Source organism: Actinomadura luteofluorescens (assembly GCF_013409365.1).
Lineage (GTDB): Bacteria > Actinomycetota > Actinomycetes > Streptosporangiales > Streptosporangiaceae > Spirillospora > Spirillospora luteofluorescens.
In genome coordinates, this window is record NZ_JACCBA010000001.1 from 8,900,824 (window position 1) to 9,016,166 (window position 115,343).

The 115,343-nt window shown below is 72.9% G+C and carries 87 protein-coding genes, 3 rRNA genes and 1 pseudogene (2 of these 91 only partly in view); 53 read left to right on the plus strand and 38 right to left on the minus strand.

Annotated elements, in window-relative coordinates:
• The 6 genes from argH to rrf all read left to right on the plus strand — a co-directional run.
• Window positions 1-1,106, plus strand: the 3' portion of a protein-coding gene (gene argH, locus BJY14_RS41050) for an argininosuccinate lyase (RefSeq protein WP_179848517.1). 313 nt of this gene lie to the left of the window's left edge; 1,106 of the gene's 1,419 nt are visible here — the last part of the coding sequence; its start codon lies beyond the left edge, outside the window; the stop codon is at window positions 1,104-1,106.
• 87 nt (window positions 1,107-1,193) lie between these two features.
• Window positions 1,194-1,829 carry a DNA-3-methyladenine glycosylase gene (locus BJY14_RS41055; RefSeq protein ID WP_179848518.1) on the plus strand — a complete coding sequence of 212 codons (636 nt, stop codon included), beginning with the start codon at window positions 1,194-1,196 and terminating at the stop codon, window positions 1,827-1,829.
• A 130-nt stretch (window positions 1,830-1,959) separates the two neighbouring features.
• Window positions 1,960-3,237: a tyrosine--tRNA ligase gene (gene tyrS / locus BJY14_RS41060; RefSeq protein WP_179848519.1), complete on the plus strand. Its 1,278-nt coding sequence runs from the start codon at window positions 1,960-1,962 to the stop codon at window positions 3,235-3,237.
• A gap of 619 nt (window positions 3,238-3,856) precedes the next feature.
• Window positions 3,857-5,376, plus strand: a 16S ribosomal RNA gene (locus BJY14_RS41065).
• A 444-nt stretch (window positions 5,377-5,820) separates the two neighbouring features.
• Window positions 5,821-8,935, plus strand: a 23S ribosomal RNA gene (locus BJY14_RS41070).
• 157 nt (window positions 8,936-9,092) lie between these two features.
• Window positions 9,093-9,209, plus strand: a 5S ribosomal RNA gene (rrf, locus tag BJY14_RS41075).
• The 16S, 23S and 5S rRNA genes sit together here, the layout of an rRNA operon.
• A gap of 171 nt (window positions 9,210-9,380) precedes the next feature.
• Here rrf and BJY14_RS41080 read toward each other — a convergent pair.
• Window positions 9,381-9,989, minus strand: coding sequence for a TetR/AcrR family transcriptional regulator (locus BJY14_RS41080; protein ID WP_179848520.1), 609 nt, complete (start codon window positions 9,987-9,989; stop codon window positions 9,381-9,383).
• A gap of 100 nt (window positions 9,990-10,089) precedes the next feature.
• Between BJY14_RS41080 and BJY14_RS41085 the strand changes: the two genes are divergently transcribed.
• The 6 genes and pseudogenes from BJY14_RS41085 (at window position 10,090) to BJY14_RS41110 (ending at window position 18,072) form a co-directional block, all read left to right on the plus strand.
• Window positions 10,090-11,802 carry an acyclic terpene utilization AtuA family protein gene (locus tag BJY14_RS41085; protein ID WP_179848521.1) on the plus strand — a complete coding sequence of 571 codons (1,713 nt, stop codon included), beginning with the start codon at window positions 10,090-10,092 and terminating at the stop codon, window positions 11,800-11,802.
• Window positions 11,803-11,858: 56 nt separating this feature from the next.
• Window positions 11,859-13,392: pseudogene (locus BJY14_RS41090) on the plus strand (acyl-CoA carboxylase subunit beta).
• 8 nt (window positions 13,393-13,400) lie between these two features.
• Complete coding sequence (locus BJY14_RS41095) at window positions 13,401-15,362, plus strand: acetyl/propionyl/methylcrotonyl-CoA carboxylase subunit alpha (RefSeq protein ID WP_179848522.1); 1,962 nt, start codon at window positions 13,401-13,403, stop codon at window positions 15,360-15,362.
• The gene (locus BJY14_RS41100) at window positions 15,359-16,513 is read left to right on the plus strand and encodes an acyl-CoA dehydrogenase family protein (RefSeq protein ID WP_179848523.1); all 1,155 of its coding nucleotides are present in this window, start codon (window positions 15,359-15,361) and stop codon (window positions 16,511-16,513) included. The genes BJY14_RS41095 and BJY14_RS41100 overlap by 4 nt, the downstream gene beginning before the upstream one ends.
• 93 nt (window positions 16,514-16,606) lie before the next feature.
• Complete coding sequence (locus tag BJY14_RS41105; RefSeq protein ID WP_179848524.1) at window positions 16,607-17,743, plus strand: RDD family protein; 1,137 nt, start codon at window positions 16,607-16,609, stop codon at window positions 17,741-17,743.
• Between the two features lie 149 nt (window positions 17,744-17,892).
• On the plus strand, window positions 17,893-18,072 hold the full coding sequence (locus BJY14_RS41110) for a hypothetical protein (protein WP_179848525.1): 180 nt from the start codon (window positions 17,893-17,895) through the stop codon (window positions 18,070-18,072).
• Window positions 18,073-18,149: 77 nt separating this feature from the next.
• Here the strand turns inward: BJY14_RS41110 and BJY14_RS41115 are convergent, their stop codons facing one another.
• From BJY14_RS41115 to BJY14_RS41135, 5 genes are all read right to left on the minus strand, one after another.
• Window positions 18,150-18,716 (minus strand): P-loop nucleotide/nucleoside kinase family protein, encoded by a 567-nt coding sequence (locus BJY14_RS41115; RefSeq protein WP_179848526.1) that lies wholly within the window; start codon window positions 18,714-18,716, stop codon window positions 18,150-18,152.
• Window positions 18,713-19,771 carry an enolase C-terminal domain-like protein gene (locus tag BJY14_RS41120; protein ID WP_179848527.1) on the minus strand — a complete coding sequence of 353 codons (1,059 nt, stop codon included), beginning with the start codon at window positions 19,769-19,771 and terminating at the stop codon, window positions 18,713-18,715. Before BJY14_RS41120 ends, BJY14_RS41115 begins: the two co-directional genes overlap by 4 nt.
• Window positions 19,772-19,897: 126 nt before the next feature.
• On the minus strand, window positions 19,898-21,289 hold the full coding sequence (locus BJY14_RS41125; RefSeq protein WP_246396301.1) for an LCP family glycopolymer transferase: 1,392 nt from the start codon (window positions 21,287-21,289) through the stop codon (window positions 19,898-19,900).
• A 127-nt stretch (window positions 21,290-21,416) separates the two neighbouring features.
• On the minus strand, window positions 21,417-22,049 hold the full coding sequence (locus BJY14_RS41130; protein ID WP_179848529.1) for a hypothetical protein: 633 nt from the start codon (window positions 22,047-22,049) through the stop codon (window positions 21,417-21,419).
• A 137-nt stretch (window positions 22,050-22,186) separates the two neighbouring features.
• The gene (locus BJY14_RS41135; protein WP_179848530.1) at window positions 22,187-23,623 is read right to left on the minus strand and encodes a GuaB1 family IMP dehydrogenase-related protein; all 1,437 of its coding nucleotides are present in this window, start codon (window positions 23,621-23,623) and stop codon (window positions 22,187-22,189) included.
• A gap of 716 nt (window positions 23,624-24,339) precedes the next feature.
• On the opposite strand from BJY14_RS41135, the gene BJY14_RS41140 reads away from it, so the two are divergent.
• A complete protein-coding gene (locus BJY14_RS41140; RefSeq protein ID WP_179848531.1) occupies window positions 24,340-25,254 on the plus strand; it encodes an Lrp/AsnC family transcriptional regulator in 915 nt (304 codons plus the stop codon).
• A gap of 55 nt (window positions 25,255-25,309) precedes the next feature.
• Here the strand turns inward: BJY14_RS41140 and BJY14_RS41145 are convergent, their stop codons facing one another.
• From BJY14_RS41145 to BJY14_RS41170, 6 genes are all read right to left on the minus strand, one after another.
• Window positions 25,310-26,905 (minus strand): Na+/H+ antiporter, encoded by a 1,596-nt coding sequence (locus BJY14_RS41145; protein ID WP_179848532.1) that lies wholly within the window; start codon window positions 26,903-26,905, stop codon window positions 25,310-25,312.
• 87 nt (window positions 26,906-26,992) lie between these two features.
• Window positions 26,993-27,871, minus strand: coding sequence for a LysR family transcriptional regulator (locus BJY14_RS41150; protein WP_179848533.1), 879 nt, complete (start codon window positions 27,869-27,871; stop codon window positions 26,993-26,995).
• Between the two features lie 81 nt (window positions 27,872-27,952).
• A complete protein-coding gene (locus BJY14_RS41155) occupies window positions 27,953-29,506 on the minus strand; it encodes an MFS transporter (protein WP_179848534.1) in 1,554 nt (517 codons plus the stop codon).
• On the minus strand, window positions 29,506-29,769 hold the full coding sequence (locus tag BJY14_RS41160; RefSeq protein ID WP_179848535.1) for a ubiquitin carboxyl-terminal hydrolase 14: 264 nt from the start codon (window positions 29,767-29,769) through the stop codon (window positions 29,506-29,508). Before BJY14_RS41160 ends, BJY14_RS41155 begins: the two co-directional genes overlap by 1 nt.
• 32 nt (window positions 29,770-29,801) lie before the next feature.
• Window positions 29,802-30,836, minus strand: a complete 1,035-nt coding sequence (locus tag BJY14_RS41165) for a GDP-mannose 4,6-dehydratase (RefSeq protein ID WP_179849955.1) — start codon at window positions 30,834-30,836, stop codon at window positions 29,802-29,804.
• Window positions 30,837-31,372: 536 nt separating this feature from the next.
• Window positions 31,373-31,924 carry a CGNR zinc finger domain-containing protein gene (locus BJY14_RS41170; RefSeq protein ID WP_179848536.1) on the minus strand — a complete coding sequence of 184 codons (552 nt, stop codon included), beginning with the start codon at window positions 31,922-31,924 and terminating at the stop codon, window positions 31,373-31,375.
• 221 nt (window positions 31,925-32,145) lie between these two features.
• On the opposite strand from BJY14_RS41170, the gene BJY14_RS41175 reads away from it, so the two are divergent.
• Window positions 32,146-33,720, plus strand: a complete 1,575-nt coding sequence (locus tag BJY14_RS41175) for a Na+/H+ antiporter (RefSeq protein WP_179848537.1) — start codon at window positions 32,146-32,148, stop codon at window positions 33,718-33,720.
• Between the two features lie 27 nt (window positions 33,721-33,747).
• Here the strand turns inward: BJY14_RS41175 and BJY14_RS41180 are convergent, their stop codons facing one another.
• Both BJY14_RS41180 and BJY14_RS41185 read right to left on the minus strand, forming a co-directional pair.
• Window positions 33,748-34,320 (minus strand): hypothetical protein, encoded by a 573-nt coding sequence (locus BJY14_RS41180; RefSeq protein ID WP_179848538.1) that lies wholly within the window; start codon window positions 34,318-34,320, stop codon window positions 33,748-33,750.
• Window positions 34,321-34,602: 282 nt separating this feature from the next.
• On the minus strand, window positions 34,603-35,937 hold the full coding sequence (locus BJY14_RS41185; protein WP_179848539.1) for a pyridoxal phosphate-dependent aminotransferase: 1,335 nt from the start codon (window positions 35,935-35,937) through the stop codon (window positions 34,603-34,605).
• Window positions 35,938-36,082: 145 nt separating this feature from the next.
• Between BJY14_RS41185 and BJY14_RS41190 the strand changes: the two genes are divergently transcribed.
• The 5 genes from BJY14_RS41190 (at window position 36,083) to BJY14_RS41210 (ending at window position 42,151) form a co-directional block, all read left to right on the plus strand.
• Entirely contained in the window at window positions 36,083-37,009 is a 927-nt protein-coding gene (locus BJY14_RS41190) for a LysR family transcriptional regulator (protein ID WP_179848540.1), read from the plus strand.
• A gap of 213 nt (window positions 37,010-37,222) precedes the next feature.
• On the plus strand, window positions 37,223-38,029 hold the full coding sequence (locus BJY14_RS41195; RefSeq protein WP_312879714.1) for a VC0807 family protein: 807 nt from the start codon (window positions 37,223-37,225) through the stop codon (window positions 38,027-38,029).
• Window positions 38,030-38,227: 198 nt separating this feature from the next.
• Complete coding sequence (locus BJY14_RS41200; RefSeq protein ID WP_312879818.1) at window positions 38,228-39,370, plus strand: L,D-transpeptidase; 1,143 nt, start codon at window positions 38,228-38,230, stop codon at window positions 39,368-39,370.
• Between the two features lie 192 nt (window positions 39,371-39,562).
• The gene (locus BJY14_RS41205) at window positions 39,563-40,756 is read left to right on the plus strand and encodes a L,D-transpeptidase (RefSeq protein ID WP_179848542.1); all 1,194 of its coding nucleotides are present in this window, start codon (window positions 39,563-39,565) and stop codon (window positions 40,754-40,756) included.
• A 60-nt stretch (window positions 40,757-40,816) separates the two neighbouring features.
• A complete protein-coding gene (locus tag BJY14_RS41210) occupies window positions 40,817-42,151 on the plus strand; it encodes a glycosyltransferase family 4 protein (RefSeq protein WP_312879716.1) in 1,335 nt (444 codons plus the stop codon).
• Here the strand turns inward: BJY14_RS41210 and BJY14_RS41215 are convergent.
• Window positions 42,124-42,630 carry a mycothiol transferase gene (locus BJY14_RS41215; protein ID WP_179848543.1) on the minus strand — a complete coding sequence of 169 codons (507 nt, stop codon included), beginning with the start codon at window positions 42,628-42,630 and terminating at the stop codon, window positions 42,124-42,126. The two genes, BJY14_RS41210 and BJY14_RS41215, sit on opposite strands and share 28 nt — an antisense overlap.
• Before the next feature lie 233 nt (window positions 42,631-42,863).
• On the opposite strand from BJY14_RS41215, the gene BJY14_RS41220 reads away from it, so the two are divergent.
• Window positions 42,864-43,817, plus strand: coding sequence for an anti-sigma factor RsbA family regulatory protein (locus BJY14_RS41220; RefSeq protein WP_179848544.1), 954 nt, complete (start codon window positions 42,864-42,866; stop codon window positions 43,815-43,817).
• A gap of 48 nt (window positions 43,818-43,865) precedes the next feature.
• A complete protein-coding gene (locus BJY14_RS41225) occupies window positions 43,866-44,936 on the plus strand; it encodes an ABC-2 transporter permease (protein WP_179848545.1) in 1,071 nt (356 codons plus the stop codon).
• Here BJY14_RS41225 and BJY14_RS41230 read toward each other — a convergent pair.
• Window positions 44,919-46,184, minus strand: coding sequence for a sensor histidine kinase (locus BJY14_RS41230; protein ID WP_179848546.1), 1,266 nt, complete (start codon window positions 46,182-46,184; stop codon window positions 44,919-44,921). The genes BJY14_RS41225 and BJY14_RS41230 overlap by 18 nt on opposite strands.
• Entirely contained in the window at window positions 46,181-46,837 is a 657-nt protein-coding gene (locus BJY14_RS41235; RefSeq protein ID WP_179849958.1) for a response regulator transcription factor, read from the minus strand. Before BJY14_RS41235 ends, BJY14_RS41230 begins: the two co-directional genes overlap by 4 nt.
• Window positions 46,838-47,017: 180 nt before the next feature.
• Between BJY14_RS41235 and BJY14_RS41240 the strand changes: the two genes are divergently transcribed.
• The 4 genes from BJY14_RS41240 to BJY14_RS41255 are packed head-to-tail and all read left to right on the plus strand — an operon-like array spanning window position 47,018 to window position 50,479.
• A complete protein-coding gene (locus BJY14_RS41240; protein ID WP_179848547.1) occupies window positions 47,018-47,548 on the plus strand; it encodes a hypothetical protein in 531 nt (176 codons plus the stop codon).
• Window positions 47,548-48,591, plus strand: coding sequence for a peptidoglycan-binding protein (locus BJY14_RS47560; protein ID WP_179848548.1), 1,044 nt, complete (start codon window positions 47,548-47,550; stop codon window positions 48,589-48,591). The genes BJY14_RS41240 and BJY14_RS47560 overlap by 1 nt, the downstream gene beginning before the upstream one ends.
• Entirely contained in the window at window positions 48,588-49,274 is a 687-nt protein-coding gene (locus tag BJY14_RS41250; RefSeq protein WP_179848549.1) for an ABC transporter ATP-binding protein, read from the plus strand. Before BJY14_RS47560 ends, BJY14_RS41250 begins: the two co-directional genes overlap by 4 nt.
• Window positions 49,271-50,479 carry an ABC transporter permease gene (locus tag BJY14_RS41255; RefSeq protein ID WP_312879718.1) on the plus strand — a complete coding sequence of 403 codons (1,209 nt, stop codon included), beginning with the start codon at window positions 49,271-49,273 and terminating at the stop codon, window positions 50,477-50,479. Before BJY14_RS41250 ends, BJY14_RS41255 begins: the two co-directional genes overlap by 4 nt.
• Before the next feature lie 248 nt (window positions 50,480-50,727).
• On the opposite strand, the gene xylA is transcribed toward BJY14_RS41255, so the two are convergent.
• Together xylA and xylB are read right to left on the minus strand one after the other, a co-directional pair.
• Window positions 50,728-51,885, minus strand: a complete 1,158-nt coding sequence (gene xylA / locus BJY14_RS41260; protein WP_179848550.1) for a xylose isomerase — start codon at window positions 51,883-51,885, stop codon at window positions 50,728-50,730.
• A 9-nt stretch (window positions 51,886-51,894) separates the two neighbouring features.
• Window positions 51,895-53,277: a xylulokinase gene (xylB, locus tag BJY14_RS41265; protein ID WP_179848551.1), complete on the minus strand. Its 1,383-nt coding sequence runs from the start codon at window positions 53,275-53,277 to the stop codon at window positions 51,895-51,897.
• A gap of 92 nt (window positions 53,278-53,369) precedes the next feature.
• Between xylB and BJY14_RS41270 the strand changes: the two genes are divergently transcribed.
• Window positions 53,370-54,575 carry an ROK family transcriptional regulator gene (locus BJY14_RS41270; protein WP_179848552.1) on the plus strand — a complete coding sequence of 402 codons (1,206 nt, stop codon included), beginning with the start codon at window positions 53,370-53,372 and terminating at the stop codon, window positions 54,573-54,575.
• Here the strand turns inward: BJY14_RS41270 and BJY14_RS47565 are convergent.
• The 3 genes from BJY14_RS47565 to BJY14_RS41285 are packed head-to-tail and all read right to left on the minus strand — an operon-like array spanning window position 54,572 to window position 59,471.
• Window positions 54,572-56,095 (minus strand): glycoside hydrolase family 43 protein, encoded by a 1,524-nt coding sequence (locus BJY14_RS47565; RefSeq protein ID WP_179848553.1) that lies wholly within the window; start codon window positions 56,093-56,095, stop codon window positions 54,572-54,574. The genes BJY14_RS41270 and BJY14_RS47565 overlap by 4 nt on opposite strands.
• Window positions 56,092-58,413: a beta-xylosidase/alpha-l-arabinosidase gene (locus BJY14_RS41280; protein ID WP_179848554.1), complete on the minus strand. Its 2,322-nt coding sequence runs from the start codon at window positions 58,411-58,413 to the stop codon at window positions 56,092-56,094. Before BJY14_RS41280 ends, BJY14_RS47565 begins: the two co-directional genes overlap by 4 nt.
• The gene (locus tag BJY14_RS41285) at window positions 58,410-59,471 is read right to left on the minus strand and encodes a LacI family DNA-binding transcriptional regulator (RefSeq protein WP_179849960.1); all 1,062 of its coding nucleotides are present in this window, start codon (window positions 59,469-59,471) and stop codon (window positions 58,410-58,412) included. The genes BJY14_RS41280 and BJY14_RS41285 overlap by 4 nt, the downstream gene beginning before the upstream one ends.
• Before the next feature lie 268 nt (window positions 59,472-59,739).
• Between BJY14_RS41285 and BJY14_RS41290 the strand changes: the two genes are divergently transcribed.
• The 4 genes from BJY14_RS41290 (at window position 59,740) to BJY14_RS41305 (ending at window position 64,046) form a co-directional block, all read left to right on the plus strand.
• Complete coding sequence (locus BJY14_RS41290; RefSeq protein ID WP_179848555.1) at window positions 59,740-61,038, plus strand: extracellular solute-binding protein; 1,299 nt, start codon at window positions 59,740-59,742, stop codon at window positions 61,036-61,038.
• On the plus strand, window positions 61,035-62,039 hold the full coding sequence (locus BJY14_RS41295) for a carbohydrate ABC transporter permease (RefSeq protein ID WP_179848556.1): 1,005 nt from the start codon (window positions 61,035-61,037) through the stop codon (window positions 62,037-62,039). The genes BJY14_RS41290 and BJY14_RS41295 overlap by 4 nt, the downstream gene beginning before the upstream one ends.
• The gene (locus tag BJY14_RS41300; protein ID WP_179848557.1) at window positions 62,036-62,863 is read left to right on the plus strand and encodes a carbohydrate ABC transporter permease; all 828 of its coding nucleotides are present in this window, start codon (window positions 62,036-62,038) and stop codon (window positions 62,861-62,863) included. Before BJY14_RS41295 ends, BJY14_RS41300 begins: the two co-directional genes overlap by 4 nt.
• Window positions 62,864-62,966: 103 nt before the next feature.
• Window positions 62,967-64,046, plus strand: coding sequence for a lytic polysaccharide monooxygenase (locus BJY14_RS41305; RefSeq protein WP_179848558.1), 1,080 nt, complete (start codon window positions 62,967-62,969; stop codon window positions 64,044-64,046).
• A gap of 152 nt (window positions 64,047-64,198) precedes the next feature.
• On the opposite strand, the gene BJY14_RS41310 is transcribed toward BJY14_RS41305, so the two are convergent.
• Together BJY14_RS41310 and BJY14_RS41315 are read right to left on the minus strand one after the other, a co-directional pair.
• Entirely contained in the window at window positions 64,199-65,929 is a 1,731-nt protein-coding gene (locus tag BJY14_RS41310) for a glycoside hydrolase family 6 protein (RefSeq protein WP_179848559.1), read from the minus strand.
• 43 nt (window positions 65,930-65,972) lie between these two features.
• Window positions 65,973-67,463, minus strand: a complete 1,491-nt coding sequence (locus BJY14_RS41315) for a cellulase family glycosylhydrolase (RefSeq protein ID WP_179848560.1) — start codon at window positions 67,461-67,463, stop codon at window positions 65,973-65,975.
• Between the two features lie 294 nt (window positions 67,464-67,757).
• Between BJY14_RS41315 and BJY14_RS41320 the strand changes: the two genes are divergently transcribed.
• From BJY14_RS41320 to dinB, 3 genes are all read left to right on the plus strand, one after another.
• On the plus strand, window positions 67,758-68,795 hold the full coding sequence (locus tag BJY14_RS41320) for a LacI family DNA-binding transcriptional regulator (protein WP_179848561.1): 1,038 nt from the start codon (window positions 67,758-67,760) through the stop codon (window positions 68,793-68,795).
• 110 nt (window positions 68,796-68,905) lie between these two features.
• Window positions 68,906-71,830, plus strand: coding sequence for a glycoside hydrolase family 48 protein (locus BJY14_RS41325; RefSeq protein ID WP_312879720.1), 2,925 nt, complete (start codon window positions 68,906-68,908; stop codon window positions 71,828-71,830).
• A 123-nt stretch (window positions 71,831-71,953) separates the two neighbouring features.
• Complete coding sequence (gene dinB, locus BJY14_RS41330) at window positions 71,954-73,129, plus strand: DNA polymerase IV (RefSeq protein WP_218905827.1); 1,176 nt, start codon at window positions 71,954-71,956, stop codon at window positions 73,127-73,129.
• A gap of 32 nt (window positions 73,130-73,161) precedes the next feature.
• Here dinB and hpaD read toward each other — a convergent pair whose 3' ends face one another.
• Genes hpaD through BJY14_RS41350 form a run of 4 tightly spaced genes read right to left on the minus strand, consistent with a single transcriptional unit; the run spans window position 73,162 to window position 78,093 of the window.
• Complete coding sequence (gene hpaD, locus BJY14_RS41335) at window positions 73,162-74,175, minus strand: 3,4-dihydroxyphenylacetate 2,3-dioxygenase (protein WP_179848564.1); 1,014 nt, start codon at window positions 74,173-74,175, stop codon at window positions 73,162-73,164.
• A gap of 8 nt (window positions 74,176-74,183) precedes the next feature.
• Window positions 74,184-75,680 carry a 5-carboxymethyl-2-hydroxymuconate semialdehyde dehydrogenase gene (gene hpaE, locus BJY14_RS41340; protein ID WP_179848565.1) on the minus strand — a complete coding sequence of 499 codons (1,497 nt, stop codon included), beginning with the start codon at window positions 75,678-75,680 and terminating at the stop codon, window positions 74,184-74,186.
• A gap of 42 nt (window positions 75,681-75,722) precedes the next feature.
• The gene (gene dapA, locus BJY14_RS41345) at window positions 75,723-76,643 is read right to left on the minus strand and encodes a 4-hydroxy-tetrahydrodipicolinate synthase (RefSeq protein ID WP_179848566.1); all 921 of its coding nucleotides are present in this window, start codon (window positions 76,641-76,643) and stop codon (window positions 75,723-75,725) included.
• Between the two features lies 1 nt (window position 76,644).
• Window positions 76,645-78,093, minus strand: coding sequence for a fumarylacetoacetate hydrolase family protein (locus BJY14_RS41350; protein ID WP_179848567.1), 1,449 nt, complete (start codon window positions 78,091-78,093; stop codon window positions 76,645-76,647).
• 204 nt (window positions 78,094-78,297) lie between these two features.
• Here BJY14_RS41350 and BJY14_RS41355 point away from each other — a divergent pair, with 204 nt between their 5' ends.
• Window positions 78,298-79,029: an alpha/beta fold hydrolase gene (locus BJY14_RS41355; RefSeq protein WP_179848568.1), complete on the plus strand. Its 732-nt coding sequence runs from the start codon at window positions 78,298-78,300 to the stop codon at window positions 79,027-79,029.
• Window positions 79,030-79,079: 50 nt separating this feature from the next.
• Complete coding sequence (locus tag BJY14_RS41360; RefSeq protein WP_179848569.1) at window positions 79,080-79,760, plus strand: GntR family transcriptional regulator; 681 nt, start codon at window positions 79,080-79,082, stop codon at window positions 79,758-79,760.
• A gap of 71 nt (window positions 79,761-79,831) precedes the next feature.
• Here the strand turns inward: BJY14_RS41360 and BJY14_RS41365 are convergent, their stop codons facing one another.
• Both BJY14_RS41365 and BJY14_RS41370 read right to left on the minus strand, forming a co-directional pair.
• A complete protein-coding gene (locus tag BJY14_RS41365; RefSeq protein WP_179848570.1) occupies window positions 79,832-80,569 on the minus strand; it encodes an SDR family NAD(P)-dependent oxidoreductase in 738 nt (245 codons plus the stop codon).
• Window positions 80,566-81,552 (minus strand): methyltransferase, encoded by a 987-nt coding sequence (locus tag BJY14_RS41370; protein WP_179848571.1) that lies wholly within the window; start codon window positions 81,550-81,552, stop codon window positions 80,566-80,568. The genes BJY14_RS41365 and BJY14_RS41370 overlap by 4 nt, the downstream gene beginning before the upstream one ends.
• Before the next feature lie 101 nt (window positions 81,553-81,653).
• Between BJY14_RS41370 and BJY14_RS41375 the strand changes: the two genes are divergently transcribed.
• Entirely contained in the window at window positions 81,654-82,649 is a 996-nt protein-coding gene (locus tag BJY14_RS41375) for an aldo/keto reductase (protein ID WP_246396305.1), read from the plus strand.
• 11 nt (window positions 82,650-82,660) lie between these two features.
• Here the strand turns inward: BJY14_RS41375 and BJY14_RS41380 are convergent, their stop codons facing one another.
• Window positions 82,661-84,034, minus strand: coding sequence for an amidohydrolase (locus BJY14_RS41380; RefSeq protein ID WP_179848572.1), 1,374 nt, complete (start codon window positions 84,032-84,034; stop codon window positions 82,661-82,663).
• A 117-nt stretch (window positions 84,035-84,151) separates the two neighbouring features.
• Between BJY14_RS41380 and lipP1 the strand changes: the two genes are divergently transcribed.
• From lipP1 to BJY14_RS41430, 10 genes are all read left to right on the plus strand, one after another.
• A complete protein-coding gene (gene lipP1, locus BJY14_RS41385) occupies window positions 84,152-85,099 on the plus strand; it encodes a LipP1 family hormone-sensitive lipase (protein ID WP_179848573.1) in 948 nt (315 codons plus the stop codon).
• A complete protein-coding gene (locus BJY14_RS41390; protein ID WP_179848574.1) occupies window positions 85,099-85,854 on the plus strand; it encodes an ABC transporter ATP-binding protein in 756 nt (251 codons plus the stop codon). The genes lipP1 and BJY14_RS41390 overlap by 1 nt, the downstream gene beginning before the upstream one ends.
• Complete coding sequence (locus BJY14_RS41395; protein ID WP_179848575.1) at window positions 85,851-87,593, plus strand: branched-chain amino acid ABC transporter ATP-binding protein/permease; 1,743 nt, start codon at window positions 85,851-85,853, stop codon at window positions 87,591-87,593. Before BJY14_RS41390 ends, BJY14_RS41395 begins: the two co-directional genes overlap by 4 nt.
• A gap of 49 nt (window positions 87,594-87,642) precedes the next feature.
• Window positions 87,643-88,797: an ABC transporter substrate-binding protein gene (locus BJY14_RS41400; protein ID WP_179848576.1), complete on the plus strand. Its 1,155-nt coding sequence runs from the start codon at window positions 87,643-87,645 to the stop codon at window positions 88,795-88,797.
• Window positions 88,798-88,861: 64 nt separating this feature from the next.
• Window positions 88,862-89,734: a branched-chain amino acid ABC transporter permease gene (locus BJY14_RS41405; protein ID WP_179848577.1), complete on the plus strand. Its 873-nt coding sequence runs from the start codon at window positions 88,862-88,864 to the stop codon at window positions 89,732-89,734.
• Window positions 89,735-89,748: 14 nt separating this feature from the next.
• Window positions 89,749-90,855 (plus strand): zinc-binding dehydrogenase, encoded by a 1,107-nt coding sequence (locus BJY14_RS41410; RefSeq protein ID WP_179848578.1) that lies wholly within the window; start codon window positions 89,749-89,751, stop codon window positions 90,853-90,855.
• Window positions 90,856-90,862: 7 nt separating this feature from the next.
• Complete coding sequence (locus BJY14_RS41415) at window positions 90,863-91,822, plus strand: aldo/keto reductase (protein ID WP_179848579.1); 960 nt, start codon at window positions 90,863-90,865, stop codon at window positions 91,820-91,822.
• Between the two features lie 296 nt (window positions 91,823-92,118).
• Entirely contained in the window at window positions 92,119-93,939 is a 1,821-nt protein-coding gene (locus tag BJY14_RS47570) for a histidine kinase (protein ID WP_179848580.1), read from the plus strand.
• Window positions 93,930-94,604, plus strand: a complete 675-nt coding sequence (locus BJY14_RS41425; RefSeq protein WP_179848581.1) for a response regulator transcription factor — start codon at window positions 93,930-93,932, stop codon at window positions 94,602-94,604. The genes BJY14_RS47570 and BJY14_RS41425 overlap by 10 nt, the downstream gene beginning before the upstream one ends.
• A gap of 302 nt (window positions 94,605-94,906) precedes the next feature.
• Window positions 94,907-96,676, plus strand: coding sequence for an ATP-binding protein (locus BJY14_RS41430; protein WP_179848582.1), 1,770 nt, complete (start codon window positions 94,907-94,909; stop codon window positions 96,674-96,676).
• A gap of 21 nt (window positions 96,677-96,697) precedes the next feature.
• On the opposite strand, the gene BJY14_RS41435 is transcribed toward BJY14_RS41430, so the two are convergent.
• The 5 genes from BJY14_RS41435 to BJY14_RS41455 form a co-directional block, all read right to left on the minus strand.
• On the minus strand, window positions 96,698-97,327 hold the full coding sequence (locus tag BJY14_RS41435; RefSeq protein ID WP_179848583.1) for a TetR/AcrR family transcriptional regulator: 630 nt from the start codon (window positions 97,325-97,327) through the stop codon (window positions 96,698-96,700).
• Between the two features lie 135 nt (window positions 97,328-97,462).
• Window positions 97,463-97,858 (minus strand): STAS domain-containing protein, encoded by a 396-nt coding sequence (locus BJY14_RS41440; protein ID WP_179848584.1) that lies wholly within the window; start codon window positions 97,856-97,858, stop codon window positions 97,463-97,465.
• Window positions 97,859-97,979: 121 nt separating this feature from the next.
• Window positions 97,980-99,617 (minus strand): ABC transporter permease, encoded by a 1,638-nt coding sequence (locus BJY14_RS41445; RefSeq protein WP_179848585.1) that lies wholly within the window; start codon window positions 99,615-99,617, stop codon window positions 97,980-97,982.
• The gene (locus BJY14_RS41450) at window positions 99,614-100,516 is read right to left on the minus strand and encodes an ABC transporter ATP-binding protein (protein ID WP_179848586.1); all 903 of its coding nucleotides are present in this window, start codon (window positions 100,514-100,516) and stop codon (window positions 99,614-99,616) included. The genes BJY14_RS41445 and BJY14_RS41450 overlap by 4 nt, the downstream gene beginning before the upstream one ends.
• On the minus strand, window positions 100,509-101,177 hold the full coding sequence (locus BJY14_RS41455; protein WP_179848587.1) for a TetR/AcrR family transcriptional regulator: 669 nt from the start codon (window positions 101,175-101,177) through the stop codon (window positions 100,509-100,511). The genes BJY14_RS41450 and BJY14_RS41455 overlap by 8 nt, the downstream gene beginning before the upstream one ends.
• Before the next feature lie 125 nt (window positions 101,178-101,302).
• On the opposite strand from BJY14_RS41455, the gene BJY14_RS41460 reads away from it, so the two are divergent.
• From BJY14_RS41460 to BJY14_RS41470, 3 genes are read left to right on the plus strand one after another with little or no spacing between them, the layout of a single operon-like run.
• Window positions 101,303-102,352 carry a FecCD family ABC transporter permease gene (locus BJY14_RS41460; RefSeq protein ID WP_179848588.1) on the plus strand — a complete coding sequence of 350 codons (1,050 nt, stop codon included), beginning with the start codon at window positions 101,303-101,305 and terminating at the stop codon, window positions 102,350-102,352.
• A complete protein-coding gene (locus tag BJY14_RS41465) occupies window positions 102,349-103,365 on the plus strand; it encodes a FecCD family ABC transporter permease (RefSeq protein ID WP_179848589.1) in 1,017 nt (338 codons plus the stop codon). The genes BJY14_RS41460 and BJY14_RS41465 overlap by 4 nt, the downstream gene beginning before the upstream one ends.
• 52 nt (window positions 103,366-103,417) lie before the next feature.
• Complete coding sequence (locus tag BJY14_RS41470) at window positions 103,418-106,780, plus strand: non-ribosomal peptide synthetase (RefSeq protein ID WP_179848590.1); 3,363 nt, start codon at window positions 103,418-103,420, stop codon at window positions 106,778-106,780.
• Window positions 106,781-106,787: 7 nt separating this feature from the next.
• On the opposite strand, the gene entS is transcribed toward BJY14_RS41470, so the two are convergent.
• Window positions 106,788-108,035: an enterobactin transporter EntS gene (gene entS, locus BJY14_RS41475; RefSeq protein ID WP_179848591.1), complete on the minus strand. Its 1,248-nt coding sequence runs from the start codon at window positions 108,033-108,035 to the stop codon at window positions 106,788-106,790.
• 73 nt (window positions 108,036-108,108) lie between these two features.
• Here entS and panD point away from each other — a divergent pair, with 73 nt between their 5' ends.
• The 4 genes from panD (at window position 108,109) to BJY14_RS41495 (ending at window position 114,663) form a co-directional block, all read left to right on the plus strand.
• Window positions 108,109-108,510 carry an aspartate 1-decarboxylase gene (gene panD, locus BJY14_RS41480; RefSeq protein WP_179848592.1) on the plus strand — a complete coding sequence of 134 codons (402 nt, stop codon included), beginning with the start codon at window positions 108,109-108,111 and terminating at the stop codon, window positions 108,508-108,510.
• A 2-nt stretch (window positions 108,511-108,512) separates the two neighbouring features.
• Window positions 108,513-110,081, plus strand: coding sequence for a (2,3-dihydroxybenzoyl)adenylate synthase (locus BJY14_RS41485; protein WP_179848593.1), 1,569 nt, complete (start codon window positions 108,513-108,515; stop codon window positions 110,079-110,081).
• Between the two features lie 103 nt (window positions 110,082-110,184).
• Window positions 110,185-113,736, plus strand: a complete 3,552-nt coding sequence (locus BJY14_RS41490; protein WP_179848594.1) for a WD40 repeat domain-containing serine/threonine protein kinase — start codon at window positions 110,185-110,187, stop codon at window positions 113,734-113,736.
• 282 nt (window positions 113,737-114,018) lie between these two features.
• Window positions 114,019-114,663: a dihydrofolate reductase family protein gene (locus BJY14_RS41495; RefSeq protein ID WP_179848595.1), complete on the plus strand. Its 645-nt coding sequence runs from the start codon at window positions 114,019-114,021 to the stop codon at window positions 114,661-114,663.
• Window positions 114,664-114,896: 233 nt separating this feature from the next.
• Here BJY14_RS41495 and BJY14_RS41500 read toward each other — a convergent pair whose 3' ends face one another.
• Window positions 114,897-115,343: the 3' portion of a TROVE domain-containing protein gene (locus BJY14_RS41500; RefSeq protein ID WP_179848596.1), read on the minus strand. 1,197 nt of this gene lie beyond the right edge of the window; 447 of the gene's 1,644 nt are visible here — the last part of the coding sequence; its start codon lies beyond the right edge, outside the window; its stop codon occupies window positions 114,897-114,899.

Sequence of the window (115,343 nt, forward strand, 5' to 3'; positions counted from 1 at the left end):
GCAAGCTGCGCGCCGGCCGCAGCCGCAACGACCAGGTCGCCACCGACCTGCGCCTGTACCTGCGCGACCACGTCCGCCAGATCGTGTCGCGGCTGGTCGAGCTGGAGACCGCGCTGATCGCGCAGGCCGAGCACAACCTCGGCGTCGCCGCGCCCGGCATGACCCACCTGCAGCACGCCCAGCCCGTGCTGTTCTCGCACCAGCTCCTCGCGCACGTCCAGCCGCTCACCCGCGACATCGACCGGCTGCGCGACTGGGACCGGCGCGCCGCCGTCTCCCCGCTCGGCTCCGGCGCCCTCGCCGGCTCGTCCCTGCCGCTGGACCCGCAGGCCACGGCCGCCGAGCTCGGCTTCGACGCCGCCGCGCCCAACTCCATGGACGCCGTCGCCGACCGCGACTTCGTCGCCGAGTTCCTCTTCGCCGCCGCGCTGATCGGCGTGCACCTGTCGCGCCTCGGCGAGGAGGTCTGCCTCTGGGCCTCGCAGGAGTTCCGCTGGATCGAGATGGACGACACCTACGCCACCGGGTCGTCGATCATGCCGCAGAAGAAGAACCCCGACGTCGCCGAGCTGGCGCGCGGCAAGGCCGGCCGCCTCATCGGGCACCTCGTCGGCCTGCTCACCACCCTCAAGGGCCTCCCGCTCACCTACAACCGCGACCTCCAGGAGGACAAGGAGGGCGCGTTCGACGCCGTCGAGACGCTGCTGCTCGTGCTGCCCGCCATGTCCGGGCTCATCGCGACCATGCGGGTCAACACCGAGCGGCTGGAGGCCCTCGCCCCGGACGGCTTCGCGCTCGCCACCGACCTCGCCGAACTGCTCGTCCGCCGCGGCGTGGCGTTCCGCGACGCCCACGAGGTCGTCGGGCACCTCGTCGTCTGGTGCCAGGTCAACGACAAGGACTTCGACGACCTCACCGACGAGGAGCTCGGCAAGGTGTCGCCGCACCTGACGCCCGACGTCCGCGAGGTGCTGAACGTGCAGGGCGCCCTCGCATCCCGCAAGGCCTACGGGGGGACGGCTCCCGACCGCGTCCGCGAGCAGATCGGCGCGCTGCGCGCCCTGGTCAACGGCCACGCCGCCTGGGCCGCCGGCTCGGACGCCTGACCGGCGCGACGGGGGCGGCCGCCGCGGTGCGGACCGCCCCCTAGGCTGGTCGACCGGCGAAGCTGTCCCCTAGACCACGGTGAGGCGATGGACGGAGCGTTGCTGCCCCGCGATTTCTTCGACGGCCCGGTGGAGGAGGTCGCGCCCGCGCTGCTCGGGCACGTGATCAGCCACCGCACCCCGGAGGGGGAGGTCGCGGCCCGGCTCACCGAGGTGGAGGCCTACGCGGGTCCCCTGGACCCGGCCTCGCACGCCTACCGGGGCCGGACCCCGCGCAACGAGGTCATGTTCGGGCCGCCCGGGCACGTCTACGTCTACTTCACCTACGGCATGCACTTCTGCATGAATCTCGTGTGCGGGCCGGACGGGACGTCCATGGCGGTGCTGCTCCGCGCCGGCGAGATCATCGAGGGGGAGGACGTCGCCAGGGCGCGCCGCCCCCGCTCGACCGTCCGCGACCTGGCCCGCGGCCCGGCCCGGCTCTGCCAGGCACTCGGCGTCGCACGCGAGCAGAACGGCCTGGACGTGTGCGTGCCGGGCGGGCCGATGACGGTCCGCAGGGGCGAGCCCGCCGACCCCGCGCTGATCCGCAACGGCCCCCGGACCGGCGTCAACGGCGCGAAGGAGGTCCCGTGGCGGTTCTGGATCGAGGGCGACCGCACCGTCTCGCCCTACCGCCCGCACGTCCCGCGGCAGCGCAAGAAGATCACCGCCGAGGGCTGATCCGACGCGACCGCGAGGTCGGCCGGCGGCCGCCCCGCCGCGGCGGGCGTTGAATATCGTTGGCGTGACACCCGCCCACCGGTGCAGCCTGGTGGGTACACGGAAAAGCAAGCCGGAGACGAGGGAGACCGTGACCGACATCCTGGACGATCTCGCGTGGCGCGGCCTGATCGCGCAGTCCACCGACCTGGACGAACTGCGGGCCCTGCTCGCCGCGGGACCGGTCACCCTCTATTGCGGATTCGACCCGACGGCGCCCTCGCTGCACCTCGGCAACCTCATCCAGATCCTCACCCTGCGCCGCTTCCAGAAGGCCGGGCACCGGCCGATCGGCCTGGTCGGCGGCGCCACGGGGCTGATCGGCGACCCGAGCGGCAAGAGCGCCGAACGCGTGCTGAACTCCGAGGAGACCGTCGCCGGATGGGTCGAGCGGGTCCGCGGCCAGGTGTCGGCGTTCCTCGACTTCGACGAGGGCCCGACCGCCGCGACGATGGTCAGCAACCTCGACTGGACCGGCCCCATGTCGGCCATCGAGTTCCTGCGAGACATCGGCAAGCACTTCCCGGTCAACCGGATGCTCGCCCGCGAGACGGTCAAGGCCCGGCTCGACTCCACCGGGATGAGCTACACCGAGTTCAGCTACGTCCTGCTCCAGTCCATGGACTTCCTCGAGCTGTACCGGCGCCACGGGTGCCTTCTGCAGACCGGCGGAAGCGACCAGTGGGGCAACCTCACCGCGGGCGTCGACCTGATCCGCCGGGTGGAGGGGGGAAGCGCGCACGCGCTGACCACGCCGCTGCTGACCAAGGCGGACGGGTCCAAGTTCGGCAAGACCGCGGGCGGCGAGACCTACTGGCTCGACCCCGAGCTGACCTCGCCGTACGCCTTCTACCAGTTCTGGATCAACGCCGACGACCGGGACGTGGAGAAGTTCCTGAAGTTCTTCAGCTTCCGACCTCGTGAGGAGATCGAGGACCTGGCCAAGCAGGGCGCGGACCGTCCGGCCGCGCGGGCCCCGCAGCGGGCGCTCGCCGAGGAGATGACCACGCTCGTGCACGGCGCCGACGAGACCGCCCGGGTCATCGCGGCGTCCCGCGCCCTGTTCGGGCAGGGGTCACTGGAGGAGCTGGACGAGCGGACGCTGCACGCCGCCCTCTCCGAGGTGCCCCGCACGGAGGTGCCCGCGGGAGAGCTGCCGTCGGTGGTGGACCTTCTGACGGCGTCCGGCCTGTGCAAGAGCAAGTCGGAGGCTCGCCGTGCCATCGCCCAGGGCGGCGCCTACCTCAACAACGCCAAGGTCGAGTCGGAGGATGCGGTGCCGGCCGCGGCCGACCTGCTCCAGGGGCGCTTCCTCGTCCTGCGGCGCGGCAAGCGCAACGTGGGCGGCGTCGAGGTGACCGCCTCCTGAAAGGCCTTCCGACAGCCCGCCCGGACCCTCTCCGGGCGGGCTGTCGTCATGAGGAGGGCAAACTTCGGTAGATACACGTCACAGTGCGGTTACGACGGCCCGCGACGGGGCATGGTTCGAAGACTGAAAACAGTAGATGACCTGCGGATTCAAGCTCCTCCAGGGCTGATTTGACGGTCCTGGCGGCGGGACCTAATGTTCTACACGCCCCACGGGGGAGCGGGACGCCGACAGGCGGCCGGCCCCGAGGGGAAACCTCAACAGACCCGGACGGGTGCGCTACGCTGCGCCCAAAAGGGACTAACGAGGCCGAGCCGCCCGAAGTTGGTTAAACCAGGACGGATCGGGTACGATTGAAGGGTTGCCCCGGAGCCGGGGGCCGCGAGAGCGGGGTCCGGCGCGGTGGGTGTCCGTTTCTTGAGAACTCAACAGCGTGTTAAAAGCCAGTGCCTTTATCGGCTCGGTCATTGATTGGCCGGGTCGCCCCGTGCCGCCCTGCTTTGTGGGGTGGTGGGGATTTCTTTGAGGCAATGCCGTCCCCTTTGTGGGGATGGTGATGCTGGGATTGTTTCCTGAGGTTTGGCTGGTCGGGGTTCGCCCCCTGGCTGGTCGTTGGACCTTGATGGAGAGTTTGATCCTGGCTCAGGACGAACGCTGGCGGCGTGCTTAACACATGCAAGTCGAGCGGAAAGGCCCCTTCGGGGGTACTCGAGCGGCGAACGGGTGAGTAACACGTGAGCAACCTGCCCCTGACTCTGGGATAAGCCCGGGAAACTGGGTCTAATACCGGATATAACCACTGGTCTCATGATCGGGTGGTGGAAAGTTTTTCGGTTGGGGATGGGCTCGCGGCCTATCAGCTTGTTGGTGGGGTGATGGCCTACCAAGGCGACGACGGGTAACCGGCCTGAGAGGGCGACCGGTCACACTGGGACTGAGACACGGCCCAGACTCCTACGGGAGGCAGCAGTGGGGAATATTGCGCAATGGGCGGAAGCCTGACGCAGCGACGCCGCGTGAGGGATGACGGCCTTCGGGTTGTAAACCTCTTTCAGCAGGGACGAAGCTAACGTGACGGTACCTGCAGAAGAAGCGCCGGCTAACTACGTGCCAGCAGCCGCGGTAATACGTAGGGCGCAAGCGTTGTCCGGAATTATTGGGCGTAAAGAGCTCGTAGGCGGTTTGTCGCGTCTGTCGTGAAAGCCCACGGCTTAACCGTGGGTCTGCGGTGGATACGGGCAGACTAGAGGCAGGTAGGGGAGAATGGAATTCCCGGTGTAGCGGTGAAATGCGCAGATATCGGGAGGAACACCGGTGGCGAAGGCGGTTCTCTGGGCCTGTACTGACGCTGAGGAGCGAAAGCGTGGGGAGCGAACAGGATTAGATACCCTGGTAGTCCACGCCGTAAACGTTGGGCGCTAGGTGTGGGGTCCTTCCACGGATTCCGCGCCGCAGCTAACGCATTAAGCGCCCCGCCTGGGGAGTACGGCCGCAAGGCTAAAACTCAAAGGAATTGACGGGGGCCCGCACAAGCGGCGGAGCATGTTGCTTAATTCGACGCAACGCGAAGAACCTTACCAAGGCTTGACATCGCCGGAAAACCATCAGAGATGGTGGGTCCTTTTGGGCCGGTGACAGGTGGTGCATGGCTGTCGTCAGCTCGTGTCGTGAGATGTTGGGTTAAGTCCCGCAACGAGCGCAACCCTCGTTCCATGTTGCCAGCACTTCGGGTGGGGACTCATGGGAGACCGCCGGGGTCAACTCGGAGGAAGGTGGGGATGACGTCAAGTCATCATGCCCCTTATGTCTTGGGCTGCAAACATGCTACAATGGCCGGTACAGAGGGCTGCGATACCGTGAGGTGGAGCGAATCCCTTAAAGCCGGTCTCAGTTCGGATCGAAGTCTGCAACTCGACTTCGTGAAGTCGGAGTCGCTAGTAATCGCAGATCAGCAACGCTGCGGTGAATACGTTCCCGGGCCTTGTACACACCGCCCGTCACGTCACGAAAGTCGGCAACACCCGAAGCCCGTGGCCCAACCACCTTGTGTGGGGGGAGCGGTCGAAGGTGGGGCCGGCGATTGGGACGAAGTCGTAACAAGGTAGCCGTACCGGAAGGTGCGGCTGGATCACCTCCTTTCTAAGGAGCACCAACTGGCCAGGTCGCCTCGTCAGAGGGATCTTGGTCGGTGGCCGCCGTTGACAGCGAGTGTCTGTCAGGTGGCTGCTCATAGATGTGGAGCACTGGCTACTCAGCTCACCGCGTGTGTGAGCCGGCAAGTACCGTCCTTCGGTTTCGGCTGGGGGAAGGGGAACGGCGGTTTCAGGCGGGTGGTGGGTTGGACACGCTGTTGGGTCCTGAGGGAACGGGCGCGAGCTCGACCTCGGACTACGGGACCAGGACCACATTCCTTGATTGGGGTGTGGTTTTGGTGGGCCCGGTTGTTTTTTGAGAACTGCACAGTGGACGCGAGCATCTCTGGTAGATGATGAGAGCACGTTCGAAGAGATTCCTCCTTTTGGGGAGGGTGTTTTCGGGTTTGTTTTTGTTGTTTATCTGCGATTTGTTCTGATCGTTTTGTGTGTTCAAGTTTTTAAGGGCATACGGTGGATGCCTTGGCATCAGGAGCCGATGAAGGACGTGGGAGCCTGCGATATGCCTCGGGGAGTCGGCAACCAGACTTTGATCCGGGGATTTCCGAATGGGGAAACCTGGCACCCGTCATGGGGTGTCGCCGCCTGCTGAATGTATAGGCAGGTTGGTGGGAACGCGGGGAAGTGAAACATCTCAGTACCCGCAGGAAGAGAAAACAATAGTGATTCCGTGAGTAGTGGTGAGCGAAAGCGGAGGAGCCTAAACCGTGCGCGTGTGATAGCCGGCAGGCGTTGCGTGTGCGGGGTTGTGGGACCACCCTGGTTCAGCTGCCGCTGAATCGAGGAGTTATAAACCGCTGGGATAGTCGAATGGCTTGGGATGGCCGACCGTAGACGGTGAGAGTCCGGTAGACGAAATTCGAGTGGCTTCTGGGTGTGTTCCCGAGTAGCACGGGGCCCGTGAAATCCCGTGTGAATCTGCCACGACCACGTGGTAAGGCTGAATACTTCCTGATGACCGATAGCGGACCAGTACCGTGAGGGAAAGGTGAAAAGTGCCCCGGTGAGGGGTCGTGAAATAGTACCTGAAACCGTGTGCCTACAAGCCGTCAGAGCCTCCTCAGTTACCTTTCGGGGTTTCTGTTGGTGATGGCGTGCCTTTTGAAGAATGAGCCTGCGAGTTATGGTGTGTGGCGAGGTTAACCGGTGGCGGGTAGCCGTAGCGAAAGCGAGTCTGAATAGGGCGTTTTTAGTCGCATGCTGTAGACCCGAAGCGGAGTGATCTAGCCATGGGCAGGGTGAAGCGCCGGTAAGACGGTGTGGAGGCCCGAACCCACCAGGGTTGAAAACCTGGGGGATGACCTGTGGTTAGGGGTGAAAGGCCAATCAAACTCCGTGATAGCTGGTTCTCCCCGAAATGCATTTAGGTGCAGCGTCGCGTGTTTCTTGCCGGAGGTAGAGCTACTGGATGGCTGATGGGCCCTACCAGGTTACTGACGTCAGCCAAACTCCGAATGCCGGTAAGTGAGAGCGCGGCAGTGAGACTGCGGGGGATAAGCTTCGTAGTCGAGAGGGAAACAGCCCAGATCATCGGCTAAGGCCCCTAAGCGTGTGCTAAGTGGGAAAGGATGTGGAGTTGCTGTGACAACCAGGAGGTTGGCTTAGAAGCAGCCACCCTTGAAAGAGTGCGTAATAGCTCACTGGTCAAGTGATTCCGCGCCGACAATGTAGCGGGGCTCAAGCACACCGCCGAAGCCGTGGCATTGACACCATGTGGTGTTGATGGGTAGGGGAGCGTCCTGTATCCGGTGAAGCCTCGGGGTGACCCAGGGGTGGAGGGTGCGGGAGTGAGAATGCAGGCATGAGTAGCGAATCACACGTGAGAAACGTGTGCGCCGGATGACCAAGGGTTCCTGGGGCAGGCTAATCCGCCCAGGGTAAGTCGGGACCTAAGGCGAGGCCGACAGGCGTAGTCGATGGACAACGGGTTGATATTCCCGTACCCGCTGGTATGCGCCAACGCTGAATCCTCTGATGCTAACCACCCGAACCATGCTTCGGGCCTTCGGGCTTGTTGTGTGGGGAGCGTGGGGCCCGAGGGGGTAGTAGGTGAGTGATGGGGTGACGCAGGAGGGTAGCTCAGCCCGGGCGATGGTTGTCCCGGGGTAAGGCTGTAGGGAGAGAGATAGGTAAATCCGTCTCTCATATAATCCTGAGAGCTGATGCCGAGCCGTTTTAGGTGAAGTGAGTGATCCCATGCTGCCGAGAAAAGCCTCTAGCGAGTGTACCGGCGGCCCGTACCCCAAACCGACTCAGGTGGTCAGGTAGAGAATACCAAGGCGATCGGGTGAACTGTGGTTAAGGAACTCGGCAAATTGCCCCCGTAACTTTGGGAGAAGGGGGACCTCGCCCGGTGATGGCATTTGCTGTCTGAGCTGGGTGGGGTCGCAGAGGCCAGGGGGAAGCGACTGTTTACTAAAAACACAGGTCCGTGCGAAGTCGTAAGACGCTGTATACGGACTGACGCCTGCCCGGTGCCGGAACGTTAAGAGGACCGGTTAGGGGGACTTGTTCCTTCGAAGCTGAGAATCTAAGCGCCGGTAAACGGCGGTGGTAACTATAACCATCCTAAGGTAGCGAAATTCCTTGTCGGGTAAGTTCCGACCTGCACGAATGGCGTAACGACTTCCCCGCTGTCTCAACCACAGGCCCGGCGAAATTGCAGTACGAGTAAAGATGCTCGTTTCGCGCAGCAGGACGGAAAGACCCCGGGACCTTCACTATAGCTTGGCATTGGCGCTTGGAGCGTCTTGTGTAGGATAGGTGGGAGACTGTGAAGCCCAGACGCCAGTTTGGGTGGAGTCATTGGTGAAATACCACTCTGGTCGTTTTGAGCGTCTAACCCGCACCCGTGTATCCGGGTGGGGGACAGTGCCTGGTGGGTAGTTTAACTGGGGCGGTTGCCTCCCAAAATGTAACGGAGGCGCCCAAAGGTTCCCTCAGCCTGGTTGGCAATCAGGTGGCGAGTGCAAGGGCACAAGGGAGCTTGACTGTGAGACGGACGTGTCGAGCAGGTGCGAAAGCAGGGCCTAGTGATCCGGCACCTACGTGTGGAAGTGGTGTCGCTCAACGGCTAAAAGGTACCCCGGGGATAACAGGCTGATCTTCCCCAAGAGTCCATATCGACGGGATGGTTTGGCACCTCGATGTCGGCTCGTCGCATCCTGGGGCTGGAGTAGGTCCCAAGGGTTGGGCTGTTCGCCCATTAAAGCGGCACGCGAGCTGGGTTTAGAACGTCGCGAGACAGTTCGGTCCCTATCCGCTGTGCGCGTAGGAGAATTGTGAGGGTCTGTCCCTAGTACGAGAGGACCGGGACGGACGAACCTCTGGTGTGCCAGTTGTCCCGCCAGGGGCACGGCTGGTTGGCTACGTTCGGTCGGGATAACCGCTGAAAGCATCTAAGCGGGAAGCCTTCCTCGAGATGAGTTCTCCCACCCCGTCAGGGGTGTAAGGCCCCCGGTAGACGACCGGGTTGATAGGCCGGAGATGGAAGCGCGGTAACGTGTGGAGTCGACCGGTACTAATAGGCCGAGTGGCTTGAACACACTGAACGTTCAGAGTGAATTGCTGCGAGAAATTGTTCGCGTCCCTGTGTGGTTCCCAGGAAACAACTGGGTTCCCGTGTGTTGTTGATAACTGAATTTTTTCGAGCCGAATGGTTCGGACGTGGATTTGCCCACCTGCGGGTGGTGCGTTTAGACGTTCGGTGGTTTTGGCGAGGGGGAAACACCCGGTCCCATCCCGAACCCGGAAGTTAAGCCCTTCAGCGCCGATGGTACTGCATGGGAGACCGTGTGGGAGAGTAGGACACCGCCGGACACATATTGCAGAAAGGCCCCGCCGTTACGGCGGGGCCTTTCTCATTTCACCGGGCGTCGTGGGTGGATGAGGGCCGCCGCGCCGGCATTGAGGATTTTGCGCTCAGTGGCGGCGGGGAGTTCTTCGACCTCGTCTCGCCGTCCGTGTGGGGGCCCCTGACGTCCGGGCGGGTCAGCGGCCGAGCTCCCGGTCGAGCGTGGCGGCCCACTGGCCGAGCAGGCGGGTACGGCGTGCCGAGTCGTCGGTGAGGAGATCGGCCAGGCCGAGGCCGCGGACCAGGTCGAGGGTCGCCTGGACCGTCTCCCGGACGCCGGGAACCGACTCGTCCGCGCCGAGGGCCTCGACGGTGAGGCGGTGCGCCTCGCGTCCGACCCGCGCCTCCAGCGGGACGACCTGCGCCCGGAGCTGCTCGTCCGAACTGGCCGCGACCCAGAGCTGGAGCGCGGCGCGGAAGAGCGGGGTCGTGTACATCTCGCCGAGGAGCGTGACGACGTCCAGCGTGGAGGGGCGGCGGTCGGCGAGCGTGTCCAGGCGTTCGCGCATCTGCGCCATCCGCACGTCCGAGCCGTACTCGACGGCCGCCGTCACGAGCTCTTCGCGCGTGCGGAAGTGGTGCTGGGCGGCGCCCCGGGAGACGCCCGCGCGTTCGGCGACCACCGCCACCGTCGTGCCCGCCCAGCCCGCGGAGGCGAGGCAGCCGATGGCGGCCTCCAGGAGGCGCTGCCGCGTGGCGCGGCTGCGGTCCTGCTGCGGTTCGCGGGGGATTGCCTGCGCGGTCATGGAGTCCTCGGGTCGGTGGCCTCCAGTCAACCAAACGATCAGGCGAAGAAACAATCATGCACGATTGATTTTTTAGGGAGGGGCTGGCAGGGTTCAGGCCATGAGCCAACCGCTGCGGGTCGGTAACGCCTCGGGCTTCTACGGCGACCGCTTCTCCGCGGTGCGGGAGATGCTGGAGGGCGGGCCGCTGGACGTCCTCACCGGCGACTACCTGGCCGAGTTGACCATGCTGATCCTCGGGCGCGGGAAGATGAAGGACCCGGACGCCGGGTACGCCGCGACGTTCCTGCGGCAGATGGAGGAGTCCCTCGGCCTGGCCGTGGAGCGCGGCACCGCGATCGTCGCCAACGCCGGCGGGCTCAACCCGCGGGGGCTGGCGGAACGGTTGCGCGAGCTGGCCGCGCGGCTCGGGATCGACGTGCGGATCGCCCACGTGGAGGGCGACGACCTGCTGCCCCGGGCGAAGGAGCTCGGCCTGGCGGACGCTCGCCACGGGCGGCCGCTCACCGCCAACGCGTACCTGGGCGCCTGGGGGATCGCCGAGTGCCTGCGGGCCGGCGCCGACGTGGTGGTGACCGGGCGCGTCACCGACGCGTCGCTGGTCGTCGGCCCCGCCGCCGCGCGTTTCGGCTGGGCGCGGGACGACTGGGACGCACTCGCCGGCGCGACGGTCGCCGGGCACGTCCTGGAGTGCGGCGCGCAGGCGACCGGCGGCAACTACGCCTTCTTCCAAGAAATCTACAATGTAAAGGCGCCGGGCTTTCCGATCGCCGAGATCCATCCCGACGGCTCCAGCGTGATCACCAAGCATGACGGGACGGGCGGCGCCGTGACGGTCGGGACGGTCACGGCCCAGCTGCTGTACGAGATCGGCGCGCCGTCCTACGCCGGCCCGGACGTGACGACGAGGTTCGACACGATCGCGCTGGAGCAGGACGGGCCCGACCGGGTGCGGATCAGCGGCGTCCGGGGCGTCCCGCCGCCGCCGTCCACCAAGGTGTGCCTGAACCATCTCGGCGGCCACCGCAACGAGATGACCTTCGTCCTCACGGGCCTGGACATCGAGGCCAAGGCCGAGCTCGCGAAGGCGCAGCTGGAGGCCGCGTTCGCGGAGGCCCGGCCGGCCCGCGTCGAATGGACGCTCATCGGGGCCCCCGGTCCGGACCCGGCCACACAGGGGGAGGCCGCCGCCCTGCTCCGCTGCGCCGTCCTCGACCCGGACCCGGAGAAGGTCGGCCGCGCCTTCAGCGGCGCCGTCGTGGAACTGGCCCTCGCCGGATACCCGGGCTTCACGATGACCTCCCCGCCCGGCAAGGGCGGCCCCTACGGCGTCTACACGCCCGCCTACGTCCCGAACGAGGCCGTCGAGCAGGTCGCGGTGACCCACGAGGGCGAGCGCATCACCGTCCCGCCCGCCCCTGTCGTGCGCAACCTCGGCATCTCCGCCGAGTCTCCGCCCACGGGGGACGTCCCGCCGGGCGCCACCGTCCGCGCACCGCTCGGCCGTGTCGCCGGGGCGCGGAGCGGGGACAAGGGCGGGGACGCCAACATCGGCGTCTGGGCCCGGACGGACGCGCAGTGGCGCTGGCTGGAGCCGTTCCTGACCACCGAAAGGCTCCGCGTGCTGCTGCCGGAGACACGCGAGCACACCGTCCGCCGGCACGTGCTGCCCAACCTCCGCGCGGTGAACTTCGTCGTCGAAGGGCTGCTGCAGGAGGGCGTGTCCGCCTCGACCCGGTTCGACCCGCAGGGCAAGGCCCTGGGGGAGTGGCTGCGGTCCCGCCTCGTCGACATCCCGGAGGCAGTCCTGTGACCCTCAAGAGCACCCTGGACGCGCGGAGCCCGGAGTACCGGGAGCGCCGCGCGGCCATGCTGGAGAAGCTGGCGGCGCTGGACGCCGAGCACGCCAAAGCGCTGGAGGGCGGTGGTGAGAAGTACGTCGCGCGGCACCGCGGGCGCGGCAAGCTGCTGGCGCGCGAGCGCATCGAGCTGCTGCTCGACCCCGACTCGCCGTTCCTCGAACTGAGCCCCCTCGCCGCGTGGGGGAGCGACTTCCCGGTCGGCGCGAGCGTCGTCACCGGCATCGGCGTCGTCGAGGGCGTCGAGTGCGTGATCGTGGCGAACGACCCGACGGTGCGGGGCGGGTCCAGCAACCCGTGGACGGTGAAGAAGAGCTTCCGGGCGTCCGACATCGCGCTGGAGAACCGGCTGCCCGTCATCAACCTGGTCGAGTCGGGCGGCGCGGACCTGCCGACGCAGAAGGAGATCTTCATCCCGGGAGGCCGCATGTTCCGCGACCTTACCCGGCTGTCGGCCGCGGGGATCCCGACGATCGCGCTCGTGTTCGGCAACTCCACGGCGGGCGGCGCCTACATCCCGGGGATGTGCGACCACGTCGTCATGGTCAAGGAGCGCGCGAAGGTGTTCCTCGGCGGTCCGCCGCTGGTGAAGATGGCGACCGGCGAGGAGGCCGACGACGAGGAGCTCGGCGGCGCCGAGATGCACGCCCGCGCCTCCGGCCCTCGCCGACTACATGGCGGCGGACGAGGCGGACGCGCTGCGGCTCGGGCGCCAGATCGTCGCGAACCTCAACCACCGCAGGCTCGGCCCCGCGCCCGGCCCGGTGGAGGAGCCGCTGTACGACGCCGAGGAGCTGGCCGGGATCGTCCCCGAGGACCTGAAGGTCCCGTTCGACCCGCGCGAGGTCATCGCACGGATCGCCGACGGTTCGCGGTTCGACGAGTTCAAGCCGCTGTACGGCACGAGCCTGGTCACCGGCTGGACGCGCGTCCACGGCTACCCGATCGGGATCCTCGCCAACGCGCAGGGCGTCCTGTTCGGGGACGAGGCGCAGAAGGCGGCGCAGTTCATCCAGCTCGCCAACCAGAGCGACACCCCGCTGCTGTTCCTGCACAACACGACCGGCTACATGGTCGGCAGGGAGTACGAGCAGGCCGGGATCATCAAGCACGGCGCCCTGATGATCAACGCGGTGGCCAACAGCAGGGTCCCGCACATCTCGATCGTCATGGGCGCCTCGTACGGGGCGGGCAACTACGGCATGTGCGGCCGCGCGTACGACCCGCGGTTCCTGTTCGCCTGGCCGAGCGCCAAGTCGGCGGTGATGGGGCCGCAGCAGCTCGCGGGCGTCCTGTCGATCGTGGCGCGGCAGGCGGCGCAGGCGCGCGGGCAGGCCTACGACGAGGACCAGGACCGCGCGATGCGGGAGATGGTCGAGGCGCAGATCGAGGCCGAGTCGCTGCCGTTCTTCCTGTCCGGGCGGCTCTACGACGACGGGGTGATCGACCCCCGCGACACCCGGACCGTCCTCGGCCTGTGCCTGTCCGCCGTCCACAACGCGCCCGTGCGCGGCGCCGAGGGCTTCGGCGTCTTCCGGATGTGAGTGTCGAAATGATCAACAGAGTGCTGGTCGCCAACCGCGGCGAGATCGCCCGCCGCGTCCTGCGGGCCTGCCGGGACCTCGGCGTCGGGACGGTCGCCGTCCACTCCGACCCCGACGCCGGCGCGCCGCACGTGCGGGAGGCGGACGTGGCCGGGCGGCTGCCCGGGGCGTCCCCCGCGGAGACGTACCTGTCGGTGGAGCGGCTCCTCGCCGTGGCGAGGAGCGCCGGGGCCGACGCCGTCCATCCGGGCTACGGGTTCCTGTCGGAGAACGCGGACTTCGCGCGGGCCGTCGTCGACGCGGGCCTGACCTGGATCGGCCCGCCGCCCGAGGCGATCGCCGCGATGGGCTCCAAGATCGAGGCCAAGAAGCTGATGGCCGCGGCGGGCGTCCCGGTGCTGCCCGAGCTCGACCCCGCCGGGGCCGGCGCCGCGGACCTGCCGCTGCTGGTCAAGGCGTCCGCGGGCGGTGGGGGGCGCGGCATGCGCGTCGTCCGGGCGCCGGAGGAGCTGGCGGACGCCGTCGCGAGCGGGCGCAGGGAGGCGGAGTCCGCGTTCGGCGACCCGACCGTGTTCTGCGAGCCGCTCCTGGAGGACGCGCGCCACATCGAGGTGCAGATCCTCGCCGACGCGCACGGGACGGTCTGGACGCTCGGCGAGCGCGAGTGCTCGATCCAGCGCCGCCACCAGAAGATCGTCGAGGAGTCGCCGTCCCCGGCCGTCGGTCCCGAGCTGCGCGCGCGGCTGTGCGGCGCGGCGGAGAGCGCGGCGCGCGCCATCGGGTACACCGGCGCGGGCACGGTCGAGTTCATGCTGGCGCGCGACGGCCGCTTCTACTTCCTCGAGGTCAACACCCGGCTCCAGGTCGAGCACCCGGTCACCGAGTGCGTGTACGGGGTGGACCTCGTCCGGTTGCAGATCGAGGTCGCCGAGGGCGGCCGCCTGCCGCAGTCGCCGCCGGAGCCGCGCGGCCACGCCATCGAGGTGCGCCTGTACGCCGAGGACCCCGCGCGGGACTGGCGGCCCGCCGGCGGCGCGCTGCACACCTTCGAGGTGCCGGGGGTGGACGCCGAGTTCGCCGTGCCCGCCGGGTACGGGCTGCGGCTCGACAGCGGTGTGGAGAGCGGCGCCGAGGTCGGCGTCCACTACGACCCGATGCTCGCCAAGACGATCGCGTGGGCGCCGTCCCGCGGCGCCGCTGCGCGCAGGCTGGCGGCCGCGCTGCGCGGCGCCCGCATCCACGGCCTCACCACCAACCGCGACCTGCTCGTCCGGATCCTGGAGGAGCCGGCGTTCCTCGACGGCGACACCGACACCGGCTATCTCGACCGGGTCGGCCTCGGCACCCTCGCCGCGCCGCTGGCGGACGAGGCCGCGGTCCGGGTCGGCGCGCTGGCCGCCGCGCTCGCCCAGGCCGCCGCGAACCGGGCGGGCGCCTCAGTGCTCGGCGGCCTCCCGTCGGGCTGGCGCAACGTGCGGTCCCAGCCGCAGCGCAGGACGTTCCAGGGGCCGGACGGCCCGGTGGACGTCGACTACCGGCTGGACAGGAGCGGCCTGACCTCCGAACTGTGCCCGGGCACGTCGCTGCTGTCCGCCGCGCCGGATCGTGTCGTCCTCGACCACGACGGCCTCCGCGAGACCTTCACCGTGACCGCCGCCGGGGACGCCGTGCACGTCGACTCCCGCCTTGGCCCGGTCACGCTCGTCGCCGTCCCGCGCTTCGCAGACCCGAGCGGCCGGATCGCCCCGGGCTCCCTCCTGGCCCCCATGCCCGGCACCGTCGTCCGCGTCGAGACCGGACCGGGCGCTGAGGTCGCCGAGGGGCAGACCCTCGTCGTCCTGGAGGCGATGAAGATGGAGCACCGCATCGCCGCGCCGTCGGCCGGAACGGTCACGGAACTGAACGTCACCGCGGGGCAGCAGGTCGAGTCCGGCGCCGTCCTCGCCGTCATCGAAGGGACCCCCGAATGAGCTTCGTCGAGACCGAGGAACGGCGGGCCCTGCGCGACGCCGTCGCCGAACTGGGCGGCAAGTACGGCTCCTCCTACTACGTGGAGAAGGCCAAGTCCGGCCAGAAGACCGACGAGCTGTGGGCCGAGGCGGGGCGGCTCGGCTACCTGGGCGTCAACGTGCCGGAGGAGTACGGCGGCGGAGGCGGCGGCATCGGCGACCTCGCCGCCGTGTGCGAGGAGCTGGCCGCCGCGGGCTGCCCGCTGCTGCTCATGGTCGTGTCCCCGGCGATCTGCGCGACGATCATCGCCCGGTCCGGCACGCGGGACCAGCGCGAGCACTGGCTGCCGCGCTTCGCCGACGGCTCGGTGAAGATGGCGTTCGCGATCACCGAGCCCGACGCCGGCTCCAACGCGCACCGCATCACCACCACGGCGCGCCGCGACGGCGACGGGTGGGCGCTGAACGGCCAGAAGACGTTCATCTCCGGCGTGGACGAGGCGGACGCGGTGCTGTTCGTCTCCCGCACGCAGGACCAGAAGGGCAACCTGCGGCCGTCGCTGTTCATCGTCCCGACCGCCGCTCCCGGCTTCACCTTCGCCCCCATCGACATGGAGATCGTGTCGCCGGAGAAGCAGTTCGTATGCCATCTCGACGACGTCCGGCTGCCCTACGACGCGCTCGTCGGCGACGAGGACGGCGGACTGCTGCAGCTGTTCGCCGGCCTCAACCCCGAGCGCATCATGGCCGCGGCGATGGGCGCCGGGATCGGCCGCCTCGCGCTCGGCAAGGCGGTCGGTTACGCCGGGTCCCGGCAGGTGTTCCGGACGCCGATCGGCGCGCACCAGGGCCTCGCGCACCCGCTCGCCGCCGCCAAGATCGAGCTGGAGCTGGCCCGGCTGATGGGGCAGAAGGCCGCCTGGCTCTACGACGAGGGCGACGACACGGGCGCCGGCGAGGCGGCGAACATGGCCAAGTACGCCACCGCCGAGGCCGCGATCCACTGCGTCGACCAGGCCATCCAGACCCACGGCGGCAACGGGCTCACGACCGAGTACGGCGTCGGGATGCTCGCCGGGGTCGTCCGGCTCATGCGCATCGCCCCGGTCAGCCGCGAGATGATCCTCAACTACGTCGCGCAGCACTCGCTGGGGCTGCCGAAGTCCTACTGACGATTACGGTGGCGGCGCCGGTCCGGGCGGCCTAGACTCCTGCCCGTTCCCGCGCTTTGATCAAAAATGAAGATCGCGACCTGAGGGACTCACGTGTACGGTCCGCCACCCGTTCCGCTGCCCGCCGCCGAGCCCGTGCCGCCCGCGCCGCCTCCCGCCGCGGCCCCGCGCGGCCGCCGCCTGGCGGCCTGGGGCATCGACACCGCCCTCCTCGGCGGGGCCGCGATCCTCCTCGGCATGATGACGTGGGGACGGCTGAACGGGCTCCTCGGAGACGGGCTCTGGGGCGACGCCCTGTCGGCGGCGGGCGGGCTCCTGCTGTCCGGCGGCGACGTCCAGCAGGCCGCCGAGAACTTCGGCATGGGCATCTGGAACACGGTCGTCAGCGCCGTCGAGCAGGCGCTGCTCCTGCTCGTCCTGATCGAGTTCCTGCACCAGTTCGCGGGCCAGGCCTTCGCGGGCCGCACCCTCGGCAAGGCCGTGCTCGATCTGCGCGTGGAGAACGCCAGGTCCGCCAAGTCCAGGGCGCTGCGCCGTTCGCTGGTGACCACGGCGGGCGGCACCGGCCTCTACTGCACCGCGTGGATCCTCCTCCTGCACGGCCTCTTCTTCCTCTCCCTCGTCACCTGGCTGGCGGCCGTCGCGGTGTTCCTCGCCAACAGCGCGCCGACCCTCGTCGGCGCCCGCCGCCGCGCCCTTCCCGATGTGGTGGCGGGCACGGCTCTGGTCCGCGCGGACGGGTACCGGCGGGCCGCCGAGGCCGCGCGGCAGGGCGCCGTCCTCGCCTGGGACGGCACGCAGGCGGCGGGCCAGGTCGCGGGCCAGGCCGTCCGTGAGAACGCCGCCCGCATCGCCCAGGCCGAATCGATGCAGCGCGCCCTGCAGTCGGAGCGCGCCCGGCAGATGCAGGACCTGGGCCGGCGGTCGGCCGCCCGGGTGCAGGGTGCGGTGCAGGGCGAACGAGCGCAGCAGGTCGGCGAGGCGGGCAGGCGCGCCGGCGGCCGGCTCAGGAACGCCTACCAGGAGCGCCGGGCCGCCCGGCGGCAGCCGCTGCCCCAGCAGCCGGAGCGGCCGGCTCTCCCTCCGCCCGCACCGCACTACGACCCCTACGCCCCGCCCGGCCAGTACATCCAGCCCGGACAGTACGGCCAACCCGGCCAGCCCGGCCAGCCCGGCCAGCCCGGCCAGTACGGCCCGCCCGGCCAGTACGAGCCGCCGCAGCAGCAGTAGCGGCGCAGAGCTTTCGCGGGGCCGACGAAGTCCTACCGAATCCCCCCACCTCGCCCTTTGCTCACTCTTAGTAGTCATTACGTTACATAGAGCATGGGTCGGGGAGGATCGCTACGCAAGTATCGGATGCCGGAGCGAAAGGGATGATCATGAAGAGGTGTCTTGCGGTTCTGGTTCTCGCCGCCGGGACGACGATGGCCGGGATGACCGGCCTGTCCGCCACGGCGTCGGCCGCCACGGCGTCCGGCGAGCCGATGAAGGGCCACGACCACCACTGCTGCTGTGAGCACAACGTCAACAAGAACGTGAACATCAATATCAACGGCTGACGCGACGGCCGTCCCCGCCCGGCGGTCCTTCCGGCGGGCGGCCATCTGGCGGAGACCGCGCGGTCTCCGCCAGATCGTCACTCCGCCAGGGCGTCCAGCTGCGGTTCCAGCGCCACGGGCGCGGCGAGGCGGTTGTCGACCGCCGCGTGGGGCACCGGAGGCGGCGTCCCGGGCAGCATCCGGGCGACGAAGGCGTCGAACGCGGCCAGCTTGGCGGTGTCGCGCGGCGACCCCCGCCGCTCCAGCCGGTGCCGGAGGGTCTCGGCGTCCGTCCGGATCCAGACGAGACGCACCGGCGGCCCGCCGAGGGAGGCGACCCACGCGCTCCAGCGCTCCGCGTCCCGGATGTGGCCGGTGAACGGGCCGCTCAGCAGCACCGGGCAGCCGTGCGACCGGATCTCCCGCGCCGTGGCCGTCATCCCCCCGTACTCGTGCGGCTTGACGTGCTCGTCGTACCAGGGGCCCTCGCGCTCACCGGGATCGCGGGAGGCCGCCGCGAGCGTCGCCTTCACGAAGGGCCCGAACATCGTGTCCTTGTCCAGCAGCGCAGGCACGGGACGCAGCCGCCGCAGCAGCAGGTCCGCGACCGTGGTCTTGCCGGAGCCCGGCGGGCCCGCCACCACCCAGGCCGGGGCGGGCGTCATGTCGACAGGCGCAGGCGGCGGGTCGCCAGCCGCTCGATGCGCGCCTCGTCGATCTCGTGGCCGAGGCCGGGCTGCGTGAGCGGGACGCCGACGACGCCGCCGGACGAGCGCACCGGGGGCGTCACGAACACCGGACCGCCGGCCGGATCGGACACGTCGCTCGGCAGCGTGCACCCCGGCAGGGCCGCGAGCGCGACCGCGGCGGCCTGCCCGATGCCGAACGCGCCGCAGCCGCTGCACCACACGTCCCATCCCGCCGCGTAGGCGAGGTCGTGGGCGCTGCGGGCCGCGGTCAGCCCGCCGAGCCGGTCGAGGCGCAGGTGCAGCGCGCGGCCCGCCTGCAGCGACAGGGCCGCGTCCAGCGTCTCCAGATCGCCCACGTCCGGGGCCACGGCGGTGCCCACCCGCGTCTGGAGCCGGGCGTGCGCGGCGAGGTCGCCGCCGGGGAACGGCCGCTCGATCGCGGCCAGGCCGTAGGCGTCCAGCGCCTCCAGCGCCGCCAGGTGCTCCGGCGACTCGGTGTAGGCGTGGCCCGCGTCGGCGACGAGCGCCAGAGCCGGGTACGCCTGCCGGATCGCGCGGACGGGCTCGACGTCCCAGCCCGGCCGGACGTCCAGCGTGACGCGGGTGTGGCCCGCTCCAACGGCCTTGTTGACGCGGGCCGTGACGGTGTCGATCGCCGGCTCGGGGGAGATCCGCGCGCCCGTCACGATGGAGGTGCGGGTGCCGCCGAGCGCGTGCGCGAGCGGCAGCCCCCGCGTCCGGCACCACAGGTCCCAGCAGGCCGTGTCGACGGCCGCCGCGGCCTCCCGCGCGCCGAGGTCGGCGGCGGCGGACACGTCCTCGGGCCGGTCCCAGTCGAGCCCGATGAGGGCCGGGCCCATGCGCGTCTCGATGTCCGCCCACGCGGCGCCGGGGTCCCCGGCCCCGTCCTGGACGGCCATCTCGCCCCAGCCGACGGCGTCGTCGCCGGCCAGGCGGACGAGGACGCTCTCCGGCCGCCGCCCGCGCGGCATCGTCACGCGGAAGGCGTCGCAGCCGTGGATCCGAGGCACCGCACCAGCCCTTCGAAGTAGGGGTCCTCCCTCAATGATCCCCCCTCCCCGGACCGGGAAGGACAATTCACGCGGGTCAGGACCGCCTCGGCGGGACGGGCGCCGGCCGCGGGCCGGTCCGGGCGGTCAGGGGCAGCTGGTCTCCAGCGACACCGGCTTGGAACTGGGCTTGGACGGCTCGCCGCCGTCCTGCGGGTCCGGAGAGGCGGTGGGCGAGGTCGTGGGCGAGGCGGTCGGGGTGCCGCTCGGCTTGGAGCTGACCTGCCGCGGGTCGCTGTTGACCGCGTCGGACGCCAGGGTGCGGATCTTGTCGAAGTCCGGGTTCCCGGTGTAGATCAGCGGCGGGACGAACTGCAGGCTCCTGATCTGCGCGCCGTTCTTGACCCGGTTCGACAGCTTCATCAGCGCGGGCAGCAGTTCCTGTGGAATGTCGGTCGACAGCGTCCGCTTGGCCGCCGCGGCGAGTTTGTCGAAACTGGTGAGCACGGTCTGCGGGTCGGCCTGCTCGGCGATCGCCCGCATCAGGCATTTCTGGCGGCTCATCCGCACGTAGTCGCTGCTGTTGGTGCGCGACCGCCCGTACCAGAGGGCCTCCTTGCCCTTCAGCGTCCGGTAGCCGGGCTGCAGGACGCCGCCCTGCAGCCCGTACGGGATCGGCTCGGTGATCTTGAGCTTGACGCCGCCCATGGCGTCGACGATGTCGGCGAAGCCGAACATGTCGACGAGGATGTAGTAGTCCACGCGCAGGCCGAGAACGCCGGCGACGGTGGCCTTCAGGAGTTCGGGGCCGCGGCGCTTCTTGGCGACGCCGGGCACCACGTCGGGGTGGTTCTCGGCATACTCGTAGACCTCGTTGAGCAGGCCCGGGTTCTGCGGGCCGTCGCCGGTGAAGCCGTAGGGGAAGCGGTCGCGGGCCGGGCCGGGCGGCATCGGGAACCGTTCCAGGTTCCGCGGCAGGCTCAGCAGCACCGTGTCGCCCGTCTTGGTGTCGACGCTCGCGAGCGTCACGCTGTCGGTGCGCACGCCGGTGCGGTCGGCGGCGGAGTCGCCGCCGAGCAGCAGGATGTTGACGCGCGGCTGGCCGTTGAACGGGTCCTTGGTGTCGACGGGCTTGCCGTTCTCGCTGCCGGTGCGGAAGATGCTGGTCAGCGCGTCCCGGTACACGTAGGTGCTGTGCGCGGACCACGCCACCGGCACCGCGACGGCGAAGCACATCACCGCGACGGCGGCGGCGCCGAGCGTCCGGGCGCCCGCGGCGAGGCGAGTCGGGCGCAGCAACAGGTAGGAGCGGACGACGACGAGGATCCACAGCACGCCGAGCGCGACGAGCGCGGCGGAGGCCCGCTGGAGCACCGCGGGCTGGACGGCGTAGTGGACCAGGTCGGAGCGGTAGAGCGTGGCCGCGCCCGCGAGGGCGGCGACGATCGCCGCGTACAGCGCGAGCAGCAGCCCGCCGGCGACCCGGCGGCCCGTGACGAAATGCGCGACCCCCCAGACCAGGGCGGACGCGAGCGTCAATGCCAGCGCGCGGGGAAGGCCCCCGGCTCCGCCGGAGGTACCCTCATCGTCCCTGTTCCGGGCACGCCCACTCGGCGACCGACCCATGTACGCTCCGATTCCCACCCACAGTGAATTAAGCCTCGGCTCACATTATGGACGCGTCGAACCGGGCAAAGGTTGCGTAAGAGTCGATCGCATGCGAGCGGGTGTGGCCTTTGGTGCAGATCGTCAGGATAGTGAATCCACCGCCCTTAGGGGACCCGTACTGATGATCACGTAGTGGGCAGGGAACCAGTGCGTGGGCGGCCGTCAACGGCGGAACGATCACCAGCAGGCAGAAGACCGCGACGGTGGTGCCGCCCGCGAGCCGCCACAGCGGCGAGAGCCCGTCCGGGAGCAGCACGGTGTAGGAGTGGACGATCAGCCCCGCCCACAGGGCCGCGACGAGCACGCAGCCGGCCGTCAGCGCCGCCAGCCACGCGGGCCGCGCCGCCGCCTGCGTCAGGAGCGGGCGGCCGTGCCCGGCCGCCAGGGCCGCCGTGGTCAGCGCCAGCGCCTGGACGGCCAGCAGCGCCGTCCCGAGCCGCACGCGCCCGGCCCGCAGGTGCGCGATGCCCGGCAGGGCCGGGGACACCGCGGCGATCAGCAGCGCCTCGGCCAGCCCCCGCAGCGCCGCCTCCCGCGCCCGGCGCTCCCGCTCGCGGTCCCGGACCGCCGGGCCCGGCGCATCCGCCGGCAGCGGCCGCGCCCCGGCCCCGATCGGCCCGCCGTCGACCATGGTGCGCCCCCTTCAGGGACGGAGACCCCTCTCCGTTCCCGACGTAAGAGAGTGCAGGTCAGCGAGCTGATCAGGGGGCGAAGGCGGCGGCGTGTCGCGAAAAGCGGCGGCGTCCGGCGGTGCGGAGGGGGCGCCCTTTACCAGCTGCTGGACAGCGGCTTGCCCTCGGCGTAGCCGGACGGGCTCTGGATCCCGATCACGGCGCGCTCGTGGAACTCCTCCAGGGTCCGCGCGCCCGCGTAGGTGCACGAGCTGCGCAGCCCCGCCACGATCGAGTCGATCAGGTCCTCCACGCCGGGCCGCTGCGGGTCCAGGAACATCCGGGAGGTGGAGATGCCCTCCTCGAACAGGGCCTTGCGGGCCCGGTCGAAGGGGGAGTCCTCGGCGGTGCGCAGCCGCACCGCCCGGGCGGACGCCATGCCGAAGCTCTCCTTGTAGAGCCGCCCGTCCGCGGCCCGCTGCAGGTCGCCCGGCGACTCGTAGGTGCCGGCGAACCACGAGCCCACCATCACGTTCGCGGCGCCCGCCGCGAGAGCCAGCGCGACGTCGCGCGGATGCCGGACGCCGCCGTCCGCCCACACGTGGCGGCCGAGCCGGCGCGCCTCGGCCGCGCACTCCAGAACCGCGGAGAACTGCGGGCGGCCGACGCCCGTCATCATGCGGGTGGTGCACATCGCGCCGGGGCCCACGCCGACCTTGACGATGTTGGCGCCCGCCTCGATCAGGTCGCGGGTGCCCTCGGCGGTCACCACGTTCCCGGCGACGACCGGGACGGCGGGGTCCAGCGCCCGGACCGCGGCGAGTGCGCTGATCATCTTGTCCTGGTGGCCGTGCGCGGTGTCGACGACGAGCAGGTCGGCGCCCGCCTCCAGCAGCGCCTTGGCCTTGCCGGCGACGTCGCCGTTCACGCCGACCGCCGCCGCGACGCGCAGCCGGCCCCGGGCGTCCACGGCCGGCCGGTAGAGCGTGGCGCGCAGCGCGCCGGTGCGGGTGAGGACGCCGGCGAGGCGGCCCTCGGCGTCCACGACGGGGGCGAGGCGGTGGCCGCGCTCGTGCAGCCGGTTGAACGCCTCCCGCGGGTCGACGCCGGCGGGCAGCGTGACCAGGTCGCGGGACATGATGTCTCGGAGCTGGGCGAACCGGTCCACGCCCATGCAGTCGGCCTCGGTGACGACGCCCACCGGACGGTCGTCCTCGACGACGATCACCGCGTTGTGGGCCCGCTTGGGCAGCAGCGCCAGCGCGTCGCCCGCCGTGCTGGACGGATCCAGCCGGATGGCGGTGTCCACGACCAGGTCGCGGCCCTTGACCCACTCGATGACCTCGGCGACGACGTCGACCGGGATGTCCTGCGGGAGCACCGCGACGCCGCCGCGCCGGGCGGCGGTCTCGGCCATCCGGCGGCCGGACACGGCCGTCATGTTGGCGACCACGAGCGGGATCGTGGTCCCGCTGCCGTCCGAGGCGGCCAGATCGACCTCCAGGCGCGACCCCACCGAGGAACGGCGGGGGACCATGAAGACGTCGTTGTAGGTGAGGTCGTGAGCGGAACGCTCACCGTTCAGCAGGTGCACGGCAGTACTACACACCAATCGCGTTCGCAGTGGCTGGGCCACCGTACATTGTCAGTCATACCCGGCCGTGCTCCCGCCAAGGCCGCCGGCCGGACGTTCCGGAACGCCTCCGCCATCGCGGGCAGAGCCCGTGACCAGGGGTGATGACACTGTGTCCCCGGAGGGCGTCGAGTGTCGTCTCCGCCCGTCTTCCCACCTCCTTGCAGGGATAACGAAAGTGGGCCCGTGCACCTGGTGGAAAACGGTGCAACGTGAGGCTTGGCTCTCTGTAAAGTTACCTCTTGACGTAACTGCGCCCCCGATGCACTTTTCTTACATGTGCCTCGCGCGGACGGCGGATCCGCCGTAGGGGGTGGGTCAGAAGAAACCGGGAGAAGCGCATGCAGGTCACGCACGTGGACCCGGTCGGCCATGCCCGCCCGCGCCGCGGGCCGCCCCGGCCGGGCGGCGACCGCCGGTGCGGCCACGGCCGTCCGGCGCGTCCCCCTCCGGTTCGTGTCGCGCCGCACGCGCGGCGCGGACGCGGACGCGTTGCGCTTTCGGACAGGTTTGTGCGGCATTTGAAACGTCACCGCCCGGAACCGGTCACCGACGCTTCGACGGCCGCCGGGCAGGGCGAACACGAGCAAGATCATATTTGACGTCATACCGTCCTGAAATGGAATGATCTTGCAGTTGCTGGCAAAACGATTCATCACATGTCGAGGAGGAGAGCCGTGCTGGATGCGGTCGACGCCGTGCTCGTCCGCGAGCTCCAGCGGGATGGCAGGGCGACGTTCCAGGCGCTGGCCGATCGCGTCGGGCTTTCCCGCACGGCGGTGCGGGCACGGGTGCAGCACCTTCTCGAAACCCAGGTCGTCCGCGTCGTCGGCATCGTGCACGCCGCCGTCGTCGGCGCGGAGGCGATCGGGCACGTGTCGGTCACCGTGGCGGGCTCGGCGAGGGAGGTGGCCGAGTCCGTCGCCGAGCGCGCCGCGGTCAGCTTCACCGCGCTGACCGCGGGGCCGTACGACCTGGTCGCCCAGGTGCGCACCCGCGACGACGCCGCGCTCGCCGCCGAGGTGGACCACATCAGGTCCGTCGCGGGAGTCCGCGCGGCCGAGGTGTTCCGGTCGGTGTCCACCGTGCGCGACACGCACGCGGTGGTGCGCGAGCTCGGCGAGGTCACCCTCGACGACATCGACTGGCGGCTGCTGCACGAGCTGCAGCGCGACGGCCGCGCCCCCTACACCCGGCTCGCGCACGTCATCGGCCTCTCGCAGGCCGCCACCCGGGCCCGGGTGGTCAGGCTCATGCGCACGGGCGTCATCCAGGTGACCGGCCTCGCCGACCCCCTGGCGCTCGGCGCCGCGGAGCTCGGCGGGTTCGGTCTGGTGGTGACGGGCGGGCTGCGCAAGGTCGCCGACGCGGTCGCCGCTCAGGACGGCGTCCGCTACCTGGCGACCGGATTCGGCCGCTACGACATCGTCGGGCAGGTCGAGGCGGCCTCCCGCGCCGAGCTGGTGGCCGTGTTCGACGCCATCCGGTCGGTGACCGGGGTGACGGTGAGGGAGTCCTGGCACCACCTCGACGTGGTGAAGGAGTCCTACGCCGTCCAGCTGCCCGAGCAGCCCCTCAACGGGGCGGTCTGACCGCTCCCGACGCCCCGGCCACCGCGCGACGTGGCCGGGGCGCGGGTGCGGGCCGCTAGTCGCGGCTGAGGGCGACCTCCTCCAGGTCCAGCTCGTGCATGACGCGGCTCAGGACCTCGTCGTCGATGCGCCGCTCGTCCCGCATCCGCACGAAGACGCGGCGCTCGGCCATGAGCATCTCCCGCCGCAGGCGCCGGTACGTCGCCGTCGGCACCTCCTCGCCCTCCGGGCCCGTCCCGCCCCCGAGCCGCTCCCAGGCGCGCAGCTGCCGGTGCTCGGCGAGCTGCCGGAGCCGCTCCACCACCGACGCGTCGAGCCGCTCCTCGGCGTTCAGCTCCTCCAGGCGCTCCAGCGCGGCCTGCGCGGCGGCGTGCTGCGCACCCGCCAGGGCGACGGTGTCGGCGTAGCGCTCCCGGTCCCCGCCGATGCGGAGCGCGCGGATCAGCGCGGGGAACGTCAGCCCCTGGACCAGCAGCGTCCCGAGGACGGTGGTGAACGTCAGGAACAGGATCAGGTCGCGGCCCGGGAACGGCCGGTCGCCCGAGGCGACGAACGGGACCGCGAAGGCGGCGGCGAGCGAGACCACCCCGCGCATCCCCGCCCACGACACCACGACCAGGCCGCGCCAGCCCACGTTCGGCAGCGCGCGCTCCCGCCGCGACAGCAGCCGCGGGACCTGGGAGGCGGGGAACACCCACACGAACCGGGCCGCGACCGTCACGGCGAACACCGCGGTCGCCCACCAGGCCAGCTCCTGCCAGCTCCGCCCCGACAGCTCGTCGACGATCGGGGGCAGTTGCAGGCCGATCAGCAGGAAGACCACCGACTCCAGGAGGAAGACCATGACCTTCCAGAAGGAGTGCCCGATCAGCCGGGTCACCGCGGCGGACTGGGTCTCCCGGTTGCCCAGGTAGAGCCCGCTGACCACCACGGCGATCACCCCGGAGGCGTGCACGCTCTCGGCGATGAGGTAGGCGGCGAACGGCGCCACCAGCGCGACGCCGTTCTCCACCAGCGGGTCGTTCAGCCGGGTCCGCAGCCAGTGCAGCGGCGGCCCGAGCAGCAGCCCGACCGCCGCGCCCACGACGGCGGCGAACAGGAAGCGCCCCACGCCGTCCAGGAGGGTGAACCCCGCGCCCGTCGCCGCGATCAGCGCCACCCGGAACGCGGTCAGCGCCGTCGCGTCGTTGAACAGGCTCTCCCCGACCAGGACCGTCACCGTCCGGCGCGGCAGGCCGAGGCGCTGCGCGATGCTCACCGCGGCGACCGCGTCCGGCGGCGCCACGATCGCGCCGAGCACGAACGCCGCGGCCAGCGGCAGATCGGGAACGATCAGGTGCGCGACGTATCCCACGGCGAAGGTCGTGAACAGTACCAGCCCGACCGACAGCAGGCCGATGGACCAGACGTTCTGGCGCAGGTTCGTGAACGAGCTGTTCCACGCCGCGGAGAACAGCAGCGGCGGCAGGAACACGAACAGCACGAACTCGGGATCGAGTTCGAACTCCGGCATGCCGGGGACGAAGGAGAAGGCGAGCCCCGCGATCACCAGGACCAGCGGAGCGGACAGGCCGATGCGGCGCGCCCCCGCGGCCACCATGAGTGCGCCGACCGGTATGGCCAGCAGCCAGAGTGCGTGCGTCGTTCCCACCGCCGAATCATGCCATGACCGGGCGGGACCGGCGTCGCGAGGGCGGCGGGGCAGCAGCGGTGAGGGAGGGGCGGCCGGCGGGCGCGGTCAGCGGGCGTGGTGGTCGCGGGGCGTCTGCTTGGCGAACGTCAGGAAGTCGCGGGCGGCGGGCGGCAGCCGGCGGTGCGCGTGCACGAGGCCGATCATGCGGGTGAGCGGCGGCATGAACGAGCGGACCGTCACCCCTTCGGTGTCGTCGAGCTGGTTGCGGTACCAGAGTAAGGAGCCCCGGCCCGCGCGGACCCAGCCGAGCCAGGCGCCGCGCTCGTCGGACTCCACCGCGGCGACCGGCCGCGCGCCGATCCGCCGCAGCATCGTGTCGATCTCCGCGCGGCGGGCGCTGCCGCGGGCGGGCAGGACGAGCCGCATCCCGTCCAGCGCGGCCGGCGGCACCGGCTCGCGGACCTTCAGCGCGGGCGGGGAGATCAGCACCACCTCGCGCTGCTCGAACGGGTGCGCGGTCATGTCGCCGGGGACGGGCAGGTCGGTCAGCGCCAGGTCGGCGCGGCCCCCGCGCAGCACCGCCGAGATCTGGTCGCGGTCGGCGCAGCGCACCACCCGGATCCGCACGGCCGGCTGGTCGCGCGCGAAGCGGGGGATGAGCCCGCCGGTCAGCTCCGGTTCCAGCGACGCGGTGACGGCGATGCGCAGCTCCGCGCCGCGCCCGTCGGCCCGCGTGACCGCCAGCCCCTCGATCGCGTCGACCGCGTCCAGCGCCGCCCGGGCCTGCCGGACGACCTGCTCCCCGACGGGGGTGAGGACGACGCCGCGGCCCGACCGGGCGAACAGCTCCAGGCCGAGCTCGCGCTCCAGTTCGCGCACTGCCCGCGACAGCGCGGGCTGGGCCACGTAGAGGGCTTGGGCCGCCGACGTCATCGTGCCATGGTCGGCGGTCGCCACGACATAGCGCAGCTGCCGCAGATTCATGCACCGACCGTATGCCAACGAACCGCTCCGGTCCTGGACATAGCCGGATTCGGACCGGGAATCAGTGGACCGGTCCGGTGATCAGCCCCCGGTCTCGGGCGAGGCCCTGCCGGCGTGCTCGGCCGGGACGGTCTCCGGCTCGGGCTGCAGCTGCGGCGCGCCGACCCCGCACTGGCGCCGGCATTCCGGCTCGACCGGTTCCCCGGACGGCGTGCGCAGCGCGTCGTCGCCGACGGTGAGGAAGGACAGCACGGCCCCCGCCGCCAGGAGCGCGGCACACGTGATCATCGCCAGCCGGAACCCGTGCGAGAAGACGGCGGGATTGTCGAAGGCGTCGCCCGTCAGCCCCGCCAGCGGCGGGATCGCCGCCACCGCCAGCAGCCCGGCGGCGCGCGCCACCGCGTTGTTGACGCCGCTGGCCACCCCCGCGTGGCGGACGTCCGCGGTGGCGAGGACCGTGGCGGTCAGCGGCGCGACCACCGCCGCCAGGCCCAGCCCGAACACCACCACGGCTGGCAGGACGTCCCGGACGTAGGAGGCGTTCGCGCCGATCCGGCCCACCAGGAGCATCCCGAGGGCCGCCACCACCAGCCCGACGGTCATCGGCAGCCGCGGGCCGATCTTCTGCGCGAGCGCGCCCGCCCGCGCCGACAGCAGCAGCATCAGCACGGTGACCGGCAGCAGCGCGGTCCCGGCCGCGATGGGCGAGAACCCGGTGACGACCTGGAGGTTCAGGACGAACAGGAAGAACATCACGCCCATCCCGCCGTACATGATGAACGTGACGACGTTGACGGCCGAGAACTGCCGCGAGGCGAACACGTCCAGCGGCAGCATCGGCTGCGTCGCCTTCTCGGCCGCGCGCGCCCGGCGCCCGCGCAGGCGTTCGAGCAGCACGAACGCGACGGCGGCCGCCAGGCCCGCGATCGCGGCGGCGGCGATGACGGGCGCGGGCGCGCCCCCGCCCGGCGCCTCGGTCAGCGCGTACGTCGTCCCCGCCAGGGCCAGCGCCGCCAGGGCCGCGCCGGACACGTCGAAGCGTCCGTGGGCCCGCGGGTCGACGCTCTCCGGGACGTGCCGGACCGCGACCAGCACCACGACGGCGGCGAGCGGCACGTTCAGCAGGAACACCCACCGCCATCCGGCCGCCTCCACCAGCCAGCCGCCCACGAACGGGCCGATCGCGCCGGCGACGCCGCCGAGTCCCGACCAGGCGCCGACCGCGCGCGGGCGGTCGTCGGCCGCGAACGACGCCTGGATGATCGCCAGCGAGCCCGGGGTGAGCAGCGCCCCGCCCACGCCCTGCAGCGCCCGCGCGACGACCAGCGTCCCGACGTTCGGCGCCACGCCGCACAGCACCGAGGCGACCGCGAACCACACCACGCCGACGAGGAAGATCCTGCGGCGCCCGAACCGGTCCCCGAGGGAGCCGCCCAGCAGGATGAACCCCGCGAGCGTGAGCGTGTAGGCGTTCACCGTCCACTGCAGCCCGGCCATGTCGGCGTTCAGGTCGCGGGCGAGCCGGGGCAGCGCCACGTTCACGACGGTGGAGTCGAGGAACGCCACGCTCGACCCGAGCACCGTCGCCAGCAGGATCCAGCGCCCGGGGCCGGTGCCCAGTCGGACGTCCGGCATCAGACGATCAGCTGGTCGACGAAGCACCAGCGCCAGTCCTCGCCCGGCTCGAACGACCGGACGACCGGGTGCCGTTCCTTGTCGAAGTGCGCGCTGGCGTGCCGTCTGGGCGAGGAGTCGCAGCATCCGACATGCCCGCAGCTCAGGCAGAGCCGCAGGTGGACCCAGCGTGTGCCCTCGCGAAGGCAGTCCTCGCACCCCTGGGGGGTGTTCGGGGACGGATCCTCCGCCGGGAGGGACTGCACGTGCTCACATGTGGCCATACCTGAATCGTGCCACGGCCGTGGTAACCGGATTACCAATGATCGGGGCTGAACGGCTCGTCCTCGGGACGAGCGGACCCCGACAGCAGCCGCAGGTCCGACTCGACCATCATGGTCACCAGCCCCTCGAAGGTCACCTCGGGCTCCCACCCCAGCTGCTCGCGGGCCTTCTTCGGGTCGGCGCACAGCAGGTCGACCTCGGCCGGGCGCGTGTACTTGGCGTCCAGGACGACGTGGTCCTGCCAGTCCAGGCCCGCGGTGCGGAACGCGAACTCCACCAGTTCCCGCACCGACTGGGTCTGGCCGGTCCCGATGACGTAGTCCTCCGGGGAGTCCTGCGCCAGCATCATGCGCATCGCGCGGGCGTAGTCGCCCGCGTAGCCCCAGTCGCGGCGGGCGTCCAGGTTGCCGAGACGCAGCTCGGTGGCCAGGCCCAGCTTGATGCGGGCGGCGCCCAGCGACACCTTCCGCGTCACGAACTCGGCGCCCCGGCGCGGCGACTCGTGGTTGAACAGGATCCCGCTCACCGCGAACATCCCGTAGGACTCGCGGTAGTTCTGCGTGATGTAGTGCCCGTAGCTCTTCGCCACCCCGTAGGGGCTGCGCGGATGGAACGGGGTCTTCTCGTTCTGCGGCGTCTCGCGCACCATCCCGAACATCTCTGAGGACGACGCCTGGTAGAAGCGGATCTGCCCGTCGCCGGGCGTGCGGGACGGGCTGATCCCCGACACCACCCGGATCGCCTCCAGCATGCGCAGCACGCCCATCCCGGTGACCTCGGCGGTCAGCTCGGCCTGCTGCCACGACATCGGCACGTAGGAGATCGCGCCCAGGTTGTAGACCTCGTCGGGCCGCACCCGCTCGACCGCCGAGATCAGGCTGCCCTGATCCAGCAGGTCCCCGGTGGTGATCTGCACGTCGCCGATGTGCTTGCGCAGCCGCGACACATGGGGGTTCGCCTGCCCCCGCACCAGGCCCCAGACCTCGTATCCCAGCTCAAGCAGATGCTCGGCCAGATACGAGCCGTCCTGTCCGGTGATGCCGGTGATGAGTGCTCGCCTGGACAGCGGATCCTCCATGGCTGAAATAGGTCCGACGCGGGCCCGTCACGGGCCGAAACCCGCAGCGAGCGTGATTTATGAGGTTACCGACCAGGCCACGTCCATGACGAGGGAGGGCACCGTTTGAACCGAATTCCCTTCTGGTTCGCCCGCCGCCCCACCGGAGGGCCCACGCCGATACACGTCATGGCCAAGTACACCTAGCCGGACGCGCGGCCGCCCCGCCGAACGGGCGCCGCACGTCACCGAAGATCACCCGGCGCGAGGAGAGCCGGCCGCCGCCTACCGCCGCAGACTGGCCGGTACTGGTCGCGGCGTCCAACAAGGCGAGCCGCCCGCACCGACCATCCGCACTGATCGTTCGCTGATCCCGCGACGACCGGAGGCTCGCGATCGCGTCCGAAGGCAGTTTCGAGCCTGCGAGAAACTGATCGCGCAGCGAGCCCCTGGGCGAGCCGGAGCGATGCAGCGATCGCCCGCAGTGTTCTGGTGTCGGGCGCCCCCAGGCGCCCGACACCAGAACACTGCAATCAATACTGCGATCAACCCGCGCGCTGGCGGGCGCGGTAGGCGGCGACGTGCATGCGGTTGCCGCAGGTGCGGCTGTCGCAGTAGCGGCGGCAGCGGTTGCGGGACAGGTCGACCAGGACGCGTGAGCAGTCCGGCGCCTCGCAGGTGCGCAGCCGGTCCAGTTCGCCCGCCGCGACCACGTAGGCCAGCGCCATGCCGCAGTCGGCGGCCAGGTGCTCTCCGAGAGGCGCGCCCGGCGCGAAGAAGTGCACGTGCCAGTGGTAGCCGTCGTGGTCGGTCAGGTGCGGCGTGGTGCGGACCTCACCGACGATCTCGTTGATCCGCCGCACGGCGGAGGGGACGTCCCCGGAGCGGAACACCGCGTGGAAGCGGCCGCGCAGCTCCCGCACGCGGGAAAGGTCGGCCTCGGTGAGGTCGCCCACGTCGCTGAACGCGTTGCGGTCCACGAAGTCGCGCAGGCCGGGCAGCCCGCCGAGCTCCTCCGCGCCGGACGCCGCCGCGCTCGTGTTGATCAGGTCGACGACGACGGCGAGCGCGTGCTCGGTGTCATGAGTGAAGATCACGATGACTCCAGTCTCGGGGGACCCGGGCGGTCGGGTGCCCGGCTGCGTCGCCGGGGCCGGAACGCGGCCCGTGGCCCCCACCATATGACGGGGACGGTGCACGTCGGCGCCCACCCCGCCAGGACACGCTGGCGCCCACGGCGCCGAGATTCGAGCGGAACGTTCCATCGCGTGGCCGGGTCCCGCGACTACCCCGCCGCTTTCAGGCAAGGACCATCGCCGTGGAGGAGGACCGGCTCTTCATCGTCTTCCTGGCCGTCGCCGTCGTGGTCCTGCTGGCCCGCGGGCTGGCCGGGCGGCTGCGCGTGCCGGACGCCATCGTGCTCGTCCTGCTCGGCATGGCGGCCGGGTTCGTGCCGGCGCTCCCCGCGGTCGTCGTCCCGCCCGAGGTGGTGCTGCTCGGATTCCTGCCGCCGCTGCTCTACCACGCGGCGTTCTTCACCGCCCCGCGCGAGGCCCGCGCCGACGCCGTGCCCATCTTCGCCCTGGCGTTCGGCCTGACCACCGTCACGACCGTCGCGGTGGCCGCGACGCTGCACGCCCTGGTGCCGGACGTCGGCTTGGCCGCCGCGCTGGCCTTCGGCGCGGCGGTGTCGCCCACCGACCCGGTGGCGGCGACGTCGGTGATGCAGCGGCTGGGCGCGCCGCCGCGGATGGTCACCATCCTGGAGGGCGAGAGCCTGATCAACGATGGCGCCGCGCTGACGATCTTCGGGCTGGCGGTCGAGGCGCTCGGCACTGACTTCACCGTGGCGCACGGCGCGGCCCGGGTGGCCCAGATCGTGCTCGGCGGCGTGGCCTACGGGCTGGTCGTCGGCATCGTGGTCCGCCGCGTCCGGCGCTGGATCAGCGACCCGGTCAGCCAGATCATCGTCTCCCTCATCACGCCCTACGTCGCGTTCGTCCCCGCGGACCGGTTCGGCGCGTCCGGCGTGCTCGCGACGGTCGTCGCGGGGTTCTCCATCGGCACGCACGGGGAGGGCTTCCTGCAGCCCGCCTCGCGGCTCGCCGGCACGACGTTCTGGCGGATCCTCACCTTCCTGCTGGAGTCGGCGCTGTTCGTCCTGCTCGGTCTGGAGATCCGGGAGATCGTGCGCGCGCCGGGCGGCCGGACCTGGGGCACGGTGGTGGCGGTCGCGCTCGCGGTGTCGGCCGTGGCGATCGCCGCCCGGCTGCTCTGGCAGCTCGGCAACGCCCCGCTCGCCCGGCTCGTGCCCGGCGGCCGGCGCAGCCAGGCGGGCCTCGGCCTGCGGGAGCGGCTCGTCATCGGCCTCGGCGGCATGCGCGGCGCGATCTCGCTGGCCATCGCGCTGTCGCTGCCCATCGGGCTGGGGGCCGAGCGCGGGCTGCTGGTCCTGCTCGCCGCCCTCGTCGTGCTGGTCACGCTGGTCGGGCAGGCGCCGCTCCTGCCGTTCCTGCTGCGCCGCCTCGGGCTGATCGAGCCGGAGCGGCGGCGCGCGGAGTCGATGCTCGCCCGCAAGGCGGGGCTCCAGGCGGCCCTGACCCGGCTGGACGAGCTCGTCGAGGAGGAGGACGTCGACGACCAGACGGCGGAGGCGTTCCGGCAGATGCTCGAACTGCGGCTCGAACGCGTCCGTTACTTCCTGGACCGGGAGGGAGCGGAGGGTCCCCGCCCGCCGGACAGCCGGTACGTCCGCACCGAGCTGGTCGGTGCGCAGCGCGCCAGGCTCCAGGTGCTCTACCGCAAGGGAAGGATCGGCGCCGAGACGCTCCGCGAGATCGGGCGGGAACTGGACTTCGAGGACCCCGTGGTGGTGAAGAGGCCGCCCTCATGAACCCGGAGTCGCCGCTCCGGCGGGGCGTCAGCGCTCGTAGTGGGGGTCGGCGACGACGGGGTAGTAGGCGTCGGTGTGCTGGATGCGCATCGTGACCGCCGATCCGTCCAGCGCGTAGTCCGCCTTCACCTGGCGGAACATCGAGTCGCTCGACCACGGGTTGTAGAGCCGCCCCACCGTGGCGCCGTACCGCAGGTGCACGACGTCGTAGCCGCCGGACGGCATCGACTCCAGCGCGAGCCCGTCGGCCAGGGAGACCGCGAACCGGAACTCCGTGGGCGCGTCGGGGCCGTGGATCACCGTGAGCAGGCGCACCCCGCCGGCCGTGGTCTGCGCGACGATGTCGGTGTCGACGTCGACGCCGACGAACACCCGCAGGCTCGGGCGCAGCACCTGGGCGACGGTGTCGGCCGCCGCGACGTCGATGCCGAGGTGGATCCGCTGCCCGTCCCTGGTCGGCACCCACACTCCGTCACGGGCGCGCTGCCCCCAGGCGACGTCGGGGTTCTCCATCTCCTGGGGCTCGTTCTTGCCCCGCGCGACCAGAATCCTGGAAGCGGCGCTCATCGCCGCGGCAGCCCCGTCCCGTGCATGCCTCATGGCGGGCCCCCTCGCCTTCTTCCATCACCGCGTGACTTCGCGCTCGTCCTGGATCTACCACGGGCTGGGCGGACAGGACCCCCGATGGCCTGCCGCTGGTCGATTCGCGACGTTCGCCCCGTGCGTCGTTGGACCTTACACCACGCTTATACAGGCCGGTCGGGCCGGGCGCAGATCCTTTTCCCGGCCCGGTCGCGATGCTGTGACGGTGCGCGCCCGGCGCCTCACGCAGCGGTCCGCGGGCCGCCCGGTTGCCGGGCGGCCCGCGGACCGTGTCCCCCCTCAGGCGAGCGCCGGCTCACCCACCGTGACGCTCGCCGACAGGTCGGCGAGCACCTCGCTCAGCCGGTCCAGGGCCCCCGCGATCCACGGCAGGGAGGCCGGGGCGGGGGAGGCCAGCGCCGCGAGGCGCTGCTCGTCGTCCTCTCCGTAGAGCAGGCTCGGTGCCACCCGCATGCGCAGCGCCGACGGGGCGTCCCCGAACGAGCTCCCAGGCAGGACGCCCACTCCGTAGCGCTCCAGAAGAAGGTGCGTGAGGTCGGCGGCCGTGCGGATGCCGTGGTCGGCTTCCAGCTCGTCCCGCATCGGGCCGAAGTCGGGGTAGAGATAGAAGGCCGCTTCCGGCCGCGCGACCCGCGCGCCGGCCGCGGCGAAGCGGTCGGCGACCGCGCCGGTGACGGCGGCGTGCAGGCGCCTGCTGCGGTCGACGTGCTCGACCAGCTCGGGGGGCTCGGCGAACGCGAACGCGGCGGCGTGCTGCATCGGGGCCGGGGCGCTGGACCAGATCTCGCTGGCCACCCCGAGCAGGCTGTCGCGCAGCGCCCGGCCGAACGGCCCGTCCGGCAGCCGGGCCACCCCGATCCGCCATCCGCCGGCCGCCAGGCTCTTGCTCAGCGCGGTCGTCACGACGGTCCGCTCGGGCGCGTACTGCGCCGGGCTCGGGACCGTCCCGCCCGGGGCGTGCACCAGGTCCCGGTAGATCTCGTCGGAGATGACGACCAGATCCTGCTCGCGCGCGACCGCGCACAGCCGCCTCACGGTGGCCTCGGAGGCGATGGTCCCCGTCGGGTTGTCCGGCAGCGTCACCACGACGGCCCGCACGTCGCGGCCCCGGGCGCGGGCCCGCACCACCGCGTCGGCCAGCAGCGCCGGGCTCGGGACGCCGCCCTCGCCGGGCGGGGTCGCCACCCGGATCGGGTCCACTCCCGCCAGCGAGGCCTGCGCCGCGTAGCTCACCCAGCTCGGGGCGGCCACGACGACGTCGCCGCCCAGCGCGGTCAGCAGGGCGAACAGCAGCGGCTTGCTGCCGGGGCCCGCGACGACCGTGGCCGGGTCGGTGGGCAGCCCGCGGCGGGCCCAGTACCCCGCCGCGGCGGCGCGCAGCGCGGCCGACCCGGCGACCGGCCCGTAACCACCCCGGCCCGCGGCCGCGCCGAGCTCGCGGGTCAGGGCGGGATGTATGGGTATCCCGGCTTCCCCGAAGCCGAGGGGGAGCACGCGTTCACCCTGCCTGCGCTTGCGGGCTATGGCCTCGTTGACCGCGAGCGTGGCGGACAGAGGGACCCGGCGCGGCTCGAACGAGAGCGGCCGGACGGCTGAGGGCTGGTTATGGGGCATGAGCACTCCAAAAGGGCATGGCTGATTCACGGTGGGTAATCGTGGAATCCCCGTGTGTGGCGACCCGGCCGGGTTCGCCTAACTCTTGCCCGAGCCGAGCATCATTACAAGCGAGTCTCAGCGATGCTGACCGTAAGATGGGCTGATGCTAGAGCTGCGCCGCTTGCGGCTGCTCGCCGAATTCGCCCGCCGCGGCAGCATCGCGGCCACGGCCGCCGCCCTCGGCTACACGCCCTCCGCGGTCTCCCAGCAACTGGCCGCCCTCGAACGGGAGGCCCGCGTCCCGCTGCTGGACCGGACGGCGCGCAGCGCGGAGCTGACCGACGCCGGGCGCCGCCTCGCCGAGCGCGCCGAGGAGATCCTCGGCCTCGTGGAGACGGCCGAGGCGGAGCTGTCGGCCCAGGCCGACGCGCCCACGGGCCGGATCGTGGTCACCGCGTTCCCGACCGCGGCCGTCGCCTTCGCCCCCGCGCTGGCGCAGAGCCTCGGCGACCACCCCGGGCTCACGTTCGTGCTGCGGCAGACCGCGCCCGGCGCGGGCATCCGCCAGGTGCAGAGCGGCGAGGTCGACATCGCGCTGATCGACGACTGGACGGGCAAGGTCCCCGACCAGGCGCCCGCCGCGCTGGAGTTCTTCCACCTGCGCCGCGACCCCCTCGTCCTGGTCGTCCCGGACACCCACCCCATGTCCCAGCCGGGCCGGCCGGTCGACCTCCAGCAGCTGCGCGAGGAGCCGTGGATGGCGGCGCCGGCAGGGGAACCGTCCCGGCAGGCCGTCGAGCGGCTTCTGGACACGGTCGGCGGCGCCCGTCCTGTACCATGGGAGTTCGAAGGCCTCCACACGATCCTGAGCCTCGTGGCCCGCGGAATCGGAATCACCGCGGTGCCCGCGCTGGCGCTGGCCGCCGGCGACCAGGGCGTGGCGGTCCGCCGCATCCCCGAATGCGCGCTGGCCCGGGAGGTCTACGCCGTGACTCGCACCGCCAGCGTACGCAGGCCGTCCGTGGCGGTCACGCTCCGCGCGATCTACGCGGCCGCGAAAGAGGTGCAGCCCACCGCGCCCGAGTCCTGAAAAGGCTTTGGGGATACCCGGAAGAAGTCCCTTGTGACCTCTGCCGAAACTCGGAAATAAGCCGTGGAGAACGTGTTCGGGCATGGCCGCATCCGGCCTTGATTCGCACCGCAGGGGCATCGGGGCCGAACTAACAGGGGAAAGGCCGCGCGGGGACGAATCCCTCGAAACCGGACGAACGCGCGCGGATCATCACGTACGGTGGGGCGAATCGTGAGCACATCCGAGACCATGTACACCGATCGGGGAGCGCAGCGCTCGATGGAACGACCGGCGACCATGACCGCGGAAGAACCACCCGGCCTCGTGCGGGCACCGAAGCCGCAGGACGGGCACGGGCACGCGGGCGGCCACCACATCTTCGAACTGCCGCGGGTGACCGCGCTGCTGATGCACGCCCTCCCGCGCTTCATCGAGGGGGTCATCGCCCCCGTCGCGGTGTTCTACGCCGCTCTCATGGTCCTCGGCCTGAACGGCGCGCTCGTCGCCGCCGTCGCCTGGGTCTACGGCGGGATCGTCTACCGGTACGTGCGCGGCCACCCGGTGTCGGGGATGCTCATGCTCGCCGCGGTCGGGGTGACCGTCCGCGCGGCCCTCGCCGCCGCGACGCACAGCGCCGTCATCTACTTCCTCCAGCCGACCCTCGGCACGCTCGCCGTCAGCATCGCCTTCCTCGCCTCGGTGCCGCTCCGGCGGCCGCTCGCGATGAAGCTCGCCAAGGACATGGCGCCGATCCCCGACGCGTTCTACAAGAACGCCCGGGTCCACCAGTTCTTCCTGCGCATCTCGCTGCTGTGGTCGGCGGTGCTGCTCACGAACGTGGGCGTCAGCCTCTGGATGCTCTTCAACGAGTCGATCAGCATGTACCTGTGGATCCGCACCGGCATCGTCGCGGGGCTGGGCGCGATCGGCATCGCGGTCTCGGTCTGGGGCTTCAAGCGTGTGGTGCGTCACGTGAACCGCGAGCCCGCGGCCGCCGCCGCCCCCGCGGCCGCCGCCGCCCCCGCGGCCGGCGCCTGACCGGCGCCTGACCGCCGCCCCCGGTCCCCCTTTTGTCCTTCTCTGCCCTCCTCTGGCCCTCTCTGAGCAGCGAATCTTCGCTCATGTCCGAACCCGGGCGTGATTCAGGGCGTCTCCATCCTTAGATAGATTTCACCTACACGGGGTGAATGTTTGAGGTTGGGGGAGTCAGTGGTGACAAAGGGTCGGTTGGGACCTGTGGTGGCCGGCGGGACGGGAGCGCTGGCGCTGCTCGTGACCGGCTGCTCGATCGGGGGCGAGGGCAGGCTCGCCTCGGGCGGGTCGGACACGACCGTGACGATCACGCCGGCGAACGGGACCGCCCAGGTCAAGCCGGACGGCACGATCGAGGTCAAGGCCTCCGGCGCGAAGCTGCGCGACGTCACCGTCCAGGGCGCGGGCGCCGCGATCTCCGGGAAGTACGGGGACGGCCACAAGACGTGGAGGTCCGCCCGCACGCTCACCCCCGGGACCTCCTACACGGTCACGGCCCAGGCCGGCGAAGGCGGCAAGGCCCGCACGGTCACCAGCTCGTTCACGACCCTGAAGCCCGCCGAGACGCTGTCGATCACGGACGTCACGCCGAACCTCACCGGGGAGAAGGTCGGGGTCGGCATGCCGATCTTCGTCCGGTTCAACCGGCCGGTCACCGACAGGGCCGCCGTGGAGCGGACGCTGCGCGTCAGCCCGGACAAGCCGGTCGAGGGCGCGTGGCGCTGGGTCGGCTCCGACCAGGTCATCTACCGGACGAAGACGTACTGGCAGCCGCACCAGACGGTCCGCTTCCAGGCGGACCTCGCCGGGGTGAACGCGGGCGGCGGCGTCTACGGGGCCAAGGACGCGCGGGCGACGATCAGCATCGGCGCCGCGCAGATCACCACCGGCGACATCGGCGACCACCGCATGACGGTGACGCGGGACGGCAAGAAGCTGCGCACCGTCCCGTTCAGTGCCGGCAACGGCGAGACGCGGGAGTTCACCACCACCAGCGGCGTCCACCTGCTGATGGAGAAGGGCAACCCCGTCACGATGACGTCCCCCGGACGCAAGGAGGGGGACGCGGGCTACTACAAGACCGTCGTGAACTACGCGGTCCGCTTCTCCAACAGCGGCGAGTACGTGCACTCGGCGCCCTGGTCGGTCGGCTCGCAGGGTTCGGCGAACGTCAGCCACGGCTGCCTGAACGTCAGCCCGGCCGACGCCAAGTGGTTCTACGACGTCATGCAGCGCGGTGACGTGATCGACCTGACCGGGACCGACCGCGAGGTCGAGTGGGACAACGGCTGGAGCGTCTGGCAGCTGTCCTTCGACAAGTGGCGGCAGGGCAGTGCGCTCCGTTGAGACGGTCGTCTCCGACGGGAAGAGGCCGACGAAACCTTCGTCGTACAACGCTTTGATCTCAGGCACCTGCAAAAACCCTGGGACATGGCATGATCGACGACTTTTGTCGCTAATGTCACTCTGGTAGACGGCGGGTTCTGGAGGTCAAGGGTGCAGCGGAGGGTTTCCGCAGGGGTTCGGGCTGGCGCGGGAATGGCGGGGGTCGTCCTCCTCTTCACGACGGCCTGCAGCGGGGGAGAGAAGGATTCGGGCGTCACCGTCGGGGAGAAGGGCGACGCGACGGTCCCGCAGGTGACGATCAACCCGGGCAACGGCAACACGAAGGCCAAGCCCGAGGACGGCGTCGTGGTCACGGCCGCGGGCGGGACGCTCGAACAGGTCGCGGTCACGCTCAAGGGCAAGCCCGTGGACGGCGCGATGGCCGCCGACAAGACCAGCTGGAAGTCGCGCACGCTGCGACCCGGCGCCAAGTACCAGGTCACCGCGGTCGCCAAGAGCCCCAAGGGCAAGACGGCGACCGTCAACGCCGCGTTCGCCACGCTCAAGGCCGCGAGCGAGCTGAGCATCGTCGACATCACCCCGAACAAGAACGAGAAGGTCGGCGTCGGCATGCCGATCCAGGTGACCTTCAACCGCCCGGTGGCCGACAAGAAGGCCGTCGAGAGCGCCCTGCAGGTCAAGTCGACCACGCCCGCCACCGGCGCCTGGTTCTGGACGAACGACACCACGGTGATCTTCCGTACGAAGAACGGGACCTGGTGGGCGCCGAACCAGCAGGTGACCTTCACCGCCAAGCTGGCCGGGGTGAGGTCGGGCAAGAGGACCTACGGCGTGTCGGACGTGACCCGCGGGTTCCGCATCGGCGACGAGCACATGGTCAAGGTCAGCACCAAGACGCACAAGCTCGTCGCCACCAAGAACGGCAAGAAGATCCGCAGCTGGGGGATCAGCGCCGGCAAGGGCGGCCGCGTCGTCAACGGCGTCGACACCTACCTGACCACCAGCGGCATCCACCTGACCATGGGCAAGGAGAATCCGGCGATCATGACGTCGGAGTGGATGGGGGTCAAGCCCGACGACAAGGCCAACGGCGGCTACAAGGAGGTCATCCCGCACGCGGTGCGGATCTCCAACAGCGGCGAGTACATCCACTCGATGGCCGCCACGACCTGGGCGCAGGGCCGCCAGAACGTCAGCCACGGCTGCCTCAACTCCCCGCCCGCCGCCGCCCGCTGGTACTACCAGTGGTCCTACCGCGGCGACCCGGTGATCATCACCGGCACCAAGCGCAAGCTGGACCCGATGAACGGCTGGAGCTACTACCAGATGTCGTGGGACCGGTGGGTGAAGGGCAGCGCCCTCGACCGAACCGTGACCACGGGCTGACGATGACCGGGCCCCGCCCCGGGAACGGCCCGGACACGGCCGTCGGCGATCGGGGACCCGGTGAACGAGCCAGCGCACCCGCTGCGACTGCGGCGCCGCGTTCGGCGCAGGGCGCATCGCGTCCTGCGCCGCGCGGCGCTCTGCGTGCTGCGCCCGCTGCGGCGAAGGCGTCTCCCGCCGCCCGGTGACCGGATCCGCGTCCGCGTCCTGCTGCAGAACGCGCACGGGACCGGCGGGACGATCCGCACGGTGCTGAACCTGTGCGGCCATCTGGCCCGCGACCACGACGTCGAGATCGTCAGCGTGCTGAAGCGGAGCAGGAGGCCGTTCTTCGTCCTGCCCGCCGATGTCACGGTCACCTACGCCGACGACGGCCTGGCCCCCAAGGGACGCGCGGCCCGTTTCCTGACCAAACTGCCCAGCATCCTGACACCGGCGGACGAGGCGTCGTTCCGCCACATGAGCCTCTGGACGGACGTGTGCCTGCTGCGGCACGCGCTCTGGCGAGCGGCGCCGCCCGACGTGCTCATCGGGACCAGGCCGTCCCTCAACCTGCTGGCGGCCGAGCTGGCGCCGGCCGGGGTCGCGACGATCGGCCAGGACCACATGCATCTCGGCGCCTACCGGCCCGCGCTCCGCCGGCAGATCGTCCGCGCCTACCGCCGGCTCACCGCCGTCACCACGCTCACCGAGGCGGACCGCGCCGAGTACGAGGCCGCGCTCGCGGGGTCCGCCGTGCGCGTCGTCCGGATCCCGAACGCCGCGCCCCCCTTGCCGCCGCGACCGTCCCGGCGCGTGCACAAGGTCGTCCTGGCGGCCGGGCGCCTCGTCCACGCCAAGGGCTTCGACGTGCTCCTGCGCGCGTTCGTGCCGATCGCCGCCGAGCACCCGGACTGGACCCTGCGCGTCTTCGGCGGCGGGCCCCGGCGCGACCGGCTCCGCGCGCTGATCGACGACCTCGGCCTCGGCGGGCGGGCCGAGGTGCGCCCGCGCACCCGCGACCTGCACGCGGAGATGGAGCGGGCGTCGGTCTACGCGCTGTCGTCGCGCCGCGAGGGCATGCCCATGGTCGTCATCGAGGCCATGGGCATGGGCCTGGCGGTCGTGGCGTTCGACTGCCCCACCGGGCCGGCCGAGGTGATCGCCCACGGCCGCGACGGGCTGCTCGTCCCCGCCGGGGACGAGGACGCGCTCACCGCGGCGCTCCGCGCGGTGATCGAGGACCCCGGCCTGCGGGACCGGCTGGGCGAGGCGGCCCTGCGGTCGTCGCGGGCCCACCACCTGGACCGCATCGGCCCCCGGTGGTCCCGCCTGATCCGCGACCTCGCCCCCGTCACGCCCCGGTGCGCGGGCGGGCGGGCCGCGGGTCAGCCCGTGAGCAGGCCGCGGACGTAGGCGGCCTGGCCCGCGTGCTGAAGGTCGTCGGAGACCACGCTGACCAGCCGGACCGCCAGCGTGACCGGCGGATCCCAGGCCCGGTCGACGATCCGGGGCAGGTCGGCGTCGGTCAGCCCGGACAGGTACTGGACGGTCCGGTCGTGCACGGCGTCGTGGTAGCCCGTGAGCAGGTCCGCCGAGTCCACCTGGACGGCGGCGACGTCGTCCGGGGTGTGGCCGTATCCGGTGTCGGACGCGTCGAACGGAAGCGCGAAGCGGTCGGCCCAGCCGTCCCGCGTCCACACCTGGTCGGTGCCGGCGACGCCCGCGACGTGGTCGTCCTGGATGCGGGTGAGGTGCCATACGAGCCACGCGATCGAGTTGGCGCCCTCGGCGGGCCGGCGGGCGAGCCGCGGCCCGTCGAGGCCCCCGACGGCCCGGTGGACGACCTGCTGGATCCGGTCGAACGCGTCGGTGAGCAGTTCAGCACTGGTCATTGATCCGACGCTACCTTGATCCGGCCCGGGTTTCAGGCCGGGACCCACCGGCATCCGGACGTGGCATCAGGGGGATTCCGGCGTTCCGCTTGATACTCACTGTGATCGATACGATCCTTGCTGTAGTCGACCGGGGGGTCATCTGCCGCGGCGACGCCTCCGCCTGGCGGGGCGCGCCGCGCTGCCACGGCGTAACGGCACGCACCGATGCCGTTGGAAGAGGGGGACCGGAGGTGAACGGCTCCACGTTCGTGCACCAAGGCTGCGTCTACTCCAGCGACGACGACTTCTTACGGATGGCGGTCCCGTTCATCGACGAGGGGCTCCGGCGTGAGGAGCCGGTCCTGGTGACCACGACGCCCGTCAACCTGAGCCTGGTGCAGACCGCCCTCGGGCGGCACGCCCGCAACGTCGACTACGCCGAGTCCGCGTTCTTCGGCCGCCGCCCGCCGCAGCGCGTCGCCGCGTTCACCGGCTACCGGCACCGGCATCCCGGCGCCGCGCGCGTCCGCATCATCGCCGAGCCCGTGTGGGCGGGACGGTCGGCCCGGCAGGTCGAGGCGTGGGAGTGCATGGACTCCGCCCTCAACGCGGTACTGGCCGGCACCGGCATCCACATGGTCTGCCCCTACGACGCCCGCACCCTCGAACCGGAGATCGTCGGCAACGCCCTGCGCACCCACCCGCACATGGTGGACGGGACCGAGGTGGCCGCGAGTCCCGGGTACACCGAGCCCGTCGCGTTCGTGCGCGGCCGGGCGGCGCCGCTGGCCGCCCGGCCGGACGACGCCGTCACCGTGGCGTTCACCGGCGACCTCGGCCGGATGCGGCACACCGTCGTGCTGGAGACCGTGCTGCTCGGGCTGGCCGGGGAACGCCTGATGATCTTCGCGGCGGCGGTCGGCGAGCTGCTCACCGGGGTGCCCGGCGCCGGGGGCCGCCGCCCGAGCGTCGCGCTGTGGGGACGGCCCGGGGAGGTCGTCTGCGACGTCGACCTGCCCGCCACCGCGTCCCTCGACCCCTTCATCGGCCTGCACCCGCCCCTGCTCGACCCGCGACCGGGCGACGGCATCTGGCTCGCCCGGCAGATCTGCGACCATCTCGACGTGCGGTCCGGTCCCGGCGGCACCACGATCCGGCTGCACACTCCCACCCTGCGCGACACCGAGGCCGGCGCCGGTGCCTGACCGCGCGTTCGCGCAGCTAGCGGGCCGCCGAATGGGTAGGCGACCGGCATGAGCACTCGCGCGCCCGACCGGCGGCCGCCCGACCGCGGGTTCGCGGCCGAACTCCGCGACGCGGTGACGCTGCGCGCGTTCGCCCTGATCACCGGGGTCCTTCTGCTGCAGCTCGGGTTCATCCTGTCCTACATCGGCGCGTTCCATTCACCGACCCCGCACCGCATCCCCGTCGCGGTGGTCGCGCCGCCCGCGGTGGCGGGACAGGCCGTCGCGCAGGTGAACGCGCTGCAGGGCCGGCCGCTGGAGGCCCGCACGGCCCCAGGCGAGCAGCAGGCCCGCCGGGACATCCTGCGCCGGGACGTCGACGCGGCGATCATCGTGGATCCGCGCGGCGGCACCGACACGCTGCTGGTCGCCTCCGCCGCCGGGCCGGCGCTCGCCGGCACCGCCACCGATGTCGCGCACCGGCTGGAGACCGCCCAGGGCCGGCGGGTGACGGTCGTCGACATCCGTCCGCCCGGCCCCAAGGACGGCCGGGGCCTGTCCTCCTTCTACCTCGTCATCGGCTGGGTCGTGGGCGGCTACCTGGCGGCGGCGATCCTCGCGGTGGCGGGCGGCGCCCGCCCGGCGAACGCGCGCCGCACGGTCATCCGGCTGGGGGCGCTCGCCCTGTACGCGGTCGTGTCGGGGCTCGGCGGCGCCCTCGTCGCCGGTCCCGTCCTCGGCGCGCTGCCGGGCCACTTCTTCCCGGTGTGGGGGATCGGGGCGCTCGTGGTCTTCGCGGCGGCGGCCGCCACCGCCGCGCTCCAGACGCTGTTCGGGCTCGTCGGGATCGGCCTGGCGATCCTGCTGTTCGTCGTGCTCGGCAACCCCAGCGCCGGCGGCGCCTACCCGCTCGCGCTGCTGCCGCCGTTCTGGCGCGCGATCGGCGGCTGGCTGCCGACGGGCGCGGCCACGACGGCCGTCCGCAACACCGTCTACTTCTCCGGCAACGCCACGGCGCACGCGCTGTGGGTGCTGGCCGGGTGGGCCCTCGTAGGGACGGCCGTCGCCCTGGCGGTGTCCGCGCTGCGCCCGCGAGCGTCCGCCTCGACCGTGGGGACCGCCTCAGCCGGGGGCGGTTGACGAGGCCCCTGCGGCGGGCACGGCATCCAACGGGTCGCCGGCCCGGCCCGGCAGGCGGACGGTCACGACGAGGCCGCCCTCCGGGCGCGGCGCCGCGGTCACCGCGCCGCCGTGGGCCGTCGCGGTCGCCCGGACGATCGACAGTCCGAGGCCCGCGCCGCGGTCGGAGCGCACCCGGTCGTTGCCGAGCCGCCGGAACGGCTCGAAGATCGTCTCGACCTCGTAGGCGGGGACCACCGGACCGGTGTTGGCGACGGTGAGCTCGGCCCAGCCGTCCCGGCCCCGGGTGGCGACCCGCACCTCGCCGCCGTCGCGGTTGTGCCGGATCGCGTTCTCCACCAGGTTCTGCACGAGGCGCTCCACCAGCACCGGGTCGCCGCTGGTGGGGGCCGGGCCGAGGAGCCGGTCCGCGGTCACGCCGCGGGCCCGCGCCTCGGGGGCGGCCTGCCGCAGCACGTGCCCGGCGACGTCCGCCAGGTCCAGCGGCCCGGTGTCGGCCACGACGTTCTCGGTCCCGGCGAGCGTGAGCAGCCCGTCGATGAGCCGCTCGTGCCTGCCGTTGACGACCAGCAGCGACTCGCCGAGCCGCCTGACGTCGCCGGTGGCGTCCGGGCGCCGCAGCGCCACGTCGATCAGCGTCCGGTTGATGGCGAGGGGGGTGCGCAGCTCGTGCGAGGCGTTCGCGACGAACCGGCGCTGCCCGTCGAACGCCCGCGCCAGCCGGCCGAGCATGGTGTCGAAGGTGTCGGCCAGCTCCTTGACGTCGTCGCGCGGGCCCTCGTAGGCGATCCGCTCGGTGAGGTCGTGGCTGCGCGCGACGCGCCGCGCGGTCTCGGTGATCGCGTGTACGGGCCGCAGCGCCCGGTCGGCGAGCAGCCAGCCGAAGCCGAGCCCGGCCGCGCCCACCAGCGCGAGCGCGATCCCGCCCTGGGTGAGCAGCGCGTTGAGGGTCTCCCGCTGGTAGTCCTCGCGCCCCTTGATCAGCGCGCCCTGCACCCTCTGCACGGTCAGCTCCGACGCCTCGCCGGGCATCGGCGCCTCACCCTTCACCGCGGGACCCGCGGCCGCGAAGACGCGGTCCTGCGACGGATCCCCCTGCCTCTGCAGGTTGTTCTGCACGAGAAGGTAGGTCAGGCCGAGCAGCACGATCCCCGCCCCCAGGAACAGGCCCGTGTAGAGGATCGTCAGCCGCAGCCGGATCGTCGGCCGCAGCCGGTCGCCGAACCTCGGGGTCCTCGCAGCGCTCATGGAATCCTGTACCCCACTCCCGGGACGGTCTCGATGACCGGGGGGTCGCCGAGCTTGCGGCGCAGCTTCATCAGCGTCACCCGGACGGTGTTGGTGAACGGGTCGGTGTGCTCGTCCCACACCTTCTCCAGCAGCCGCTCGGCGGACACGATCGTCCCGTCCGCGCGCAGCAGCTCGGCCAGCAGCCCGAACTCCTTGCGCGCCAGGTGCACGTACCGGCCGTCCCGGTACACCTCCTGGCGGGACGGGTCGAGCGAGATCCCGGCGCGCTCCAGCGATGGCGGCGCCGCCGGGCGGGCCCGCCGTCCGAGCGCGAGGATCCGGGCGACCAGCTCCTCGAACGCGAACGGCTTGGTGAGGTAGTCGTCGGCGCCGATGCGCAGCCCGTCGACCCGGGCCGGGACGGTGACGGCGGCGGTGAGCATCAGCACCCGCACGAGCGCGCCGGACTCCACCACCGCGCGGCACACGTCGTCGCCGTGCACGACCGGCAGGTCCCGGTCCAGGACGAGCACGTCGTAGTCGTGGACGCCGAGCCGCTCCAGCGCGGCGTCCCCGTCGTAGACCACGTCCACGGCGAGGGCCTCCGCCCGCAGCCCCTCGGCGATCGAGTCGGCGAGCATCCGCTCGTCCTCGGCGATCAGTACCCGCACGTCCGCCACCCCTGCCGCTCCTCCGGACCCGCCCCCCGGCGCGTCCCGCCGCCCCAGCTTCGGGGAGGCGGCGTAACGCCGGCGTAACGCGATCCGGTTACGCCGGCGTTATCGGCCGCGGGCTGGACTTGCGCTCGCCGCCGGCGCACGGGCCGGCGGAGACGACGAGGAGACGACCCGATGCGACGACGTACGCTCGCCGCGCTGGCGCTCGTCCCCGCCCTCGCCCTGCAGGGCTGCGGGGGCGGGGGTGGAGGCGGCACCGCCAAGGCCGCAAGCGACGACCAGAAGATGCGCGAGTTCGCCCGGTGCATGCGCGCCAACGGGGTGGACATGCCCGACCCGAAGGACGGCCGGATCGAGATCCGGGCCTCCGCCGGGCCGGGCGGCCCGGGCAAGGGCGGGCCGGAGACCGATCGCGGCCTCCAGGCGGCGCAGAAGAAGTGCGCGCACCTGATGCCGAACGGCGGGAAGCCGCCCAAGCCCAAGCCGGAGGAACTGGCGAAGATGCGCGCGTTCTCCAAGTGCATGCGCGACAACGGCATCGGCGCGTTCCCCGACCCCGAGCCGAGCGGCGGCATCAAGATCCAGGCCGGGAAGGGCACCGGGCTGAACCCGGAAGGCCAGAAGTTCAAGAACGCGCAGAAGGCCTGCGCCAAGTTCTCGCCCGGCGGCGGGGGCTTCGCGACGACGACCCGGGGCGGCGACTAGTGGCCAGGACGCGCACCGTCGTCCTCGGTGCCGCCGGCGTGGTCGTGGCCGGCGGCGCGGGGCTCGCGACGGTCGGACTCGGCGGGGGCGGCGACCCCGCCGCCGCCCGCGGCACCCTGCCGCCCGCGACGGCGGCGATCGAGCGCACCACGCTCACCGAGACGCAGGACGTGGACGGCACGCTCGGCTACGGCGGGGCCCGCACCGTCGCCGGCGCAGGGCGCGGCACCTTCACCTGGCTGGCCGGGCCCGGGTCGGTCGTGTCCAGGGGCAGGGCGGTGTACCGGGTCGACGACAGGCCGGTGCCCCTCCTGTACGGCAGGCTGCCGCTCTACAGGACGCTCGCCGCAGGGACGAAGGGCTCCGACGTCCTGCAGCTCGAACGGAACCTGCGCGCCCTCGGCTACACGGGGTTCACCGTCGACAGGACCTACGACGCCGCCACCGCCGCGGCCGTGCGGCGCTGGCAGGAGGCCCTCGGCGTCGACGAGTCCGGCCGGGTCGCCCCCGGCGCGGCCGTCGTCGCGTCCGGCCGGATCCGGGTGGCCGAGCGCAAGGCCGACGTCGGCGACCGCGTCGGCGGACCCGTCCTCACCTACACCGGCACGACCCGGGTCGTGTCCGTCGACCTGGACGTCGAGTACCAGCGGCTCGCGAAGAAGGGCGCGGAGGCGGAGGTCGAACTGCCGTCCGGCGACACCGTCACCGGGCGGATCTCCTCGGTCGGGAAGGTCGCCAAGGCGGGGGCGCAGGACCAGCCGGCCACCGTGGCGGTCGAGATCGCGGTCGCCGGCCGCGCGAAGCTCGGCTCCTACGACAAGGCGCCCGTCGAGGTGCACCTCACCGCGAACCGGCATCCCGGCGTCCTCGCCGTGCCGATCGGCGCGCTGATCGCCCAGGGCGACGGCGGCTACGCCGTCCAGGTCGTCCAGGACGGGCGGGTCCGCACGGTGCCGGTGGAGACCGGCGTGTTCACCGAGGGCCGCGTCGAGGTCTCCGGAGCGGGCCTCGCGCAGGGCATGAAGGTCGGGGTGCCGTCATGACCCCGGTCGTGGAGCTCAGGGAGGTCACCAAGACCTACCCGGGCGGGGTCACCGCGCTGGACGGGGTGTCGCTGACCGTGGCGGAGCGCGAGCTCCTCGCGATCGTCGGGCCGTCCGGCTCGGGGAAGTCGACGATGCTGCACCTGCTCGGCACGCTCGACCGGCCGAGCGCCGGCACCGTCCTCGTCGAGGGCGGGGACGTGTCACGCCTCCCGGACCGGCGCCTGTCCGCGCTGCGGGCCCGGCGGATCGGTTTCGTGTTCCAGCAGTTCCACCTCGCCGCGGGCGTGAGCGCGCTCGACAACGTCGCCGACGGGCTCCTGTACGGGGGCGTGCCGCTGCCGCAGCGGCGCGGCCGGGCCCGCCGCGCGCTGGAGCGCGTCGGGCTCGGGCACCGCCTCGGCCACCGGCCGCACCAGCTGTCGGGCGGCGAGCGCCAGCGGGTCGCGATCGCCCGCGCGGTGGTGGGGGAGCCCGCGCTGCTGCTGGCGGACGAGCCGACCGGCGCGCTGGACTCGGCGTCGGGCGCGGGCGTCCTGGACCTGCTGCGCGAGCTGTCCGGCGGCGGCACGACCGTCGTCCTGATCACGCACGACCGGGACATCGCCGCGATGCTGCCGCGGCAGGTGCGGATGCGCGACGGCCGGATCGTGCACGACGACGCGCGGGTGGGGGCGCCGTGATCGACAGAACCGCCGCCGGGGCCGCCCCGGCGAGGCTCGGCCCCGGCGACGTGCTGCGCGTCGGCGCCGCGGGCCTGCGGTCGCGGCCGATGCGGGTGTTCCTCTCCGCCCTCGGCATCGCGATCGGCATCGCCGCGATGATCGGCGTGGTCGGCATCTCGACCTCCAGCCGCGCGCAGCTCCAGGCGACCCTCGACCGGCTCGGCACCAACCTGCTCACGGCCGGCCCCGGCCGGGACCTGTTCGGCGGGGACGCCAAGCTGCCCGAGGAGTCGGTCGGCATGGTGGCGCGGATGCCGGACGTGCGGTCGGCGTCGGCGACGGCGAAGCTGGAGGACACCGCCGTCTACCGCAACGACCACATCCCGGTGGGGGAGAGCGGCGGCATCAGCGTCCTCGCCTCCCGCCTCGACCTGCCGCGGACCGTCGGCCTCACGATGGCCGCCGGCACCTGGCTCAACGCGGGGACGGCGAAGTACCCGGCCGTCGTGCTCGGGTCGGCGGCCGCTGACCGGCTCGGGGTCTCGACACCGAACGTGCAGGTGTGGCTCGGGTCCCAGTGGTTCACCGTCGTCGGCGTCCTGGAACCGAACCAGCTGGCGCCGGAGCTGGACTCCGCCGCGCTCGTCGGCTGGGGCGCGGCCGCGTCCCGCCTCGGTTTCGACGGCCACCCGACCACGGTCTACACGCGGGCCCGCGAGGACGCCGTGGTGAAGGTGCGGGACCTGCTCGCCGCGACCGCGAACCCGCAGGCGCCGAACGAAGTCGAGGTCAGCCGTCCCTCGGACGCGCTGGCCGCCCAGCAGGCGGGCGACCGGGCGTTCACCGGCCTGCTCCTCGGGCTCGGCGGCGTCGCGCTGCTGGTCGGCGGCGTCGGCGTCGCGAACACGATGGTGATCTCCGTCCTGGAGCGCCGCGCCGAGATCGGCCTGCGCCGCAGCCTCGGCGCGACCCGGGGCCAGATCCGGCTCCAGTTCCTCGCCGAGTCGCAGCTGCTGGCGGTGCTGGGCGGCGTCGGCGGCGTGGCCGCGGGCATCGTGGTCACCGCCGTCTTCGCGACGACCCAGGGCTGGCCGACCGTCGTCCCGGTCTGGGCGATGGCCGGCGGCATCCTCGCCACCCTCCTCATAGGCGGCGTCGCGGGCCTGTACCCCGCCCTACGCGCAGCCCGCCTGGCCCCCACCGAGGCACTGGCCGCCCCGTAGCACCACCCGACCCCACGAATGGAGCCCGGCCACTAGGAAGGCCAGCCACCAGATAGGAAGCTCGACCACTGCCGCGGGTCGGGCGGCCGTAAGGCGCTCTGGCGCCTGGAGGTCGCCCGACCCGTCGAGCCGGGCGACCGCAGCGACACGCCACAATCCGCACGGGCACAACACGCCCGCACGGTGGCGTGAGGATCGCCCGGCTCGCAACGGGGGTTCCAGGGGGTCGCCCCCCTGGGAAGACACAGTCACCTCACGCCGTAGAGGTGCTCCAGGGCGAGCTGGTCGAGGTGCTCGAAGGCGGTGCGGCGGGCGCCGAGGGCGTCGGCGTCGGCGGTGGCGTCGCGGACGGAGCGCCAGTCCTCGCCGTCGGCCAGGGTGGGCTGGGCGAGCTCGTCGAGCTTCGCCTCGCGCAGGGCGTCCTGGACGTCGGGGTCGGCGCGGAACGCGCGGACCTTCGCGCGCAGGATCAGCCAGTTGCGCATGCAGGCGGCCGCCGACTCCCACACGCCCCGGTCGTCCTCGGTGCGCGGCGGCTTGAAGTCGAAGTGGACCGGGCCGTCGTAGTCGCTCCGGTCGATCAGGTCGACGACCCAGAACGCGCCGCGCGCGTTGCCGGCGCCGAACCGCAGGTCCTGGTCGTAGCGGGGGCCGTGCTGCCCGTTGAGGTCGATGTGGAACAGCTTGCCCTGCCACAGCGCCTGCGCCAGGCCGTGCGCGTAGTTCAGCCCGGCCATCTCCTCGTGCCCGACCTCGGGGTTCAGGCCGACGGTGTCGGGGCGCTCCAGGGTCTGGATGAACGCGAGCGCGTGGCCGATCGTGGGGAGCAGGATGTCGCCGCGCGGCTCGTTCGGCTTCGGCTCGATCGCGAAGCGCAGGTCGTAGCCCTGGTCGGCGACGTAGGCGCCGAGGACGTCGAACGCCTCCTTGTAGCGGTCCAGCGCGGCCTGGACGTCCTTGGCGGCCCCGGACTCGGCGCCCTCCCGCCCGCCCCAGCACACGTAGGTGCGAGCGCCGAGCTCGGCGGCCAGGTCCAGGTTGTCCATGACCTTGCGCAGCGCGAACCGGCGGACGTCGCGGTCGTTGGCGGTGAACGCCCCGTCCTTGAAGATCGGGTGGCCGAACAGGTTGGTGGTGGCGGTGGTGACGACCAGGCCCGTCTCGTCCAGCGCCTTCCGGAACGCGTCGATCGCGCCCTGCCGCTCGGCGGGCGTGGCGTCGAAGTCGAACACGTCGTTGTCGTGGAAGTTCACGCCGTAGGCGCCGATCTCGGCCAGCTCGCGGACGGCGCGGTCGGCGGGCATCGGCGGCCGGGTGCCGGGGCCGAACACGTCGACGCCCTGCCAGCCGACCGTCCAGACGCCGAACGAGAAGCGGTCCTCGGGCGTGGGGGTGTAGTCGCTCATGGTTCCTCCTCAGATCTGCGGGGCGGTGTCGCGCAGCGCCGCGTAGCGCGCGCGGACCCCGGCATCGGTGCGGTCGGCGGTGTGCTCGGTCGCGGGCGGCGCCGGCCAGGCGGGCGGTTCCGGAGTCCCGGCGAGGGCCCAGGCCGCCTGGCGGGCGGCGCCGAGCGCGACGTACTCGGCGGGCTCGGGGACGGTCACCGGCGTCCCGAAGATCGCCGGCGCGAGGGCGCGGACGGCTCCGGCGCGGGCGCCGCCCCCGATCAGCAGGACGCGGCGCGGCCGGACGCCCTGCGCGGCGAGATGGTCGACGGCGTCGGCGAGCGAGCACAGCAGGGCCTCCACGGCGGCCCGCGCGAGGTTCTCCCGCGTCGCGTTGGACGTGGTGAGCCCCGCGAGCACCCCGCTGGCGTCGGGCCGGTCGGGGGTGCGCTCGCCGTCGAGGTAGGGGAGCAGCGTCAGGCCGCCCGCGCCGGGCTCGGCGGCGAGGGCCAGCGCGGACAGCTCGTCCAGCGCGGCCCCGGTCATGGCGGCGGCGGCCGACAGGATCCGCGCGGCGTTCAGCGTGCAGACGAGGGGCAGGAACCGGCCGGTCGCGTCGGCGAATCCCGCGACCAGCCCGGAGGCGTCGGCCGCGGGCTCCGCGGCGACCGCGAACGCCGTGCCGGACGTGCCGATCGACACGACGACGTCGCCGGGCTCCAGCCCGAGCCCGAGCGCGGCGCCCATGTTGTCGCCGGTGCCGGGGCCGAGGGCCGCGCCCCAGGCCGTCTCGCCGACGCGTTCGCCGGGGGCGGCGACGCGGGGCGTCGCGGCGTCGCGGCCGAGCGCCGCGCGCAGCACGTCCGGCAGGTACGCGCCGGTCGCGGGGGACCAGTAGCCGGTGCCGGACGCGTCGCCCCGGTCGGTCACCGGCTCGGACGCGCCGAGCCGCAGCGTCAGCCAGTCGTGGGGGAGCATGACCTGCTCGGTGCGGCGCGCGCGGTCCGGTTCGTGCTCGGCCATCCAGCGCAGCTTGCTCACCGTGAACGACGCCAGCGGCACGCTGCCGGTCCGCTCCGCCCAGGACTTCGCGCCGCCGAGCTCCTGGACGAGGTCGCGGGCCTGCGGCGCCGAGCGCGTGTCGTTCCACAGCAGGGCGGGGCGGACGGGGTCGCCCGCGCCGTCGAGCGCGACCATGCCGTGCTGCTGGGCGGCGACGGCCACCGCGTCGGCGCGTTCGAGCAGGTCGCCGACCTGGGTCAGCGCGCTCCACCAGTGGTCGGGGTGGCATTCGGTGCCGTCCGGATGCGGGGCGGAGGCCGTCGCGACCACGGCGCCGTCCGCGGCCCGGCACAGCACGGCCTTCGTCGACTGCGTCGAGGAGTCGACGCCCGCGACCAGCCTCTCGGGCATCCGCGTCCCGCCTTTCGTAAAGAGCTTGGACTAATTAACCTAGCAGAGGGCCCGTGCCCTGCCTATACACGTGATTCATTTAGGGTTCATCCATGACGAAGTCCGCCAACGCCCCCGTCCGGCACGCGACGATGCGCGAGCGGAACCTCGCCGTCGTGCTGGAGCACGTGGCCCGCCACCAGCCCGTGACCCGGGCGCGCCTGGCCGAGCTCACCGGCTTCACCAAGACGACGGTGTCCAACCTCGTCTCCCTGCTGGAGGGCGCCGGCCTGGTGCGGGACGGCGCCCCGGTGCACGAGGGGGAGCGGGGGCGCCCCGGGGTGGGCGTGTCCGTGCACGGCGACGGCGCGGCCGGGCTCGGTCTGGAGGTCAACGTCGACTACCTCGCCGCCTGCGTCCTCGACCTCGCCAAGCAGGTCCGCTACCGGCACGTCGTCAGCGCCGACAACCGCGACCGCGAGCCCGGCGCCGTGCTCGCCGCGCTGTCCGCGCTGGCGGGCGAGGCGGTCGCCGCCGCCGCGGAGCAGGGCCTGACCGTCGCCGGCGCCGCGGTCGCCCTGCCCGGACTGCTCGACCGCGAGAACGGGGTGGTGCGGCACGCCCCGAACCTCGGCTGGACGGACGTGCCCGTCACCGGCGCCCCGGGCCTCGCCGCGGCGCTGCCCGCCGAGTACGACAACGAGGCCAACCTCGCGGCCCTCGGCGAGCTGTGGTTCGGCGACGGCGCCCGGTTCGGCGACTTCGTGCACGTCTCGGGGGAGATCGGGATCGGTGCCGGCATCGTCGTGGACGGGCGGGTGTTCCGCGGCGCGCACGGCTTCGCGGGGGAGCTCGGGCATCTGGTCGCCGACCCGTCGGGTCCCGCGTGCTCCTGCGGCGGGCGCGGCTGCCTGGAGCAGATCGCGGGCCAGGAGGCGATGCTGCGCGCGGCGGGCCTGCCGGTGACGCGGCCGGCCGCCGGGCCCGGGGGATCGGTGGGCAGGCTGGTCGACCGGCTGAGCGCCGGCGACGCGGCGGCGCTGGACGCGGTGACCCGGGCGGGCCGCGCGCTCGGCGGCGCGCTCGCCTCGGCCGTCAACCTGATCGACCCGGACACCATCGTGCTCGGCGGGGTGTTCTCCCCGCTCGCCGCCTGGATCCGGCCCCCGCTGGAAGGCGTCCTCGCGGAGGGGCCGGGCTCGCTGCGGCGCGGCGTCCCCCCGGTCGAGGTCTCCGGCCTGGCGGAGGGCGCCGCGGTCCTCGGCGCCGCGGGCCTCGTCGTGGAACGCGTGATCGCCGACCCGGCGCTGCTCCTCTAGAGGGGCCGGTACTCGAACCAGGCGAAGTCGGCGCGGCCGCCGCCCGTCCGGCCGTTGGACGTGGCGTAGAGGCCGATGTAGGCGCCGGTGAAACCGCCCGCGACCTGGCTGCTGAGCAGGTCGCCGTCCACCGGGCCGCCGAGCGGGGTCCACTCGTCCGGCGCCGCGCCGTAGAACGCCTGGTACCAGCGTCCGTGCGCCTCGAAGCCCAGCCGGACGGGCCCCGGGACGGCGGGGCCCGCGGCGAGCACGGTCTCGACCCCCTGCTCGCGTTTGACCAGGCGCAGCCCTTGGCTCGTGGACACGAGCAGGACGTGGAAGTCGTTGTTCTGGACGAGGGCGAGCCCGGCCCACTCATCACCGGCCGGTGCGAAGTCGAGCGAGGTGAACGCGGCGAAGTCCGGGTGCTGCTGGCGCCGCCCGAGGAACGACGGGTTGGCCACGTCGGCGAGCGTTTCCGGACGGGCGCGAAGCCTCAGGTGCCCGGGGCGCTCAGTCAGGCTCCACCAGCGTTCGCGCGGCGTCCGCGGCATGTTCCAGGCCGGGCCCAGTTCGGGCCCGTCGAAGTGGTCGCAGGCCGGGGCGGCCGGCCACGGGTGCGCCGGCAGCGACGGGGACGGGTGGTTCGGCTCGACCCGCCCGCCGGTCACCGGCCAGCCGTCCTCCCAGGTGACCGGGGTCAGGAACGTCTCCCGGCCGAGGGCGCACCGGTCGAGGTGGTGCGGGCGCATCGCGAGCAGCACCATCCACCACTCGCCGTCCGGCGTGTCCACGAGGTCGGCGTGCCCGGCCCCGACGATCGGATGCCCGGCCCCGAGGTTGCGGTGCGTGAGCACCGGGTTGCGCGGGTTCCCCTCGTAGGGGCCCGTGACGGCATCGGCGCGGGCGACCGTCACGGCATGGTCGTGGGCGGTGCCGCCCTCGGCCGTGAGCAGCACGTACCGGTCATCGATCTTGTAGAGGTGGGAGCCCTCGGACCAGATCGCCCCCTTCACGGCGCCGTCCCAGATCACGTGCTCGTCGCCGGTCAGGGCGAGGGCGGACGGGTCGAACTCGCGCAGCCAGATCTCGGTGTGGCCCTCGTAGCGGTCCGTGGGCCGGGTGCCGGTGCACCACGCGCGGCCGTCGTCGTCGAAGAACAGCGACGGGTCGATGCCGTCGCCGTCCAGCCGGTGCGCGTCCGACCACGGCCCGGCGGGATCGGACGCGGTCATCACGAAGTGCCCCGACCACCGCGTCCCGTCCACCAGCGTGCAGACCAGGTAGAAGGTGCCGTCGTGGTGGCGCAGCGTCGGCGCGTACAGGCCGCCGGACGCCGGGACGCCGTCCAGCGGCAGCTGCCCGGCCCGGTCGAGCGCGTGCCCGATCTGACGCCAGTGCACGAGGTCGCGGCTGTGGAACACCGGCAGCCCGGGAAACCACTCGAAGGTCGACGTCACGAGGTAGAAGTCGGCCCCCACGCGGCAGACCGACGGGTCGGGGTGGCAACCCGGCAGGACGGGATTGGCGAACGCGCTCACAGCGGGGTGACCTCCACCGGGACGGTGAGGACGCGGTCCGGGCCGAGCTCGCGGACGGGCCCGTCGAGCGTGAACGCGCCGCGTAGAGGCAGGTCGGCGCTCGAGCGTCCCACCGAGACCTCGATGACGCCGGGCTCGACGATGCGCCGCAGGTCCGGCCCGGTGAAGGAGGTCCGGTCGGCGTGCACCCGGAACGCGACCCGCGCCGCCTCGCCCGGCTCCAGCCGGACCCTGGCCCACCCGGCGAGCCAGCGCGCGGGCCGCACCACCGAGGCGACCGGGTCGGACAGGTACAGCTGCGCCACCTCCGTTCCGGCGCGTTCCCCGGTGTTCCGGACGACCGCGCTGACCGTCACCGCCCCGTCGGTCGCCGCGCGCTCGTCCGCGCGCAGGTCCCCGTACTCGAACGAGGTCCAGGTCAGCCCGTGGCCGAACGGGTAGAGGGGGACGGGGTCGACCACGCTCCAGTCGTGCCCGCCGTCCATCAGCGACCGCAGGTAGGTGACCGGCGGGCCGGACGCGCGGCGCGGCACGCTGATCGGCATCCGCCCCGACGGCGCGACCCGGCCCGACAGGACGCCCGCGACGGCTCCGCCCCCCTCCTCGCCGGGGAAGAACGCCTGCACGACGGCGGCGGCCCGGTCGGCGAGGGCCTCGATCGCGTACGGGCGCCCGGTCAGCATCACGATGACCGTGGGCGTTCCGGTGTCCAGGACGGCCGCGGCCAGCTCGGCCTGCCGTCCCGGCAGCGCGAGCGTCTCGGCGTCGCAGCCCTCGCCCGACGTGCCGCGGCCGAAGAGCCCCGCCCGGTCGCCGAGGGCGAGCACGCACACCTCGGCCTCGCGCGCCGCCGCGACGGCCGCCTCGATGTCGGCGTCCTCGGCGACGAACACGTCGTGCGAGCCCGCGACCCGCACGCCGGGCAGCTCGGCGCGCACCGCGTCCGCCAGCGTCGGGATCCGCACGCCGAGCGGCATCTCCGGATGCTGGCGGCCCACGTGGCTCGGGAACGTGTAGCAGCCCAGCATCGCGAACGGGTCGTCCGCCAGCGGCCCCGCCAGCACCACACCGGCGCCGGAGCGCAGCGGCAGCACGCCGTCGTTCGCCAGCAGGACGACCGACTCCTCGGCCAGCCGCCGGGCCAGCGCTCTGTGCTCCGGAGGGTCGAGGTCCGGCTCCGCCGCGGCGTCCCCGGCGGGCGCGCCGTCCAGGAGCCCGAGCTCGGCCTTGAGCGTCAGGACGCGGCCGGCGGCGCGGTCGAGGAGATCCTCGGGCACGTCCCCCCGCCGGACCATCTCGATCAGCGGATCGCCGTAGCAGCGGACGGTCGGCAGCTCCATGTCGATCCCGGCGCGCAGCGCCAGCGCGGCGGCCTCGCCGCGCGACCCGGCCACCCGGTGCCGGCTCTCCAGGAACGAGATGCCGAAGTAGTCGGCGACGACGACGCCCGCGAAGCCGAGCTCCTCGCGCAGCAGACCGGTCAGCAGGCGCTCGTCGGCCGCGGCGGGCATCCCGTCCACGTCGGTGTAGGAGTGCATGACCGAGCGGGCGCCGCCGTCGCGCACCGCCATCACGAACGGCTCCAGCACGACGTCGGCGAACTCGCGCGGGCCGATCGGCGTCGGCGCCATGTTCCGCCCGGCGCGGGAGGCGGAGTAGCCGGCGAAGTGCTTGAGCGTGGTGACGATGCCGGACCGCTCCAGGGCCCTCACGTAGGCCGTGCCGAGCACGCCGGTGAGATACGGATCCTCGCCGATGCACTCCTCCGTGCGGCCCCAGCGGGCGTCGCGGACGACGTCCAGCACGGGCGCGAGCCCCTGGTGGACGCCTGCCGCGCGCATGCTCGACCCGATCGCGGCGGCCATCTCCGCGACCAGGTCGGGGTCGAAGGTGGCGCCCCACGCGGGCGGGCTGGGGAACACGGTGGCGCCCCACGTCATGAAGCCGTTGAGGCACTCCTCGTGCGCGATCGCCGGGATGCCGAACCGGTTGCCCGCGGCGACGCGGCCCTGCAGCTCGCGGAGGCGGGAGGCGCCCTCGGCCGCCGCGACCGGCACGGTGCCGAACACGCGGGTGAGCTGGCCGAGGCCGCGGTCCAGGATCTCCTCCAGGCGCGGGGCGGTCTCGTGGGAGTCGTCCTCCATCGGCGCCACGGGCTCGCCCGGCCCGGCCGGGACCGCCCAGAAACCGGCGAGCTGCCCCGCCTTCTCCTCGGGTGTCATCCGGGCCAGCAGGTCGGCGACCCGCTCGGCGACCGGCAGCCCGCGGTCCTGCCAGGGACCGCGGACCGCGCTCGGGGCCGGGACGGCTTCGGTCATCGCTCCTCCGTGGGGGGCGGCGAGGTGGGGGACGGCGGGACCGGGGGCGGCGGCGCGGTGGAGGCGCGCACGCGCAGGTCGGTGGCCAGTTCCACGCGGGGGGTCAGCGGCGGCCGTCCGTCCAGGAGCTGGAGCAGGGTGCGGGCCGCGACGCGGCCCATCTCCTCCAGCGGCTGCCGGACGGTCGTGAGCGGCGGCGACAGCCACTCGCAGGTGGGCAGGTCGTCGAAGCCGACGACGCTCAGGTCCTCGGGGATGCGCAGCCCGGCGAGCCGGGCCGCCTGGTAGGCGCCCATGGCCTGCTCGTCGCTGCCCGCGAAGACCGCGGTGGGCGGCTCTGGCAGCGCCAGCAGCTCCCGGGTGCGGGCGTAGCCGCCCCGGTGGTGGAAGTCGCCGTACCGGACGAGCTCGCGGTCGACCTCGATCCCGGCGCGCTCCAGCGCGGTCCGGTAGCCGTCCACGCGGGCCTGCGTGCAGAGCATGTCGGCGGGCCCGCCGATCATGGCGATGCGGCGGTGGCCGAGCCCGATCAGGTGCTCGGTCGCGGCCAGCCCGCCCGCCCAGTTGGTGGCGCCGACGCTGGCGATCTCGGCGTCCGGCAGGTTCACCGGATCGACCAGGACGAGCCCGACGCCGGCCCGCTCCAGCTGCTCGCGCTGGCGGCGCGTCATCCGGGACGTCACCAGGATGACCCCGTCGCTGTGGTGCAGCGCGGGCAGGTTCTGCCAGCTCGGCGGCCGGGCGTCGTCCTCGCGCACCAGCGAGACGACCACGCCGGTGCCGTGCTCGGCGCACTCGGCCTCCACCCCGCGCAGGATCTCCACCGCCCAGGGGCTGTCCAGCCCGGCCAGGACCAGGTCGATCAGGCCGGACCTGCGGGCGCGCCGGGACCCGCCGGGGCCCGGGTAGTTGTGGGTGCGCAGCAGCGCCTCAACGCGCTCGCGGGTCGCGGCGGCCACGTCGGTACGGCCGTTGAGGACCTTGGAGACCGTGGCGGGGGACACCCCCGCCTCGGACGCGATCAGTGCCAGGGTCGGCCGGGACGGGGGGTCCGGCATCTCGTCGGTGGTGCGCACGGGCACGCTTCTCTCCTCCCCGAGGAAACGATTGCGAACAGTATCGCAATGTTTCGCTCGCTCCTAGTCCCGGTCCAGGAGTTATCAAGCGTTTCATTTAGGTCACTCGCGGTCGAAGCCTTGACCGTGAGGGGGCCCTTTCTTAGAGTTCCACGGCAACGGCAAGCCCGAAGAATTTCGAAAAGTTTCGAACGAGCGGTCCCGTCCCACCGCTCCCGGCCGAGCCCACCCCCCGATCCAGGAGGCCATCATGGGCATCCCACCGCTGTCGCGCCGTTCCCTCCTCACCGCAGTCTCCGCGGGCGCCGTCCTGGCCGCCGCCGCGCCCCTGCTCGCCGCCTGCGGCGACGGCGACTCCGGATCGGGAGGCAAGGTGACCGTCGAGTGGATGGACATCGCGACGACCGAGCCGTCCAAGTCGCTCTATCCGCAGATAGCCAAGGCCTACGAGGCCGCGCACCCGAACGTCAGGATCAAGCTCACCAACCTGGAGAACGAGGCCTACAAGTCGAAGATGACGGCGCTGGTCGCCTCCGGGAAACTGCCGGACGTCTTCGTGACGTGGGGCGGCGGCGTGCTCAAGCAGCAGGTCGACGCGGGGCTGGTGAAGGACATCACCTCCGACGGGGCGAGCCTGCTCGGCACCATCACGCCGGTGTCGCAGAAGGCCTACCAGTTCGACGGCAAGACCTACGCCGTCCCGTACGACATGGGCATGGTGGGCTTCTGGTACAACAAGCGGCACTTCGCCAAGGCCGGGATCAAGGACACCCCGAAGACCTGGGCGGAGCTCCTGGACGCCGTCCGCAAGCTGAAGGGCGCCGGGGTCACCCCCGTCGCGCTGGCCGGCAAGGACAAGTGGCCCGGCCACTACTACTGGGCCTACCTGGCGATGCGCGTCGGCGGCATGCCCGCGATGGAGCAGGCCGCCAAGTCCAACGACTTCACCGCCCCGGCGTTCGTCCAGGCCGGACAGCACCTCAAGGAACTGGTCGACCTCCAGCCCTTCCAGAGCGGCTTCCAGAACGCCGGCTACGACGCGCCCGGCGGACAGGCCGCCACCATGGGCGCCGGGAAGGCCGGCATGGAACTGATGGGGCAGTGGGCCCCGTCGGTGGAGAAGGACGCCTCCGGCAAGGGCATCGGCGACGACCTCGGCTGGTTCCCGTTCCCGACCGTCGACGGAGGCCAGGGCGCGGTGACCGACGTGTTCGGCGGCGGCAACGGCCACGCGCTCAGCAAGGGCGCCCCCAAGGAGGCACTGGACTTCCTGACGTTCCTGATGAACGCCGAGAACGAGCGCAAGCTCGTCTCCTCGGGCGCCTTCATGCCCGTCGTCAAGGGAGCCGAGAGCGCGCTGGACGACCCGAACCGCAAGCAGGTCGCGCAGGCGCTGGACGGCTCCAGCGGGTTCCAGCTCTATTTGGACCAGGCCTTCCCGCCCGCCGTCGGGCAGCAGGTCAACGACAGCGTCGCCGCCCTCGTCGGCGGCAAGGGCACTCCGGAAGAGGTCACCCGGCAGGTCACCAAGGCGGCCAAGAGCCAATGACCTCCACGTTCCGCGGGTCCGCCCCGACCGACGACCGGCCGCGGCCCGCCGTGCGGGCCCCGCGGGGGCGGGCCCGCGGCGCGCCGGCGGGCCGGCGGCTGCGCGGCTGGATGTCCGCCACCTGGTTCCTCCTCCCGGCGCTGCTGCTGTTCCTGTTCTTCGTGCTGATCCCGATCTTCGTCGCGTTCTACACGAGCTTCTTCACCTGGGGCGGCTTCGGCCGGCCGGAGGACTTCGCCGGCCTGGACAACTACCGGAAGCTGGCCGGCGACCCCGTCTTCCGCGGCGACCTGTGGCGCGGCCTCTTCCTGGTCGTCCTGTCGATCGCCGTCCAGCTGCCGGTCGCGCTCGGCACGGCCGTCCTGCTGAACCAGCGGATGCGCGGCCGCGCCGTCTACCGGGCGGTCTTCTTCGCGCCCTACATCCTGTCCGAGGTGATCGCCGGAGTGCTGTTCGGCATCATCTTCCTGCCGGGCACCGGGCTCGCCGACACGCTCGTCCGGGACCTGCCGCTCGTCGGCGGCCTCGCAGGCGGCTGGTTCTCCGACGCCGGCACCGCGCTGCCCACGCTGTTCGCCGTCATGACCTGGAAGTACTTCGGCTTCCACATGATGATCTACCTCGCCGGGCTGCAGGGCATCCCGCCGGAGGTGCTGGAGGCGGCCTCGATCGACGGGGCCGGCCCGTGGCGGAGATTCCGCGGCGTCACGCTGCCGCTGCTCGCGCCGACGCTGCGGATCAGCGTGTTCCTGTCCGTCATCGGCTCGATCCAGCTGTTCGACCTCGTGTGGGTCACCACGACCGGCGGGCCGACGCATTCCACGGAGACGATGGCCGTCACCATGTTCCAGTTCGGGTTCAAGCGGTACCAGATGGGCTACGCGAGCGCGATCAGCGTGGCCATGTTCCTCATCAGCATGGTCTTCTCCCTGCTCTACCAGCGCTACGCGCTGCGCCGCGACCTGCAGGGCGCCGTCACCTCCGCGGGAGGCCGCCGATGAGGGCAAGCCTCGCGCGGAGCGCGTCCCGGCACACCCTGGTCTGGGTGCTCGGCTCCTTCATCGTCGTGCCGCTGCTGTACGCGGTCGTCTCCGGCTTCAAGACCACGGGCGACCTCACCACGGACCCGGTCGGGCTCCCCTCGCCCTGGAAGGTGTCGAACTACACGGGCATCCTGTCGTCCGGCGACTTCTGGCGGCAGATCGGCAACAGCGTGATGATCGCCGTGGCCACCACGGTGCTCACCGTCGCGGCGGCGGCGCTCGCGGCGTTCGCCTTCGCCCGCTACGCCTTCCGGGGCCGGGAGTTCTTCTTCACGCTGTTCGCGGCCGGCCTGATGTTCCCGCCCGCCGTGGCGGTGCTCCCGCTGTTCGTCCTGCTGCGCTCGTTCGGGCTGCTGGACGACCCGCTCGGGGTCATCCTGCCGCAGGCCGCGTTCGCGCTGCCCATCACGATCATCATCCTGCGCTCGTTCTTCCGGACGATCCCCGCGGAGCTGGAGGAGGCCGCCATCATGGACGGCTGCAGCCGGTTCGGGTTCTTCTGGCGCATCCTGCTGCCGATGGCCAGGCCCGCCCTCGGCACGGTGTCCGTCCTCGCCATCGTGACGAGCTGGAACAACTTCTTCCTCCCGCTGCTCGTCCTGGCCGACCCGAAGTGGCAGACGATCCCCGTCGGCATCCAGCAGTTCCAGGGGCAGTACTCGACGAACTACGCGCTCGTCATCGCCTACATCGTGCTGGCGATGGTGCCCGCCGTCGCCTTCTACGCGGTGGCCGAGCGCCAGCTGATCGGAGGTCTCACCGCGGGCGCCACGAAGGGCTGAGCCCCGCGGCCGATGAAAGCCTGAAAGGCCCGTTCACCGGCCGCGCGGGGCGGGGTTAGCGTCCGCTGGACAGGACTCTCCTCGGCCCGGTGACGGGAGGAACATGGGCAAGCGAAGACGAAGGGCACTGGCCGCGGGGGCGGTGCTCGGCCCCGCGATGATCGCCGGCGCGCTGCTGACGGCCGCGCCGGCGTCCGCGCACGGCGCGATGATGGTGCCCGGCAGCCGCACCTACCTGTGCTGGAAGGACGGCCTGAGCACGACCGGGCAGATCGTCCCGCACAACCCGGCCTGCGCGGCGGCGGTCGCGCAGAGCGGCCCCAACTCGCTCTACAACTGGTTCGCCGTCCTGCGCTCGGACGGGGCCGGCCGCACCCGCGGCTTCATCCCCGACGGGAAGCTGTGCAGCGGCGGCGCGGTCGTCTACGACTTCAGCGGCTACGACCTCGCCCGCGACGACTGGCCGGTCACGCACCTGACCTCCGGCGCCGGCATCGAGTTCCGCTACAACAAGTGGGCGGCCCATCCCGGAACGTTCCGTACCTACATCACCAAGGACAGTTGGAGCCCGACCAGGCCCCTCAGCTGGGACGACCTGGAGGACCAGCCGTTCTACAGCGTCACCGACCCGCCGAGCGTCGGCTCGCCCGGCAACGAGGACGCCTACTACCACTGGAACGCCAGGCTGCCGTCCGGCAAGAGCGGCCGCCACCTCCTCTACACCGTGTGGCAGCGCTCGGACAGCAACGAGACGTTCTACGGCTGCTCCGACGTCGTCTTCGACGGCGGCAACGGCGAGGTGACCGGCGTCGGCGAGGACGGCGGCGGACCGACCGACCCGCCCACCGACCCGCCCACGGACCCGCCCGGCGACCCGGGCAAGGTCTGCAAGGCCGGGTACCGCTCCATCGGCGGTTGGAACGGCGGCTACCAGGGCGAGATCACCGTCACCAATACCGGCACGCTCCCGCTCGCCGGCTGGATGGCCCACTTCACCTTCGCCAACGGCGAGACGGTCGACAGCCTGTGGAACGGCACCTACACGCAGTCCGGCCCGGACGTCACGGTCAGCAACGCGAACTACAACGGCGCTCTCGCCGTGGGCGCGTCGACCACGTTCGGGTTCACGGTGAAGGCGCCGAGCTCCCCGACCGCGCTCGAACCCCACTGCATGACCTCCTGAGGCCAGAACGGAACGTGGCCCGCGGCGTCCGACAGGGGACGCCGTGGGCCGCTCCCTTTCCGGGGCACCCCGCTCCCTTTCCGGGGCACCCCCAGGACGGGAGAGGCCCCGTGACCGGAGCGGGGTCACGGGGCCGTTTCCGTGGTGGCCGGTTACCGGACGGGCGGGTTGGCGTTCTTGAGCAGCTCCTGGAACTGGGCGGAGAACCAGTGCCCGGACAGCGGGGCGTCCGCCAGCGCGCCGCTCATGTTGTTGTTGTTACGCGGGTTGCCGGTGTACGTGGGGTCGCACATCCGGTCGAAGCCCTTGCCCTCGTCGTTCGGGATCTCCTTGCTGGCGCCGTCCGACTCGCCCGGGGGCTTCATCCACACGTAGGCGTCGATGCCGGCGGCGGGGGCCGCCTTGGGCCGCTCGCCGAGGCCCGCGCCCGCCTGGTTGCACCAGTTGCCGAGGTGGATGCGCCGGTCGGTCCGGCTGCCGTCCACGTAGGCGTCCACGCTGGTCTTCGGGCCGGGGCCGGTCGGGCGGTTCGCGCCGCCCCAGCCGTTGCGGCTCGTGTCGACCAGCATGCCGATGCCCGAGTCGAACCCGTCCTTGACGAGTTCCTGCCGGAACGCCTGCGCGTAGGACAGCTCGTCGACGTACCGGTTCCAGTCGACCCACTTGGACTGGCGGACGGACGTGCCGTTCACGCTGTCGTTGATGGTGTAGTACGGCTCCTGCAGGGCTCCGTAGTTGGCGGTGTTGGTGATGAACCCGGCGACGTTGCCCTTGGAGCCGGACGCCTGCGCGACGGTGGCGAGCAGCTGCGCGGTCGGGGCGAAGTTGTCGTCCCAGCCGATCCAGCCGTGGTGGCCGACGTCGAGGTAGTTGTAGACGTTGGAGAGGGCGCCGAGCTTCTGCAGCGCGTAGGCGACGCCCTTCTCGTAGTTGCCGTTGGCCTTCATGGTGTCGCAGTCCGGGGTGGCGGTCGGCCGGCCTCCGGCGTTGGTGATGAGGTTCGGCAGCGAGTCGATCTCCACGACCGTGACGATCCGCAGGCCGGCGTACTTCGCGTCGCCGAGGATCCCCGCGATCGGGTCGATGAACTGCGTCTTGTACTTGTCGAGGTCGTCCGGGCCGAGCTCGCCGTTGGACGCCAGCGCGGAGCAGTCACGCCCGGGCAGGTCGTAGACGACGAGCTGGACCACACCGGCGCCCTGGTCGAGGGCCTCGTCGAGGTGGGCGCGCAGGCCCATGGAGCCGTTCGCCCCCTGGATCGCGGCGATCCTGTCCAGCCACACGCCGGTCGGCTGGTTGGACACCGCGCTGCCGCCGGGCTCGGCCGCCGCCTTGGCCGACCACTCGGGGTTCACGTACGCCTTCACCCCGGCGTAGGGGTTGTCGACGCGGTTGCCCGGAGGCGGATCGGTGGGCGGGTCGGTGGGCGGGTCGGTCGGTCCCGCCGACCCGGTGCAGACGGTCCCGTTCAGCTTGAACTGGGCCGGTGCCTGGTTGGTGCCGGAGTAGGTGCCCTGGAAGCCGGGGTTGGCCGTCGCGTTGGTCGCCAGCGTCTGGGCCCAGCTCGGGCTCTTCACGGTGACGTGCTTGCCGGACTGCGCGAACGTCCCGTTCCAGCCCGAGGTCACCTGCTGGTTGCCGGCGAAGTCCCACTCCAGCGTCCAGCCGCCGCTGATCGGGTCGCCGAGGTTGGTGACCGTCACCGAGGCGGTGAAGCCCGTGCCCCAGTCGTTGGTGGTGTAGTCGACCTTGCAGCCGGCGGCCGCGCTGGCCTGGGCCTGGGCCAGCGCGACCGTGCCTGAGGCGAGCAGCGCGGCCACCGAGGCGGCCGCCGCGCCGCGGCGCAGGGCGCCGCGGCCGCTGCGCGCGGGGGGGTGTTTCATCCGGATTCCTCCATCTGGTTGGGGTGGGCTTCTTGCGGGGGGCTCAGCGGGCGGAGCGCAGGTGGTCGCGTAGTCCGGCGCCGTAGGCGGTCGGGGTGCCGTCGTAGGAACTGATCAGCGACGGGCCGCTGGAGCAGTCCCAGGTGTTCCACGTCCAGCCGAGGTAGGACGCTCCGCGCGCGTCCAGCCAGGTCATGAGCGAGTCGACGTAGGAGTGGCCGCAGGTGTTCTCGCCGATCTCGCCGGCGACGAGCGGGACCTGCGCGGCCACCAGCGCGATCTGCTGGTCCCAGCAGGACGCGTCCTTGCAGTAGTTGAAGTTGTAGGAGTGCCACGCGGCCGCCAGGTTCCCCGTGGGGTCGGACGGCTTCTGGGCGAGCCACTGGCCGAGGTCGTTGGAGTAGCTGCTGCCCGCGACCATGACGACGTTCTGCGCGCCGGTGGCGCGGACGGCGTCGAGGAGGTCCTGCATCCCGGCCGCCTCGTAGGTCAGGCCCGTGCAGGCGGAGCCGCCGTCGCGCCAGCACTTCCACGACTGGGCGTAGTCCATGGTCTGGAGGTTGTTCGGGTACGGCTCGTTGAACAGGTCGAACACGACCGCCGTGTCGCCCTTGTAGGCGGTGCCGAGCTGCTTCCAGAATTCCGTCGCGTACTGCGCGTCCGGCATCGGTTTCTGGCATTCCGCGGCCGCGGTCTGGCAATGGCTGTCATAGCCCGTCCACAATCCGCGGCTCCAGTGCAGTTCCAGGATGGGCGTGATGCCGTTCTCTTCGAGCAGCCCCACGTAATTCCTGATGGCGTTCTGGTAGGCGGTTCCGCGGTAGGCGGGATCGACGTTGTCCAAGCCCAGCCAGCAGTCGGAGTTGAGCGGCACCCGGACGGCGTTGACATTCCAGTTCCTGATCGCGGCCACCGAGGCCGCGTCCATCGGGCCGTCCCAGATGCCGTTCCCCTGGACGCAGGCGAACTCGCCGCCGGAACGGTTCACCCCGCGCAGGCGCACCGCGGCGCCGGCGGCGTCCACGAACCTGTTGCCGGAGACCTTCAGCTTGGGGGCGGCGCCGCCGGGCGGGGGAGTGGTCGGGGGATCGGTGGGCTCGCCGCCGCCGTTGCAGGCCGTCCCGTTGAGCGCGAAGGCGGTCGGCGCGGCGTTCGCGCCGCTGTAGGCGAACTGTGCTCCGGCCTGCGCGGACGCTCCGGTCGCGAGGGCCGCGTTCCAGCTCTCGTTGGCGACCGTGACGGTCTTGCCGGACTGCGTCCACCGGCCGTTCCATCCGCCGGTGAGGCGCTGGTTCCCGGTGTAGGAGTACGTCAGCGTCCAGCCGTTCACGGCCGGGCCCCGGTTGGTGATCGTGACGGCGGCGGTGAAGCCGGTGCCCCAGTCGTTGACGGTGTAGCCGACCTCGCAGGCGACCGCGGCGCGGGCCGGCGGCGCGCCGAGCACGGTCCCGGTGCCCGCGACGAGCGAGCCCGCGGCACAGATCGCGCCGGTCAGCGCGGCCACCGCGGCGGTGCGCGGGGAAAGCGATCTCATGGATCTCCGCCTTCACATCGGACGATAGAGCTTGGGAGCGCTCCCACTCCTGGACTGCGGTGAACGTAGAACGGCTCGGACGCGGGAGGGAAGCCTTGTTCCATTCCTTTCACGAAATTTCACGGCGCCTTGCGCGCGCGGTGAGCGGCGGGTCCGGGCGGTCCCCGAATTCGGTTTCCTCGCGACCCCTTGACACGATGCGCCTCCGAACAGATTCTTGGGAGCGCTCCCACTACTCCCGACCCGGTCCACCCCCTCGAAAGGCCGGGAACCCCCGAAGGGAGTGCCGCAAGCGTGACCGTCACCCACCCCCCGCACGACCCCGCCCTCCCCGACCGACCGCCCACCCTCGCCCACGTCGCGCAGCTGGCCGGCGTGTCGCCGGCCACGGCGTCACGCGTCCTGAACGGGTCCGCGCGCGTCAGCAGGGCGGCCCGCCTTCAGGTCGAGGCGGCGGTCGAGCGGCTCGGCTACGTCCGGCGCCGCAGCGGCCCTCCCGACCGGGAGTCGTCCGGCACCATCGCCGCCGTCGTCTGCGAGGACGGCTGCCGCGTCCTCGGCGACCCGTTCTTCGCGCGCCTGCTGTGGGGCGTGCGCCGCGAGCTCGGCGGCCGCGCGCCGCTCGTCCTCCTCATGGCCGGCCGGGCGGACGAGTGGCGGGCGACCACCGGCTACCTGCGCGGCGGGCGGGCCGAGGGCGTGCTGCTCGTCGGCGCCCGCCGCGACCAGGTCGCCCCGCTCGTGCAGGCCGCCGCCGGCGCCCCGGTGGTGCTCGCCGGGCGCCCCCTCGACGAGGTGGCGCTGCCGTACGTCGACGTCGACAACCGGGGCGGCGCGCACGCCGCCGTCCGGCACCTGCTGGCCTCGGGCCGCCGCCGGATCGGTACCATCACCGGGCCGGCCGACATGGGCGCCGCCGTGGACCGGCTCGCCGGCTACCGGCTCGCGGCGCGCGAGGCCGGGATGGGCGTCAACGGGCTGGTCTGCCAGGGCGACTTCGGCCGGCTGTCCGGCGAGCGCGCGATGCGCCGCCTGCTGGAGCGCCGGCCGGACGTCGACGCCGTGCTCGCCGCGTCCGACCAGATGGCGGTCGGCGCGCTGAGCGCGCTGCGCCGGGCGGGCCGCCGCGTCCCCGACGACGTCGCGGTCGTCGGGTTCGACGACGCCCCGGTCGCCCAGCAGGTCCGCCCCCGGCTGACGACCGTCCGGCAGCCGGCCGAGGACCTCGGCGCCCGGCTGGCGCGCGAGCTGCGCGCCTGCACCGGCGGCAGGCCGAACACCGAGCGCGGCGTCGTGCTGCGCACCAAGTTGATCATCCGGGAGTCCGGCTGACGGACCGGGGCCGGAGCGGTCCCCGCCCTTCGCATCTCCACCACCGCCGTGCACCGCCGGTGGTGGAGACCGCCATGCCCGGACGCCGGGCGCGACAGGAAGGAACACAGGTGAGAAGACACCAACGATGGCGCGCGTTCACGGCGGTGAGCGCGACGCTGGCCCTGCTGTGCGGCGGCCTGGGCGTGATGGCCCCGGCGCACGCCGCCGCGGCGGCGTGCAAGGTCGTCTACAAGAAGAACGACTGGGGCGGCGGCTTCACCGCGAGCATCGACATCACCAACCAGGGCGACGCGCTCGACGGCTGGAAGCTGACCTACGCCTACTCGGGCGACCAGAAGCTGGCGAGCGGCTGGTCGGCGAAGTGGTCGCAGTCGGGCCGGCAGGTCACCGCCGAGAACGAGAGCTGGAACAGGACGCTCGCCTCCGGCGCCTCGGTGAACGTCGGCGCGCAGTTCACCTACAGCGGGACGAACACCGACCCCACCGCGTTCAGCCTCAACGGCACCCCGTGCAACCAGAGCTCGTCCGCTCCGACGGTGGCGCTGACGAGCCCGTCCGCCGGCGCGACGTACTCGGTGGGCGCCGCGGTGCCGATCGCCGCCACCGCGGCGGCCGGGTCCGGCGCGACCGTGTCCAAGGTCGAGTTCTTCGACCAGGACGGGTCGCTCGGCGCCGCCGACACCACCGCCCCGTACGGGATGACCTGGACGCCCACCGCGGCCGGTTCCTACTCCGTCTACGCCAGGGTGACCGACAGCACCGGGGCGACGGCCGAGTCGGCGCCGGTGGGCGTCACGGTGACGGCCGCGGCGAGCGTCGTGGCGAGCCCGGCCGCGCTGACCGTCGCGCAGGGCGCCAAGGCCGCGTACGCGGTGAAGCTGTCGCAGGCCCCGTCCACGACGGTGACCGTGACGACGACCCGGACCGCGGGCAACACCGGCCTGTCGGTGACCGGCGGCGGGACGCTGACCTTCACGCCGCAGAACTGGTCCACCGCCCAGAACGTGACGATCACCGCGGACGCCTCCGGGACGGGCCAGGCGACCTTCACCTCCACCGCGTCCGGCTACGCGGCGGCCAAGGTCACCGCGACCGAGGTGGCGAACTCCGGCGGCACCTACACCCAGCGGTTCCTCGACCAGTACAACAAGATCAAGGACCCGGCCAACGGCTACTTCAGCCCCGAGGGCATCCCGTACCACTCGGTGGAGACGTTCATGGTCGAGGCCCCCGACCACGGCCACGAGACGACGTCGGAGGCCTACAGCTACCTGATCTGGCTGGAGGCCATGTACGGCAAGGTCACGCAGAACTGGGCCCCCTTCAACGCCTCCTGGGCGCTGATGGAGAAGTACATGATCCCGACGCACGCGGACCAGCCGACGAACTCGTTCTACAACGCCTCCAAGCCCGCCACCTACGCCGCCGAGCACCCGGAGGTGAGCGACTACCCGTCGCTGATCGACGGCAGCGTCCCGGTCGGCCAGGACCCGATCGCGAGCGAGCTGAAGTCCGCCTACGGCACCGACGACATCTACGGCATGCACTGGCTGCAGGACGTGGACAACGTCTACGGGTACGGCAACACGCCCGGCGGCGGCTGCGAGCAGGGCCCGAGCGCGGACGGCCCCTCCTACATCAACACCTACCAGCGCGGTGCGCAGGAGTCGGTGTTCGAGACCGTCCCGCAGCCGACGTGCGACAAGTTCGCCTTCGGCGGCACCAACGGCTACCTCGACCTGTTCATCAAGGACTCGTCCTACGCCAAGCAGTGGAAGTTCACCGACGCGCCCGACGCCGACGCGCGCGCCATCCAGGCCGCGTACTGGGCGAACGCCTGGGCCAAGGACCAGGGCAAGTCCGGCGACGTCTCGTCCACCGTGGCCAAGGCGGGCAAGATGGGCGACTACCTGCGCTACTCGTTCTTCGACAAGTACTTCAAGAAGATCGGCGACTGCGACTCGCCCTCGTCCTGCCCGGCCGGGTCGGGCAAGGACAGCGAGCACTACCTGCTGTCCTGGTACTACGCGTGGGGCGGCGCGAACGACACGAACGCCGGCTGGGCGTGGCGCATCGGCGACGGCGCCTCGCACTTCGGCTACCAGAACCCCCTGGCCGCCTACGCCCTGGTGAACGATGCCGCGCTCGCGCCCAAGGGCGCGACGGCCAAGGCCGACTGGGGCAAGAGCCTCACCCGGCAGCTCCAGCTCTACAAGTGGCTCCAGTCCGCCGAGGGCGCGATCGCCGGAGGCGTCACCAACAGCTGGGAGGGCAGCTACAGCGCGCCCCCGGCCGGCCTGACCGAGTTCTTCGGGATGGCCTACGACTGGCAGCCCGTCTACCACGACCCGCCGAGCAACCAGTGGTTCGGCTTCCAGGCGTGGTCGATGGAGCGCGTGGCCGAGTACTACCAGGTCACCGGAGACGCGTCCGCCAAGGCGATCCTCGACAAGTGGGTCTCCTGGGCGCTGTCGCAGACGACGGTCGACCCGTCCACCGGCGGCATCAAGATCCCGTCCACCCTCAAGTGGACGGGGCAGCCGGACGCGAACTGGTCGGCCGCCACCGGGATGCCGCCCGCCAACACCGGCCTGCACGTCTCGGTGCAGGACTACACCGACGACGTCGGCGTGGCCGCCGCGTACGCCAAGACCCTGGCGTACTACGCCGCCGAGTCCGGTGACGCGGCCGCCAAGCAGGCCGCCAAGGACCTGCTCGACGCCATCTGGAAGCACACCGACGCCAAGGGCGTCTCCGTGCAGGAGACCCGGTCCGACTACAAGCGCCTCACCGACCCGGTCTACGTCCCCTCCGGCTGGAGCGGCAAGATGCCGAACGGCGACCCGATCAACTCCAGTTCGACCTTCATGTCCATCCGCTCCTTCTACAAGAGCGACCCCGACTACGCGCGCGTCTGGGCGTACGCCAGCGGCCAGAGTTCCACGGCGCCGGTGTTCACCTACCACCGCTTCTGGGCCCAGGCCGACATAGCCCTGGCCATGGCCGACTACGGCCGCCTCTTCAACGAGTGACCCATCCGCCCGAGTGACCCACCCGCAACGAGGGCCCGTCGCGACGTCCGCCGCGGCGGGCCCTTCCGCTCGCCCACGAGGGTCGCCACCAGGGGCGACGCCCGTGTATGCGAACATATGTTCGTGTCCGCCGGTGCGACGATCCTGCATGCCGACCTGGACGCGTTCTACGCGTCGGTCGAGCAGCGGGACGACCCCGCGCTGCGGGGGCGGCCGGTGATCGTCGGGGCGGGCGTGGTGCTGGCGGCGAGCTACGAGGCCAAGGCCTGCGGCGTGCGAACGGCGATGAGCGGCGGGCAGGCCCGCCGGCTGTGCCCGCGGGCGGTCGTCGTCCGGCCGCGCATGAGCGCCTACAGCGCGGCGAGCAAGGCGGTCTTCGCGGTGTTCCGCGCCACGACGCCGCTGGTGGAGGGCCTGTCGATCGACGAGGCGTTCCTCGACGCCGACGGGCTGCGCCGCCCGCCCGTCGACGTGGCCGTCCGGCTGCGGCGCGCGATCGCCGAGGAGGTCGGGCTGCCGATCACGGTCGGGGTGGCCCGCACCAAGTTCCTCGCCAAGGTCGCCAGCGGCGTCGCCAAGCCCGACGGGCTCCTGGTGGTGCCGCCGGACGGCGAGCTGGAGTTCCTGCGCCCGCTGCCGGTGCGGCGGCTGTGGGGCGTGGGGCCCGCGACCGCGGCCAAGCTCGCCGGGTTCGGCGTGCGGACGGTCGGGGACGTGGCCGGCATGCCGGAGTCCACGCTGGTGTCGATGCTCGGCCCGGGGGCGGGCCGCCACCTGTACGCGCTGGCGCACAACCGCGACCCGCGCCCCGTGCGGGCGGGCGTGCGGCGGCGGTCGATGGGGGCGCAGCGGGCGCTCGGCCGCCGTCCCCGCACGGCGGCGGAGCTGGACGCGATGCTCGTCGGGCTGGCCGACCGGCTCGGCGGCCGGCTGCGCAAGGCCCGCCGCGTCTGCCGGACGGTCACCCTCCGGCTGCGGTTCGGCGACTACGCCCGGGCCACGCGCTCGCACACGCTGGCCCAGGCCACCGCCGAGACCTCCGCGGTCCTGGCGGCGGCGCGGGGCCTGCTCGCCGCGGCCATGCCACTGGTCGACGAGCGCGGACTGACGCTGATCGGCCTCTCGCTCGGCAACCTGCACGACGACCGCGCCGTCCAGCTCACCCTGCCCTTCGACCAGGCGATGGCGGTGGACGGCGCGGTCGACGGCGTCCGTGACCGGTTCGGCTCGTCCGCCATCACCCGCGCCGTGCTGCTCGGCCGGGACCAGGGCGACCCGGTGCCGCTGCTGCCCGACTGAGCCCGCCCGGCTGAGCCTGCCCGGGCGAGCCGTCAGGACGGCTCTACGATGCCGAGGCCGTCCGCCCCGACCTGGACGGCGGACTCGTCCAGTACCGACTCCGAGATCGGCTGGAGGCGCCCGTCCAGGTCGAGGACGGGGCTGGCCTCCTTGTACCAGGACTCGATCACGGCGTTGCCCCAGAAGTCGCGGCGGCGGTCGTCGTGCACGTTCCACCGGAACGTCTCGTGGTCCGGGTCGCCCGTGTAGTAGTCGGAGGTGTAGATCTCGACCCGGTGCCCGTCGGGGTCGCGGAGGTAGACGTAGAAGGCGTTGGAGACGCCGTGCCGCCCGGGACCGCGCTCGATGTGGTGCTCCTTGCGCAGCGAGCCGAACACGTCGGCGGTGCGCAGCACCTGGTGGGACTCGTGCGTCGCCATGCCGACGTGGTGCAGCCGGGGCCCCGCGCCGCCGGTGAACGCCACGTCGTGGACGGTCTGCTTGCGGTACATCCACGCCGCGTACAGCTCGTGCTCGTCGCCCTCGATCGTCTCCGAGCAGCCGAAGCCGAGGGACGTGTAGTGCTCGTAGGCGGCGGGGATGTCGGGCGTGCAGATGTTGAAGTGGTCCAGGCGGGCGATCTGAGCGCCGCGGTGCAGGTCGTAGCGCTGGATGAGGCGCTCCCCGCGGGCGATGTCGTGGAAGAACTCCACGGTGAAGCCGAGCGGGTCGACGACGCGGACGGCGTCGCCGACGCCGTGGGTCCCGGTTCCGGCGGGGACGCGCCGGACGGGCCGGCCGAGGGAGGCGAAGAACCGCTCGGCCCGGTCGACGTCCTCGGGCGTCCGCACCCGGTAGGCGATGTGGTCCAGGGCGGCGACGGGCCCGGAGCGCAGGACGAGAGAGTGGTGGGTCAGCTCGTCGGTGCCGCGCAGGTACACGGCGCCGGCGTCCTCGTGCTGGACGTGCAGGCCCAGCATGTCGACCCAGAACCAGCGGGCGGCGGCCAGGTCGGTGACGGCCAGTTGCGCGTATGCGGAGCGGATCACGTCGGGAGGTGTGGTCATGGTTGCTCCTAGGCGCCGAAGCGGGGCGTGTGCACCTCGCCGAGCATGACGTGCACGATCTTGGATTCGGAGAAGAAGTCGATGCTGTGCGCGCCGCCCTCGCGGCCGAGCCCGGAGTCCTTCACCCCTCCGAAGGGGGTGCGCAGGTCACGAACGTTGTGCGAGTTGATCCAGACCATACCCGAGGCGACTTCGTGGGCGATGCGGTGGCCGCGGCGCAGGTCGCCGGTCCACACGTAGGCGGCGAGCCCGTAGCGGGTGGCGTTGGCCAGTTCGACCGCCTCGCACTCGTCGTCGAAGGGCGCGACGGCCACGACCGGGCCGAAGATCTCCTCCTGGAAGATCCGGGCGTCCCGCGGGACGTCGGTGAACACGGCGGGCTGCAGGTAGTTGCCCTCCGGCAGGTGCCCCGGGCGGCCGCCGCCCGCGACCAGCCTGGCCTCCCGCCGGCCGACCTCGACGTACTCCAGGACCCGCGCGTAGTGCTCCGGATGGACGAGGGCGCCGACCTCGGTGGCGGGGTCGGACGGGAGCCCGACCCGCACCTTCTCGGCGCGCTCGGCGAGCCGCCGGGTGAACTCCTCGTAGACGGGGCGTTCCACGAGCACGCGGGACCCGGCCGTGCAGCGCTCCCCGTTGAGCGAGAAGACGCCGAAGACGACCGAGTCGAGCGCCGCCTCCAGGTCGGCGTCGGCGAACACCACGACGGGGGACTTGCCGCCGAGCTCCATGGACAGCGCTTTCAGGCCGTCGGCTGAGCACCGCATGATGTGCCGCCCGGTGTCGGTGGAGCCGGTGAACGACAGCAGCGGCACGTCCGGGTGGTCGACGAGCGCCTGCCCGGCGGCCTCCCCGAGGCCGTGCACGATGTTGACCACCCCGGCGGGCACGCCCGCCTCGGTGAGGATCTCCGGCCACAGGCCCGCCGACAGCGGCGTCCACTCGGCGGGCTTCAGCACGAGCGTGCAGCCGGACGCCAGCGCCGGGGCGAGCTTCCAGCTCTCCAGCATGAACGGGGTGTTCCACGGGGTGATCAGCCCGGCGACGCCCGCGGGCGTCCGCACGACGTAGTTGAGCTGGGTGTCGCCGACCCGGTAGGCCTCCTCGCCGAGCGCGACGATCACGTCGGCGAAGTAGCGGAAGTTCTCGGCGGCGCGGCGGGCCTGGCCGCGCGCCTGGGTGATCGGCAGCCCGGAGTCGAAGGACTCCAGCTCCGCGAGGCGGTCCTCGCGCGCCTCGACGGCGTCGGCGACGCGGACGAGGATCGAGGCGCGCTCGCGGTTGCCGAGCGCCGCCCAGGCGGGGAACGCCGCGCGGGCCGCGGCCACGGCCCGGTCGACGTCGGCGGGCCCGCCCGCGGCGGCGGTGGTGTAGCGGGTGTTGGACACGGGGTCGGCGACGTCGAAGACCGCGCCGTCGGCGCTGTCGGCGTACGCGCCGCCGATCCAGTGCCGGATGCGGTCCGGCAGCCCGGCCGGGCGGGCGGGGGAGGAGGGGAGGGACATCGTGCTCTCTTCCGGTTCGGTGCGGGAGGCTGGGGCGGCGGGTCAGATCCCCGCGGTGAGGTCGCCGCCCTGGTCGAGCAGGACTCGGATGCGCGCCCGCGCCTCGTCGGAGGGTGCGGCGAGGGGCGGCCGGACGTGCCCGGAGGGGATGCGGCCCTGCCGCTCCAGCACCCACTTGGCGGGTGCCGGGTTCGTCTCGACGAACAGCACGTCCACGAGGGGGTGCAGCCGGTAGTGCAGGTCGCGGGCGGCGGCGTGGTCGCCCGCCGTCCACAGCTCGTACATGCGGGCGACCGCGGCGGGCGCGAGGTTGGCGACGGCGCTGACGAACCCGGCGCCGCCGAGGGCGAGCAGCGGCAGACACAGCAGCTCGATGCCGGACCAGACGAGCAGTTCGGGCCCGCAGGCGTGCAGGACGCGGGAGAAGTGCTCGAAGTCCTTGGTCGTCTCCTTGATCCCGACGACGTTGTCGAAGTCGGCGAACAGCCGCCGGACGGTCTCGGGCGCGATGTCCACGGCCGTCCGGGACGGCACGTTGTAGATCACCAGCGGCAGGTCGGGGAACTCGCGCGCCACGGTCGCGTACCAGTCGTACAGGGCCCGCTGGGTGGGCCGCGCGTAGTACGGGGTGATCACCAGGGCGGCGTCGGCGCCGGCGTCGCGGGCCGCGGCGGTGATCTCCAGCGTCTCCTCCAGCTTCGCCGAGCCGGTGCCGGGCAGGAACGGGACGCGGTCCGCGACCTCGCCGGCGGCGGTGCGGATCGCGGCGATCCGCTCGGCGGCGGTCTGGCTGCTCGGCTCCCCGGTGGAACCGCCGAGCGAGATCCCGTGCGAGCCGGACTCCAGCTGCCAGCGGACCAGCCCGCGCAGCGCGTCGTGGTCGACGGCGCCGGCGGCGGTGAACGGTGTGACGACGGGCGCGATCGACCCGCGGATCGCGGCCGGATCGGTGCGGAACTTCAACTCATCGCTCCTCGGTTGGGGTTCGTCGGCCGCCGCGGCGCCAGGCCTCGTAGGCCTCCCGCCGGCGCGGCCCGAGCGGGTACAGGCCCTCGACGGGCTCGCCGGCGGCGACGCGCTCGGCGATGAAGCGCTCCTGCGCCTCCTGCTCGGCCGCGTCCTCGGCGAGCCCGCGCACGAGGTCCGGCGGGATGACGACGACGCCGTCGGCGTCGCCCACCAGGACGTCGCCGGGCTGGACGAGCGCGCCCCCGCAGGCGATCGGCAGCCCGGTGTCCCAGGGGACGTGGCGGCGCCCGAGCACGGCCGGGTGCGCGCCCGCGTGGAAGACCGGCAGGTCCAGACCGGCGACGGCGGCGCTGTCGCGGAGCCCGCCGTCGGTGACGACCCCCGCCGCGCCGCGCCGCAGGGCGCGCAGCGCGAGGATGTCGCCGATCGTGCCGGAGGAGGCGTCGCGGCGCGCGTCCATGACCAGCACCTGGCCCGGTCGGAGTTCCTCGACGGCCCGCTTCTGGGCGTTCATGCCACCGCCGTACCGCTCGAACAGGTCCTCGCGGAGGGGCAGGTAGCGCAGCGTGTGCGCGGTGCCGACCATCTTCACCGCGCCGCCCGCCGGGTGGACGCCGTCGACGGTCATGTGCTGGAGGCCGCGCTTGCGTATCTGGGAGCTGAGCGTGGCGGTCGACAGGCTCCGCAGCGCGGTCGCGGTCGCCTCGTCCAGGACGGGCTCGCGCGTGTGGGCCGGGCCCCAGGCATCGGCCCGGACGGCGTCGTCGACCCGGGGCATGGCGCCCCACCCGGGAAGCGGGTCCGCGTCGGCGACCGTGTTGGACAGGCGCCCGGTGGTGGCGGTCCCGGCGGTCACCTCGACCTCGACGACGTCGCCGGGGGAGACGACGGAGGCGCCGGCGGGGGTGCCGGTGAGGATGACGTCCCCGGCTTCGAGGGTGACCAGCCGGGAGAGGTCGGCGACCAGGTCGGCGAAGGGGAACAGGAGCGTGTCGCTGGTGTCGTCCTGGACGACCTCGCCGTTCACCCAGGTGCGGACGCGCAGCGCGCGCGGGTCCAGGCCGCGCGCGTCGAGAAGCCGGGGCCCGAGGGGGGTGAAGCCGTCCGAGCCCTTGGAGCGCAGGTTGGAGCCCCGGTCGGCATAGCGAAGGTCGTGCACGCCGGCGTCGTTGGCGGCCGTCACCCAGCCGACGTGCTCCCAGGCGTCCCGCGGCGCGACGCGGTGCGCGCGCCGGCCGACGACCAGGGCGATCTCGCCCTCGAAGGTCATCAGCTCGCAGCCCGCGGGGCGGTTCAGCGGGTCGCCCGTCCCGGCGAGCGAGGACGGCGGCTTGAGGAAGTAGGACGGCTCGGCGGGGATCCGGCCGCGCTCCTTCGCCCGCGAGGGGAAGTTGAGGTGCACGGCGATGATCTTCGAGGGCCGGTTGCCCAGGGGGTGCGGCACGGGGGCTCTCTCCTGTGACGGGACGGGACCGGACCTCGCGGACGAGGTCACGAAGAAATCGTATATGAAGTCATGCACGATGACGAGAGCAGGGTCGTCCCGACTTCGATCGTTCCAATCGGGGGCCGGACGCGACGGGGGACGAAGCCCCCGTGCAGTATGATCGCAAATCGTATGCGAAATCCTCTAGGAGGTGCTTGACGGATGCGCGACCTCGCCGCTCGCACGTTCACGCCGGACAGCCCGGCGGACGCCCCGCCCGTGCTGCTCGTCCACGGCTTCGGCTCCGACGGGCGGGCCGACTGGATCGAGACCGGGATGGTCGACGCCCTGACCGCGGTCGGGCGGTCCGTCATCGTCCCGGACCTGCCCGGACACGGGGACAGCCCGGCGCCCGCCTCCGCGGGCGAGGCCACCGCGCCCGCCGTCGCCGCCGCCCTGGTGGCGATCCTGGACCGGGCGGGGGCCGAGACGTTCGACGCGGTCGGCTACTCGCTCGGCGCCAGGATCGCGTGGGAGCTGCCGTCGGCCGCGCCGGGGCGGATGGAGCGCGCCGTACTGGGCGGTCTGAGCCCCGTCGAGCCCTTCACCGCCGTCGACATCGACGCGTTGCGGCGCGCCGTCGACGAGGGCACGGAGTGCGACGACCCGTTCACCGGCGCCATCGCGGCCATGGTCAGGGCGCAGGGCGACCGCGCCGCAGGGCTCGCGCTCTGCGTCGAGGGCCTGCGCGCGACGCCGTTCGAGGGCGGCCCGTGGAACGCGAAGGTTCTTCCCGTCTTCGTCGTCGGAGAGAATGATGAGTTGACACGAGGAATCGGCCGGCTCGCCGAGGAGCTCGGCGAGGCGGAACTGGTCACCGTGCCCGGCGCCCACCACGAGGTGCCGGGCGGGCCGCACTGGCGTGTGGCCGTCCTGGACGCGCTGTCGCGGTGACCGGGCCGGCGAACACGTCCGGGGTGCGGGCCGAGGATGAGGAGAACCGGGTGAGTGCCGCGAGGAAGCAGGACCAGACCAAGGAGAGCAAGGCCGAGTTCTGCTACGAGCTGCTGCGGTCGCGCATTCTCGAAGGCACCTACGTGCCCGGATACCGGCTGGTCATCAACCAGCTCGCCCAGGAGACCGGGGTCAGCACGATCCCGTTGCGCGAGGCCCTGCGCCGGTTGCAGTCCGACGGGCTCGTCGAGGTGGTGCGCAACGTCGGCGCCCGCGTCGCGGTCTTCGACGCCGAGCAGGTCGAGCACACGCTGCAGATCCTCGCCCGGCTGGAGGGCTACGCCACCGCGATCTCCGCGCCGCTCATGACGGCCGCGCACATCGACGCCTCCCGCAAGATCAACGACCGGATGGTGGAGGCGCTGGAGGAGTTCGACCCGACCGCGTTCACAGCGCTCAACCGCGAGTTCCACTTCTCGATCTACGAGCACTGTCCGGACGCGCACCTGCGCTCCCTGCTCGAAGCCGAGTGGACCCGGCTGGACCACATGCGCCGCTCGACCTTCAGCTACGTCCCCGGCCGCGCCCGCCGCTCCGTGGTCGAGCACGGGCACATCCTCGACCTCATCACCGGGGGCGGCGACCCGGCCGAGATCGAGCGCATCGCCTGCGCCCACAAGAACGCCACCGCCGACGCGCTCCACAGCGCGCACCCCGTCCCGCACAAGTGACCTTAAGGCCGGACGCGCCGTTCCCACCGGGCGAGGGATGGGGAACGGCGCGTCCGAGTCCTGAACGCCGGCTACACGAGCAGCTGGCCGCCGTCCACCTGGATGACCGCGCCGGTGATGTGGTTCGCCTGGTCGGAGGCGAGGAACAGCACCAGCGGGGCGATGTCGTCCGTCGTGGCGATCCTGCTGAGCGGGATGCGCGACTCCCAGGCGGCGCGGGCCTGCGGGTCGTCCATCAGCCCGGCCGTCATCGGCGTGTGGACGGGCCCCGGCGCGACGCCGTTGACCCGGATGCCGTGGCCGGCGAGCTCCAGCGCGGCGGTGCGCGTGAGGGCGTCCACGGCGGCCTTGGTGGCCTCGTAGTGGCCGAGGCCGGCGGTGGGCTGGCGGGCGCCGATCGAGCTGATGTTGACGATGCGGCCGCGCGTGCCGCTCTCGATCATCTGGCCGGCGACCGCCTGGGTGACGGTGAACGTGCCGCGCAGGTTGACCGCGACGACCGTGTCGAACACCTCCAGGGGCAGCGAGACCAGCGGGCCGCCGCCCGCCACCACGCCCGCGTTGTTGACCAGCACCTCGATCGGGCCGAGCGCCGCGGTCGCCTCCGCGACGCCCGCGGTGACCGAGGCGGCGTCGGTGACGTCCATGGTGACGGCGCGGACGTCCAGTTCCCCGGCGGCGCGCGCGGCGGCCCCGGCGTCCCGGTCGGCGATCGTCACGCGGTCGCCGGCGGCGGCGAACGCGGCGGCGACGGCGCGGCCGATGCCGCTCGCGCCGCCCGTGACGAGGACGGCGCGCCCGGCGCTCACCGGGCCTCCGCGACGATGACGCGCGGGCTGGCGGGCAGGGCGCGGGTCTCCACCGGCTCCCAGCCCGCGGCGGTCAGCCAGCCGCGCACCTCGGCCTCGGGGTAGACGACGGTCCCGTCGATGACCAGGTACTCGCCCGCGTGCAGGGCGTCGATGACGCGCTGGTCGGGGTCGTCGTCCAGGAAGAAGTCGAGCAGGACGAGCGTGCCGCCGGGGGCGGCGGCCTGCCGGGCCCGGCGGATCATCGCCCGGTTCCGCTCGGCGTCGAAGCGGTGGACGACGTGCTCCAGCAGGACGAGGTCGAAGCCCTCGGGGACGTCCCCGGTGAGCGGGTCGGCCTCCACGACCTCGCTGCGTCCGCCGAGACCGGCGTCGAGCAGGGCCTTGCGGGCGAACTCCGTGAACTGGCCGGGCGCGAGGAACGTTCCGTGCGCCTGCCCGGCCGAGCGGAGCGCCTCGACGAGGAACGCGGCGGACAGGCCGCCGTAGTCCAGGATCCGGGAGTAGCGGGTGAAGTCGAAGTTCTCCGCGAGCATCCTGGCGTGCAGCGCGTTGTAGGTCATCACGCCGTTCATGAAAGTCCGCATCCGGTCGCCCGCCAGGTCGAGCGGCTGCGGCTCGGCGCTGGCCGTGGTCGCCCCGAAGCCGAGCCAGTGCGGGTAGCTGATCGCGTCCAGGAAGGCCAGGAACGGGCGCAGGTCGACGCCGTCGCCCTCACCGGACAGGTAGGCCGCGGCGGCGGGGGAGTTGGCGTAGCGGCCGTCCTCCCGCGCCAGCAGCCCGAGGCCGGCGAGGCCGTCGCCGAGGATGCGGGCGGTGCGCTCCGGCATCCCGGCCCGGCCGGCCAGCTCGGCCGCGGTGGCCGGGCCGCCCGCGAGCGCGGCGAACACGCCCGCCTCGCTCGCCGCGAACAGCTGCTTGGCGGCCATGTAGCCGGTGGCGACGCCGAGGATGCCCGAGGGGTCCGGAGAGGAATGCGCCATGGAAGTGGTCTCCTTCAGGTAAGAATATGCCAGATAGTATACGATCGCTGCGTCAGCGGCCAGGGGGCCCGGCCCACGGCCGATCTTCCTCATCGGAGGTCATGATGGAGTTCGCAGAACGGGCGCCGCGCAGGCGCCTCGGCGTGGGCGGCCCCGAGGTCCCGCTCCTGGCGCTCGGCTCCTGGAACACCTGGGACCGCATGGACCGCGACGACGCGGCCGAACTGCTGCGCCTCGCCGTCGACCGGGGCGTCGACCTGTTCGACGTCGCGCACTACAACTTCGGCCCGCACGCTGAGAACGCCCAGACGGACGTGTTGTTCGGGCAGGCCGTACGCGACGCCGGCCTCGCGCGCGAGGACTACATGCTGTGCGGAAAGCTCTGGCTCTGGGAGTACCCCGCGTCCTCGTTCGCCGAACAGATGCGGGTCTCTCTCGACCGCGTCGGCACCGACCGCGCCGACATGGTCGTGGTCGGCGACTTCATGGAGCGCCCGGACCTGCGCGCCGTGGTGACGGACGTGGCCGAGCAGGTGCGCACGGGCGGGTTCGCGCACTGGGGCGTCAACAACTGGTCTGCCGGGGACGTGCTGTTCGCCTGCCGGTTCGCCGCCGCCGAGGGCTTGGTGCCGCCCTCGTTCGCGCAGCTGAAGTACAGCCTGGTCCGCCGGTCCGTGCCCGAGGGGGTGCCGTTCGGGACGCTGTTCACCGGCGAGGGCCTCGCCCTGCAGGCGTCGGACGTCCTGGAGGGCGGGATCCTCGCCGGCAGGCTGCACCCCGAGCGCAAGATCGGCGCCGACCCGGGAGGCATCCGCGACCGGATCCGCGCCGTCGTTCCCGAGGTCGGGCGGATCACCGAGCGCTTCGGCGCCACGCCCGCGCAGCTCTCGATCGCGTACTGCCTGGCCAACCCGGCGGTGGCGAACGTCCTGGTCGGGGTCACGAGGCCGGCGCAGCTGGAGGACAACCTCGCCGCCCTCGCCCTGTGCGCCCGGCGCGGCGACGAGCTGCGCGCCGCCCTCGCCGGGCTGTGGCTGGACCGGGACGTGGTCGACCCGTCGGCGTCCTGGGGCACCGACGCCCCCGTCCGCGCCTGACGCCGGGCGCCCTAGGCCTCGTAGACGACCTCGCCGTCGAGGACGGTCATCGCCACCGGCACCGAGGGCAGGGCCTGCGGTTCCACGGCGAACAGGTCGCCGCCGAGCACGCACAGGTCGGCGGCCTTGCCCGGCTCGATGGAGCCCTTGACGTCCTCCTCCCCGTCCTGCCAGGCGGGCACGGCGGTGTACGCGCGCAGCGCCTCGGCCAGGGCGAGCCGCTGCGCCGCCCCCCGCACCGCGCCGTCGAGGCCGCGGCGGGTGACCGCCGCGGCCATGCCCGCGCGCCAGTCCGGGGTGAGGACGGGGGAGTCGGAGCTGAGGCACAGCGGGACGCCCGCGTCGAGCGCGTCGCGCAGCGGCCAGGCGTCCCGCAGGGCGTCCTCGCCGAGCGCCGCGGCGAGCATCGGCTCGGTGGCCACCGGGATGCCCGCCTGGGTGTTCAACCCGATCCGGTTCGAGGCGAGGACGGTCAGCGTCGCGGGGGCGAGCAGGTCGCCGTGGATGACGTAGTGCCGGGCGTCCCGCCCGTCCCGGCCGAGGGCCGCCGCGCACGCGTCCGCCACGACGCGGGTCGCGCGGTCGCCGGTGGCGTGCACGCCGATCTGGTGCCCGGCGTCGTGCGCCGCGTCGATCATCGCGCGCAGGGCCGCCTCCCGCTCGCCGTCGGAGCCGCCGTCGACCAGCAGGGCGCCGTGGGAGCCGTCGGTGTAGGGGCGGTCGGTCCAGGCGCTGCGCATCGGCGGGATCCCGTCGGCGAAGATCTTCACGCCCGCGACCCGGAACCGGCCGGGGACGCCCGCGGGCGGCGTGAAGTCGCGCAGGCCCGCCAGCAGGTCCGCCGCCGTGCTGCGGCCGTCCAGCTCCCCGAACAGCATCAGCGCGGTGACGCGGGCCTTCAGCCGGCCCTGCGCGGCCAGCTCGGCGTAGTCGCGCAGGGCGCCGGAGCCGAAGCAGCCGCTCGGGCCGCCGTCCTCGCCGGGTCCCAGGCCGGGCTCGGTGTAGCTGGTGATCCCGAGGGAGGCCAGCAGGTCGGCGGTGCGCAGGATCGCGCGGCGCCGGTCCTCGGCGGTCTCCAGCCGCGCCGGCGCCTCGTGCGCGTGCCCGCCGGAGGCGGCCAGCTGGTCCATCAGCAGGTTCGGCCACATCGCGCCGAGCCACACCCCGTGCAGGTGCGAGTCGTTGATGCCCGGCAGCACCGACCCGCCGTCCAGCGGGACGACCCGGGTGCCGGGGCCGATCAGGGGCGCGACCTCGTCCGCCGTGCCCACGCGGGCGATGCGCCCGCCGCGCACCGCGACCGCTTCGGCGAGACGGTCCCGGGCGTCGACCGTGTGGACCCGGCCACCGGTCAGGACGAGGTCGGCGGCGGAAACATCCGGCATATCCTGCTCCAACTCTGGACACCGTCGATGGGCTGCAATTAACGTACACGGAATCAGATACGATTTTGGAGTGCCCGGCCGGGAGGCGCGGGCACACCGGGCCTTCGGAGGTAAACGATGCCCCTGGATCCCGAGGCGCAGCGGATCATCGACCGCACCCCTGCCGAGGACCCGAGCGGCGGCGCCCCGCTGGACGTCGCGGCCATGCGGGAGGGGTTCCGCCGGATGTGGGTGGTGCCGGACGACCTTCCGCACGTGGGCTCCGTGGCCGACACCGCGATCCCCGGCCCGGCCGGCGACATCCCGGTCCGGGTCTACACCCCCGAGGGGGAGGGCCCCTTCCCGGCGTTCGTCTGGTTCCACGGAGGCGGCTGGACGATCGGCGGCCTCGACGAGAACGAGTACTCCTGCCGCGCCGTCTGCGCCGCCGCGGGCGCGGTGGTGATGTCGGTCGACTACCGGCTCGCCCCCGAGAACCCGTTCCCGGCCGCGGCCGACGACGCCTACGCCGCCGTCCGCTGGGTCGCCGAACACGGCGAGCGCATCGGCGCCGACCCGTCCCGCGTCGCCGTGGGCGGCGAGAGCGCGGGCGGCAACCTCGCCGCCGTCGTCGCGCTCAGGGCACGCGACCTCGGCGGCCCGGAACTGGCCCTGCAGGTGCTCGTCTCCCCGGTCGTCGGCCACCCCGACGACGGGCGCGCCTCCTACCGCGAGTTCGCCGAGGGCTACTTCCTCTCCAGGTCCAGCATGGACTGGTTCTTCACCACCTACCCCAGGGACGAGCGCGACCTGGAGGACCCCTACCTGCTGCCCCTGCGGGCCAAGAGCTTCGCCGGGCTGTGCCGGGCGCTCGTCCTCGAAGCCGAGTGCGACGTGCTGCGCGACGAGGGCGAGGAGTACGCCGTGCGGCTCAAGGACGCGGGCGTCCGGACCGACCTCGTCCGCTACGACGGCATGATCCACGCGTTCTTCGGCCCGCTGGCCACCGAGCTGTCGGTGGCGAGGGACGCCCAGGCCCGGACGGCCGCCGCCCTGCGCTCGGCCTTCGGCACGGACGGCGAGTGATGACCGCTCCGGCTCTCGCCCTCGACGGCGTCGCCGTGGACCGGGCCGAGGTCCCGGTCGTGCACGAGGTCACGCTGGACGCCGCCCCGGGCGCGGTCACCGTGATCCTCGGCGCGAACGGCGCCGGCAAGACGACGCTGATGGACGGCATCGCCGGCCTGGCCCCCGTCAGGTCCGGCACCATCCGGCTGGACGGCAAAGCCATCGAGAGGCTCGCCCCCTACAAGCGGGCCCGCGCCGGCCTCGGCTACGTCGAGCAGGCCCGCACCACGTTCCGCACGCTCACCGTCGAGCAGAACCTCGTCGTCTCCCAGCAGGGCGACGGCGACCTCGGCACGGTCTACCGGCTCTTCCCGGAGCTGGAGAAGAGGCGGACCCTGCAGGCCGGGTACCTGTCCGGCGGCGAGCAGCAGATGGTCGTGCTCGGCCGGGCCCTGGTCTCCGCGCCCAAGGTCGTGCTGATCGACGAGATGTCGCTCGGCCTCGCCCCGCTGGTGGTGCGCCGGCTGATGGCCACGGTCGGCGAGCTGGCCGGGATGGGCATCGCGGTCGTGCTGATCGAGCAGTTCGCGAACCTGGCGCTGGACGTCGGCTCCCGCGCCCACGTGCTGCGCAAGGGACGCGTGGTCTTCTCCGGGCCGTGCGGCGAGCTGCGCGGCGACGAACGGCGCCTGCACCGGCTCTACTTCGGCGGGCCGCCGGTGAGCGCCGCCGAGGCGGGCGGCGCCGGGGCGGCAGAGAGCGGGCTCCGATGAACCTGGTCGACAAGCGCGGCCTCGGCACCGGCCTCGGCATCGCGGTGCTCGCCTGCGCGCTGCTCCCGCTGGTGCTGCCGCCGTACTGGATCTACCTGGCGATCAGCGCGGTGATCAGCGCGGTGATCATGCAGAGCTTCGGAGTGATCGTCGGCAGGGCCGGCGTCATGTCGCTGTGCCAGATGTCGTTCGCCGCGATCGGCGCCTGGGTGATGCTGCGGCTGAACGTGGCGGACGCGCCGGGCGGCTTCTACCTGTGGCTGCTCCTCGGCGGCCTCGCCGCGGTGCCCGTCGGCGTCGCGATCGGGCTGCCCGCGCTGCGCATCCGCGGCGTCAACCTCGCCGTCGTCACCTTCGGGTTCGCGGTCAGCACCGACATCGTGCTGAACGTCAACCCGTTCCCCGGCTCGGCCGACCTGACGATGCTGGAGCGGCCCGCCCCCTTCGACACCGACGGCGGCTACTTCGTGTTCACGGTGATCGTGTTCACCGTGCTGGCCGTCGTCCTCGGGATCGTCGGCCGCACCCGGCTGGGGCTGTCCTGGTACGAGCTGCGGCACTCCGAGCGGTCCGCCGCCGCGCACGGCGTCTCGGTGGCGCGCAGCAAGCTCGCCGCCTTCGCGATCAGCGCGTTCGTCGCCGGCATCGGCGGCGGGCTGCTGGTCGGGCAGCTCAGCCTGGTGGTCCCGCAGAACTTCGCGATGGGCCAGTCCCTCGCGCTGTTCGCCGTGGCCATCATGATCGGCCCGCACCATCCGGAGGGCGCCGTGCTCGGCGGGATCTTCGGCGCGGTGATGGCGACGATCATGGAGAAGATCTCGCTGCCGCAGGACTTCGGCGGCGTGCTGTTCGGCGCCGGCGCCCTGCTCGCGCTGCGCAGCGGGCTCAGCCAGACCGACCTGACCCGGATGCGCAAGCGGGAGCGGGACGCCCGGAAGATCCTCAAGGCCGCCGAGGACGCGCCCGCCGCCGACGTGGACGAGCCGCCCCTCCCGGCGCTAGCGCCGCGTGCCGCGGGCGACGGCGCCCCGGTGCTGGCCGTGCAGGGGCTGACCGTCAGGTTCGGCGAGGTGGTGGCGCTGGACGCCGTCGACCTGACCGTCCCCGAGGGAGCGGTCGTCGGGCTCATCGGCCCGAACGGCGCCGGGAAGTCGACGTTCATCGCGGCGGTCAGCGGCTTCGTCGCGGGCTACGGCGGCACGGTCGAGCTGGCCGGGCGGCGGCTGGACGGCCTCGGCCCGAGCCGCCGCGCCGCGCTCGGCCTGCGCCGCACGTTCCAGACCACCGCGATCGCGCCCGAGCTCAGCCTGTACGACTACCTGACGATCGGCTCCGGCCGGCGGCTGCCGCGCCCGGAGGCCGACGAGCTGCTGGAGTTCTTCGGCTGCCCGCCCGGGCAGGTCCCGGTGTCCATCGTCGACGCCGGCACCCGGCGCCTCCTGGACGTCGCCGCCGCGATCGCGGCCCGGCCGAAGGTCGCCCTGCTGGACGAGCCCGCCGCCGGCCAGTCCGCCGCCGAGTCACTGCGCCTCGCCAGGCGCCTGGCGGCCGTGCCCGCGCGGTTCGGGGTGTCGGTCCTGCTCGTCGAGCACGACATGGAGCTCGTCCAGGCCACCTGCGAGCAGGTCACCGTCCTGGACTTCGGCCATGTCATCGCCTCCGGTCCCACCGGCCGGGTCCTGGAGGACCCCGCCGTCCGGGCCGCCTACCTCGGCGCCGCCGACGTCCCGGCGTCCTGACCGTTCCGTCCCCTCCACCCACCCTCCCCGCGAAGCAAGGGCCTCAGCGATGAAGCGCACATACACGACGGCGGCCGCGGCCGCGCTCGCCATCTCACTCACCGCCGCCGGCTGCCAGTCCTCCGGCGGGTCCGACGGGCCGATCAAGGTCGGTTCGATCAACGGCATCACCGGGCTCTTCCAGACCCCGGAAGTCCCGAAGGCCGTCAAGGCGGTCTTCGACGAGGTCAACGCGGCGGGCGGCATCGGCGGCCGCAAGCTGGAGCTGGTCAGCAAGGACGACGCGATGGACCCGGCCCGCGCCAGCCAGGCCGCCCGCGAGCTGATCAAGTCCGAGGGCGTGGTCGCCATGGCCGGGTCGTCCAGCGCCGTGGACTGCGGCCTCAACCGCGCCACCTACGGCAAGGAGAAGATCGTCTCGATCCCCGCGGTCGGCGTCGACCCGTCCTGCTTCACCAGCCCCAACATCGCCCCGGTGAACCCCGGCCCCTACGCGCTCACCACGGCGATGCTGTACTACGCGTCCGAGACGCTCAAGCGCGACAAGGTCTGCATCGACTACACCGTCCTGCCCGGCAGCGGCGGCGGCATCGAGAACGCCATCAAGGAGTGGACGAACCTCACCGGCAAGTCCCTCGCGCACAAGAACCTCGCCGTCGGGCAGGGCGACCCGACCCGCTACCTCGTGGCCGACAAGAACGCCGGCTGCCAGGCCGTCCTGTACAACGCGACCGTCGCGCCCTGGTTCGCGCAGGCCAGGACGCAGGGCATGCAGAACGTCGACTTCCTGCTCGCCGCCAACAGCTACACCGACGCCAACGCCAAGGTGATCCCGGCGGACATGAACGCCTACGCGGGCACCGAGTGGCAGCCCTACACCGACCCGACCCTGCCCGGCAACGAGCGCTGGGCCAAGCTCGTCGACGAGAACGGCATCCAGAAGACGGCGTTCAGCCAGGGCGCCGTCATGGCGGCGGACGTGTTCGTCCAGGTCCTCAAGAGCATCAAGGGCGACATCACCCGCGCGTCGGTCACCAAGGCGTTCAAGGACATGAAGCCGATCAACTACCCGATGGCCGGGAGCCCGTGGGTGTTCGGGCCCGGCGGCGAGCACAGCCCCATCAAGGGCAGCCAGTTCGTCAAGGCGGACAGGGGCGGCTGGAAGGTGCTGCCCGGCGGCTTCACCGTCCCGACCAAGAAGTAGCCGTCCCGCCGCCGGGCGCGCGCGGCACCCTCCGCGCGCGCCCGGCCCCACCCGGAGGTATCCGATGGTGAACTCTGTGATCGCCGGACTGACCAGCGGCGGCGGCTACGCCCTGCTCGGCCTGTGCGTCGTGCTGACCTACCGGCTCGTCGCGGTGGTCAACTTCGCGATGACGGCGGTTGGCGCCATGGGCGCCTTCGTGATGGTGTCGCTCACCGACAAGGGCCTGAACGTCTGGCCGGCCCTGCTCATCGGCGCCGCCACCGCGGCACTGCTGTCCGGGCTGCTCGGCGCCGCGCTCGTCCGCTGGTTCGCCGGGCACCGCGAGCGGACCAAGGCCGCCGTCACCGTCGCGCTCTACGTGGCGCTGACCGCGATCGGCCTGCGGCTGTTCGGCGGCAACAGCACCGGCGCGCACCGCTTCCCGTCCCCGTTCGCCGACCCCGTCTTCACGGTCGGGGGCGTGGTCGTCCCGCAGTCGGTGCTGGTGTCGCTGGGGTTCGCGCTGCTCATCACGCTCGCCGTCGGGCTCATGCTGACCCGCACGCGGCTGGGGCTGAAGCTGCAGGCGCTGTCGGAGCGGCCGAGCACCGCCGAGGTCGTCGGCATCCCCGCCCCGCGGCTCGCCGTGGGGGTCTGGGCCGGAGTCGGCGCGATCACGATGCTGGTCATCGTGCTCGTCGCGCCCCGGCTCGGCGGCGACTACGCCACCCTGGCCGGGCTGATCAGCACGGCGCTGGCCGTCGCGATGGTCGGCGCGTTCCGCAGCCTGCCGCTGACGCTCGCCGGCGGTCTCATCCTGGGCTGCCTCGAGGGCCTGTCGTCCTCCCTCAGCTCCATCCAGAAGTACCAGGGCGTCGTGCCCTTCCTGGTGATCCTCGTGCTCCTGTGGTGGCGCAGCCGCCGCGAGGTCTGGGACACCGCGCACAGCCGATAGAGAAACGAGCGAAGATGCCACAACCGGCCTCCACCAGGGCCGCCGTGCTCCGCGAGCACGGCGCCGAGCTGAGCGTCGAGGAACTGCCGCTGCCCGCCGAGTGCGAGCCCGGCGCCGCGGTCGTCCGGGTCGACTGCGCCACCCTGTGCGCGACGGACGTGCACCTGTGGTCCGGTGCGATGACGTTCCCGGAGATGCTGCCGATCGTCCTCGGCCACGAGATGATGGGGACCGTCTGCGCGGTCGGGCCCGGCACCCGCGACGCCCTCGGCCGCGACGTCAAGGTCGGCGACCGCATCGGCTGGTCGGAGTCGGTCTGCGGCCACTGCTACGGCTGCACCGTGCTGCGCAACCCCGTCGCCTGCGCCGAGCGCGGCTACGGCTTCCTCCTGCGCGCCGACCGGTTCCCCTACGCCACCGGCGGGCTCGCGGGGCACAACTACGTGACGCCCGGAGCGCTCAAGCTCGTCCTGCCGGACGACGTGAAGGACACCTGGGCGGCCTCGGCAGGGTGCGCGGTCAAGACCGTCCTGCACGCCTTCGACCGCGCCGGGGGAGTGCGGCCGGGATCGACCGTCGTCGTCCAGGGCGCGGGCGCGCTCGGGATCGTCGCCACGGCCGTGGCGAGCGTCTCCGGTGCGGGCAGGGTCATCACGATCGGCGCGCCCGATGCCCGGCTGGAGCTGGCCCGGCGCTTCGGGGCCGACCTGACCGTCGGGCTGGACGGCGACGCCGGCTCCCGCGTCGCGGCCGTCATGGAGGCCACCGAGGGCCGCGGCGCCGAGCTGGTCCTCGACCTCGCCGGGGCGCCCGGCGTGGGCGCCGAGGCGGTCGCCATGGCCGCGTTCGGCGGCCGGTTCGTCATCGTCGGCAGTACCGGCCCGCAGCCCGAGGAGCTCGCCCTCGGCGCGATCATGGGTAAGGAGCTGGACGTGCTCGGCTCGCTGAACGGCGACGTCGGCGACCTGCACCGCTCCGTCGAGTTCCTGCGCGGGTTCCAGGACCGCTTCGCCTGGGACGACCTGTTCGGCGCCCCCGGCGGCCTCGGCGACGCGTCCGGCGCGCTCGCCTCGATGGCCCGGCAGGAGCAGGTCAAGACCGTCATCAACCCCAACCGATAGGAGACCCGTGCCCACGCAGATCCCCCGCCGCCGGCTCGGCGCCGCCGGACCCGAGGCGTCCGTGCTGTCCCTCGGCTCCTGGCACACCTACGACCGGATGGACTTCGCCGACTCCGTCGCCATGGTCCGGCACGCCGTCGACTCCGGCATCGACCTCTTCGACGTCGCCGTCTACGGGATGCCCGGCCACCCGCCGGTGTTCACCGACGTGCTGTTCTCCGCGATCGTGCGCGCCGCCGGGATCGCCCGAGACGACTACCTGCTGTCCACCAAGCTGTGGCTGGAGGGGTATCCCGGGCGGTCGCTGCGCGACCAGCTCGCGGGCGCGCTGTTCCGCGTCGGCGCCGACCACGCGGACGTGGCCGTCCTCGGCGACATCCGCCGCGACGACATCGACCTGAGGCGGCTCGCCGAGGACCTCGCCGGGCTGGAGAAGGAGGGCCTCCTCGGCTGCTGGGGCGTCAACAACTGGTCGGCCACGGCGATCCGGACGATCCGCGAGCACGCGCTCGCCGCGGGCTCCCCGGGACCGCAGCTCGCGCAGCTGAAGTACAGCCCGTGCCGGCGCTCCATCCCCGACGGCGAGCCGTTCGCCGCCGTCTTCGCCGAGGGCGTGGCCATGCAGGCGTCGGACGTCCTGGAGGGCGGCATCCTCGCGGGGAACACCAGGCCGTCCCGGCAGATCGGGCGCGACCCGGGGGAGATCCGCCCCCGCATCCTGGAGGCCGCCGAGGGCATCGCCGGGCTGGGCGCCGAACTGGACGCGACGCCGGCGCAGCTGTGCATCGCGTTCACGCTCACGCATCCCGCCACCGCGACCGTCCTGTTCGGCGCGCGCGGCATGAAGCAGCTGACCGACAACATCGCGGCGCTGGACGTGCTGGAGCGCGTCGGCGCGGAGCGGCTGCGCTCCCTGATGGAGCCCTTCTGGGCGGACCGCGACGCGGTCGACCCCGAAGGTCCGTGAGCCGCGGACGGTGAGGCGCGTCCGGACCGGCGGGGGGCGGTCCGGACGCGCCTCGTCGCGCTGCCGCCCGGCCGCCGCGCGCGATCGGGACGGCACCGCCGCAACGGCTCGCGCATCGATCGGATAACGCCGTTCGGGAGCGGGCCCGGGGTCGGGGAGGATGCCGGTGCGCCCGCGCACCGCTTCGAACAGGGGGCGCGCGGCCGTCGCGGCCCCGGGAAAGCACGGACCCGCGTCCCGTGGGTTCGCGGTGGCAGGACGCCGGCCGAGGTCCCAGCATGGAAAGGATGGTCGTGGTGATTTCCGCGCCACGCAGGCGCAGGTCGCCGCCGTGGTTCGGGACGGAGACGAGGCGCGCCCTCGTCGCCGGTGCGGTGGTCGCGGGGCTGGCGCTCCTCGCGGGCTGGCCGTACTGGCGCGACCATCCGGCCGCCGCCGCGATCACGCTGGTCAGCTGCGCCGCCATCGCCGTGGTGGGCGTGCTGCTCGCGACCGGGCCGCGCACCCGCCGCACCGGGCTGCTGTTCGCGGCCGCGTCGGTGTTCTGGGCGGTCAACTGGGCCGCGAGCTGGGACGCGACCGTCGGGCCCATCATGTCGCCCTACGCCCAGGCCGACTTCTACCTCGCACTCGCCGTCGGCGTCCTGCTCTACCCCGGCGGGCGGCTGGAGTACCTGGGTGACCGGATCTGGACGGTCGTGGCGTGCGTGGTCCTGTGGGGCTGCCCCACCGCGCTGTGGGTCACGTCCGAGCCGGAGTGGGCCGCGTTCCGGGGCGAGTCGGTGTGGTGGCCCGCCCTCTACCCCGACCTGGAGGTCTTCAAGGTCGTCCTGCAGGTCTCCGCCGCGCTCTACCTCCTTCTTGCCCTCTCGTTCGCCGTCGTCCTGCTGCTGCGGCTGCCGCGGATGGGCCGGTTGCGGCGCCTCCTCGCCCTGCCCGTGACGGTCGCGATCGGGTTCGTCGGCGTCTCGGCGGCGTTCACGCAGAAGCCGATCATGGAGGCGTCGATCCCGCTGGACGACCTGCTGCACGTCTACGTGGTCCAGGGCGCGGTCGTCGTGCTCGTCCCGCTGACGCTGCTCGCCTCCGGGCTGCGGGTCCGCCTCGCGGAGCTGACCGTCGCGGGACGGATGCTCCGGCTGACCGCCCCGGTGTCGGTGGAACGGGTCCGCGACGCGTTGCGCGACGTCCTGCACGACCCGACCCTGGAGCTCTGGTTCTGGGCGCCGACGGAGGGCACCTACGTCGACACCGCCGGGCGCCCCGTCGACCTGGACCCGGACACCGGCGGCGCGGACGACGGCCCGGCGGACGACGCTCCGGCGGGCGACGGCGGGCGCTGGCGGCACCGGGTGCGCGGCGCCGCCGGGGCACCGCTCGCCGTCGTCGAGCTCGGCGGCGCGCTGCGCGACCACGGCTCCCTCGTGGAGGCCGCGCTCGTCGCGGGTGGCCGGGCACTGGAGACCGCGCAGCTCCAGGCCGGCGTGCACGCGGGTCTCGAACAGGTCAGGGCCGCCTACCGGCGCCTCGTGCGGGCCGAGACCGCCGAGCGCGCGCGGCTCGCCCGCGACCTGCACGACGGCGCGCAGCAGCGGCTGCTGGCGCTCGGCGCGATGCTCGGCACGCTGGAGGCCGTCACCGGCGACCCGGCGGTCAAGGAGCACGCCCGCGCCTGCCGCGCCGAGCTGAAGGAGGCCCTCGCGCAGTTGCGGGCGCTGGCCCGGGAGGTGCAGCCGGCGCTGCTCGTCCAGGACGGCCTCGGCCCTGCGCTGGAGGTCGTCGCCGAGCGGCTCGGCACCCGCGTCGCGCTCGACGTCACGCCGCGCCGCTTCTCCCGCGAGATCGAGTCCACGCTTTACTCCGCGCTGTGCGAGACGCTGTCGTACGCTGTCGAGCGCGCGTGTGCCACCCGGGTCTTCGTACGGGTCGGCGAGGAGGACGGGCGGGTGGTGGCCGAGGTGGGGCTCGACGGCGCCCGCCCCGGTGGCCCCGCCGATGATCCCGCCGCCGACCTGGCCGGTCCCTCCGGCCGGATCAGGGCGCTGCGCGGAGAGATGGAAGTCGGCGGCGGCCCCCGCGCGGGCATGACGGTAAGGATGGACCTGCCATGCGAGTAGCCGTGGCGGAGGACAGCGGAATCTTCCGGCAGGCTCTGGTCACCCTTCTCACCACGGTCGGGATCGAGGTGGTGGTGTCCGCGGGCTCCGGCGAGGAGCTGCTGGCCCACGTCGCCGACGACCCGCCCGACGTCGCCATCGTCGACCTGCACATGCCGCCCACGTTCACCAACGAGGGCGTCGTCGCGGCGCGCCGGCTCCTGGAGCGCCATCCCGGCCTCGGCGTCCTGGTCCTGTCGGCCTTCAACGAGACCCCGCAGGCGATGGAGCTGTTCCGCGGCAGGCCGCGCGGCGTCGGATACCTGCTGAAGGACCACGTCACGGACGTGGAGAACCTGCGCTCGGCGCTGGAGCGGGTCATCCGCGGCGAGGTCGTCATCGACCCCGACGTGGTGACCAGGCTGGTCGAGGCGCGGCACCGCGAGCAGGAGCTGTCCCGGCTGTCGGGGCGCGAGCGGGAGGTCCTGGAGCTGATGGCGGAGGGGCACTCCAACGCCGGCATCGGCAGGCGGCTGCACCTGTCCGCCCGTACGGTCGAGGACCATGTGCGGGCCATCTTCGCCAAGCTCAAGATCACCACGCCCGGCGGGCCGCCCGGTCCCCAGGACAGCAACAAGCGCGTGCTCGCCGTCCTGACCTGGCTGCGCGCCGCCGAGACCCGCTGACCGGAACCGGACACCCCGGCGCGCGGCCGCCGCCGCCACCCGCGTCCCGCGCATCGATCGGGTAACAGGCCCTCGCGCCGGACGGCGGCGGTGGGGAAAACTGCCTGTGCGAGTCCGGTCGCGTCAGGTGACCCCGGTGGTGGCCCCCGCACGCCACCGCGAGGCACCACGGGCCCGTACACGGGCTCGTGACGCGGCCGTTCCCGGCACGTTCCCATGCTCCCGGCGCCGCCCTGCGCGCACATCCGGGAAACCCCCCTTCCGGGGCGGTGGTTTCCCGGGACGACAACGGAAGGATCGCGGTGAGGCCCGTCCTCCGGTGGCCGCCGTGGCTCGGCGCACGGGTCCGCCGCGCCCTGGCCGCGGGCGCGGCGGTCGCGGGCGCGGCGCTGGCCTGCGGCTGGCCGCACTGGCGCGCCCAGCCCGCCGCCGCCGCGGTCACCCTGGTCTGCTGCGGCGGGTTCGCCGTCGCGGGCGGGCTGTTCGCGGCGGGGCGGACCGGCCGGCGCACCGGCGCGGCGTTCGTCGCCGCCGCCGCGGCGTGGGCCGTCACCTGGGCGGCGGCCTGGAACACCGGCGCGGCGCCGCTGGTGTCGGTGTTCGCGCAGTCGGTGTTCTTCGCCGCGATCGGCGTCGGCGTCCTGCTGTACCCGGCCGGGCGGCTGGAGGGCGCCGCCGCGAGGCTGTGGACCGCCGCCGCCGTCGTGATCATGGTCGGCGGGCAGGCGCTGCTGTGCGCGGTCTCCCGGCCGGCCTGGAACGGCTTCGCGGCGTCGGTGGCCTGGCCGGCGCTGCGTCCCGAGCACGAGGTGTTCCACGGCGTCCAGCGGGGACTGGCCGCCGCGATGACCCTGCTGGCCGGCGCCCTCGTGGTGATCCTGGTGGCCCGCCTGCCGCGCACGGGGCGGCTGGACCGCGCCCTCACCGTTCCCGTCGCGGTCGCCGTGACGTTCGGCGTCTCCGGCGCCCTGGTGGTGCAGAGCACGCTCATCGGCAGCGACGCGGAGCTGGCGGACGTCCTGGACGTCTACCTCTTCCAGGGCGTCTTCGCCACGGTGCTGCCGCTGGCGTTCCTCGGCACCGCGCTGCGCGCCCGGCTGGCCGAGCTGACCGTCGCCGAGCGGATGCAGCGCCTGCTCGTCGGCCCCCTCTCGGTGGCGCGCGTCCGCGACGCGCTCCGCACCGTCCTCGGCGACGGCGCCCTGGACCTGTGGATGTGGGCGGACGGCGGCTACGTCGACGTCGACGGCCGCCGCATGCGCGCCGCGCCCGCCGGAGGCGCCGCGGGACGCCGGCGGCACCGGGTCCGCACGTCCGGCGGCGAGCCCCTCGCCACCGTCGACCTCGACGCCGCGCTCGGCGACCACGAGCCGCTCGTCGAGGCGGCGCTGGTCGCGGGCGGCCGCGCGCTGGAGACCGTGCGCCTCCAGGCCGCCGCGCAGGCCAATCTGGAACGGGCGCGCGAGGCGCGCGAGCGTCTGGTGCGCATCCAGGCGGCCGAGCGCGAGCGCCTCGCCGCCGACCTGAAGCACAGCGCGCAGCAGCGGCTCCACGCCCTGGAGGAGATGCTCGCCCGGCTGGAGGACGCGGCGGCCGACCCGCGGGCCCGCGAGCAGGCCCGCACCTGCCGGCGCGAGCTGGCCGAGGCGGTCGCCGAGCTGGAGGCCCTGGCCCGCGGCATGCACCCGGCGATCCTCGCCGACGCGGGGCTGGGCCCGGCGATGGAGCTGGTCGCGGCCCGCACGGCCGTCCCCGTCCATCTCGACATGCCCGCGGGCCGGTTCCCGCCCGAGATCGAGTCGACCCTCTACTTCGCGCTCTGCGAGGCCCTCACCAACGCCGTCAAGCACGCCCGGGCCGACGCGATCCACCTGGCCGTCCGCCCGGGGCCGGACGGGATCGCCGCCGAGGTGCGCGACGACGGCGTCGGCGGCGCCGCCCCGGACCCGGGCGGCGGCCTGGCGGGCCTCACCGACCGCGTCCGCGCGCTGCGGGGCCAGGTCACCGTCGAGAGCCCGCCGGGTGAGGGCACCACGGTGCGCATCGTCCTGCCGTCCGGGGGCGGCGCCTGACCCGGCGGGCGCGCCGCGCGGTCAGGCGGGGGCGTTGCGGACGATCGGCAGGAGGTAGCGGCGGGCGAAGTCGCGCGCGCCCGCGTCGTCGAGGGGGATGTGGCCGTCCGGGGTGAGGACGAGGGAGTGCGTGAGGCGCACCAGGATCTCCGCGACGACCTCGGGGTCGACGTCCGCCGGGGCGGCGCCGAGGCGCTGCGCGGTGCGCAGCCGGCCGGCGAGGTAGCCGCGGGCGGCGGCGAGCAGGGGCCCGGCCCTGACCGTGGCGTGCGGCAGGAACAGCTCGGGCTCGACGACCATGAGGCGGGTCATGAGCCGCTGCTCGCGGCTGATGCGCAGGGCGACGGCGAACCCCTCGACGAGCCGCTCCTCCAGGGTGGGCAGCGCCGCGACGGCCTCGTCCAGTTCGGCGAAGAAGCGCCGCGCCTCCCGCAGCAGCACGCCGGTGAGGAGGTCGCCCTTGGTCGGGAAGCGGCGGTAGATCGTGGCGCGGCCGAGGCCGGACTCGCGCGCGACGTCGTCCATGGTGGTGCGGCGCGGCCCGTAGGTCTCGAAGGACCGCAGGGCGGCGTCCAGGATGCGGTCGGTCCGCGGCTCGCTCTGCGGGCCGCCGGTGAGCAGGCTCCGCAGGAGTTCGTCGTCGCTCGTCATCGTGCGGCCGACTCTAGCCGCCACGCGCCCGCCCGGCCGAGCGACGGCGCGGGGCGGGGGAGTCGGGGCGTCGCATGGGCCCTCGCCGGTGGTGAGTGAGGGCGGGGGCAAGGGCCCGGGGTGCGGACGGCGGGTTCAGCGTGCGGAGAGAGCGTCGAGGGCCTGCTCGGTGGTCGGGTGTGCGATGAGGTGCCGGTCCAGGCCGCTGCGTTCGATGATCGTGCGGAACCGGCGCTCCGGGCGGGCCAGGACGAGCTCGCCCCCGGCCCCGTGGGCGGCCTTCCACAGGGTGATCATCGCGTTCAGTCCCGAGGAGTCGCAGAAGCTCACCTCGCCCACGTCCAGGACGATCAGCGGCGGACCGCTCATGGCCCGCATGTCGGCCAGGACGTGCTCGCGCAGCGCGTCGGCCGTCAGGATCGTGAGCTCTCCCTCCGCCTCGACCAGCAGGCAGGGCCCGCGGACGTCGCTGCGGACCCGCAACGGATCGATGGGGGTTCCCTCCGGCGTCTCGCCGGCTCCGATGGACATGACGATCACCTCCCGTAGTCACAAGATTGCGCAAGACTGCGGAGTACCCATGAAAGGGGAGGTCATGCGGGTTCCCGGGCGGACCTGCCGGCGCCCGCCCGGAAACCCCCGAGGGCGAAGGTCAGGCGACGTCGCGGCGGCGGAACGCGGCCAGCCCGGCCGCCGCCAGGACGGCCGCCACCGCGGTGAGCGCGAGGAGGGGGAGCGGGTCGGCGCCGGCGCCGGGCAGCTTCGGGGTGTGGGTGAAGGGGGACAGGTCCATCACCGCCTGCGGGAGGCCCAGCAGCGGCCCCACCTGGCCGAGGAGCAGGAAGACCGCGAGGACGCCCCATGCGGCGGACGTCGCGCGGGGGAGTGCCCCGAACAGCAGCATCGCGGCCGCGGCGACGACCCAGACCGACGGGAGCTGGGCCAGCGCCGCGCCGAGCTGGCGGGGGAGCTGACCGGCCAGGTCGCCCGATCGGGCGCCGTGGACCAGGCCCACGGCCAGCCCGGTGGCGGTGAGCATGACCACCGTCCCCGCGACGGTGCCGGCCAGGGCGGCGACGGCCCAGCGGGTGCGGCCGACGGCGGTCGCGAGGACGGGCTCCAGGCGCCCGCCGCTCTCCTCCGCGCGCAGCCGCAGGACGCTCTGCACCGCGTAGGCGGCGGTGAACAGCGCCATGAGACCCATGGCCGTGGCGAGGAACGCGTCCGCGACGTCCTGCTGGCCCCCCATCTTGCGGATGTCGTTCAGGACGGCGTCGCTTCCGTTGACCAGGTCGCCGACGCCGTCCGCGACGCCGCCGATGGCCAGCCCGTACACCAGGAACCCGGCGGCCCAGCCGAGCAGCGTCCCGCGTTGGAGCCGCCACCACAGGGTGAACGGGCCGCGCAGGGACTGCGGGGCGTGCGCGGGGCCGAGGGACGGCGCGAGGATCCCGGCGCCGAGGTCGCGGCGCTCGGTCAGCAGGTAGGCGGCGGCGACCAGCAGCACGAACGCGGCGAGAGGGAGCAGCAGGACGGCCCACTGCTCGTCCGCGCACGGGCGGAGGCGCTGCGCCCAGCCGATCGGCGACAGCCACGACAGCCAGTGCGCCGAGCCCGCGTCGGCCACGGCGCGCAGCAGGTAGGCCGCGCCGAGGACGGCGAGCGCCAGCCCGTTGGCCAGGCGCGAGGTCTCGGCGAGCTGGGCCGTGAGCGCCGCGACGCCCGAGAACACCAGCCCGGCGCCGAACCAGGACAGCCCGAACGCGACCGAGCCGGCCACCGGCAGCCCGAACAGGATCATGACGAGGGCGGCCGCGGCGGCCAGGGTCCCGGCGGCGGTCACGGCGGTCAGGAGCGCCGCGGTGAGCGGCGCGCGGCGCCCGACGGCGGCGGCGCCGACCAGCTCCAGCCGGCCGGCCTCCTCCTCGGCCCGCGTGTGCCGGACGACGAGCAGGACGCACATCACCGCGGTGAACGCGGCGCCGGTCGCGCCGACCCGCCACGCGCTGAGCCCCGCGACGCTGCCGTCGTTCAGGACGGGCCCGTAGAGCGCCCGCGTGGACGGGTTGTCGTTGATGCCGCGCGCGAAGCCCGCGAGCGCCGAGGGCGTGTCGTACTCGTGCTTGAGGCTGTAGACGGTGCTGGAGACGAGCGCGGTGAGCCCGTAGATCCAGGCCGGCATCATGACGCGGTCGCGGCGCAGCCAGCTCTTCAGCAGCATGCCGGTGCCGGTGAGGCCGCCGTCGCGGCCGGCGGCCCACGCCGGGGCGTGCAGGGTCGTGGCGGTCATCTGGCGGTCTCCCTGGCGAGGTCGTCCTCGTAGTGGCGCAGGAACAGCTCTTCGAGCGTGGGCGGCCGGCTCGACAGGGTCCGCACGCCGATCCGGGTGAGCTCCTTGAGCGCGGCGTCCAGCTCGGGGGTGTCGACCTCGAACGTGATGGTGTTGCCGTCGATGCGGACGTCGTGCGCCCCCGGCAGCGGGACGCCGTCCGGGGCCGCGGCGAGCTCGGCGTGGATGGACGTGCGCGTCAGGTGCCGCAGCTCGTCGAGCGTGCCGGTCTCGACCGTCCGGCCCTTGCGGATGATGGTGACGCGGTCGCAGAGCGCCTCGACCTCGCTGAGGATGTGGCTGGACAGCAGGACGGTGCGCCCGTCGCGCCTCTCCTCCCGCACGCACTCCTGGAAGACCTCCTCCATGAGCGGATCGAGGCCGGAGGTCGGCTCGTCGAGGATGAGCAGCTCCGCGTCGGACGCGAACGCCGCGACGAGGGCGACCTTCTGCCGGTTGCCCTTGGAGTAGGCGCGGCCCTTCTTCTTCGGGTCGAGCTCGAAGCGGTCGAGGAGCTCGTCCCGCCGGTTCCCGTCGAGCCCGCCGCGCAGCCGCCCGAGCAGGTCGATGACCTCGCCGCCGGACAGGTTCGGCCACAGCGTGACGTCGCCCGGGACGTAGGCGATGCGGCGGTGCAGGGCGGTGGCGTCGCGCCACGGGTCGCCGCCGAGCAGGCTCGCGTCCCCGGAGTCGGCGCGCATCAGCCCGAGCAGGACGCGGATGGTCGTGGACTTCCCGGCGCCGTTGGGGCCGAGGAACCCGTGCACCTCGCCGGTCGCCACGCGCAGGTCGAGGCCGTCGAGCGCGCGCGTCGGGCCGAACGTCTTGACCAGGCCCTCGGCCCGGACCACGTCATTCATCGTCGTCTCCCTTGAGACCGGCCTCGTACTGGTCCATCGCCGCGTGGGCGCGCGCGACGGTCTCCCGTTCGAGCAGGCGGTCGTCGAAGATCTCCAGGACCGCGCGGCGCAGCCGGAGCGACCCCTCGGGGGTGAAGGTGTCGGCGCCGAGGACCCGGCTGAGGTGCTGGTGCAGCACCTCGATCCCCGTCGTCATCGCGACGATCGCGGCGGCGTAGGCCCGCGCGTCGCGGGTGGTGGGCGCGAAGGTTCCGGGCGGCGGGTCCGCCATGTACCGCTCGGTCACCGCGACCAGGTCGTCGAACATGCGGGCCGCCGCCGCCGAGCCGTCGACGAGCGCGCGTGCCAGGTAGCGCCGCACGGGAAGGTCGGCCTGGACGGCCGCGGCCAGGAAACCGGGGTCGCCCATCGCCCGGCCGGCGGACGTCGAGCTGAGGTCGCGGACCGTGTCGAGCGCGTAGGCGTCGCACGCCTCGCGCAGTTCCTCCTTCGAGCCGAAGTGGTGCTGGACGAGCCCCACCGAGACCCCGGCGGCCTCGGCGATCCCGCGGAACGTCGCGCCCCTCATGCCGTGCTCGGCGAACTGCAGCAGCGCCACGTCACGGATCTTGGCCCGCGCCGTCAGGTCCTCGGGCGCCGGGCCCGCGGCGGTCCTCGCCATTCTCGCCTCCAATACAGATGTCCGGCTTCCAATATGTATGTATACCATACGTCTGTATTGGCGACGGGTGCGAGAGGGCGCGGCAGGGATTGAGGGAGTGAGTTAGCTTAGGCTAGCCTTACTTCGTGGTTTCCCCCGCGCGAGAACGCCCGCCGAAATCCCCGGAACGGCAGGGGCCGTCGCGCGGCGCGCATCCCTTCGGGACGGCCCTGCTCGCGGCGGCGCTGCTGCTGACGGTCGCGGCCAGCCTCGCGATCGGCGCCGGTGACGTCCCGATCGCGGACGTGCTTCCCGGGGTGTTCTCCCCGGACGACGGCTCCCGGGCGCAGCTGATCGTCCACGAGCTGCGCCTGCCCCGTACCCTCCTCGGCGTCGCCGTCGGCATGGCGCTCGGGCTGGCGGGCGCGGTGATGCAGGCGCTCACCCGCAACCCGCTCGCCGAACCGGGACTGCTCGGCGTGAACGGCGGCGCGGCCCTCGCGGTCGTCCTCGTCATCGCCGCGTTCCGCGTCGACGACCTGCTCGTCTACGTGTGGGCCGCGTTCGCCGGGGCGGCGGGCGCGGCGGTCCTCGTCCACCTGATCGGCGCCCGGGGCCGCGGCGGCGCCTCCCCGGCGCGGCTGGTGCTCGCCGGGGCCGCCGTGAACGCCGTCTTCAGCGCGATGACGGCCGGCGTGATGCTCTTCACCCCGCGCACCTTCGGCGGCTTCCGGTTCTGGCAGGTCGGTTCGCTCGGCGGCCGCGACATGCCGGTCTTCCTGCGCGTCCTGCCGTTCATCGTCGCCGGGACGCTGCTGGCGCTGGCGCTCGCCCGCCCGCTCAACGCCCTCGGCCTCGGCGACGATGCGGGCCGCGCCCTCGGCTCCAGCCCCGGCCGGACGAGGGCGCTCGGGGCCCTCGCGGTGGTGCTGCTGTGCGGGGCCGCGACGGCGGCGGCCGGGCCCGTCACGTTCCTCGGGCTGGCCGTCCCCTTCGTCGTCCGGACGGCGGTCGGCCCGGACCAGCGGCTCGTCCTGCCCTACTCGCTGCTCCTGGCGCCCGTCCTGCTGCTCGGCGCCGACATCCTCGGCCGCGTCGTCGCGCCCGGAGAGCTGGAGACCGGCATCGTCACCGCGTTCCTCGGGGCGCCGCTGTTCGCGGTGATGGTCCGCAGGGGGAGGACGCGCGACCTATGAGAGTCATCCGTGCGGCCGGGGTGTCGCTGCGATGGGAGCCGCGCACGGCGGCGGTCTGCGGCGTGCTGGCGGCGGTGGCCGCCTGCGCGGCCGTCCTCGTGGTCGGCTCCGGTGAGTTCCCCATCGCGCCGCCGGACGTGGTGCGCGTCCTGCTCGGCCGGGGAGACCAGGCCACCGAGTTCATCGTCACGACCCTGCGCCTGCCCCGCGCCGTCACCGGCCTGCTCGCCGGTCTGGCGCTCGGCCTGTCCGGGGCGATCTTCCAGAGCATCTCCCGCAACCCCCTCGGCAGCCCCGACCTCATCGGCTTCACGACCGGGTCGGCGACGGGCGCGCTGCTGCAGATCCTGGTGTTCGGCGGCGGCGCGGTCGCGATCACCGCCAGTTCGGTCGCGGGCGCGGTGCTGACCGCGCTCGCGGTGTACCTGGTGGCCTACCGCCGGGGCGGCGGCGTGCACGGCGTCCGGCTCGTGCTGATCGGCGTCGCGGCGGCGGCGATGCTGGAGGCGCTCAACTCCTACCTCATCACCCGCGCCGAACTGCGCGACGCCTACGAGGCCGCGTTCTGGCTCACCGGCAGCCTCAACGGGAGGGACTGGAGCCAGGCCGTCCCGCTCGCGCTCGCGCTGGCCGTGCTCGTCCCCGCGGCGCTGCTGCCGGCCCGGTCGCTCGGCATGGGCGAGCTCGGCGACGACGCCGCGCGGGCGCTCGGCGTGCCCGTCCAGCGGACGCGGGCGCTGCTGACGGTCGCCGGGGTGGGGCTCGTCGCGGCGGCGACCGCGGCGGCAGGGCCCGTCCCGTTCGTGGCGCTCGCCGCGCCGCAGCTCGCCCGGCGGCTGACCCGCCGCCCCGGCGCGCAGCTGCTGCCCGCCGCGCTGACCGGGGCCGCGCTGCTGGCGAGCGCGGACCTCGTCGCGCTGCACCTGCCGGTCGCGGTGCCGGTCGGCGTCGTCACCGGCGTCCTCGGCGGCGCGTACCTGGCGTGGCTGCTGTCGGTGCCCGGGCGGCGTTGACGGAGCGGATCACCACAATTAGGTTAGCCTTACCTAATTTGAAGGGAGTTCCGTGCTGACCTGGGATGAGCTCCACGCCGCGCTGGCCGAGGTGCTGGGCGAACGCGCGGAGGCGGACGACAACCTCATCGAGCTGGGCATGGACTCGATCCGGCTCATGCAGCTCACCGGGCGGCTCCGGTGCGAGGGCATCGAGATCCGCTTCGCCGAGCTGGCCGAACGTCCGACGCTCGCCGGGTGGTGGGACCTGCTCGCGGAGAAGGGCCAGGTGGAGGCCTCGGCCGGGCCCGCCCCGGAGGCCGGCGAGCCCGCCGCCGAATCCGGCGAGCCCTTCCCGCTGGCGCTGATGCAGCACGCGTACTGGATCGGCCGCGACTCCGGCCAGGAACTCGGCTCCGTCGCCGCCCACCTGTACGTCGAGCTGGACGGGCGCGCGATCGACCCGTCCCGTTTCGAGCCGGCCGTGGACGCGCTCGTGCGGCGGCACCCGATGCTGCGCGCCGCCGTCCGCGACGACGGGACGCAGCGGATCCTGCCCGAACGTCCCGGGCCGCTCGTCACCGTCCACGACCTGCGCTCGTCGGACGACCCGGGCGCCGAGCTGGAGCGCGTCCGGGACGAGATGTCGCGGCAGCGGCTCCCCATCGAGGACGGCCGCGTCTTCGACGCCCGGCTCAGCCTCCTCCCGGGCGGTGCCGCGCGCCTCCACCTGGACGTCGACATGGTCGCCGCCGACGCGATGAGCTACCGCGTCATGCTGGCCGACCTCGCCGCGCTGTACGAGGGCGAGGCCCTCGCGCCGATCCGCTACGGCTACGCCCGGTACCTCGCCGACGACCCCCGCGCGCAGGCCCGCGCCGCCGACCGCCGCTGGTGGGCCGACCGGCTCGCCGACCTCCCCGGGCCGCCCGAGCTGCCGGTCGTCCCCCGGCCGGGGAACCGTGTCGAGCGCAAGCACCACTGGCTGCCACCGGACGGCAAGGACCGCTTCATCGCGCGCGCCCACGCCGAGGGCGTCACCCCCGCCATGGCGCTCGCGGCGGTGTTCGCCGAGGTGATCGGCGCCTGGTCGGCGACGCCGCGGTTCCTGCTGAACCTGCCGCTGTTCCACCGCGAGCCCGTCCACCCCGACGTGGACAGGGTCGTCGGCGACTTCACCGGGTCCATCATGCTGGAGGCCGACCTCACCGAGGACCTTCCGTTCGTCGCTCGCGCCCGCGCCCTCCAGGCGAACCTGCACACCGCCGGAGCGCACAGCGACTACTCGGGGCTGGAGGTGCTGCGCGACCTGTCGCGGCTGTGCGGGGAGCAGGTGCTCGCCCCGATCGTCTACACGAGCGCCCTCAACCTCGGCGAGCTGTTCGGCGACCGCGTCCGCGAGCTGTTCGGCGAACCCGGCTGGATCATCTCGCAGGGCCCGCAGGTGCTGCTGGACGCGCAGGTGACGGAGGTGTCCGGCGGCCTGCTGCTGAACTGGGACGTGCGCCTGCCCGCGTTCCCGGACGGCGTCGCGGAGGCGATGTTCGACGCCTACACCGCCGCGGTCACCCGGCTCGGCGCGCCCGGCGCCGCCTGGGACACGCCCCTCGCCATCGCCGCCACGCCCGCGCAGCTCCGCGTCAGGCACGGGCTGAACGCCACGCCCGCCCCACCGGCGCGCACGCTGACCGAGGGCTTCTTCGAGCACGCCGCGCGCCGCCCGGGTGCCCCGGCCCTGCACTGGGGCGACGACGGGACGATGACCTACGGCGAGCTCGCCGGCCGCGCCCTGCGCATCGCGTCGGCGCTGGCGGCCGAAGGGGTCCGCCCCGGCGACCGGGTCTCGGTCGAACTGCCGAAGGGGCCCGGCCAGGCCGCCGCCGTGCTCGGCGTGCTGGCGACCGGCGCCGCCTACGTCCCGATCGGCCCCGAGCAGCCGGAGGCGCGGCGTGCGAGGATCCGCGCGAGCGCGGGCGTCGCCGCCTCGCTCACCCCGGGGGGCGTCGCCGAGGCCGATCCGCTGCCCGGGCCGCTCGCGGTGCGGCCCGACCAGGTCGCCTACGTGCTGTTCACCTCCGGTTCGACGGGGGAGCCCAAGGGCGTGGAGGTCTCGCACGGCGCGGCGATGAACACCATCGGCGACCTGGTCGAGCGGTTCGCGATCGGGGAGGACGACGTCACCTTCGCCGTCTCGGCGCTCGACTTCGACCTGTCGGTGTTCGACCTGTTCGCCGCCTGGCACGCGGGCGGCGCGGTCGTCGTCCCGGGCGAGGACGAGCGGCGCGACGCCGCCCGGTGGGGCGAGCTGGTGCGGCGCTGGTCGGTGACCGTCCTGAACTGCGTCCCGTCCGTCCTGGAGATGCTGCTGCGCGCGGGCCGGGCGGAGAGCCTGCGACTCGTCCTGCTCGGCGGCGACTGGGTGGGGACGCACCTGCCCGGGTTGCTGCGGGAGAACGCGCCGGGCTGCCGCTTCGCGGCGCTCGGCGGCACGACCGAGACGGCGATCCACTCCACGGTGCAGGAGGTCGCGGGCGACGTACCGGCCGACTGGCACGCCGTCCCGTACGGGGCGCCGCTGCGCGGGGTCGCGTGCCGGGTGGTGGACGAGCTGGGCCGCGACCGCCCCGACTGGGTCACCGGCGAGCTGTGGATCGGCGGCGCCGGTGTCGCGGACGGCTACGTCGGCGACCCGTCCCGGACCGCCGACCGGTTCGTTCTCCGGGAGGGCACGCGCTGGTACCGGACCGGCGACCTGGCCCGCTACCGCCCCGATGGGACCATCGAGTTCCTGGGCCGCCGCGACCACCAGGTCAAGGTGCGCGGATTCCGGATCGAGCTCGGCGAGGTCGAGGCCGCGCTGCGCGACCACCCCGCCGTGGAGCGCGCCGTCGCGCTCCTGGCCGGCGGCCGGCTCGCCGCCGCCGTGGCGGCGCCCGCCGGCACCGACCGGGACGCCGTGCTCGCCCGCGTCCGCGACCTGCTGCCGCCGCACATGGTCCCGGAACTGCTCGTGCGCGTGGACGAGTTGCCGCTCACCGCGAACGGCAAGGTGGACCGCAAGGCCCTCACGGACCTCGCCGCGGCCGAGGCCGGTCAGGCGACCGCCGCCCATGCCGAGCCCGAGACGTCACTGGAGAAGGTGCTGGCCCGGATCGCCGCCGAGGTGCTGGGGAGGGAACGCGTCGGCGCGGACGCCGACTTCTTCGCCCTCGGCGGCGACTCCGTACTCGCGACCACCGTACTCGCGCGGCTGCGCGAGGCGCTCGACACGACGGCGCTGCCCGTCCGCGTCCTGTTCGCCGAGCGGACGGTCGCGCGGATCTGCCGCCGCTTCACCGAGCTGGAGGAGACGCCGGGACGCCTGGAATCCATCGCCGCCATCTGGCTGGAGGTCGAGGCCATGACCGAGGAGGAGCTGACCGCGCGCCTCGGGTGAGCCGGGATCAGCCCGGCTCGGGCTCCGGCCGCAGCGTCGCGGACCGGAGCCCGGTCAGGGTCAGCGCCAGCGCCAGCGCGAGGACGGCGCTGACCGTCCCGTACAGGACGATGGCGGCGCCCGGGGCGAGGTACCGGCCGAGCGCCCCGGCGCCGAGCGATCCGATGGCGCCGCCGCCCGTCTCCTGCGCCGACCACAGCGCGTTCACCCGTCCGAGATGCGAGTCGGGCGTGTGGGACTGGATCAGCCCGTACCGCAGGATCTCCTCGATCGACTGGACGAACCCGTAGACGAACAGGATCGCGACGGCGAGCGCCGGGTGACGGGCCAGACCGAGGCACGCGAGCGCGACGAACCCGGAGACGGACGCGACCAGCAGAGCAAGGCCCGGTGCGCGGGCCTGCCCGGCCCAGCCGCTCGTCAGCGAGGCCAGCACCGCGCCGCACGCCGGCGCCGCGAACAGCAGCCCGACCGTGGTGGCGCCGCCGTCCAGGCTCCGCATCGCGAACGCCGGCATCAGGACGGGGATGCCGCCGGCGACCATGAACAGCAGTCCGAGGAGCATCAGCGACCCGACGACCCGGTGCGAAGCGACGAAGCGGAACCCGTCCCAGACGGACTTCAGCGGATGGGCGTCCGCCCCCTCCACGGCGGCGGGCTTGAGCGGCGGCAGCCCGGTCAGCAGCGCGAGGGTGCCGAGCGTCCCGGCCGCCGCGGCCGCGTAGTTCCAGCCCACGCCGAACGCCGACACGACGAGCCCGCCGAGCGCGGGGGAGGCCATCGACCCGAGCCGGACCGTCAGCGCGTTGAGCGCCCCCGCCGCGACGAGCTTGCCGGGTGCGACCAGCGCGGGCGTCGCGGCCAGCAGCGCGGTGATGCTGACGCCGGTCATCAGACCGTCCCACGCCGCCAGCGCGTACAGGGCGGCCAGCGAGGGGGAGGGCAGGAACGCGTTGAGCGCCAGCAGGACGAACCCGATCCCGGCCGCCGCGCGCGCCCGCAGCATCAGGCGCCGCCGGTCATGCCGGTCGGCCAGCATCCCGCCCCACAGGAAGCCCGCGAGGAGCGCGAACCCCTCGGCGGCGGAGACCCCGCCCACATGCACGGTGGACCCCGTGAGTCCGTACACCTGCACCGGAAGGGCCACCGCCAGCATGCCGATCCCGATGACCGAGACGGTGCGGGCGATGAACACGTTGCGGAACGGCACGCTGTCGCGCAGCGGCCCGACGTCGATGACCAGTCGCCGGAGCATCCTCGGGGTTCTCCTCTGCGGATCGAGTAGCTAAGGTTAGCCTAGCCTTAGTTGATCGTGAGAAAGAGGAGCCGTGCAGCGGACGCTGATGAACGGGAAGATCCACCGGGCGACCGTCACCCAGGCGGACCTGCACTACGTGGGCTCGCTGACGATCGACGCGGACCTGATGGCCGCCGCCGACATCGTGGAGGGCGAGCAGGTCCACCTCGTCGACATCGACAACGGCGCCCGGCTCGTCACCTACGCCATCACCGGCGAGGCGGGCAGCGGGGTCATCGGGATCAACGGCGCGGCCGCCCGGCTCGTCCAGCCCGGCGACCTGGTGATCATCATCACCTACGCGGGCGTGCAGGACCCGTCCCGGCACGAGCCCCGCGTCGTCCACGTCGACGCCGCGAACCGCATCGTCGCCCTCGGCTCCGACCCGTCCGAGCCGGTCCCCGGCGCCCCCGCCCAGCTCGCGGGGCGGTGACCGTGGACGGCGTCACCCCCTGGCCCGCCGGCCTCGAAGCCCGCTACAAGGCCGAGGGCTACTGGACCGACCGCCTCCTCGGCGACGTCCTGCGCGGCGATCCCGCCGCGCTCGCCCTGGTCGCGGGCGACGACCGCCTCACCTACGCCGACCTGGACGCCCGCGCCGCCCGCACCGCCGCCGGCCTCCTCGCGCTCGGCCTGCGCCGCGGCGATCGCGTGGTCGTCCAGCTCCCGAACACCACGGGCTTCGTCGTCGCACTCCTCGCCCTCGTCCGCATCGGCGCCGCGCCCGTGCTCGCGCTCCCCGCGCACCGCGAGAGCGAGATCCGCTACCTCTGCGAGCTCTCCGAGGCCCGCGCCTACATCTGCGCCGACCGCGACGGCGACTTCGACTACCGCGAGCTGGCCCGCACGCTCCCCGTGGACCACGTGATCGTCGAAGGCGAAGCCGAGGAGTTCGTCCCCCTGGCCTCCGTCGACGCCGAGCCGGTAGTGGCCCCCGCCCCCGAGCCGTCCGACGCGGGCGTCTTCCTCCTCTCCGGCGGCACCACCGGCCTGCCGAAGCTGATCCCCCGGACGCACCGCGACTACGTCTACAACCTGGAGGCCAGCGCCGACCTGTGCGGCTTCGACCGTGGCACCGTCTACCTGGTCGTCCTCCCGGCCGCGCACAACTTCGCCCTGGCCTGCCCCGGAATCCTCGGCGTCTTCGCCACGGGCGGCACGGTCGTCCTCGCGCCCTCCGGCGCCCCGGACGAGGCGTTCCCCCTCATCGAGCGCGAGCGCGCCACCGTCTGCGCGGTCGTCCCCCCGATCGCCCTCCTCTGGCTGGACGCGGTGACCTGGTCGGACGAGGACCTCTCGTCCCTGGAGCTGCTCCAGGTGGGCGGCGCCAAGCTCGCGGCCGGACGCGCCGCGGAGATCCCGGACGCCCTGGGCTGCCAGGTCCAGCAGGTCTTCGGCATGGCCGAGGGCCTCCTCAACTACACCCGCCTGGACGACCCCCGCGACCTGGTCGAGCGGACCCAGGGCCGCCCCCTCTCCCCGGGCGACGAGGTCCGCGTCGTCGACGAGGACGGCAAGCAGGTGTCCCCGGGCGAAGTGGGCGAGCTCCTCACCCGAGGCCCGTACACCCTCCGCGGCTACTATCGCGCCCCCGAGCACAACGCCCGCTCCTTCACCCCGGACGGCTTCTACCGCACAGGCGACCTCGTCAGGGAGCTGCCGTCCGGCCACCTCATCGTCGAGGGCCGCGAGAAGGACCAGATCAACCGGGGCGGCGACAAGATCTCCGCCGAGGAGCTGGAGAACCACCTCCTGGCCCACCCGGCGGTCCACGACGCGGCCGTGGTCGGCGTCCCCGACCCGGTGATGGGTGAGCGCACCTGCGCCTTCCTGATCATCAGGGAGGGCGGGGAGGCGCCCGGCCTGCGCGAGCTCAAGGACTTCCTCCGCACCCGGGGCGTCGCCGCCTACAAGCACCCCGACCGTCTGGAGACGGCCGCCGCGTTCCCCCGGACCCCGGTCGGGAAGATCAGCAAGAAGGCGCTCGCCGCCCGCCTCCGATAGGACCGCCACCGGTTCGTCACCCGGTGTTCACCGTTTCGCGCGAACGCCGCGGGCGTGGTCGGCATCCTAATAGACAATCATGTCTATTAGGTGGGAGAGGTCTGTGGCACCCGATCCGCTGGGTCCCGGTGATCCGTCCAAGCTCGGCGACTACCTTCTCGCGGGGCGGCTCGGCGCCGGCGGGCAGGGCGTCGTCTACGAGGGCTACGGCCCGGACGGCGTGCGGGTCGCGGTCAAGACGCTCCACGGCGACTACTCCGCCGCGCACCGCGACCTGTTCGTCCGCGAGGTCGAGGCGGTTCGGCGCGTCTCGCAGTTCTGCACGGCGCGCGTCCTCGCCGTCGATCTCGACGACGCCGTCCCGTACGTCGTCAGCGAGTACGTCGCGGGCCCGACCCTCCAGCAGGCGGTCGACGAGGACGGCCCGTACAAGCCGGACGACCTGTACCGGCTGGCGGTCGGGATCGCGACCGCGCTGACCACCGTCCACCGTGCGGGCGTCGTCCACCGCGACCTGAAGCCCGCCAACGTGCTGCTCGGACCGGACGGACCCCGCGTCATCGACTTCGGCATCGCCCGCACCGAGGACATGTCCCAGAGCGCGACCGGGATGAAGGGGACGCCCCGGTACATGGCTCCCGAGGTGTTCCAGGGTGAGAGCCCCGGGCCCGCCGTCGACGTCTGGGCCTGGGGCGCCACGATCCTGTTCGCCGCGTCCGGCCGCACCCCGTTCAGCGGCGAGTCCCTGCCCAAGCTGATGCACTCCGTGCTGAACACCGAACCGGACATCGCGACGGTCCCCGAGCGGCTGCGGCCCATGGTCGAAGCCGCGCTGGCCAAGGACCCCGAACGGCGTCCCGACGCCCCGGACCTGCTCCTCGACCTGCTCGGCGGGGGTCCCGACGCGGACCTTCTGGAGCAGGGCGAGCGGGAGGCCCGCGCCGTCCGCACGCCGAAGCCCGCGTCCCCGCCCCTGGGCGAGCGCGCCGAAGAGGCGATGCGCAGCCTCGGCCCGGAGGCGCAGCAGGCCGTCCCGCAGATCCTGCTGCGGATGGTGTCGGCCGAAGACGACCTCGTCCGCCCGGCGGCGCGCGCCGAGTTCAGCGACGGCCGCACGCCGGAACCGATCGTCGACGCCGTCCTCACGGCGTTCACGCGGGCGGGGCTGCTCATCTGGGACGGGCAGCGGATCACGCTCGCCTCCCCGGCGCTCCTGCGCGCGTGGCCGCGGCTGCGCGACTGGGCTGCCGCCGAACGTCCGGGCCTGGACGTCCACCAGGAACTCGCCGAGGGAGCACGGCTGTGGGACGCGCACGGCCGCAAATCCGGCGACCTCCTCCAGGGGACCCGCCTCGAACGCGCGATGACCTGGGCCGTCGGCGGCAGCCGCGTGCTGCGGCCGAACACACTCGAACAGGCGTTCCTGGACGCCGGGCGCGCGTCCGTCCGCCGCCGGTCCACCCTGCGGACGGCGGTCTCCGGAGTCCTCGCCGTCCTGCTGCTGGTGACGCTCGTCGCGGGCGTCCTCGTCTTCCAGCAGAGCCGCACCGTCGCCCGGCAGCGCGACGACGCGGAGGCCCGCCGCCTGGCGGCCGTGGCGATGGCCACCCGCAAGAGCGACCCGAGGACCGCCCGCCGCCTGGCCATCGCCGCCGGCGCCCTCTCGAACACCAAGGAGACCAGGGAGGCGCTGGTCGCGCTCCGCTACCAGTGGGAGAGCGACGTCTTCATCCCGCCCGGCGTGAGCGCCACGACCCGGCGGCAGCCGTCGCCGGGCGGCCGCGTCCTCGCCGTCGTGGACGGCGGAAAGGCCAGTGTCTGGAACATCGACACCCACGCGAGACTGCACCAGTTCACCATCACCGGCGCCGACACCCTCGATCTCGTCGTCACCGACGACGCGCGCACCATGGTCACCTGGGCGGATGACGGGACGGCCCGCGTCTGGGACACCTCGTCCGGCAAGCAACGCGGCAGGCTCCCCATCGGCAGGGCCGGCACCAACGCGAAGATCTTCGACGGGATCGACCTGAGCCCGTCCGGGCACCTCCTGCTCGCCGGCAACCGCGACGCCCGCACCGTCTGGGACCTGCGGACCCTCCGGCAGGTCCCGCTGAGCTGGACGCGCCCGAAGGACGGTGTCGAGATCCTCGCGGCCGACGCCGGCGACCAGCTCCTCGCGGGCGTCACCTCGCAGGGCGCGGTGCACGTCGACCAACTCGCGGCCAAGGCGACGATCGCGCTGCCCCGCCTCAACAAGGCGCTCAGGGGGAGGTACGTCAGCGCGGCCAGACTGAGCCCGGACGGATCGCTGTTCGCCGTCGCGGCCACCCCGGCCGCGGGCGAGAAGACAGAGATCCTCCTCTGGAAGCTCGGCGCGGACGAGCAGTACCTGAGGCTCGGATCCGCGAACTCCTACTCGTCCCTGGCCTTCAGCGACGACGGCGGCTACCTGGCGCAGGCCAGGACCATGTGGCGGCTCAAGGACGGCGGCGCCACCCAGTCCACCCCCGACGAGCCCATGATCCGCTACGCGCCGACCGCGGACTGCGCCCTGGTCCGCTTCGTGGAGAAGCGGGCGCTGCGCTGCGTCGAACCGGCGACCGGCCAGGTCTCGTCCCTCGACATCAGCACCTTCCTGAGCACCCAGGTCGTCCAGGGAAGCGGCCTGTTCCAGAACACGGCCATCTCCGCTGACGCCTCGACCATGGTGTACCGCGGCGGAGGCTCCGTGCACTTCTGGGACGTCCGGCGAAAGCAGGCCGTCAACCGAGGGTTCAGCCTTTCGTCCGACTACGAGTACTCAGGCAACGGCAACGACCTCGCCCTCAGCGCGGACGGCGGGCGGCTCGCCATCTACAAGAACGCCCGCACGGTCACCGTCACCGACGCCAAGAAGTTCGCCAAGCTCGGCGACGTGACGCTGCCCCGGCCCACCGACAGGATCCAGGCCATGGCCATGTCCCCGGACGGCCACGGCCTGGCCCTCCTGGTCCGCCGTGGCATCGTGGGAGAACTCCAGTTCTGGGACGCGAAGACACTCCGGCTGACTCGCGCGGTTCCGTCCTCAGCCGACACCTTCGTCAAACGCATCGTCTTCCGCCCGGACGGCAAGGCCCTCATGACGGACGGCAAGTCCGGCATGATCGAGTACCCGTCCGGCCGCGTCCTGGCCAGAAGCGACGACACCTTCCTGAACACCCTTCTCACCATGAGCCGCGACGGCCGGACGATCGTGAGCGCCGAGGGAACCGAGGCGGACCAGAAAGTCCTCCTCACCGACGGCAGGACGCTCCGCTCGCGCGGCCTGATCCTGCGCGGCCACAAGAGCTACGTCAGGGCCGCCGCCCTTTCCCCGGACGGCGCCCTCCTCGCCACCGGCGACGAACTGGGCCAGATCCGCCTGTGGGAAGTCGAATCCGGCCGCCCCTACGCGCTGCCCCTGACCGGCCACCAGTCCGAGATCGGCGCACTGGCGTTCTCCTCGGACGGACGAACCCTCACCAGCACCGCCGAAGCCGGCACCCTCCTCACCCACGACCTGGCCCCCGCCCTCACCAGAGCGGCCCTCTGCAAGAACACCACCGGCGGCCTGACAAGAAGGGAATGGCGAGAAGCCCTCCCCACCCTCGACTACCGCCCCACCTGCCCTTGACGCCGCCCGGCGCGCCGGTCTCGACAAGGCCGGCCGGCCATCCGATGAATGCGTGCCGAGCAGATCACGGCGACGGCCGCGGCCCCCACCGCGGTGGCGGGCGCGGCCGAACAGGTCACCGACGCGATCCAGCGGCTCTGATCAGCAAGCCGACAGGTGCTGTTCCGGGAAGCGGACGTACGGGTAGGAGACCGAGTGCCGTCGCGGCGATGAGTCCGACGGTGCCCGCGGGGTCTACCTCCCGACCCGTACAACCGATCGACCGAGCTTCGGGAGCAGGACATGGGCCTCATTGACATAGAGCTGTTCGCAACCCTCGACCTCGTCGCGCAGTCGCCCGGCGGCCCCGACGAGGACCCGGTCGGGTTCCCGTTCGGCGGCTGGCAGGCGCCCCTGATGGACGAGGTCACCGGCGCGCAGATCGGTGCCGCGTACGAGGGCACGGACGCCCTGCTGCTCGGCCGGCGGACCTACGACATCTTCGCCGCCTACTGGCCGCACCAGGAAGGCGGAGAGGACAACGAGATCGCCGCTCTCTTCAACACCGTCCCGAAGTACGTGGCCTCCCGAGGCAGGCCCGACCTCTCATGGGCCGGTTCCATCCAGCTCGGCCCGGACCTGGCCGCAGCGGTCCGCGAGATCCGCGACCGCCACGAGCACATAAAGGTCGTCGGAAGCCTGAACCTGGTGCAGACCCTCCTACGCGAGAAGCTCTTCGACCGCCTCGACCTCTGGGTCTACCCGATAGTGCTCGGCGTCGGAAAGAAGGTCTTCGACGGCGGCGAGGTCCCCACGAACCTCACCCTCCAAGAACCACCGTCAGCCGCCCCGAACGGCACCGTCCACCTACGCTACGCCCTGGCCGAAGGCACCCCCGCGACAGGCGACATGACCGCCCCCGACCGCGGCGCCGCCCCCAACGACTGACTCCGCCCGTGAGGTAACCACAGCCCGGCTGCGCCCGGCGTCCAGAGACGCTCGAACGACGGTGAGGCGGACCCCCGCCGCCACGTCACGCAGAGCCGGACTTCCGACTCTGGAGCCAGGTCGCAGCGGAGGGCCGCGTGGTGGCGCCGGTGCGCAGCCGAAACAGCCGATTCGACCTGACCGGCACAGGGATCGAGGACTCCCCGGGGCAGATCGTCGTCCGCCCCGGGAGTTCAACGGATGTAGCCGTTCACGACCATCGGCAGCGACGCGTCCAGACCCGCCATGTTCAGCACGCCCTCATCGCGGGGATCGCCGATGGTGTGCCCGTTCGCGGCCATCGCCGCGAGCACGACCCGGACGTTGCCGTTGACGGTCTGGCGGTAGGCGTCGAGAGCCTGCGACGCGTGCTGCCGTCCAGCCCACGTCTCGTTGTCGGTGAACACCACCATCCCGTCCACCTCAAGACGCTGACGCTGCGCCCACTGGAACGGCAGCGACAGATCCGTTCCGCCACCCGAGGGCCGCCACCGGGAGATCTCCCCCAGGTTCGTGCGCGCCGTCACCTTGGATGCGTGGACCTGGGTGTCGACGTCGATGACGTGGCAGTTGCCGCGCTCGATCCGGTTCAGGATGACCGCCATCGCGTTCGCGACCTCGTAGCAGGACCCGAGCGGCGC

Coding starts and splice junctions, on each gene's coding strand:
- BJY14_RS41440 (WP_179848584.1), bottom strand. CDS start 97,858: ATGTCCATCGGAGCCGGCGAGACGCCGGAGGGAACCCCCATCGATCCG.
- BJY14_RS41240 (WP_179848547.1), top strand. CDS start 47,018: ATGCGACGACGTACGCTCGCCGCGCTGGCGCTCGTCCCCGCCCTCGCC.
- BJY14_RS41495 (WP_179848595.1), top strand. CDS start 114,019: ATGGGCCTCATTGACATAGAGCTGTTCGCAACCCTCGACCTCGTCGCG.
- BJY14_RS41395 (WP_179848575.1), top strand. CDS start 85,851: ATGAACCTGGTCGACAAGCGCGGCCTCGGCACCGGCCTCGGCATCGCG.
- BJY14_RS41185 (WP_179848539.1), bottom strand. CDS start 35,937: ATGCCCCATAACCAGCCCTCAGCCGTCCGGCCGCTCTCGTTCGAGCCG.
- hpaD (WP_179848564.1), bottom strand. CDS start 74,175: ATGACCACACCTCCCGACGTGATCCGCTCCGCATACGCGCAACTGGCC.
- BJY14_RS41190 (WP_179848540.1), top strand. CDS start 36,083: ATGCTAGAGCTGCGCCGCTTGCGGCTGCTCGCCGAATTCGCCCGCCGC.
- BJY14_RS41405 (WP_179848577.1), top strand. CDS start 88,862: ATGGTGAACTCTGTGATCGCCGGACTGACCAGCGGCGGCGGCTACGCC.
- BJY14_RS41180 (WP_179848538.1), bottom strand. CDS start 34,320: ATGAGGCATGCACGGGACGGGGCTGCCGCGGCGATGAGCGCCGCTTCC.
- BJY14_RS41280 (WP_179848554.1), bottom strand. CDS start 58,413: ATGACCGAAGCCGTCCCGGCCCCGAGCGCGGTCCGCGGTCCCTGGCAG.
- BJY14_RS41380 (WP_179848572.1), bottom strand. CDS start 84,034: ATGCCGGATGTTTCCGCCGCCGACCTCGTCCTGACCGGTGGCCGGGTC.
- BJY14_RS41410 (WP_179848578.1), top strand. CDS start 89,749: ATGCCACAACCGGCCTCCACCAGGGCCGCCGTGCTCCGCGAGCACGGC.
- BJY14_RS41295 (WP_179848556.1), top strand. CDS start 61,035: ATGACCTCCACGTTCCGCGGGTCCGCCCCGACCGACGACCGGCCGCGG.
- BJY14_RS41435 (WP_179848583.1), bottom strand. CDS start 97,327: ATGACGAGCGACGACGAACTCCTGCGGAGCCTGCTCACCGGCGGCCCG.
- BJY14_RS41055 (WP_179848518.1), top strand. CDS start 1,194: ATGGACGGAGCGTTGCTGCCCCGCGATTTCTTCGACGGCCCGGTGGAG.
- BJY14_RS41270 (WP_179848552.1), top strand. CDS start 53,370: ATGACGAAGTCCGCCAACGCCCCCGTCCGGCACGCGACGATGCGCGAG.
- BJY14_RS41230 (WP_179848546.1), bottom strand. CDS start 46,184: ATGAGCGCTGCGAGGACCCCGAGGTTCGGCGACCGGCTGCGGCCGACG.
- BJY14_RS41370 (WP_179848571.1), bottom strand. CDS start 81,552: ATGGCGCATTCCTCTCCGGACCCCTCGGGCATCCTCGGCGTCGCCACC.
- BJY14_RS41250 (WP_179848549.1), top strand. CDS start 48,588: ATGACCCCGGTCGTGGAGCTCAGGGAGGTCACCAAGACCTACCCGGGC.
- BJY14_RS41375 (WP_246396305.1), top strand. CDS start 81,654: ATGATGGAGTTCGCAGAACGGGCGCCGCGCAGGCGCCTCGGCGTGGGC.
- BJY14_RS41455 (WP_179848587.1), bottom strand. CDS start 101,177: ATGGCGAGGACCGCCGCGGGCCCGGCGCCCGAGGACCTGACGGCGCGG.
- BJY14_RS41155 (WP_179848534.1), bottom strand. CDS start 29,506: ATGCCGGACGTCCGACTGGGCACCGGCCCCGGGCGCTGGATCCTGCTG.
- BJY14_RS41115 (WP_179848526.1), bottom strand. CDS start 18,716: ATGACGCCCGCCCCGGCCTGGGTGGTGGCGGGCCCGCCGGGCTCCGGC.
- BJY14_RS41305 (WP_179848558.1), top strand. CDS start 62,967: ATGGGCAAGCGAAGACGAAGGGCACTGGCCGCGGGGGCGGTGCTCGGC.
- BJY14_RS41215 (WP_179848543.1), bottom strand. CDS start 42,630: ATGACCAGTGCTGAACTGCTCACCGACGCGTTCGACCGGATCCAGCAG.
- BJY14_RS41160 (WP_179848535.1), bottom strand. CDS start 29,769: ATGGCCACATGTGAGCACGTGCAGTCCCTCCCGGCGGAGGATCCGTCC.
- BJY14_RS41110 (WP_179848525.1), top strand. CDS start 17,893: ATGAAGAGGTGTCTTGCGGTTCTGGTTCTCGCCGCCGGGACGACGATG.
- xylB (WP_179848551.1), bottom strand. CDS start 53,277: ATGCCCGAGAGGCTGGTCGCGGGCGTCGACTCCTCGACGCAGTCGACG.
- BJY14_RS41080 (WP_179848520.1), bottom strand. CDS start 9,989: ATGACCGCGCAGGCAATCCCCCGCGAACCGCAGCAGGACCGCAGCCGC.
- BJY14_RS41095 (WP_179848522.1), top strand. CDS start 13,401: ATGATCAACAGAGTGCTGGTCGCCAACCGCGGCGAGATCGCCCGCCGC.
- BJY14_RS41315 (WP_179848560.1), bottom strand. CDS start 67,463: ATGAGATCGCTTTCCCCGCGCACCGCCGCGGTGGCCGCGCTGACCGGC.
- BJY14_RS41150 (WP_179848533.1), bottom strand. CDS start 27,871: ATGAATCTGCGGCAGCTGCGCTATGTCGTGGCGACCGCCGACCATGGC.
- BJY14_RS41465 (WP_179848589.1), top strand. CDS start 102,349: ATGAGAGTCATCCGTGCGGCCGGGGTGTCGCTGCGATGGGAGCCGCGC.
- BJY14_RS41445 (WP_179848585.1), bottom strand. CDS start 99,617: ATGACCGCCACGACCCTGCACGCCCCGGCGTGGGCCGCCGGCCGCGAC.
- BJY14_RS41400 (WP_179848576.1), top strand. CDS start 87,643: ATGAAGCGCACATACACGACGGCGGCCGCGGCCGCGCTCGCCATCTCA.
- xylA (WP_179848550.1), bottom strand. CDS start 51,885: ATGAGCGACTACACCCCCACGCCCGAGGACCGCTTCTCGTTCGGCGTC.
- BJY14_RS41205 (WP_179848542.1), top strand. CDS start 39,563: ATGGCGGGGGTCGTCCTCCTCTTCACGACGGCCTGCAGCGGGGGAGAG.
- BJY14_RS41310 (WP_179848559.1), bottom strand. CDS start 65,929: ATGAAACACCCCCCCGCGCGCAGCGGCCGCGGCGCCCTGCGCCGCGGC.
- BJY14_RS41450 (WP_179848586.1), bottom strand. CDS start 100,516: ATGAATGACGTGGTCCGGGCCGAGGGCCTGGTCAAGACGTTCGGCCCG.
- BJY14_RS41425 (WP_179848581.1), top strand. CDS start 93,930: ATGCGAGTAGCCGTGGCGGAGGACAGCGGAATCTTCCGGCAGGCTCTG.
- BJY14_RS41085 (WP_179848521.1), top strand. CDS start 10,090: ATGAGCCAACCGCTGCGGGTCGGTAACGCCTCGGGCTTCTACGGCGAC.
- BJY14_RS41300 (WP_179848557.1), top strand. CDS start 62,036: ATGAGGGCAAGCCTCGCGCGGAGCGCGTCCCGGCACACCCTGGTCTGG.
- BJY14_RS41290 (WP_179848555.1), top strand. CDS start 59,740: ATGGGCATCCCACCGCTGTCGCGCCGTTCCCTCCTCACCGCAGTCTCC.
- BJY14_RS41225 (WP_179848545.1), top strand. CDS start 43,866: ATGAGCACTCGCGCGCCCGACCGGCGGCCGCCCGACCGCGGGTTCGCG.
- BJY14_RS41390 (WP_179848574.1), top strand. CDS start 85,099: ATGACCGCTCCGGCTCTCGCCCTCGACGGCGTCGCCGTGGACCGGGCC.
- BJY14_RS41100 (WP_179848523.1), top strand. CDS start 15,359: ATGAGCTTCGTCGAGACCGAGGAACGGCGGGCCCTGCGCGACGCCGTC.
- BJY14_RS41355 (WP_179848568.1), top strand. CDS start 78,298: ATGCGCGACCTCGCCGCTCGCACGTTCACGCCGGACAGCCCGGCGGAC.
- BJY14_RS41285 (WP_179849960.1), bottom strand. CDS start 59,471: ATGCCGGACCCCCCGTCCCGGCCGACCCTGGCACTGATCGCGTCCGAG.
- entS (WP_179848591.1), bottom strand. CDS start 108,035: ATGCTCCGGCGACTGGTCATCGACGTCGGGCCGCTGCGCGACAGCGTG.
- BJY14_RS41130 (WP_179848529.1), bottom strand. CDS start 22,049: ATGGTCGACGGCGGGCCGATCGGGGCCGGGGCGCGGCCGCTGCCGGCG.
- hpaE (WP_179848565.1), bottom strand. CDS start 75,680: ATGTCCCTCCCCTCCTCCCCCGCCCGCCCGGCCGGGCTGCCGGACCGC.
- lipP1 (WP_179848573.1), top strand. CDS start 84,152: ATGCCCCTGGATCCCGAGGCGCAGCGGATCATCGACCGCACCCCTGCC.